Raw genomic sequence first — 111444 nt, forward strand, 5'->3', positions numbered from 1 at the left:
ATGGTCGCTGGCCTTGCGCCCCTTCGGTGCGGCGAGACCCAGTGATTATGCGGGTGGTTTGAGCGCGTCTGATCCAGAGCGGTGAGAAAGTTGCAAGCGTCTGGATTGGTTGGGGTTCGATCCGCGCTCGACGGGGATAGACGGCGCTCTATCCCCGTCGGCCCACCCCAAACCGTAAAATCCCCGCGAAAGCGGGGACCCAGGCTTTTTCTGCAACCCACGGCGCTCGACGACAAAACACCTGGGTCCCCGCTTTCGCGGGGATTTTACGGAGGAAGGGGGCGTTCCGGATCGAGATCCCCGGCCGGCCTGCTGGCCCGCGTGGTCACCGCCGGCATAGCGGGCGCGGCCCTGGCCCCTCCGCAACCGCGGCCTCACCGGCGGCCTCCTCGGCGCCACCGCCGCCATCGTCGCCGCCTACGTCACCTTCGACCTACGGATGGCGGCGCTGCAGCGGTGGGGGCAGACGCCGACGGGCTTGGTGGAGGACGCGCTGACGGTGGCGGCGGCTAGGGCGGTGGTGAGGAGCTTCGCCGGGGTGTGCTCATTAAGCGGATATTGATCAACACCGCGTTGACATTGTCAACGTCGTGTTGATATGTGTTAATCGTGAAAATGATCGATGGTGCGTGGAGCTATGGTGGCGAATCCTGAGGTGGTGGTCCAGCTCAATGCGGTCCGCGATGATATCCTGCAGAGGCTGCGTCAGGTTGAGGACTATAAGGCGCTTCTCGCTGTGGAAACCGCACTCGCCACATTAGGCGCTGAGCCGCCGCGTCACTGGGTGGCGTCTGAAGTTGCAGGGTGGAGTTCGTCGATGGCTGCCACTAGCAGTCAACATGCTGCAAGTGCGGCGATGAAGCGGTTGATTGATGGAGCTCCGACTGGTGATCTTGTATATGACTTGTTGATAAAGAGAAAGGTGCCTCTTAGGCTTTCGACGATACTCGTAGAGCTGCGACATATTTATAAAAAAGAGGCGGTTGCGAGTTCGCTTTCGACGATCTTGTCGCGAGATCCCAGATTTGAGGCCGTCGTAATGAATAATAGAAGCTATTGGTGGGTAAAAGGTCGGCCATACTCTCAATCTGTATCGATATTTTATGAGGGTGATGGGGGTGAAAATGAAACGTAAGCGTAAAAAGAGGTCTATTTGGCTTCGCTGTTTTTAAATGCGGTCTCAGCGAGGCGAAAAAATGGAGTTCCCGCGCTCGAAAAATCCAAGCGGCGTTGATGTGTCGGCGCCGCTTGCACCACCGATGGGTGGAAGAAGGGCTCCGTTGATACGTCGGCGGGGTTCTCAGAGTTGGCGTACTGAGGGGCGGCTTTGGGGCCGCCCCTTATTCTATTGTGGGCCTCTTCCCTACTCCCCCGCCTCCACCGGCTGATCGTAAGCCGCCATCATCGCCATGTTCAGGATCTTCGACACCGAAGCGCCGAGCGGGCAGATCTGCACCGACTTGGAGAGGCCCAGCAGCACCGGCCCGATCACCGTCGCGCCGCCCAGCGACTGGACGAGCTTGGTCGAGATCGAGGCGGCGTGGATGGCCGGCATGATCAGGATGTTGGCGCTGTCGGTCAGGCGCATGAACGGGTAGGCGAGGCGCTTTTCGGGGTCGAGGGCGAGTTCGGGGGGCATTTCGCCTTCGTACTCGAAGTCGACGCCCATCTCGTCGAGGGCGGCGACGGCCTCGCGCACCTTGTCGGAGCGCTCGCCCATCGGGTTGCCGAAGGTCGAGTAGCTCATGAAGGCCACGCGCGGCTTGAAGCCGAGGTTGGAGACGGCGCGGGCGGCCTCGCAGGCGATCTCGACCAGCTCGTCGGCGTCGGGCAGCTCGGTGACGTTGGTGTCGGCCACGAAGATGGTGCGGCCCTTGGCCAGCACGACCGACATGCCCATGATCCGGCCGCCGGGCGCGGGGTCGACGACGCGCAGCACCTCGTCCAGGGCCTGGTCGAAGCTGCGGGTGACGCCGGTGACCATGCCGTCGGCCTCGCCCATGCTGACCATCGAGGCGGCGAAGCTGTTGCGGTCCTGGTTGATCAGGCGTTGGACGTCGCGCTTGAGGAAGCCCTGGCGCTGGAGGCGGGCGTAGAGGGCGTCGACATAGTCCGGATTGCGGTCGGAGAGGCGGGCGTTGTGGATCTCCAGGCCCGAGGTCTCGGGATCCAGGCCCACCAGGCGCATGTTCTCGTGCACCAGGTTCTCGCGGCCGCAGAGGATGGCCTTGCCGTAGCCGCCGGCCTGGAAGGCGTAGGCGGCGCGGATGACGCTGGGCTCCTCGCCTTCGGCGAAGACGATGCGCTTGGGCCGGGCCATGACCGAGCCGGCGATCTTCTGCAGGAAGCCGGCGGTGGGGTCGAGGCGCTGGGCCAGGCTCTGGCGATAGCCGTCCATGTCGGCGATCGGCTTGCGGGCCACGCCCGTGTCCATGGCCGCCTGGGCCACGAACGGCGGCACGTACCAGATCAGGCGTGGGTCGAAGGCCGAGGGGATGATGTAGTCGGGGCCGAACTTCAGCTGGCGGCCGTGATAGGCGGCGGCCACCTCGTCGGGCACGTCCTCGCGGGCCAGCATCGCCAGCGCCTGGGCGCAGGCGATCTTCATCTCATGGTTCACGCGGCGGGCCCGCACGTCGAGCGCGCCGCGGAAGATGTAGGGGAAGCCCAGGACGTTGTTGACCTGGTTGGGATAGTCGCTGCGGCCGGTGCCCATGATCGCGTCCTTGCGCACGCGGTGGACTTCCTCGGGCGTGATCTCGGGGTCAGGATTGGCCATGGCGAAGATCACCGGATTGGGCGCCATGCTGGCGATCATCTCCGGCGTGAAGGCCCCCTTGGCCGAGAGACCAAGCAGCACGTCCGCGCCGGCCACGGCTTCCTCGAGGGTGCGCTTGTCGGTGTCGACCGCGTGGGCGCTCTTCCACTGGTTCATGCCCTCGGTGCGGCCGCGATAGAGCACGCCCTTGCTGTCGCAGGCGATGACGTTCTCGGGGCGCACGCCCATGGCCTTGATCAGGTCCATCGAGGCGATGCCGGCCGCGCCCGGGCCGTTCAGAACCACCTTGATGTCGGCCAGGTTCTTGCCGGTGATGTGGCAGGCGTTGATCAGGCCGGCGGCGCAGATGATGGCGGTGCCGTGCTGGTCGTCGTGGAACACCGGGATGTCGAGCAGCTCCTGCAGCTCGGTCTCGATGCGGAAGCACTCGGGGCTCTTGATGTCTTCCAGATTGATGCCGCCGAAGGTGACGCCGATGTTCTTGACGACGGTGATGATCTCGTCGGCGTCCTTGGTGGAGACCTCGATGTCGATGCTGTCGACGTCGGCGAAGCGCTTGAAGAGCACGCTCTTGCCCTCCATCACCGGCTTGGAGGCCAGGGCCCCCAGGTCGCCGAGGCCCAGGATCGCCGTGCCGTTGGAGATCACCGCCACCAGGTTGCCCTTGGAGGTGTACTCGTAGGCCATGTCGGGATCGGCGGCGATCGCGTGCACGGGCACGGCCACGCCGGGCGAATAGGCCAGGCTGAGGTCGCGCTGGGTCGCCATCGGCTTGGTGGGGGTCACCGCCAGCTTTCCCGGCTGGGGATAGCGGTGGAAGGCCAGGGCCTCCGCGTCGGTGAAGGTCTTGCGTTCCGCGTCGCTCATGGCGGCGTTTCCTGTCCTGCGTAGCCAGTTGAAATGGACCCGCCGAACGATGCGACGCGCCCTTATGCACGGACCAGCCTAGCGATGGCGTCCCGGCGCGACAACCGCGCAATCATCGATGGTATCGCTACAAACGCTTGTTGGGATTGGGTTTGCGGCATGTGGGACACTGCCCCGGCGTAAGGCCGCGAGCGGACCACCGGATAAATCCGTTGACCGGGCGGAGGGGCTGGGCGACGAGGCGCGGGCTCGTTTCGTGGAGAGAAAGCCCATGTCCGCCCCCCCCGTCAGGATCGCCGTCGCCGGAGCCCTGGGCCGCATGGGCAAGGCCGTGGCCGCCACGCTGGAGGGCCGGTCCGACGCCGTGGCCGTGGCCCGCTTCGACCGTCCGGGCGTCGAGGGCGAAGGCCTGGTGGCGCTGGAGAGCGCCTTGGCCCAGGCCCAGGCGATCATCGACTTCACCATACCCGAGGCTTCGGTCGCCCTGGCCGAGACGGTGGCCGCCGCCGGCGGCGGGATCGCCCTGGTGATCGGCTCGACCGGCTTCACGCCCGAGCAGGACGCGCGTCTGGAGAAGGCCGCCCAGACCGTCGCCATCGTGCGCTCGGGCAACTACTCGCTGGGCGTCAACATGCTGATGGGCCTGGTGCGCCAGGCCGCCGCCGCCCTGCCGGCCGCCGACTGGGACATCGAGGTCTTCGAGGCCCACCACAAGCGCAAGATCGACGCCCCGTCGGGCACCGCCCTGATGCTGGGTCAGGCGGCGGCCGAGGGCCGCGGCGTGGTGCTCTCCGAAGTGGAGGACCGCGCCCGCGACGGCGTCACCGGCGCGCGCACGGAAGGCAACATCGGCTTCTCCGTCGTGCGCGGCGGCGGCATCATCGGCGAGCACAGCGTGATCTTCGCCGGCGAGAGCGAAAGCCTGACCATCGCCCACTCGGCCATCGACCGCGGCCTGTTCGCCCGCGGCGCCGTGGCCGCGGCCGTGTGGGTGCAGGGCAAGCCGCCGGGCATCTACGACATGCAGCAGGTGCTGGGGTTCCGGGCGATCTAGCCGCCTGCACAGTCTCCCGTCGTTCTCGCCCCGGAGCCGGGGGCATCCACCGCTACCGACAACGCGCGCCCAAGCGGACGGGCGGGTCGGTTTCGCTGAGGGTGGTGAGCACCCAAGGACCCCTCTCTCTTAGAGAGAGGGGGGGGCCGCCGCGAAGCGGTGGGAGGGTGAGTGGTTTCGCCGCTCACAGGAAAATCCCAATTCCTCTGATTGAGAATGCAGCAAGGCCGTGTCCACGCTTTGGCAATGGACAGGACCGCATACGCCCGCCGCCTTCCAGCAACAGACCCTGGCGGAAAGGGCGCTCTGGCCCCTCATCCGCAACCGCCGCCTCGCCGGCTTCAAGTTCATGCGGCAGATAGCGATCGACCGCTATTTCGCGGACTTCGTCTGCGAGGCGGGCAAGCTGATCGTAGAATTGGACGGAGCCGCTCATGACGGTCGCGAAGACTACGACGATCGTCGCACCTACACGTTGGAGCGACTTGGATACGTGGTCCTGAGATTCCACAACGAGCGGGTCCTGGCCGATCCTGGCGGTGTAGCTGACGATATCCTGGCCGAGCTCCGATCGGCCAGGCCGTAACCACTCACCCTCCCACCGCCTGCGGCGGCGGGCCCCTCCCTCTCTCTAAGAGAGAGGGGATCGGTTTGCCTCGGACATTCAAATCGCTGTCGCGGGTAAGTGTCTGTTTCGGTCAACACCCGCCCTTGCGGCGGAAGCCCCTCTGTCAGCCGCAAGAGCGGGCGAGCCAGCTTCTGTTCGCGACCCCTCGCGGACGCTGGAGCGGCCCGGCGCCTGATGGCGGCCAACTAACCTCTGGCCAACGCGCTGGCCACCTTGCCGTCGTACTGGCCGCCGAAGTTGGTCTTCAGGTGGGCCATGATCGCGCCGACGTTGGCGTCGGGGTTTTGGGTGCGGAAGTCGTCGATGGCCGCGCGCAATTGCGCTTCCGTCATCTGCTTGGGGCCATAGGAGGACAGGATCGCCAGTTCGGTTTCGGCCGCCTTGATCCGCTCGTCCACCCTCGACACATCGCCGGCGGCTTCGGTCAGGCGCGCACGTTCGGCCGCGAGATTTTCCAGCGTCAGTTTCGTGTTCTTCAGGAACTTCGCGACGGTGGCGACGACCTTTTCGTCGGTGACTTCCGTCACGCCGCGCTTGAATTCCTCGGTCGTGATCTGCGTGGCTTCGCCGATCAGCGTGGTGAGCAGGTCGGCCTTCAGACGGTCGCTCACCTTGCGCGCCGCGAGTTGGTCAGCTTTGAGCGCGTCGAGCAAAGCCATGTCGTCGTCCTTTCAATTCACTCTATTCGGTAGTGCCGTAGCCACTCATAGCGGCCTCTCGATGCGTTCGCTAATGGGCGAGTGTCGATAGCTGCTCCAGGGCGGGAATGACGGGAAGATGGGGATGGCCGAGCGAAGGCCGCGCGTCCCTCTCCCTGTTTCAATACCGGCGCTTTCTCGACTTTTCCGCAACGGGGGCCTCACAAACGCCACGGCTTGCGGCATGGTGCGGCCGATGGCCGAGCCCCACGCCGACCCCGAATCCGCACCGAAGACCGCGAAACCCAGGCGGGGTCTCCGCCTCGACAAGGCCGCCCTGGCCGACGCCGGGCTGGAGGCCGTGTCGTTCGCGATGATGGCGTTCATCGCCCTTGGCTTTTCCGCCTATTCCGGCCGGCGCGAGATCAGCCGAGCGCTTGCAGAAGCGTGGCTGGCCGAGCGCGGCATCGAGGGCCTGATCTCGGTCGAGAGCCTGGACGCCAGCGGCTTCGCCGGCTCGATCCGGCTGGGACCGGCCAACGACCCCTATTTCTCGGCCAAGCGGATCGAGGTGGCCTACGACCTGACCGCGCCGTGGTCGGGCGGGCCGTTCGCCATCGACACCCGCGCTGTGCGCATCACCAGCCCGCGCCTGCGCGCCCGCTACGACGGCCAAAAGCTGACCTTCGGCAAGCTCCAACCGCTGATCGACGAGGCGCTGAAGTCGCCCGGCGAGGAAAAGCAGGGCGGGCCGGCGGTTCTGGTCGAGGACGCCCGGGTGACGCTCGACACCCCCGGCGGCGTGGCCCGCCTGACCGGCGACGCCAGCCTCGACGACGGCCAGCTGCTGCGGCTGGACGCGGCGGTGGCGGCCATGCGCTACGCCACCGACAATCTGCAGGTCGAGCTGCGCGGGGCGGCCCTGCGCGCCCGCAAGCGCGGCGATCGCCTCACCGTCGACGCCCGCGCCGACCTCGAGGGCTTGGACGCCGAACAGATCGACCTGGAGGAGGCCGACGCCCGCCTCGAGGCCGACGTCGCCTATCCCGATCTCAAGCGGCTGGCGGCGACCGGTCCAGCCGACGTCAAGCTGTCGATCAAGGCGCAAGGCCTGCGGGCCGGCGAGACCAGCCTGGCCGACGTCGAGACCCGCCTGACCCTGGCGGGCCTGGTGGCCGGCGACTTCAAGAAGGGCGGCGCGGCCGCGCGGGTGTCGGGCCAGGCCCGGGCCGGCCGGCTGGTCGCCCCCGGCGTCGAGGCCCGCAGCTTCGCCGCCGAGATCGACAGCGACGCCATGCGGGTGGACTTCGACCAGGCCGGCCTGCGGGCCATCGGTCCGGCGCGGCTGCGCGGCGCGGCCGACCAGGCCCTGGCCGGCGGCGCGGCGCTGAGCCGGGCGTCGGTGGACGTCAAGTCGACGAACCTGGCCTTCTCGGCCCCCAAGGGCGGGGCGATCGGCCTGACGGGCGCGGTGACCGTGGCGGCCGGCGTCGGCCGCGCGGCGCGCGACGGCCTGGGTCTTTCGGCGCTGGTGCTCGACGCCAAGGGCCGCTTCCGGGCCGGCGAGGGGCTGAACCTGAGCCTGGCCGGCCGGGCGGGGGCGGACGGCGCGGTGTCGGCGCCCGACGCCGAGCGCCTGACCGCCGGCCTGCCCAATCCCGCCTACGCCGGCGCCGCGCGCAAGGCCCTGGGCGACTTCGAGCTCGACGCGCCCGACCTGAGGCTGGAGATCGGCGGTGGCAAGGTTTCGGCCTTCGCCGGCAAGCCGGTGACCCTGGCCTCGGCCAGCGGCGCCAAGGCGACCCTGACCGCAGGCGGCGGCCGACTTGTGGAAAGCGCCGGCGGCGTCTCGCACGGTTCGGCGACCCTGGCGCTGGCGGGCGGCGGCTTGCCCGAGCTGACGCTGGCGGCCGCGAACTGGCGCGCCGACGCGAGCGGTTTCGCCTCGCCCGTGACCTTGGTCGGGACGCTCGACGTGCCGCCGGCCGAGGGGATCAAGCTCGACGCCAAGGGCCAGGCCCGCTTCGCCGGCGGGGTGCTGGACGTGCGCCTGGCCGGTTGCACGCCGGTGAGCGTCGCCGCCATCGAGGCGGGCGAGGCCGGCGAGCGGCCGATCCAGGACATCGCCCTGGACGTCTGCCCGGTCGCGGCGCCCCTGGTGCGGGTGGCCGGCGGCCGCTGGGAGGCCCAGGCGCGGTTCGCCAACGGACGCGGAACGATCACCGCCGCAGAGGCGAAAGCCGAAGACGTGGCCGGAACCTTCGTCGGCGGCGGGCAGGGCTTCGACCGGGCCGAGGTGCGGCTGACCCAAGGCCGGCTGGTCGACGCGGCCTCGGCCAAGCGGTTCGAGCCGGTCAAGGCGACGGGACGGCTGGCCTTGGCCTCGGGCGTGTGGAGCGGCGGCGTCGATTTCGGCACGGCCAGCGGCTTCGCCCTGGGCCGCATCGACATCCGTCATGGCGTCGAGAGCGGCCGCGGCTCGGCGATCATCGACGCCTCGAACATCGTCTTCAGCAAGCAGCAGGGCCTGCAGCCCGTGGCCGTAAGCCCGATGGCCGCCTTCGCCAGCGAGGCCGAGGGCAAGGCCAGCTTCAAGGGCCGCTTCGACTGGACCGACAAGGGCGTGACCAGCAGCGGCGAGGTCTCGACCCAGGGGCTGGACTTCCGCGCCAGTCCGCTGGGCTTCGTGGCCACCCTGAACGGCGACGTGAAATTCGACAGCCTGGCCCCGCTGACCAGCGCGCCAGACCAGAAGCTGGCGATCACTCGCATCGACTCCATCGTGCCGCTGGAGGCGGTGGGCGCGGTCTTCACCCTGGGCGCCACCTCGCTGAAGGTGTCGGAGGCGTCGCTGACGGCGGCCAAGGGCAAGATCTCGATCGAGCCGATCGACGTGCCGCTGGACGGCAAGGCGATCACCGGCGTCATCGTCATCGACGGCCTCGATTTGGGCGAACTGACCGCTGGCTCGACCCTGGCCGACAAGGTCAAGCTGGACGCGGTGGTCTCGGGCCGCCTGCCGTTCCAGTTCAGCGACAAGGGCTTCAAGCTGCTGGACGGCAAGCTGAGCGCCATCAAGCCCGGCCGCATCTCGATCGCCCGCGAGGCCCTGACCGGCGTCGAGGCCAACCAGACCGCCAGCCAGGCCGAGAACGACAGCCCGGGCAACCCGAACAACGCCGCCGTCGCCCAGCAGCCGGTCAACGCCATCCAGGACTTCGCCTACCAGGCCATGGAGAACCTGGCGTTCGACACCATGGAGGCCGGGGTCAATTCGACGCCGAACGGCCGCCTGTCGCTGCTGTTCCACATCAAGGGCGAGCACGATCCGAAGGTCGCCGAGAAGGCCAAGGTCGGGATCCTGGAGCTGATCCGCGGCAAGGCCTTCCAGCGGCGGATCCCCCTGCCGGCCAAGACGCCGGTGGACCTGACGCTCGACACCTCGCTCAATTTCGACGAGCTTCTGGCCGCCTGGGGCCGTCGTTTCGCCGAAGAGACCGAGGAAACACGCCGTTCAGCGCCGGTTCAGCCGTGACCGCGCAACGTGAACCCCGAACTGGAGACTAAGCCATGCACAAGCGCGTCCTGATCGCGACCCTGCTGGCGGCGGGAGGCCTTATGGCCTGCACCCCGACCGTCCGCGTCAAGGTCGATCCGATCAACATCTACGCCAAGCTGGACGCCGACGTGCGGGTGCGGCTGGACAAGGAAGTCCAGACGCTGATCCAGCAGAACCCGAACCTGTTCTAAGAGGAGGAACCGCCATGATCCGCAAGACGATGACGGTCCTGGCCATCGCGGCCGCCATGGGCGCGGTCGCCGCGCCCGTTCTGGCCCAGTCGGCCGCCGCCAAGGCCGCCGTGGACGCCGGCAAGGCCGCCGGCGCGATCGGCGAGCAGGCCGACGGCTTCCTGGGCATCGTGTCGGGCGGCGACGCCGACCTGCGCGCCGCCGTGGCCGAGATCAACACCGGCCGCGCGGCCGTCTACAAGGACACCGCCGCCAAGACCGGCGTCACCGCCGACGCCGCCGGCCAAGCCACCGCCAAGCAGCTCTACGCCCGCCTGGCGCCGGGGCAGTACTGGAAGCCGCTCGGCGGCGGCTGGGTGAAGAAGTAGCCCTGGCCTTAGATGCTCCCCCTCTGGGGGAGTTGTCGCGAAGCGACTGAGGGGGTCTCGCCGCCGCGCCGACCCCCTCCGGCCCTCCGGGCCACCTCCCCCAGAGGGGGAGGATCTGAGACGAAAAACGCCGCGACAGCCGATCGGCCGTCGCGGCGTTTGACGTTTGAGAGACCCCTCACCCGACCCCACTTCGTGGGGCCACCCTCTCCCGCAAGGGGAGAGGGAACCGGATCAGCGCGGGGCCATGCGGATGCCGCCGTCGAGGCGGACGTCTTCGCCGTTGAAGTAGCCGCAGGTGATCATGGTCAGGGCCAGTTGGGCGTATTCGGCGGGGTTCCCCAGGCGCTTGGGGAACGGCACCGAGGCGGCCAGGGCGGCTTTGACGTTGTCGGGGGCGGCGTTCATCAGCGGGGTGTTGAAGATGCCTGGCAGGATGGTGTTGACGCGGATGCCGTCGTTCATCAGGTCGCGGGCGATCGGCAGGGTCATGCCGATGACGCCGCCCTTGCTGGCCGAATAGGCGGCCTGGCCGATCTGGCCGTCCTCGCCGGCGACGCTGGCGGTGTTGACGATGGCGCCGCGCTCGCCGTCTTCCAGGGGCTCCAGGTCGAGCATCCCCTTGGCCGACTTGGCGATGCAGCGGAAGGTGCCGACCAGATTGATCTGGATCACCCGGTCGAAGATATCGAGCGGGAAGTGCTTGGTCTCGCCGGTGGCCTTGTCGCGGCTGGCGGTCTTGGCGGCGTTGCCGACGCCCGCGCAGTTGACCAGGATCCGCTCCTGGCCGTGGGCGGCGCGGGCCTTCTCGAAACCGGCGTCGACGTCGGCGTCGCTGGTGACGTTGACCTTGCAGTAGACGCCGCCGATCTCCTTGGCGACCTCTTCGCCGCGGGCCTCGTTCATGTCGAAGATGGCGACCTTCACCCCCTGGGCGGCCAGGGCGCGAGCGGTGGCTTCGCCGAGGCCCGAGGCGCCCCCGGTGACGACGGCGGCGACGGTGTTGTCGAGTTTCATGGACGTTTCCCCTGGGGTTGCGTTTAATCGTTGTGTTGAGGAGCGGTTTAACCCCATGAGCGCCGACGCCAAACCATCCCCCGACGTCAACGGCGGCGTCACGCCCGACGACGTGCTGGATCCCAGGAAGGCGCTGGTGCCGGCTACGGTGCGGGTCAACGAGCAGCGGGTGGCGCGCGGCTTCTGGCCGAAGATGCGCCGCGTGGCCGCCAAGGTGCCGTTCGCCGCCGACGCCCTGTCGGTGTGGTGGTGCGCCCGGGACCCGGAAACCCCGGCCGCGGCCAAGGGCATGATGTTCGCGGCCCTGGCCTATTTCGTGCTGCCGACCGACGCCATTCCCGACCTGCTGCCGGCCATCGGCTTCACTGACGACGCCGCCGTGATCGCCGCCGTGCTGGCCATCGTCGGCAAGAACCTCAAGCCCCGCCACAAGGACGCCGCCCAGGCCTTCCTCACCAAGCTGTCGTCGGATGACTGACACGCAGCTGTGGGCGATCTGCGGGGTCTGCGCCCTGGCCTATGGCTTCGTGCTGGTGCAGCGGCCGCCGTCGTTCGTGCGCACCGTGGTCAAGGCCGCCGCGACCGGCGCCCTGGCGGTGCTGGCCTATCTGGAAGGCGGCACGGTGCTGCTGGCGGTGGCCCTGACCCTGTGCGCCCTGGGCGACGTGTTCTTGGCCGGCGATCCCAAGCGCTGGCTGCCCTACGGCCTGGCGGCGTTCCTGGCCGGGCACGTCGTTTATGTGATCGTGTTCTGGCGCGAGCGCACGACGCCCAGCCAGGCCTTCTTCGTCATCGCGCCGGTCGCAGCCCTGGTCGGGGCGGTGATGCTGCGGCGGCTTTGGGGATCGCTGGGGCCGCTGCGGCCGGCGGTGCTGGCCTATGTGGCGGCGATCCTGGCCATGGTGGTCTCGGCCGCGGCCCTGCCGACCACGCGCTGGCCGGCGACGGCGGGGGCGGTGGCCTTCATGGCCTCGGACGCGATCCTGGCCTTCGACCTCTTCAAGGGCGCCAAGCTCTCCGGCTCGGCGAGGCTCACGGCCTGGGCCGTGTGGTTCCTCTACATCGGCGGCCAGGCGGCGATCGCCTGGGGGATGTTGCGCTGACCGGCTGGCGCCGGCCCCCTCAGTCGCTCCGCGACAGCTCCCCCAGAGGGGGAGCATCTTGAAGGCTCGGCGCTCCTAGATCCTCCCCCTTTGGGGGAGGTGGCCCGGAGGGCCGGAGGGGGTCTTCCCCGGCTTTCAGTAAGCCCCGTCGGTGAACAGCCGGCCGATATCGCCCTGCCATTCGCCGTGGAACTTCTCCAGCAGGCGTTCGGCGGGGGTGATCCCGCTGTCGGCGATCTCTTCCAGTTCGCCCAGATAGATCGTCTCGTCGAGGAAGCCGCCGTTCAGCTGGGCGCGGGCCTTCAGGCCCTGCTTGGCGATGGCGACGAAGTCCTTGGCGACGTCCTGGACGGTGCGGCCGGCGACCTTGGCCTTCAGGCCCAGGGTCGGCACGTCGCGGCGCAGGCCTTCGCGGTCTTCGACGGTCCAGTCCTTGGCCAGGTCCCAGGCGGCGGCCAGGGCCGCGTCGTCATAGAACACGCCGGTCCACAGGGCGGGCAGGGCGCACAGACGGCTCCAGGGGCCGGCGTCGGCGCCGCGCATTTCCAGATAGGTCTTCAGGCGCACTTCCGGGAAGGCGGTGGTGGCGTGGTCGGCCCAGTCCTTGATCGTGGCCCGCTCGCCGCCGACCTCGTCGATCTTGCCGTCGATGAAGTCGCGGAAGGAGCGGCCAGCCAGGTCGATATAGCGATCGCCGCGCTTGGCGAAATACATCGGCACGTCGAGCAGGTACTTGGCGTAGCGCTCGAAGCCGAAGCCGTCCTGGAACACGAAGTCCAGCAGGCCCGTGCGGTTGGGATCGGTGTCGGTCCAGACGTTGGCGCGGGCGGACAGGAAGCCGTTCGGCTTGCCTTCCGTGAACGGAGAATTGGCGAACAGGGCCGTGGCGATCGGCTGCAGGGCCAGGCTCATGCGGAACTTGGCGACCATGTCGGCTTCGCTTTCGAAGTCGAGATTGGCCTGCACGGTGCAGGTGCGCAGCATCATGTCGAGGCCCAGGTCCCCGACCTTGGGCATGTAGTTGCGCATGATGACGTACCGGCCCTTGGGCATGATCGGCACCTCTTCGCGCTTCCACTGCGGCGAGAAGCCTACCCCTAAGAAGCCCAGGCCCAGTTCGTCGGCCACGGTCTTGACCTCGTCGAGGTGGCCGCCGGTTTCCTCGCAGATGTCGTGCATGGTCAGCAGCGGCGCACCGGACAGCTCGAACTGGCCGCCCGGCTCCAGGCTGACATTGGCGCCGTTGCGCTCGAGGCCGATGATCACATCGCCTTCCATCACCGGCTTCCAGCCGAAGCGCTGCAGGCCGACCAGCAGGGCGTGCACGCCCTTATCGCCCTCGTAGGGCACGGGCGTGTGGCTGCCGAGATAGAAGCCGAACTTCTCGTGCTCGGCGCCGACGCGGAAGGCGGATTTCGGCTTGTTGCCCTTGGCGAAATAGGCGGTCAGGTCTTCGAGGGTCAGCGGGCGCTGATCCAGGCTGGCGGTGTCGGCCATCGCCGTCTCCCCTAAAATCGAACGCTACAGGAGGGGAGGGGCCCGTTCCCCCCGACCGCCACGAAACGCGTGGAGCGCAGTTGGGAGCCGTCTTAGCCGACCTCAAGAGGGTCCGCTACAATTAGCGTTACCGTTCGGTCTCGGACCCAGGATCCTTCTCCCCCTGCGGGAGAAGGTGGCGGCCGAAGGCCGTCGGATGAGGGGTCTCTCAGAACGTCGACGCCTCAGCCGGTCGGTCCGCTGTCGAAGCGGACAGGGTTCTCGACCCCTCACCCGACCCGCTTCGCGGGCCACCCTCTCCCGCAAGGGGAGAGGGGATTTAGCGCCAATCCCCCGCCGCGGCCTGCCACAGCGTCATGGCGCTGATCGCGGCCGTATCCGCCCGCAGGATGCGCGGCCCCAGCGACACCGGAACGACGAACGGCAGCGACCGCAGGCGGTCGCGCTCCTCGGGGGCGAAGCCGCCTTCGGGGCCGATCAGGATGGCGGCGGGCGCGGCCGTGCCGGCCAGGGCCTCGATGGCCGGTCTGGCATCGCCGCCCTCGTCGCAGAACACCAGGCGCCGGCTCTCGTCCCAGCTGTCGAGGATCTTGTCGAGCTTCTCCGGATCCAGGATCGCCGGCACGTCGAGGCGGCCGGTCTGCTCGGCGGCCTCCATGGCGATGGCGTCCAGGCGCGCCAGCTTCATGTAGTCGACATTGGTGCGGCGGGTGATGGTCAGCCGCACGCGGCGGGCGCCCAGCTCGGCGGCCTTCTCGACGATGGTCTCGACCCGGCCGCGCTTGACCATGGCCACGACCAGATCGAGGTCGGGCGTGACGACCTGCTCCCGCGTCTGTTCCTCGGCCTTCAGCAGGCAGCCGCGCTTGCCGGCCTCGACCAGGCTGGCGCGCCACTCGCCGTCGGTCCCGTTGAACACCAGGATCTCGTCGCCGACCGACAGGCGCATGACCGAGACGAGATAGCGTGACTGCTCATGGGTCGGAGCGATTCCGGCGTCCTTGGACAGCGGCTGGGGCACGAAGAGGCGGATCATGCGCTCCTTCTAGCGCAGGTTTCCTTTCTGGGGGTAGGCTCCACAAATGACCAAGTCCCGCGACTACGACGAAGAGCTGCGCGACCTGCAGATCGCGCTGATCGCCCTCCAGAGGCACGCCATCGACAAGGGCTGGAAGCTGCTGGCGATCTTCGAGGGGCGCGACGCCGCCGGCAAGGACGGCACGATCGCCCGCATCACCGAGCACCTGCACCGCCGCCAGACGACGGTCGTGGCCCTGCCCGCGCCGACCGAGCGCCAGCGCAGCGAGTGGTATTTCCAGCGCTATGTGGAATGGCTGCCGGCCTGCGGCGAGGCGGTGATCTTCAACCGCTCCTGGTACAACCGCGCCGGGGTCGAGAAGGTGATGGCCTTCTCCACGCCCGAGCAGCAGGCCCAGTTCCTGCGCGACGTGCCGGCCTTCGAGACCATGCTGGTCGAGAGCGGCATGCGGTTCTCGAAGTTCTGGCTGGATATCGACAAGGAGACGCAAGCCGAGCGCCTGAAGGCCCGTCGCGACGATCCGCTGAAGGCCTTCAAGACCAGTTCGCTGGACGCCGTCGCCCAGGAGAAGTGGGACGACTACACCGCCGCCCGCGACGACATGCTGGTGCGCACCCACACCGAGACCGCCCCCTGGGTGTGCGTGAAGGCCGACCACAAGAAGGCCGCCCGCCTCAACGTCATCCGCTGGCTGCTGCACACCGCAGCGCCCGCCGGGGCGGCCGGCAAGAAGATCCTCAAGGGCGTGCCCGAGCCTGATCCGGAAGTGATTTTCCGCTTCGAACCGGCGGCCCTGAGCGACGGGCGGCTGGCGCGGTAGGGCGGTTTTTCCTCCGACTCCGGATGGTGACGCGCCGCCGAATTCGCACTTGCAAAATCCGAGCGGCTTATCTTAGGGTTGAGCAAAAGTGCGCGGGGGCGGGCCGAAGTGACGAAAAACAGGGCGGCCGCCGAGGCGAAGGCGAACAATCGCTGGGCGGATCACAGCCCTCGGAAGAGGCGTAACCGCCGGATAACGTTGGCGCTTCCTGTTTCAGTACGCGTGCGTTAACCATGGCTTGGCCCTGGCCGCGTGAGCCTTGGACCGGCGTCCTCTTCGTAAAAGTGGATTTCCTGACCATCGCCGATTTCGGAATCGCCGCTGACGAGGAGGAGCTCTCCGAGCTCACGGCCATGATCTGCACCGGAATGCCCGAACAGATTGAATCCGCCACGGCGGAATGGCGCCGCGAGGCGACCAACGAGGTCAGCCTGTCGATCGTGGTCCCGGAGCGTGCGGCCTTTCATCAGACCTTCCTGCGCACCTCCGACGGGCTTTGCGTGAGGCAGGACTATTACAAGGTCCATCCAGATTATCAGAAGGGTGGGAACGCCAGGCGACTGCTGCGCGCCCTGGTGCATGTCTATGACGACCTGGGCATAACCGACGTGCAGACCCAAGCCGGCCTGGAGAACGGCGGCTACACCTGGGCCGCCTTTGGCGCGCGCGCCAAGAATCCCGACATGCAGAGGGAGCAGTTCCTGATCGAGCGGATGGAGTTCTGCATTGGAGCGGGGCTCATCGACGCGCTCTATCGCGAGACGATCATCACAGCCATCATCGACGCGACGGACGAAGAGCTGATGCTGACCGTCGCCCGCCTGGAAGGCACCAACAAGGAGCCGCTAGGTCGGATCATGCTCGCTTCCCATTCCTGGGACGCCTATTGGAATCTCGCAGATCCCGCTATCCGTGAATACCTGAAGCAGGTTCTCCCATGACCCACTCTCAGAGGGGCACGCCCCTTCCCGTCCCGCCCGAGGGCCTGGTGGACGCCTTCAGCCTGGACGATGATCTGATCCATCTGGAGCCGATCGTCCTGCAGCCGGCGAAGGCGGTCCAGCAGACCGCCAAGCTCGCCGAGGCCGAAGAACGCCTCCTGGCCATGGGCAAGTAGCCCGGCGCCGGCGGGTCGCGGCCTATTTCTGGTGCGCGGTCTTCTTCGGCGCGGTCGAGGCGTTCGAGGACGCCTTGGGCTGCAGCACGATGGGCGTGAGGCGCACCTCGTCGGCGGCGTCGGCGAAGGCGTCGATGAAGCCGGCCGGTATGGCCGTCTTGCGAGAATTCTGCGGCGTCGTCGCCATGGGCAATCTCCGTTCAAGGCGCGACGGGGTCGCGTCGCGAGCCTGTTGAGAACGGCGGCCTGTAAATCCGTCAGGACAGTCCGTCGTCGCCGCCGTGATCCGAAGATTTCGACGGATGGGAAGCTAAGCTCTGCAGCTTTAAGATACGCCTAAGCGCAGAGCCTTATCGTTAACTCGGGTTAAGAAAACTCTTTACATCCAGTGTTCGTTCCGCCTGCTTGATCTGGATCAAGCAAGTCCTGTCGAAGTGGCGTCGACAGCGTTGTCTATGTTGATGGATAGGCTTTTTCGGGGTCTCTTCTCGTCAGCGGGGCGACAATGTTTCGACGCCGCGCCAGCCTCTCGCCTTGGGGGAGGGGCGAGCGACCCCACAATTGGGTATCCGCGTCCGATCGTCGCAAGGGGACGGTCGAGGTATTTCTCGGCGGCGGAGAAACGAAGACGGCCGCCCCTTTCGGAGCGGCCGCCAGATCGTCTTCCAGAGGAAGAAACGCCTCAGTTGGCGCCGTACAGCTTCCTGACGTCGGCGCGGAAGGCAGCCCCGCTGTCGGGGCGGCTGTAGAACATGTGGCCGCCGGGGTAGTTGGACAGGGTCACCCGGCCGTTGGCGGCGGCCGGCATGGCGTCGACCACCAGGCGCGAGGCGAAGAACGGGCACGACAGGTCGTTGTAGCCGTGGACGATCAGCACCTTCAGTTTGGGGTCCACCGAGACCGACTTGCGCAGGTCGGTGACGGACTCGGTGTCGGGGCCGCGGCCGCGGTCCCAGGCCTGGTTGACGTCGCCGGAGAGGGCCTCGTAGCGGCTCTCGACCTTCCAGCCGACGGTGCGGGTGGTGAAGTCGACGATGGCGCTGGTGGTGGGGGCGATGATCGAGTCGAGGATCGGGTCGTTGGTCTCCTGCTCGGGGGCGAACGGGAAGGGGTCCAGCGAGGTGACGTTGCTGTCGTAGCGGCTGCCCAGGCGGCCCGTCTGGCGGAACACCTCGCGCAGGAACGACTGGGTCTCCAGCCGCCCGCCGGCGCGGCGCACATAGGTGGGATCAAGACCGGTCATGGCCGAGACCTTGGTGGTCAGGCGATCCAGGGCGGCCGGGTCGGAGCCCTTCATCAGGTCGACCATGTATTCGCCGCGGGTGTAGTCCTCGACGTCCTTGATGGCGGCCGGGGTCAGCTTGCCGTCGCGCTCCAGCTTGGCGGCGGCGATCGAGGGCAGGGTCCACATGGCCGGCAGGGGCGAGATCTCCTGGGCGGTGCGGCCGGCGCTCGACAGCAGCGGTGACACGAGCACCAGGCCGTTGATCCCGACGCCGTAGTCGGTCTGCAGGGTGTAGGTCAGGCGCGGACCGCGGAAGCCGCCGTAGCTTTCACCGACGATGTATTTGGGCGAAGGCAGGCGCTCGTTCTTGACCAGCCAGTCGAAGACCACGCGCGACAGGTAGTCGATGTCCTGCTTGACGCCGTAGAAGCGCTTCTTGGTCTCTTCCGGCGTCGTCAGGCTGCGCGAGAAGCCGGTGCCGACGGCGTCGATGAAGACGAGATCGGTGAAGTCGAGCCAGCTGGCCGGGTTGTCCTGCAGGCGGGTGGGGGCCGACGGGCTGTCGCCCTCGGCGCCGAACTGCACGCGCTTGGGACCGAGCGCGAAGTTCAGATAGACCGAGGCCGCGCCGGGGCCGCCGTTGAAGGCGAAGGTCACCGGACGGTTGGGATCGCGCGGGCCGTCCAGGGTGTAGGCGGTGAACACCACCTCGGCGATCTTCTTGCCCTTCTCGTCACGCACCGGCAGCGAGCCGACGGTGGCGGTGTAGGCGATGGTCTTGCCCGCCAGGACGGTGGTCTGCTTGACCGACTTGTCGGCCGGGAAGGCGGGCAGTTCGACGGCGGGTGGCTTGTCGGCCGGCTTGGCCTCGTCGGCCATGACCGATCCACCGGCCATCATTCCGATCGCGAGGGCCGCGCCGGCGGTCCACGACTTCCAAGTGCTGAGCAATGTCGCCTCTGTGTTCCGGAGCCTGGAGCGGGCCGGGTTTCTTCAGGCGCGCTCGGGTGAGGACGAAATGGCTAGAGCAAGGCCAAGCTGTCGGCAAGGACGCCGCTTAAAAGTGGGCTCGCGGCAAGATCGTGCCCGGCGAAGACCTTGCCCGGGTTCGCCTCAAACGCGAGCACGGCTTGGGCGGGCGAGCCGGATTTCCCTTGTCTGATCACGACTAAGCACGAAAAACGGGTTCCGTTTTGTCCCCCGCCGCACTAGGAGTAGCCCCGCCTCGGCAAGGCCTGCCAACGCGTCTTGCCGACCCTATATTTTGTCCGGCGCCGGTCCGGCGCGTTGCTCCAAGGCGAAGATCCCATGGCCCAATACGACGTCGTCATCATCGGGGGCGGTCCCGGCGGCTACAACGCGGCGACCCGCGCTGGTCAGCTGGGCCTGAAGACCGCGATCGTCGAAGGTCGCGGCAAGCTGGGCGGCACCTGCCTGAACGTCGGCTGCATGCCCTCCAAGGCCCTGCTGCACGCCTCGGAATACTATGAAGCCGCCGCCGGCGGCGAGTTCGCCAAGCTCGGCATCGAAGTGAAGCCGAAGCTGAACCTCGACCAGATGATGGCCCAGAAGGCCGAGAGCGTCGAAGCCCTGACCAAGGGCGTCGAGTTCATCATGAAGAAGAACAAGGTCGAGTACGTGAAGGGCTGGGGCCGCATCGACGGACCCGGCAAGGTCGTCGTGAAGGCCGAGGACGGTTCGGAACGCGTCCTCGAGACCAAGAACATCGTCATCGCCACGGGCTCCGAGCCCACCCCGCTGCCGGGCGTGACCATCGACAACGCCGGCCGCATCGTCGACTCGACCGGCGCCCTGTCGCTGCCGGCCGTGCCGAAGAGCCTGATCGTGGTCGGCGCCGGCGTCATCGGCCTGGAACTGGGTTCGGTGTGGCGTCGCCTCGGCGCGGAAGTCACCGTCGTCGAGTACCTGGACCGCATCATTCCGGGCACCGACACCGAAGTGGCGACCGCCTTCCAGAAGATCCTCACCAAGCAGGGCTTCAAGTTCAAGCTGGGCGCCAAGGTCACCGGCGCGGCCGACAAGGGCAAGCAGGCCGAACTGACCCTCGAGCCGGTCGCCGGCGGTCCCGCCGAGACCCTGCAGGCCGACTACGTGCTGGTGGCCATCGGCCGTCGCCCGTTCACGCAAGGGTTGGGCCTGGAAACCGTGGGCGTCACCCCGGACAAGCGCGGGATCATCGCCAACGATCACTACAAGACCGGCGTCGACGGCATCTGGGTGATCGGCGACGTGACCTCGGGTCCGATGCTGGCCCACAAGGCCGAGGACGAGGCCGTGGCCTGCATCGAGCTGATCGCGGGCAAGGCCGGCCACGTGAACTACGACATCATCCCGGGCGTCATCTACACCAAGCCGGAAGTCGCCACCGTCGGTAAGACGGAAGACGAGCTGAAGGCCGCGGGCGTCGCCTACAAGGTCGGCAAGTTCCCGTTCCTGGCCAACAGCCGCGCCAAGATCAACCACGAGACCGACGGCTTCGTGAAGGTGCTGGCCGACGCCAAGACCGACCGCATCCTGGGCGCCCACGCCGTGGGCCCGAACGTCGGCGACATGATCGCCGAGATCTGCGTGGCCATGGAGTTCGGCGGTTCGTCGGAAGACGTCGCCCGCACCTGCCACCCGCACCCGACCCGCTCGGAAGCCCTGCGCCAGGCGGCCATGGGCGTCGAAGGCTGGACGATGCAAGCCTAAGAACTGGGCAGGCTTAAAGAAAAGGGCGGGCCCGGCAGGCCCGCCCCGTTCGAAGATCGGAAAGCCCCGCCGGAGACGGCGGGGCTTTTTCTTTTTCAGCCGACGGCCTCGGCGGTGACCGAAAGCGGCAGCGGCGGGGCCTCGAGCGTGCGGGTGTGTTGCATGGCGATGCGGGCGTTGCCCTTGGCCAGCGGCGGGAGATGGCCGCCGCTGAAGCTCTCGATGAATTGGCTGACGCCGTTCCAGTTCAGGCCCGTGGGCAGGTGCTTGTTGCTGAAGTAGACGGCGACCTCGACGTTGATCAGGAACGGAGCCGCCGAATGGGGGCGGCGCACCAGCACCTGGCCCAGCAGGGGTGTCGCGCCCTCAGCCTCCAGCGACTTCGCCGCGATGATGTATTGCCAGGAGCCGGCGACGCTGCCGCTCACGCCCGAAAGGTTGAGGACCTCCAGGCTGGCGATCGAACTGGTGGTCGTGTTGGAAATCGTCTGGCTGCTGCCGATCGAGACGCTGGGCCCCGACGGCGAGAAGCCGATGCTTCCGTTGAAGCTGTAGCTGAGCGAGTCGCTGTAGGTCGTCGTCGTCACCGTCGTGTCGGGCGAACTGAGGATGAGTTCCACGGGCGGCGGCGGCTCGTTGGGCGTGTTGAAGTCGATCGTGAGACCGTAGCCGACGGGCGGGCGGTTGCCCTTGTTGACGGTCAGCGAGCTCTGGCCGACCAGCTCGATCAAAAAGTAGTCGTAGATGTCGGTCTGACCCGTCGGCTGGACCGACACCGCCTTGCCGGTGACGGAGATCGTGGACTGCCAGACCCCGATCGCGGTGTTGCCGTTCCAGGTGTCGTTCAGGACGTAGGGGACGGTGGCGATATCGGCGAAAAGGTTGTCGGTTGTCGTTCCGGTAGACATTTGCGGTTCCCCCAGTGGATGGCGCGGTGCGTCCGGCGTGTGGCGGCCGGACAATCAATCTTAAATTGCGCGACCGTTTTGGCCGCGCAACAGGATCGGCGGGGGGAGGCTCAGATTGAGACGCCTGGTCGAATCCGGGCCGATGGTGGTGAACCGGAAGAAGTGATCCCTCTCCCCTTGCGGGAGAGGGTGGCCTCGCGGAGCGAGGTCGGGTGAGGGGTTGAAAGCCCTGTCCGCCACGGCGGCGGATGGGCTGTCGCGGTGTTTGATTTCTGAGAGACCCCTCATCCGACGGCCTTCGGCCGCCACCTTTTCCCGCAAGGGGAGAAGGGCTTTTGTTACGCGCCGCCGCCCCCTCCACCGCAAGCGGAGGAGGAATAAAAAACCCCGCCGGACGGGCCGGCGGGGCTGGTAGTCATGAGGAGGATACGCCCCCGATACGCGGGGCGGTACGCGCACTAGATCGGGATCAGAATTCTTCCCAGTCGTCGCTGCTGGCGGCCGGGGCCGACGAGGCGAAGGCGGCGAGCTTGGCCTGGGCCGAGCGGACCGGGTTGACGCCCGGGCGGCTGTCGGCGCCGGCCAGCGACACGGGGGCCTTGGGGGCGGGCCGGGCGGCCGGACGCGAGATCGGCGGCGGAGCGCTGCGGCGGGTCTGGCCGCCGCCGGCCGAGACGCGGGTGGCCTCGGCGCCGGCGACGCGGAAGCGCGAGATCATCTGCATCAGGCCGTTGGCTTCGCCCTTGAGCGAGTGGCTGGCCGCGGTCGACTGCTCGACCATGGCGGCGTTCTGCTGGACGGTCTGGTCCATCTGGTTGACGGCGGCGTTGACCTGGTTGAGGCCGGTGGCCTGCTCCTGGCCCGAGGCCGCGATCTCGCCGACCAGGGCGTCGATCTCGCCGACCTTGGAGACGATGGCCTGCAGGGCCTCGCCGGTCTGGCCGACCATCGACACGCCTTGATTGACCTGCTGCGACGAGGTCGAGATCAGGGTCTTGATCTCCTTGGCGGCTTCGGCCGAGCGCTGGGCCAGGGCCCGCACTTCTTGCGCCACGACAGCGAAGCCCTTGCCGGCGTCGCCGGCGCGAGCGGCTTCGACGCCCGCGTTCAGGGCCAGAAGGTTGGTCTGGAAGGCGATCTCGTCGATCACGCCGATGATCTGGCTGATCTCGCTCGACGACTTCTCGATCTGCTGCATGGCGTCGACGGCGCCCTTGACCACGACGCTGGAGCGTTCGGCGTCGGCGCGGGTCGAGCCGACCACGCGGGCGGCTTCCTGGGCGCCGGCCGACGAGCGGCGGACGGTGGCGGTGATCTCGTCGAGGGCGGCGGCGGTCTCTTCCAGGCTGGCGGCCTGCTGCTCGCTGCGGCGCGACAGGTCGTCGGCGGCCGAGGCGATCTCGTCGCTGCCGGCGCCGATGCCGTTGGCGGCATGGACGATGGTGCGCATCGCGTCTTCCATCTGGGCGATGGCGCCGTTGAAGTCCGATTGCAGGCGCTTGTAGTCGGCCGGGAAGTCGGCGTCGACGCGGTAGGTCAGGTCGCCTTCGGCCAGACGGTTCAGGCCGGTGGCGATGGCTTCCATGACGAAGGCCTGCTCCTTGGCGGCGGCTTCGCGGACCTGCTCGTTCCTGCGACGCTCGGTCTCGGTCTCGGCGGCGGCGCGCTGCTGGGCGGCCTCGGCGGTGCGCAGGGCCAGAGCGTTGTCCTTGAACACCTGGACCGAGCGGGCCATGGCGCCGACTTCGTCGCGGCGCTCGGCGCCGACCACGTTCACGTCGACGCTGCCCTGGGCCAGGACTTCCATGGTCTTGGACAGGTTGATCAGCGGGCGGGCGATCTTGCTGCGGCCGATCCAGACGGCGAACATCAGGGCGGCGGCGGCCGAGATCAGGCCGAACAGCATGGTGATGGCGACGCCGGTCGCGCCGTCCTTGCGGGCCTTCTCGACGGTGGCCTGGGTCTCGGCCGAATGCTTGTCGGTCCAGGCCGAGACGTCCTTGGTCAGGGCGGTGATGTCCGGATCGATCACGGCCATGACCATGATCGCGGCTTCGTTGGCGTCCTGCAGGCCCAGATCAGCGCCCTGGCGGCCGCTGTCGTAGACCTTCTTGAAGCGAGCGCGGAAACCGGCCACGTCCTTGGCGGTCTCGGGGTCGGCCTTGGCGACCTTGTCGAGGCGCTCGTTGCCGCTCTTGAAGTTGTCGTCGATTTCCTTCGAGGCCTGGCCGGCGGCTTCCGACGAGCCGCTGTTGGCGACCGTGCGGTAGGCGGCGTAGCCGATGCCGGAGACGCGACGGTTGAAGCGGGCCATTTCGAGTTCGGCCGGGGCGCGCTGTTCGACGATCCGCACGACGGCGGTTTCCAGCTTCTTCTGCTGCCACACGCCCACGCCCACGCAGGCGACGGCGACGAGCGCCAGCACGATGGCCGGCAGCATCACCTTGGTGGCGATCTTCAGATCGTCGAGTTTCATCAGGCGGTCCCGCTTTCAGCGTTCCTCCGAACGCCGCAGCGCGGCCGGAGGTGTTTCATCTTTGGATTTCACCAAGCGGGGTGCGCGGTAAAAGCGTGGTTAAGCCGGGGATTTTCCTTATCTCCCGCGACCGCTTGTCGCAGATCGTCGGTCGGGCGGCCGACCAAGTGTGAAGGCGAGCACAGTTCCGTTGCAATTTTAGCGTCAGCTTCCGGTCCAGGGCGAACGCGCCCGGACCTGGGGAGGCGACCATGGCCAAGCGGCCCAACATCCTGCTGATCACCTGCGACCAGTACCGCTTTCCACGCTTCTCCTACGGCCCCCTGCACGGGCTGGACGAGGACCTGAAGGCGGTGCTGGGCTTCCAGCCCCTGGAGCCGCGCAACAGCTACGCCGACCATTTCCCGGGCCTGCTGGCGCTGCGCGACAACGCCGTGCTGCTGGCCAACCACACGGTGGCGGCCAGCGCCTGCACGCCCAGCCGGACGGTGATCTACACTGGTCAGTACGGCACGCGGACCGGCGTCACCCAGACCGACGGCCTGTTCAAGAGCGGCGATTCGCCCAACTTCCCGTGGCTGGCGGCCGACGGGATCCCGACCCTGGGCGCCTGGATGCGCCAGGCCGGCTACACCACCCACTATTTCGGCAAGTGGCACGTCAGCGATCCGCCGGACCACTCGCTGGAGGCCTTCGGCTTCGACGACTGGGAAAAGAGCTGGCCCGAGCCGCACGGCGCGGCGATCAACAATCTGGGCCTCTATCGCGACGCCGGCTTCACCGACTCCGCCTGCGCCTTCATCCGCCGCCAGGCCCTGGCGGTGAACTACGACCGGGCGGTGGCCACGGCGCAGTCGATCGACCCGTACGCCTCCGGTCCCGATCCGGCCGACCTGAAGCCGTGGTTCGCGGTCGCCTCCTTCACCAACCCGCACGACATCGCCACCTATCCGGCGGTAATCGGCCAGGCCCTGCCCACGCCCGACGGCAGCGGCGTGCAGGGGATCTTCAACCCGCTGACCGTGCCCCTGCAGGGCCAGAGGACGCCGGCCCCGACCGCCGGCACGGCGACCATCCCGCTCAATCCCGGCGGCTTTCCGCAGGAGTGCGGGCACGTGCCGCCGACCTGGAACGAGGACCTGTCGAGCAAGCCCTCGTGCCAGGCCGACTATGCCTGGAAGATGGGCCTGGCCCTGAACGCCAAGACCGGCTTCAACGTCGCCCGCGCCCTGCCCACCCAGTCCGAGCAGCAGGCCCTGGAGGCGGCGGCCGACATCGCCCTGCAAGGCCCGATCCCGTTCCAGCTGACCGACGATCCGCGCGGCGGGGTGAAGGCCTTCGTCCAGCTCTACGGCTGGCTGCACAGCGTGGTCGACGTCCACATCGCCGCGGTGCTGAAGGCGCTGGAGGAGAGCGGCCAGGCCGACAACACCATCGTCGTCTTCCTGTCGGATCACGGCGAATACGCCGGGGCGCACGGCATGATGATCGAGAAGTGGCACACGGCCTATCAGGAGGCCCTGCACGTGCCGGTGGTCGTGCGCTTCCCGCCGGCCCTGGCCAGCATCGAGACCCCGGACGGCGTTCCGCTGGCCAAGGACGCCCTGACCAGCCACGTCGATATCCTGCCGACCATACTGGGCCTGGCCGGCGTGCACGAGGCCGAGCGTGACGCCATCGCCGGGGTGCTGGCCAAGTCGCAGCCCGTTCCGCCGTTGCCGGGCGTGAACCTGGCCCCGCTGATCCGCGGCGAGACCGACAGGGTGATCGAGCCGGACGGCTGCGAGCGCCAGGGCGTGCTGTTCATCACCGACGACGAGATCACCGCCCCCTCGCCGCCGCTGAACAACCCGCACAACACCAAGTGCGAAAAGGAGTTCGCGGTGTTCGACGTGGCGGTGGAGAAGCTGCGGGCGGGCAATCCGAAACGCCCGCCGGTGGACATCGCCCCCGGCTCGGTGCGCCAGCCCAACCACGTGCGCTCGGTGCGCACCCAGCGCTTCAAGCTCAGCCGCTATTTCGACCCGTCGGGCCGCGCGGGGCAGGAGTGGGAGATGTACGACCTGCTCGACGATCCCAACGAGGCGGTGAACCTCGTCTATGTCGAGGCGAACCCGCCCCGGGCGCGGCTGGACCCGGCCCTGCAGCCCGAGGTGGACCGGCTGGCGGCGCTGCTGGCGGCGTTGGAGGAAAGGGATTTGAGCTGAACTGACGGTCTTTCGCACACCGCCAAAACCTCCCGTCATTCCCGCCCTTGTGGCGGGAACCCCTGGTTCCGCTCGCACGTGAGGCGCAAGCGGCGTGCTTAGCACGCCGCCCCATCCGCCCTTGCGGCTGACAGAGGGTTTCCCGCCACAAGGGCGGGAATGACGGGAAGAGGGGAGCGGGGCGGCCTATGCCCGCGGATGCGCCTTGCCGTAGGCGGCCAGCAGGCCCTCGGCGTCCACCTGGGTGTAGCGCTGCGTCGTCGACAGCGAGGCGTGGCCCAGCAGGTCCTGGATGGAGCGCAGGTCGGCGCCGGCGCCCAGCAGGTGGGTGGCGAAGCTGTGCCGAAGGGCGTGGGGCGTGGCGCGGTCGGAGAGGCCCAGGCGTCCCCGCAGCAGCTGCATGGCCGCCTGCACGTGGCGGGGCGACAGCGGTCCGCCGCGCTTGGCCCTGAAGAGGGGCTCGTCCGGTCCGAGCACGAAGGGCAGGGCGGCGACATAGGCGTCCACCGCCGTGCGCACGGCCTCGAGCACCGGCACGATCCGGGTCTTGCCGCCCTTGCCGGTGATGCGCAGCGTCTGCGCCAAGGGCGCGTCGGCGCGGGTCAGGGACAGGCCTTCGGAGATCCGCAGGCCGCAGCCCCAGAGCAAGGTCAGCACCGCCTCGTCGCGGGCGGCCTCCCATTCCTCGCGGTCGGGATCGACGGCGATCTCGGCCAGCAGGCCGCGGGCCTGGTCTTCGCTGACCGGACGCGGCGCGCCGACCTTGATCCTGGGCCCGCGCACCAGGCCGATGGCGGCGTTGGGCGTATCCAGGCGCGCATCGAGAAAGCGGTGGAAGGCGCGGATCGAGGACAGGCTCTGGCTGACCGAGCGCGGCGACAGCGGATGATCGCCCGAGCGTCGGAAGGCCAGATAGGCCCGCAGGTCGGCGGCCGAGACGACGCCGAGGTCCTTGAGCGACAGGCCGCCGCCGTTGTGGCGCTCGATGAAGTTCAGATAGGCCAGCACGTTGTCGCCATAGGCCCGCACCGTGCGCGGCGAGGCGCGGCGCTCGTCGGCGAGATGGGTGAGCCAGGCGGCCAGGGCTTCGCGGGCGGAGCTCATTGGATCCTCCCCCTCTGGGGGAGGTGTCGGCGAAGCCGGCGGAGGGGGGAGTAGGGGCAGGGTCTCTCAGCGTCTCGGAAGCTGAGAACGCCCCCCCTCCGGCCCTCTGGGCCACCTCCCCCAGAGGGGGAGGATCTTAGGGAACCGGCCAACGCTCGGCCGTGCGCTCGACGACGCGGGCGAGGAAGGCCACGAGGTCGGAGCCCATGTCGGGGGTGAAGGCTTCGGGGTCGGTCGAGCCGAAGGCCAGGACGGCCTGGCGCGAGGGCTCCCACAGGGCCATGCGGACGATGGCCATGCTGCGGATGGTCTCGAACTTCTCGCCGAACAGGCCGAGCGCCGGGGCGAAGAAGCCCATGCGGGCGACGCCGTGGTCGCCCATGATCATGTCGACCTGGCCGTCGACCAGGGCGTGCCAGCCGGCGGGCACCCGGGCGGGGCCTTCCAGGGCCAGGGTGCCGGCGGCGAGGCTGAAGCGCAGGGCGGCCATCTCGTCGACCCGGCGGGCCAGATCCGAATGGTTGCGGGCGTCGAGCAGGTCGATGACGGCGGCGTGCACCTGGGCCTGGGCCGACATGTTGGCCTCCGCGGTGGCCTCGACGAACTTGCGCGCATGGGCCTCGCGTTCGCGGGCGGCGGCGGCCTTGGCGATGGCGACGTGACCGAACTCGACGACATTGCCGCCATCGAGCTTGAGGCCCAGGTCGCTGAGCAGGTCGGCGTCGTCGCGCAGCATCTCCGGCTGGTCGCGCAGGAAGTCGCGGACCAGGTCCGGATCGATCTGCGGCTGGGCCAGCGCCTGACTGAACTCGCTCATGAACACCTATCCCTGCGTTCGCCCGCACGTGGCAGGCGAACCCGATGAAGCCCTGTTTCGGTTAACGACGGCTTGATGAGCTGAGCCGAACCCCCATCTCGACGCGGCGCCGTTTCTGGAGCAGAAGGCGGGTCCCATGCCGCGCATCGCCTCCGTCCTGCTGCCCATGCCGCTGCCCGAGGCTTTCGACTACGCCGAGCCGGAGGGCCTGGCGCTGGCCGTCGGCGACCACGTGGCCGTGCCCCTGGGTCCGCGCACCGTGCGCGGGGTGGTGACGGCGCTGCGCGAAGGCGCGGGCGGCAACCGGCCGCTGAAACCCGTGCTGCACCGGGTGGACGATCCCCCCCTCCCGGCCAACGTCATCACCTTTGTGGAATGGGCCGCGCGCTATTCGGTGGACGTGCCCGGCTGGCCGCTGGCCATGGCCCTGCGCGGCCTGCGCCATCCGGCCGCCAAGCCCGAAAAGGCCGTGGCCCTGACCGGCGTCCAGCCTGGCCGCATGACGCCCGCGCGCCTGAAGGTGCTGGCCGCCGCCGAGCATGGCCCGATGAGCGCCGCCGAACTGGCCCGCCAGGCGGGGGTCTCGGCCGGGGTGGTCAAGGGGCTGGTGGACGAGGGGGCGCTGGAGGCGGTGCTGGTCGCCGCCGACGACTCGGTGGCCCAGCCGGACCTGACCCTGCCGCCCCAGACCCTGAACCCGAGTCAAAAGGCCGCGGCAGACGTCATGGCCGACATGCTGGCGGCCGGCGGTTTCCAGGCCGCGCTGCTCGACGGCGTCACCGGCTCGGGCAAGACCGAGGTCTATCTGGAGGTCGCCGCCGCCGCCCTGGCCGCCGATCCGGCCGCCCAGGTGTTGGTGCTGCTGCCCGAGATCGCCCTGACCCAGGCCGTCATGGCCCGCTTCGAGCAGCGGTTCGGGGCCGCGCCGATCGAGTGGCACTCGGGCGTCTCGCCGCCGCGTCGCCGCCGGGCCTGGGAGGCCGTGGCCGACGGCCGGGCCCGCATCGTGGTCGGGGCCCGCTCGGCGCTGTTCCTGCCGTTCACGAACCTCAAGCTGATCGTCGTCGACGAGGAGCACGACGGCTCGTTCAAGCAGGAAGAGGGCTTCATCTACCAGGCGCGCGACCTGGCCGTGGTCCGCGCCAAGATCGAGAAGGCCCTGGTGGTGCTGGCCAGCGCGACGCCGTCGCTGGAAAGCCTGTGGAACGCCCAGTCCGGCCGCTATCGCTGGCTGCGCCTGGGCGCGCGGCACGGCACGGCGCAGTTGCCCGACGTGCACCTGATCGACATGCGGGCCAATCCGCCCGAGCCCGGCCGCTGGCTGTCGCCGACTCTGGTGAAAGCCGTGTCGCTGACCTTGCAGAAGGGCGAGCAGAGCCTGCTCTTCCTCAATCGCCGGGGCTATGCGCCGCTCGTTTTGTGCCGGGCCTGCGGCGAGAAGCTGAAGTCGCCCGACAGCGATAGCTGGCTGGTCGAGCACCGCTATACCGGCCGCCTGGTCTGCCACCTGACCGGCTTCTCGATGAAGAAGCCCGAGGCTTGCCCCCACTGCGGGGCCAAGGACAGCCTGGTCTCGATCGGCCCGGGCGTGGAGCGGGTCGAGGAGGAGGCGCGCTACCTGTTCCCCGACGCCCGCATCGCCGTGTTCTCGTCGGACACGGTGTTCGATCCGGCCGGGGCGCGGGCGCTGGTGGATTCGATGGTCGCCGGCGAGATCGACATCCTGGTGGCCACCCAGGCGGCGGCGAAGGGCCACAACTTTCCCAACCTCACCCTGGTGGGGGTGATCGACGCCGACCTTTCCCTGCGCGGCGGCGACCTGCGGGCCGGCGAGCGGACGTTCCAGCTTCTCGCCCAGGCGACGGGCCGGGCCGGCCGTCACGAAAAGCCGGGCCGCGCCTATCTCCAGACCTACGCCCCCGAGCACGCGGTGCTGCAGGCCCTGAAGGCCCAGGACCGCGACGCCTTCGTCGAGGCCGAGATGGCCATGCGCGAGGAGGCCGGCCTGCCGCCGTTCGGACGCCTGGCCGCGGTGATCGCCTCCGGTCCCGACGCCGAAGCGCTGGAGGCCTACGTCCAGGCCCTGGCCGCCGCGACGCCCAACGCCGAGGGGGTGGAGGTCTACGGCCCCGCCGACGCGCCGCTGGGTCTGGTGCGCGGTCGGCGGCGCAAGCGGTTCCTGGTGCGGGCGGGACGCAATGTCGACCTGCCGGCCTTCATGGCGGCGTGGCGGGCGCGGGCCAGGATCCCGAACTCGGTGCGGGTGACGATCGACATCGACCCGTATTCGTTTCTGTAGGTCCGGGGAGAACCCCCTCAGTCGCTCCGCGACAGCTCCCCCAGAGGGGGAGCATCTGGCTCGGCGCTTCTAGATCCTCCCCCTCTGGGGGAGGTGGCCCGGAGGGCCGGAGGGGGCTTCACCCCGCGACCTCTTCCTTCTCCAGCACCGGCTCCTGCGTCGGCATGCGCGACCTCAGCGGCAGGGCGGGGACGAAGAAGATCACGATCACGCCCAGCACGATCACCAGCAGCGCCGCCTGCATCACGCCGCTGACGGCGTAGGCCAGGGCTTGGCCCAGGGCCGGGTCGCGATGGCCGCCGACCACGCCGCTCTCCAGGGCCAGGCCCTGCAGGGCGCCGAGGTCGAGCTTGCCGCCGCCGTAGCTGGCCAGGCGGGTGGTCAGCAGGGCGCCGGCCACCGCGACGCCGACGGTCGAGCCGATCTGGCGGAAGAACTGGTTGGAGCTGGTCGCCACGCCGATGTCGCGCGGCGACACCGCGTTCTGGGTGGCCAGGTTGAAGAGGCTCTGGTTGGGTCCAAGGCCCACGCCGACCACCAGCAGCAGCAGGCACAGCCAGTAGAGGTGGCTGATCCCGGCCAGGTGGGTCATCGGGGTCACCCCGACCAACAGCAGCACCGCCCCGGCCAGCATGAACGGCTTGTACTTGCCCGTGCGGCTGACCAGCTGGCCAGACACCGACGAGCCGACGATCAGCCCGCCCATCAGGGGCAGCATGGCCAGGCCCGAGGTCGTGGCGTCCACGCCCAGGCCCAGCTGCATGTAGAGCGGCAGGAACACGGCCACCCCCATGAAGGCCATGGAGATCAGGAAGGCCGCCAGGTTGGCGGTGACGAAGGTCTTGTTCTTGAAGAGATGCAGCGGAACGATCGGGTTCGACACCCGGCTCTCGACATAGACGAACAGGGCGAGGGCCACGGCCGCGCCGGCGAACAGGCCCACGCTCTGGACCGAGGCCCAGGCGATGTCGTGGCCGCCGAGGCTGAGCGCCAGCAGCAGCGGCACGAAGGCGGCGATCAGCAGGGCCGCGCCCAGGAAGTCGATGTTTCCCGAGCGCTGGTGCGGCAGGGCCGGCATCTTCACCAGGATCATGAACAGCGACAGCAGGCACAGCGGCAGGTTGACGTAGAACACCCAGCGCCAGCCGGCGATCACGTGGGCGCCCAGCTGGATCGTGCCGTGGTCGGTGAAATAGCCGCCGATCAGCGGGCCCAGCACGCTGGAAAGGCCGAACACCGAGCCGAAGATGCCGGCGAACTTGCCCCGCTCCCGCGGCGGATAGAGGTCGGCGATGATGGCGAAGGCGGTGGTGAACAGCGCCCCGCCGCCGATCCCCTGCAGGGCGCGGAAGACGATCAGCTGCACCATGCCGCTCATGCCGGCGATCGGGCCGAACTCGCCCGAGAGACCCGACAGCCACGAGCCGATCATGAAGATCGAGATGCCGGCCACCAGCACCGGCTTGCGGCCGTAGATGTCGCCCAGCTTGCCCCAGATCGGCACCATCACCGTCGAGCTCAGCAGGTAGGCGGTGGTCACCCAGCTGTAGAGCGTCAGGCCGTGCAGTTCGGAGATGATCCGCGGCATGGCGGTGGAGACGATGGTCTGGTCCAGCGCGCTGAGCAGGAAGACGATCATCAGGCCGGCCAGGGTGGTGCGGCGTTCGGCGTCGGTGAATTGGCCGGTCATGCGATGGTCCGTGGAGCGTGGTCGGCCCCGCCTAGCACGGTTCGCACGCGAAGGCGGAGAGGGAACGGCGATCTCGTTCGCAGAGCGGACGTTCTCATCCCTCTCCCCTTGCGGGAGAGGGTGGCCCTGCGGAGCAGGGTCGGGTGAGGGGTCTCTCAAAACTCAAAGCCGTGAAAACGGTCAGGCCGGGTGATGCGTGTCCCATCTGAGAGACCCCTCATCCGTCGGCTTTCGCCGACACCTTCTCCCGCAAGGGGAGAAGGCAACTGGGAGTTGCTCGCCCCGCGCGCCGGGGCGGCGTAAGCGTCTTGCGCCCTCCATGGAGACCCCGCCCATGCGCCGCCTCGTTCCGTTTCTCGCTCTCCTGGCCCTGGCGCCCATCGTCGCGACGGCCGCGCCCCGCGGCGCGCCGGTGTCGGTGCGCGAGGCCTGGGCGCGGCCGGCGCCGGCGGGGATGAACGGGGCCGGCTACCTCGTTCTGATCAACACCGGCGAGCGGCCGGTGACGCTGGTCCGCGCCGAGAGCCCGTCGGCCCGGGAAGTGATGATCCACCAGACCCGGATGCAGGGCGGCGTCGCCTCGATGCAGGGCATGGGCGAGGGCGTGGTGATCCCGGCCGGCGGCAAGCTCGTCTTCGGCCCGGGCGGCCGGCACTTCATGCTGATGGGGCTGCGGGCGGAACTGACCCCCGGCGGGCGCCTGCCGCTGACCCTGATCTTCGACGACGGCCGCCGCGTCGAGGCCCGTCTGGCGATCCAGCGCAACGCGCCGCGACCGATGGTTGCGGCCCCGCCCGCCCCGCCGCACCGTCACTGACCAGGCAGAGGGCGCCGGCCCGGTTTCCGGCAAACATGACAGAATTTTAAGGCAGGAAATTTCAGCGTCCGGCGCAGATTGCCGCGGGTTTTCCAACGGATCTGCCTTTCGATGAAAAAAGCTTGGTTCGGCGCCGCCGCGGCGGTCGCCCTTTCGATGTCCGCCTACGCCGCCCAGGCCCATGAGGAGCACGCCTGCGTCGACGACGCCTGCACCGTGCAGTCGCTGCTGCCCCAGGGCTCCGACGCCGGCGGCGCCGAGGTCTCGCTGGAGTCGCCGCGCTACGGCCAGTGGGGCTTCGACCTCTCGGGCATGGACACCTCGGTGAAGCCGGGCGACGACTTCTACAAGTACGCCAACGGCAAGTGGGACGAGGTCACGACCATCCCGTCCGACCGCACCCGCTACGGCAATTTCGACAAGCTGGCCGAGCTGTCCGAGGCCCGCACCCGCGCCATCATCGAGGGCGCCGCCGCCGGCAAGACCACCGACGCCGACAGCGTCAAGGTCGGCGCCGCCTACAAGGCCTTCATGGACGAGGCCCGGATCAACGCCCTGGACGTCGCGCCGATCGCCGGCGAGCTGAAGCAGGTCCGGGAGGTCAAGACCAAGGCCGACTTCACCGCCCTGATGGGCAAGAGCGCGACCACGGGCTTCTCGTCGATCCTGGGCCTCTATGTCTCGACCGACGCCAAGAACCCGACCCGCTACGCCGTCTACGCCGGCCCGGGCGGCCTGTCGCTGCCCGACCGCGACTACTATCTCGACGCCAAGTTCGCCGACAAGAAGGCCGCCTACGAACTCTATGTCGCCAAGATGCTGACCTCCGTCGGCTGGGAGAACGCGACCGAGAGCGCCAAGGCCGTGGTCGCCTTCGAGACGCGGCTGGCCGAGGCCAGCTGGACGCGCGTCGAGCGCCGCAACCGCGATAAGACCTACAATCCCAAGACCTGGGCCGAGCTGCAGGCCCTGACCCCGGGCTACGACTGGAACCGCTTCCTGGTCGGCACCGAACTGCCGAAGATCAATCGCGTGGTGGTGACCACCGACACGGCCTTCCCGAAGTTCGCCAAGATCTACGCCGAAACTCCGCTGGAGACCCTGAAGGCCTGGCAGACGTTCAAGGTCGTCGACGGCGCCGCGCCGCTGCTGTCCAAGCGCTTCGTCGACGCCAGCTTCGCGTTCCGCAACAAGACCCTGGCCGGCCAGCCCGAGCAGAAGCCCCGCTGGAAGCGCGGCGTCGCCCAGGTCAACGACATGCTCGGCGAGAGCGTCGGCAAGGTCTATGTGGCCGAATACTTCCCGCCGGACTCCAAGGCCAAGATGGTCGACCTGGTCGGCAACCTGCGCACGGCGCTCAAGGCCCGGATCGAGAACCTCGACTGGATGGGTCCGGAGACCAAGGAACGGGCGCTGGACAAGCTGGCCAAGTTCACCGTCAAGATTGGCTATCCCGACAAGTGGCGCGACTATTCCAAGCTGGAGATCCGCGAGGGCGATGCCTACGGCAACAGCCTGCGCGCCAACGCCTTCGAATGGCGCCATGACGTCGAGCGCCTGAACCAGCCGGTCGACAAGACCGAGTGGGGCATGACCCCGCAGACGGTCAACGCCTACTACAACTCGGTCAACAACGAGATCGTGTTCCCGGCCGCCATCCTGCAGGCGCCGTTCTTCCATCCGGACGCCGACCCGGCCGTCAACTACGGCGGCATCGGCGGGGTGATCGGCCACGAGATCGGCCACGGTTTCGACGACCAGGGCCGCAAGTCCGACGGCGACGGCGTGCTGCGCGACTGGTGGACGGCGGAGGACGCCGCCAAGTTCGAGGTCCAGAAGACCAAGCTGGGCAAGCAGTACTCGGCGTTCGAGCCCTTCCCGGGCGTGCACGTCAACGGCGACCTGACCATGGGCGAGAACATCGGCGACATGGGCGGCCTGTCCTTCGGCCTGGACGCCTACCACGCCTCGCTGAAGGGTCAGCCGGCCCCGGTGCTGGACGGCTTCACCGGCGACCAGCGGGTCTATCTCGGCTGGGCCCAGGTGTGGCGCCAGAAGAGCCGCGACGACGCGCTCAAGCAGCAGATCGCCAGCGACCCGCACTCGCCGGCCTATTATCGCGTCAACGGCACGATCCGGAACCAGCCGGGCTGGTACAAGGCCTACGACGTGCAACCCGGCGACAAGCTCTACATCGCGCCGGAAGAGCGCGTGAAGATCTGGTGATGTGAAAGAGACCCTCTCCCTGTGGGAGAGGTGTCCGCGAAGCGGACGGAGAGGGGAGTGGCTGCGAAACCGGCCAATTCGGCGGCAGCTGAAAACGTCCCCCCTCCGGCCCTCCGGGCCACCTCCCCCAGAGGGGGAGGATCTTGAAGAGCGACCCCGGGCCTCACCGCTCGGGGTTTTTCTTTGGGCGCTTCAGGTCGCCGCCTCGAAGATCGCCTCACGCACCAGGTCGGGGCGTTCCATCGGCAGGAAGTGGCTGGTCCCGACCACGGTCTCGATGCGCACGGCCTTGCCGCGACGGGTGAAGGCGGCGCCGTCGCCGGTGCGGCAGGTCGAGCCGTGCTCGGCCTTGAGGATCCTCGCCGGGCCGCGGAACTCACCGACCGCGCGCCAGGGGTCATGGCCCTGGGCGGCGTAGTTGGAGGCTTCCCAGGCCGGGGTGCAGGCCAGCTCGACCTTGCCGTCGGGCCGGTCCCTGAACCCGCCGCCGACATAGTCGGCCAGCATCGCCTCGGGCCAGGACTTGAAGGCCCCGCGGCCGCGATAGGCGTTGAAGGCGGCCTCGCGGCTGTCGAACACCTCGCGCCGGCGGGTGGCGGCCTGGGCGATCGGCAGGCGCTTCCACAGACGCCCCGAGGTCCACGGCGCCTTGGCGTAGAGGGCCAGCATGCGCGGCATGACCACCGGATCGAGCAGGACCAGGCTGGAGACCTTGCCGGGCGCCTGGGCGGCGGCCAGCAGGCTGACCGTGGCGCCCATCGAGTGGCCGGCCAGCACCACCGGCGCCTGGTCCAGGGCCTGGAGCAGGGCCAGCAGGTCGTCGCGCAGGTCCAGCCACGAGCGGCGCCCTTCCGGATCGGCCTTCAGCCGGCTGTCGCCGTGGCCGCGCTGGTCGACCGCCAACACCCGCAGGCCGGCCGACAGCGGGGCCAGCAGGGTGCGGTAGGTCTGGGCGTTGAAGCCGTTGGCGTGAACGAAGACGACGTCGACGGCGCGGCTGGGCGGGCCGAAGTCCAGCGCCGCCATCTCGCCGCCGCCGGCCGGGCTGTCGATGGCGATCAAGCGCCGCTTGGGTTCGCGGAAGACGGCGGCGTCCATAGGCCCGAGGTTCCTTCTTCGTCGACTTGCGCCTTAAGGTAGGGGCGGGCAGCCCCGCCGTCCAATGGAGCCGCGATGAATCCGCTCGCCACGATAGGCTATGAGACCGATACGCAGGCTGGGATGATCGGGCGCCTGAAAGCCGCTCAGGTCGAACTGGTGGTCGACGTGCGGGCCGTGGCCTCGTCGCGCAAGGCCGGCTTCTCCAAGACCCTATTGGGAAACAGCCTGTTGGCCGAGGGCATCGGCTACCTGCACCTGCAGCCGCTGGGCACGCCCAAGGCCGGCCGCGACGCCGCCCGCGCCGGTCGGGTGGGCGAGATGCACGAGATCTTCCTGGCCCATCTGGAGGAGCCCAAGGCCCAGGTGGCCCTGGCCCAGGCGACGCAGCTGGCCGGCGAAAAGCGCATCGCCCTGCTGTGCTACGAGGACGACCCGGCCTGCTGTCACCGCCGCCTGGTCGCCGACCGCATCCGCGCCAGCCTGAAGTGCGAAGTCGTCGACCTGTGACCGACGCGGTGCTGGCCGGCTACGAGGCCGACGGGGCGGCGCTTGTCGAGCGGTTCGAGACCATAGACCCGGCGGGGCTCTACGCCCCCGTGGCCGGCTTCATCCCGACGACGCCCGCGCGGATCGCCGACATCGGCGCGGGGACCGGGCGCGACGCGGCCTGGCTGGCGGGGCTGGGCCACGCGGTGGTCGCGGTCGAGCCGGCGGCGGCCCTGCGCGAGGCGGGGCGGGCGCTGCGGCCCGACCTGGCGTGGATAGACGACCGCTTGCCGGACCTGGCGCGACTGTCGGGGCCGTTTGACCGCCTGCTGCTGAGCGGGGTCTGGCAGCACCTGGACGAGGCCGCGCGGGCGATCGCCATGCGCAGGCTGGCGGCCCTGCTGGCGCCGCGCGGGGTGCTGGTCATGTCGCTGCGCCACGGCCCCGGCGCGCCCTCGCGGCCGGTGTGGCCGATCGACGTGGAGCAGACGATCGCGCTGGCGGAGGACGTGGGCCTGCTGCTGGTCCACCGCGCCGAGGCGGCGTCGGTGCAGGCCGGCAACCAGGCGGCCGGCGTGACCTGGACGTGGGTGTGTTTCGAGGCGCCTGCTCCTCCCTCGTGAAACGGGGGAGGTGGCGCGGCGCTATCAGCGCCGTGACGGAGGGGGCGAGGGCCATAGAACCGTGGGCGCCGTGCGCGCCGCCGCCCCCTCCACCACTTCGTGGTCCCCCTCCCCCGCTTCGCGGGGGAGGAGCTGGTTCATCAGACCTGCGTCAGCTGCCACTCGCCGCGGCCGTCCCGGCAGGCGCTGTAGCGCTCGGTGGTCGGGCGCTGGCCGCTGGTCGACACCGAGGCGGCGATGGTGCGGCAGGACGGCGGCGGGCCGTAGTTGCTGGCGGTCAGCAGCGAGGCGGAGACATAGCCGGTCCCATAGCCGTTGCGGCCGACCAGCAGCCAGTTGGAGCCCGGGACGGCGCCCAGGATCTCGACCCGCTCGCCGGTCGACAGCTTGCCGACGACGGTTCCGCTGGTCGACGGGCCGCTGCGCAGGTTGGCGGTCGAGCGGGCGGTGTAGTCGGCGCCGACGGCGTCGTAGCTGGGCAGCTGCTGGATGTTGCGCTCGAAGCGCAAGGAGTCCCCGGCGACCGGCGGGCCGTAGCTGGACGAGACCACGTCGATGCGGCCCGAGGCGCCCGTGCGCGGGTTGCTCCACACCTGGGCCTGGCCGGTCTCCAGCGCCTTCTTGGTGGCGGCCTGGGCGCGGGCGGTGTCGGTCGACTGCATGCGGCAGCCGATATAGGAGCCCGCCGCCGCGCCGGCGGCCGCGCCGACCAGGGCGCCCAGGGTCTTCTCGTTCTTGGAGATCTTGCTGCCGACCAGGGCGCCGACGCCGGCCCCGATCAGGGCGCCGCCTTCCTGCTTGCCGCCGGTGCCCTCGCACGAGAACAGGCCGCCCAGCGGCTTGCTCTGGGCCAGGGCGGGAAGCGGGGCGGCCAGGCCGGAGGCCAGGACGGCGCCGATCGAGAGGGCGGCGGCGAAGGGCTTGCGCATTTTTGTCTGCTCCTTGCGAGGGGCGGGCGCTCGGGGGATCGGCCCGCGGGATTTGACGTCGCCGCCGTCGCCCGTGCTATCGTTCAGGTGAACAACGATAAGGGAGGCGACGATGGGTAATGGAACACCGGTCGATTATAGCTGCTTCACAGTAGAGATCGAGGCCGGCGTCGCCCACCTGAAGCTGATAAGGGCGGAAAGCTTCAACTCCATGACGCGTTCGTTCTGGCGCGAGCTGCCGGAGATCGTGAACGACCTGGACCGGCGAGGCGGGGTGCGGGCGATCGTCATCTCTTCGACCGGCAAGCACTTCAGCGCCGGCATGGACCTGTCGGTGTTCGCCGACGAGGGCATTACCGGCGGCGAGCCCGTCGATCGCCACGTCGCGGCCGAGGCCTTCCGCCACAAGGTGAAGGGGCTGCAGGAGACCTTTTCGTGCCTGGAGCGGGCGCGGATGCCGGTGATCATGGCCATCCAGGGCGGCTGCATCGGCGGGGCGGTCGACTTCGCCACCGCCTGCGACATCCGCTACGCGACGTCGGATGCGTACTTCGTGATCCAGGAGATCAACATCGGCATGACCGCCGACGTCGGCACCTTCCCGCGGCTGTGCAAGCTGATCCCGGAGGGCTGGGTCAAGGAGCTGGCCTATACCGGCCGCAAGCTGCCGGCCGCCAAGGCCCTGGAGCTGGGCCTGGTCAACGCCGTGTTCGACAGCCACGAGGCGGTGGTCGCCCACGCCCTGGAGACGGCCCGCGAGATCGCGTCCAAGACCCCGCTGGCGGTGACCGGCAGCAAGGTGATCATCAACTACGCCCGCGACCACTCGGTGGCCGACACGCTGGATTACCTGGCCGTCTGGCAGTCGGGCATGCTGGCCGGCCCGCACATGGCTGAGGCCTTCGCGGCGAAAGCCGGCAAGCGCGAGCCGGTCTATCCCGACCTCGCGCCGATCAAGGCGGGGATCTAGGGATCCTTCTCCCCTTGCGGGAGAAGGTGTCATCCGAAGGATGACGGATGAGGGGTCTCTCAGAAACTGCGCGTCGCACCCTGCCGCTCCGCCGTTGCCGCGGATAGATTTCAGAGACCCCTCACCCGACCCGGCTCCGCCGGGCCACCCTCTCCCGCAAGGGGAGAGGGGGCGTTCACGCCAGGACCCAGGATGGGAAGCTTTTCTAGATCTTGCGGGTGATCTCGATCGCCTGCCAGCCGGCGTTGGGGCCATGGCCGTCGGGGTCGAAGCTGTAGTGCACGGCGCGCCAGCCGTCGCCGACGCTGCGATGCCAGCCGATCGCCTTCCAGCCTTCCGGATAGTTCAGCGTGTCGTCGAAATCGGGCGCGCCCAGGGGCGAGCCGAGCACGACCTCGCCCTTCAGCCGCTCGACCGTGGCGGCCGGATCGGCGGGCTGGAAATAGACGCGGCACTCCGAGGTGCCGCCGAGGTCGGCGACGTAGATCAGCGCGGGCCGGCCGGCGATCTCACCCTGGCGGACCTCCTGCAGGCGGGCCGCGCCCTGGCCGAGCAGCAGGGTCGGCACGGCCTGGCCCTCCAGCGCGGTCCAGCCGGTGGCGCGGGCCTTGCGCAGGATCTCGCCGTGCGAGGCGGGCGCGATGCAGACGTCGCGGAAGGCCGCCAGTTCGCTGTGCAGGTCCGGCGGAGCGACCGGCGCCCGGGCGGCCGAAACGGCCAGGGTCGCGCCGCCGACGAGGGCGGCGGTCGCGGCGAGGAGGGCGACGAGCGTGCGAGTCTTCATGATCTCAGGTTGTGTCGGCGCTGTCCCTACCGGTCAAGCCCGGTTCAGCTTCCGGCCGCCTCCAGCGCCTTGAGGCGTTTGGTTGCGTTGGTGTTGCCGGGGTCCAGGGCCAGCGAGCGGCGGTAGTGGATGATGGCGGCGGCCTTGTCGCCGTTGGCCTCGTAGGCGTCGGCCAGGCTGTCCTGGGCGTTGCCGCTGTCGGGGTAGAGCTCGGCGGTCAGCTTCAGGACGACCAGGGCGGTCGGCGCCTTTCCGAAGGCCAGCAGGCGGTAGCCCCAGTCGTTCAGCTCGTGCTCGTCGGGCCTGAAGGCCGGGTCGCGGCGCAGGCGGGCGACGACGGCGTCGGCCTCTCCCGGCGGGGCGGCGGCCAGTTCGGCGCGCAGGGCGGCGACGCCGGTCAGGGTCATGCCGGGGACGAAGCCCTGGGCGATCTCGTCGATCAGGTCTTCCGGCGTCGAGCCGGCCAGGTTGCTGAGGATCGCCACCCCCACCTTGTCGTTCGGATAGAGATAGACGGCGTTGCGGCTGCCGCCGGTCATGCCCACGACCAGCCGGTCCGGACGCTTCAGCACCAGCCAACCCAGGCCCCACTGGCCCGGCTTGCCGTCGGTGTAGGAGACCGGCGTCCACATCGTCGCCTTCGCCGTCTGGCCCAGCAGGCGGCCGTCCATCAGGGCGATCATCCAGCGGCCCATGTCCTCGCCGGTGCTGTCGAGGCCGGCGGCGGCGCGGGCCAGGGGCGAGAACACCTCGCGCCGCACGGCCGGCTGGTCGGGGGTTTCGCGCTTGTAGCCGTAGGAGACGGTGCGCCCGGGGCTGGGATCCAGGCTGTCGCCGTAGCGCGAGCGGGTCATGCCGGCGAGGGAGAACTGTTCGCCGCCCAGCGGCTCGGAGACCGGCCGTCCGTGCAGGCGGTCGATCGCCATCTGCACCAGGGCGTAGTTGGTCTGGCAGTAGTGGAAGCGCTCGCCGGGCGGAAACAGCACCGGCGCGGCCAGGGCCTCCTTCCAGGCGTCGGCCTCGGAAACCGCGCCGTCCTTCTGGCGGGGCACGAAGTCGGGCAGGCCGGAGGTGTGGCTGAGCAGCCGGCGCACGGCGATCCCGCGCCAGGCCTCGGGGAGATCGGGCACATAGGCGCCGATCGGCTTGTCCAGGTCCAGCCGCCCGGCCTGCACCTCGCGCATCGCCGCCACGCCGGTGAAGGCCTTGGTGATCGAGTTGATGGGGAAGGTCGTCTCCGCGGTGACCGGCGCCTTGGTCGCCAGGTCGGCGACGCCGTAGGCGCGGGAGAGGACGATCTGGCCGTCCTTGACCACCACGACCTGCAGCCCAGGGATATGCCGCTCGGCCATGGCCCGGCGGATGACGGCGTCGGCCCTGGTTGCCGGATCGGTGGCTGGTGCGGCCACGGCGATGGCCGGCGCCAGCAGGGCGGCGGCGCAGATCAGCGGCGTCCAGCGCATGTCGAAATCCCCTCGCGTTGCGGGGCGCAGAGGATCAGGCGCGGGCGGGGGAGCCCAGTTAAGTTTTGGTCATGGGGGGCATTCTGAACCCTCTCTCTTAGAGAGAGGGAGGGGCCCGCCGCGAAGCGGTGGGAGGGTGAGAGGTTTCACCGCTGGCAGGCAAACCCCGATCCCTGCTTCAATGTCTGTCAGTCTTTCGCCCTGGATGTGAGCGCCATCCATCCTCGACGCCACAGCCAGACCCTGGCCGCGCCTCGTTCGGATAGTTTGTTACCTCTCACCCTCCCAAGCCTTCGGCGTGGGCCCCTCCCTCTCTCAAAGAGAGAGGGTTTCCCCTACCGCCCCAGCCAGATCTCCGGCCGCTGGTCGAGGAAGCCCGACACGCGGGCCGAGATCCCCTGTTGATCCCGGGCCGAAGGGTGCCAGTCGCAGGCGGTCAGTTCCATCTCGCCGACCGGGATGACGGCCAGGCGCGTCTCGCCGCCGGCCTTGAGGCTTTCGGCCACCCGATCGACCTGGGCGGCGATCTCGTTGTCGGCGCTGGGTGGGGCCAGCAGGATCAGGAACGCCTGGGGCTGGCGGGCGCGGATTGTCTGGGCGAAGCGGGCGTAGGTGGCGACATAGTCGTCGCGCAGGGCCTGGCGGTCCTTCCACGGCTCGCCCGGATTCAGGGGCGTCGAGAAGTCGTTGGTGCCGAGATTGATCACCACCACCTGCGGCGCCCAGTCGGCGTTGGCGTAGGCGGGAGCCGCGCCCAGCAGCACCTTGGGCCAGGCCAGCGGCAGGGTGTCGCCGGGCATGCCGCCGTAGTTGCGCACGATCCCGCGGCCCGAGATGGCGTTGACCTGATGATCGGCCCCGAAGCGGGCGGCGGTCAGCGGGCCGAAGGCGATGGAGTTGTCAGTGGTGCTCCACACCTCGTCGCTCGTGCAGGCGCGCTTGTCGGAGGCGTCGCCGTAGCCGACGCTGTGGGAGTCGCCGATGAACTCGATCTGGCGGCGGGGCGCGGTCAGCGGCAGGGGCTTTGACCCGCCTTCCAGGAAGAAGCCGCCGAAGCGGGCCGGGCCGGCCTGCATCTCGCCGACCACGGCGGCGCGCACCAGGTGGCGGCCGGGGGACAAGCCGTCGAGGCGGTAGAGGCCGGGGGCGGGCTTGACCAGCCGACCGGCCGGAGCGCCATCGATGGACAGGTGCAGGATCTGATCGCCGGCGCCGACCTTGATCAGCACGGCCTGGCCCTCGAAGGCGGCCTCGAAATGGACGCTCGGCCACTGGTAGGTCCAGCCGTCGGGACCGGCCGCGACACGGCCGCCGGCCAGGGCGGGCAGGGGCGTGAGGGCGGCGGTTTCGGGGCTCGCGGCCAGGCGCAGTTGGGCGGCGGCGGTGGTCGCCCACGCGGTGGTCGCCAAGGCGGCCAGAGCCACGGCCGTCAGAAGCCCTCGAAAACCCATCGCGCCCTCCCGTCTTGTGCGGAGATCGGGTTTAGCGGGCGGGCGGAATAAGGAAAGACGGAAAAGGTATTCGAGAACCCTCTCCCCTTGCGGGAGAGGGTGGCCTCGCGGAGCGAGGTCGGGTGAGGGGTCTCTCAGGCCTCGAAGCTGCGTGCAGCGGCCAGGTCGGGCGAGGCGTCTCCCATCTGAGAGACCCCTCATCCGTCGGCCTTCGGCCGCCACCTTCTCCCGCAAGGGGAGAAGGGTCACTTGCCGGTAAAGCCTTCCGGCAATTCCGCGCCGCGCAGGTCGCAGCCGGCGAGGTTGGCGCGGGCCAGGTCGGCGTCGATCAGGCGGGCGCGGACGGCGCCGGCGCCAGTGAGGTTGGCGGCGCGCAGGGTGGCGCGGGTCAGGTCTGTGCGCAGGGCGCGGCCCTCGCTGATCACCAGCGGGCCGAGCTTGGCGCCAGTCAGGTCGGCGCGGGCGAGGTCGGCGTCGGCCAGGCGCGCGCCGCGCAGGTCGGCGCCCTTCAGCTTGGTCCCGCGCAGGTCGGCGCCGACGAGGTTGGCGCCCTGCAGCTCGACGCCCTCCAGGTCCATGCCGAAGAAGATCGCGCCGGGGGCCGACAGGCCGCTCAGCTTGCGGCCCTTGAGGCGTCGCAGGGGACGGAAGTCGACCTGCGGGATCGAGATCGCCCGGCCCTGGGCGCCGCCGCTGGTGCAGAAGCGCTCGTGCTCGTCGAGCAGGTCGTGCAGGGGCTGGTCGTCGACATAGATCAGCGGCGGCGGGGCGCGCAGCACCCCGGCCATGTCGGCGTCCTCGAGATTGGCGCCCGAGACGTCGACCCCGGTCATCACCGCCCGCTTGAGCAGGGCGCCCGACATGTCGGCGCCGAAGATCTCGGCTCCGGTCAGGTCGACGCGGTTCATGGTGGCGTTGTTCAGCCGCGCGCCCGACAGGGTGGCTCCCGACAGGTCGGCGTCGGTGAGGTCGGCGGCGCGGGCGAAGGCGTCGGACATCTGGGCGCCGGCCAGGCTGGCGCCCTTCAGCATCGCGTAGTCGAGACCGGCGCGGTCCTCGGCGTGGCGCAGCAGGCGGAAGCCCTCGGCTCCGTCCTGGACGGCGGTGAGGCCCTCGCGCAGGTCGCAGCCCGACAGGTCGGCCCCCGACAGGTTGGCGCCGCGCAGATAGGCCCCGCGCATGTCCACCCGCACCAGGCGGGCGCCGCGCAGGTCGGCGTCGCGCAGGTCGGCGCCGTAGAGCACCGCCCTGTCCAACACAGCCCCACGCAGCGAAGCGCCGGCCAAGAGCGCGCCGGTGAGGTCGGCCTCGGACAGGTCGACGCCGTCGAGCTCGAAGTGCGAGAGGTCGATATAGGCCAGGGACGCGCGGCGGCCGGCGGGCAGGCCCTTCAGATAGCGGCCATGCGCCTCGACCGCGGCCTTGACGGCGGCGGCCTGGGGCCTGCGGATCAGGCTTTGCGGCGCTGTGGCGGGAAGGGGCGACATAGGCTTTTTATCAAGGGTTCCCGCAACTTATGACGCCGCTCCATTTAAGGAACGGTTTGTTTTTCAGCTGTGCAACAAATCACAGCCAGCCTTTTCGGCGGAACCACATCAAGGGAATCAGCGCCGCCGCCAGCATCAGGCCCAGCGCGATCGGATAGCCCTCCAGCCAGCGCAGTTCGGGCATGTGCTCGAAGTTCATGCCGTAGATCCCCGCGATCAGGGTGGGCGGCAGGAACACGGCCGAGAACACCGAGAAGATCTTGAAGATCTGGTTCTGCTCGATGTTGATGAAGCCGAGCGCCGCGTCGAGCAGGAAGGTGATGTTGCCCGACAGGTAGCTGGAATGGTCGGTGATCGAGGTCACGTCGCGCTGCAGCGATTTGAGGTGATCGCGCAGTTCGCGGTCGCCCTCGAACTGCTCGGCCAGGCTGGCGAAGCTGAGCAGGCGGGCGAGACTCACCAGGCTGTCGCGGGCCTTGGCGTTGACGATCTGGGCCCGGCCCAGGCGCTCGAGGATCTTCTCGAAGGCCGCGCCGCGCGGGCGGCCGAAGATCATCCGCGACTGGGTCTCGACCTCGCTGGCGGTGCGCTCGAGGATGTCGGCGGTGCGGTCGATGACGGCGTCGAGCAGGCCAAGGAAGGTCTGCGGGCCGCCGGGGCACAGGCTGGGCTGGCGCTCGGCCTGGGCGGTGAACACCGAGAAGGCGCGCGGCTCGACGTAGCGGATGGTCACCAGCTTGTCGCCGGTCAGCACGAAGGTCACCGGCGCGGCCGTGGGCAGCTCGCCCTCGGCGTTGACCAGGATGGTGGCGGTCATGAAGGTGCCGCCGTCCTCCTGGTAGAGGCGCGAGGAGGCCTCGATCTCGGCCATCTCCTCGCGGGTGGGCAGCAGCAGGCCGATCGACTGCTCGACGGCCACTTCCTCGGCGCGGGTGGGGTCGACGAGCTCGATCCAGACGGCGTCGGACGGCAGGCGCCAGTCGGGCGTATGGCCGCCCGGCTCGAAGCCCGGGGCGCCTTGTCGGAGAACTCTCAGCATGGATCGACCCGGACCTTCACCCCGCGGGTGTGGCCCAGGCGAAGGGTCGCGTCAACGCGCCAGCGCGCGACGCGATGGACCGGGGGATCAGCGCTGTTGTTGAGCGGGCTTGTCGTCGCCTTGGGCGGCGGCGATCAGGGCGGCGATGCGGTCGGTCGAGTCGGCGGCCTGGTTGATCATGTCCAGCGGGTTGGCGCGGACCGACGAGGCGACCTGATTGGCGGCCTGCTTGGCCAGCGACACGGCGGCGTTCTGGGCGAGCGCCAGCTTGCTGGTGGCGGCGGCGATCGTGACCGCCTGCTGGTTCTGGTAGATGAAGCCGTGGGTCGGATAGACCGTGGTGCCCAGATCGCGGATCGGGTCGTACCAGACCTTGACCTGGCTCCAGTCGCCGGCCGCCGACACGTCGACGACGGTGACGTCCTGTTCGACCTGGCCGCGGGCGCCGTTCATGACGGACCAGTTGGCGTGGGTGACCTGGATCACCCGGTCGGTCAGAACCTGCGAAACGAAGGCCACGTGGCCGAGGTTCATGCGGGCGGTGGGCTTGAAGCAGAGGACGGCGCCGGCCTTCGGCGTGAAGCCGGTGTCGTACTTGCCGACCGCCTGGCCCCACCAGGTGCGGGCGTCGCCGAAGATCTGGATGCCCGACATGAGGCGGGCGAAGGGGACGCACTGCCAGTACCCGTCGGCCACGGCGCTCGAGATCGGCGCGAGGCTGACCATGGCCGCAGCGGCCAGGGAACCCCAGAGGGCTCTCTTCCGTTTCGTCATGCTGTGGGTACTCCCCCGCGTCACTGGGTAAGTCGATAACCCTGGGGGAAAAATATGAAAAGAGTGTTTATTGAGCCACAGTGACGGTTGTGGCGGCGCCACTGCGGCGCTTGGCCAAAGACTTCATCAAGTCCCGGGCCGGCTTTTCCACCAGGTGGTACGAGGCCGCGGACAGCAGAATCAAGGCTGCGACGATTAACGCCCAGACCAGAAGCGGCAGTTTGTCGCCATCGATATTCAAGAGCTTGGCCGCGCCGTTGACCGCCAGGATTTTCCACGGAATGCAGATCATGTAAGTCGAGTAGCTGATCTCGCCCAGATACACGAAGATGCTTTGAGTGGCGAAGCTCGAACCGGCCTTGGCCAGGCGCGCCAGCGATAGAATAAAACCGCCCAAAATGGCCACGATCAACGCATCTGGCGCCTGGAGCTGCACTGTAGCGAGCAGAAGCACCCCCGCCACCGCGGCCCCGATTCCCGCTCCGCGCAGGCTGAGCGTCTGGCTCTTCCACAGGGTGTAGAGCGCGCAGCCATAGAAGAAGCAGGGCACGATGCGCAGGGCGCCCCAGCGGATCGTCGCCTCGGTCAGCGGGAAGCCGGCCAGCTTTTCGAAAGCCGGATAGAGCGCCGCGATCACCGCCAGGGCGGCGCCCAGCAGCACCAGCGGCCGCTCGCGCAGCTTCCAGGCGAGATAAGCGAAGGCCGGGAAGCTGAGATAGGCGAACCACTCGGCCGAGATCGACCACGAGGGGTGGTTCCAGCCCGACACCGGCGCGAAGCCCCAGGCCTGGACCATCAAGAGGTTGGCCGGCAGGGCGTCCCAGGCCAGCATGTTCTTGTCGACGGCGATGCCGGCGATCCCGGCGGCGATGGCCATCAGCCCGACGCCGGCCATGGTGAAGAGGTGCAGCGGATAGACCCGCGCCAGCCGGTTCCACAGGAAGCCGCCATAGCCGAACCGGCCCTCGCCGAAAGCCGTCAGATAGACGTGGCAGAGGATGAAGCCGGACAGCACGAAAAAGGCCTCGACGCCCAGGTAGCCCTTGGCCACCACGCCCGGAACCGCGCCCGTGACGGCGAGGTTTGGCCAGTAGTGATACATCACCACCCAGAAGGCGGCGAAGAAACGAAGCGCGGTCAGGGGCTTGATATGGGCGGCGTCGGTCATATCTGCATTTCCAAGTCCCAGTTTCGCCGCATTTCGCCGACCGCCGTTTTGGCGGCCGCGGCGGGGCTCGCGGCGGGCTGGGGCGTGATCAACTTGTCCACAGCCTAGCCAGGACCCATGAACGAACTCCTTCACCTCGCCGCAGACCCGGCCGCATGGGCGGCCCTCGTCACCCTGGTGGTCATGGAAGTCGTCCTCGGGATCGACAACCTGGTCTTCATTTCGATCCTGTCGAACAAGCTGCCGCCCGAGCATCGCCAGCGCGTGCGCCGCATCGGCATCTCGCTGGCGCTGATCATGCGCCTCGTCCTGCTGTCGACCATCGCCTTCATCGTCGGCCTGACCGCTCCGGTCTTCGACCTCGGCATCGTCGGCCCGGTGGGCAGCCACGGCGAGCCGGCCTTCGAGACCGCCTTCTCCTGGCGCGACCTGATCCTGATCGCCGGCGGCCTGTTCCTGATCTGGAAGGCCACCAAGGAGATCCACCACACGGTCGATCCCAAGGAGGAAAGCCACGACGTGCTCGACAAGACGGGGGCTGCGATCTCCAACGTCGGCGCGGCGATCTTCCAGATCATCCTGCTGGACCTGGTGTTCTCGATCGACTCGATCCTGACCGCCGTCGGCATGACCGAGCACCTGGCGATCATGGTCATCGCGGTGATCGCGGCCGTGACCGTGATGCTGCTGGCCGCCGACCCGCTGGGCAACTTCATCAACAACAACCCGACCGTGGTGATGCTGGCCCTGGGCTTCCTGCTGATGATCGGCACCGTGCTGATCGCCGAGGGCTTCGGGGTGCACGTGCCCAAGGGCTACATCTACACCGCCATGGCCTTCTCGGCCGGCGTCGAGGGCCTGAACATGCTCTCGCGCAGGTCGGCGGCGAAGAAGAAGTGATCCTGATCCTTCTCCCCTTGCGGGAGAAGGTGTCGGCGTCAGCCGACGGATGAGGGGTCTCTCAAACGCAAAACGCCGCGACGGCTGAACAGCTGTCGCGGCGTTTCTGTAGGTGCGCCCCCTCACCCGACCTCCTTCGGAGGCCACCCTCTCCCGCAAGGGGAGAGGGGTTTAGTGGGCGGTGGCCGGCGGCGGCTGACGGCGCGGCGCCCGCTGCAGCATCCCCCGGGCGATCTCCTGCTCGCCGATCAGGGCGTCGGTGGCGCCCATCTGGGTCAGCAGGTCGACGTCGGCGTCGGTATAGGCGCGGGCGACGATGCGGGCGTCGGGGTTGGCGGCGCGGGCCTGCTCGATGATCCGCGCGGCTTCGAAGGGGCTGGGCACGGCGACGAAGACGTGGGTGGCCTTGTCCAGGCCCGCCTGCATCAGCACCTCGGGACGCACGGCGTTGCCCTGCACCACCTCGAAGCCGGCCTCGCGCAGTTCGATGGCGCGGTCGCCCTCGTCCTCGATGACGACCAGCGGCGTGCGGTTCTTCAGGCCTTCGGCGACCGCCTTGCCGACCCGGCCGTAGCCGACCAGCACCGCGTGCGGCTGGGCCGCGGCGGCCACCGGCTCGACGGCCTCCTTGACGCTGACCTTGACCATGGCCTTGTCCAGCCAGGCGAACAGCAGCGGGTTGATCAGGATCGACAGGATGGCGCCGGCCAGGATCAGGTCGCGGCCTTCCGCCGGCAGCAGCTTCAGCGACACGCCCAGGCCGGCCAGGATGAACGAGAACTCGCCGATCTGGGCGAGGCTCGCGGAGATGGTCAGGGCCACGCTCTGCGGACGCTTGAAGGCCAGCACCAGGGCGTAGGCGACCAGCGACTTGCCCACCACGATGATCAGCACGGTGGCCAGCACCGCCAGCGGCTCGCGCAGCAGCACCATCGGGTCGAACAGCATGCCGATCGAGACGAAGAACAGCACGGCGAAGGCGTCGCGCAGCGGCAGGGTCTCGTTGGCGGCCTGATGCGACAGCTCGCTCTCGGCCATGATCATGCCGGCGAAGAAGGCGCCGAGCGCGAAGGACACGCCGAACAGGGCGGCCGAGCCGAAGGCCACGCCCAGGCAGATGGCCAGCACCGCCAGGCGGAAGAGCTCGCGCGAGCCGGTGTGGGCGATGCGGTGCAGGATCCAGGGAATGACCCGGCGGCCGACGATCAGCATGAAGGCGACGAAGGCGACGACCTTGCCGATGGTGATGGCGAAGGTCATCAAGAGGCCGCCCGAGGCGTTGGCCGGCGGGGTGCCGCCCATCAGGCCCGACAGGGCCGGCAGCAGCACCAGGGCAAGCACCATGGCCAGGTCCTCGACGATCAGCCAGCCGACGGCGATGCGTCCGCGGTCGGTCTCGATCAGCCGGCGCTCCTGCAGGGCGCGCAGCAGCACCACGGTCGAGGCGACCGACAAAGCCAGGCCGAACACCACGCCCGCGCCCCAGCCCCAGCCCAGCGCGACGGCCAGGCCCACGCCCATGACGGTGGCGGCGGCGATCTGCACGACGGCGCCGGGGATGGCGATCTTGCGCACCGCCATCAGGTCCTTGACCGAGAAGTGCAGGCCGACCCCGAACATCAGCAGGATGACGCCGATCTCGGCCAGCTGCGGAGCGAGCTCCTGGTCGGCGACATAGCCCGGGGTGAAGGGGCCGACGATGACGCCCGCCAGCAGGTAGCCGACCAGCACGGGAAGCTTCAACCGGTTGGCGAGCGCGCCGAAGACGAAGGCCAGGCCAAGCCCCGCGACGATGGTTGCGATCAGCGAGGTGTGGTGCATGAAGCCTCCTTGACGGTCATCTTTTTCGGGCGTACTCAACCAATATGGGTGACAAGCCCGCGAGTTTCCAGATGCCTCACGCAAAAATTCTCCTTCCGGCCCAATGCCGGGGCGCCCGCGGCCTACTCAACTGGTCGCAAGGCGAGCTCGCGGACAAGGCGGGGGTGTCGCGCAGCACGGTCAAGGACTTCGAGACCGAGCGCCACGCCTTGCACCATAGCACCGAGCGGCTTCTCATCGATGCGCTCGAAGAGGGCGGCGCGGTGCTGATCGCGGCGGTCGAGGGCGGCGCGCCGGAAACGAGCGCGTGGGGGCCCGGCGTACGGCTGAAGGCGGCGACTGATTAGGATCGACCAAGGAGGGCAGGGCGCTTGAACCACGAGGTTTCACCGGCGGACTACAAGGATCTGGTCCTGTTCCTGGCCACGGCCGGGATCGTCGCGCCGCTGTTCAAGCGCCTGAAGATCAACCCCATCCTCGGCTTCCTGCTGGCCGGCGTGATCCTGGGGCCGTTCGGCCTGGGTCGGCTGATCGGCATCGCCCCCTGGCTCGACTACGTCACCGTCGACAATCCCGACGAGATCGGCCAGCTGGCCGAGTTCGGCGTCGTCTTCCTGCTGTTCATGATCGGGCTGGAGCTGTCGTGGGAGCGCCTGCGGCTCTTGCGCAAATACGTCTTCGGCCTGGGCGCGGCCCAGGTGGTCGGCTGCTCGCTGGCCCTGGGGGCGGTGGCCATGCTGCTGGGCCAGTCGCCGGTGGCGGCCCTGGCCATCGGCTCGGCCCTGACCCTGTCGTCCACCGCCATCGCCGTGCCGGTGCTGGCGGAGCGCAAGCGGCTGCACGCGGAGGGCGGTCGCGCGACCTTCTCGGTGCTGCTGTTCCAGGACCTGGCGGTGGCGCCGATCCTGATCACCCTGGCGATCCTGGGGCGCGGCCATGGCGAGTTCGACGCTCGCGGCCTCTTGGCCCTGCTGCCGGCGGCTCTCGGCCTGGGGGGCATCGTGCTGGTCGGTCGTCTGGCGCTGCGGCCGATGATGCGCTCGGTCGCCAAGGCCAAGAGCGAAGAGATGTTCATGGCCGCCTGCCTGCTGGTGATCATCGGGGCGGGCCTGGTCAGCGCGCTGTCGGGTCTGTCGATGGCCCTCGGCGCCTTCGTCGCCGGCGTGCTGCTGGCCGAGACCGAGTATCGCCACGAGGTCGAGGTCAAGATCGAGCCCTTCAAGGGCCTTTTGCTGTCTCTGTTCTTCGTGTCGCTGGGCATTCGCCTGGACCTGTCGCTGCTGGTCGCCTCGCCGGTCCTGGTGCTGGGCACGGCCGTCGGCCTGGTGGTGGTGAAGGCGGCCATGGTGTTCGGTCTGGGCAAGCTGTTCGGCCTGTCCAACCGGGCCTCGGCCGAGAGCGCTCTCGCCCTGGCGGCCGGCGGCGAGTTCGCCTTCGTGCTTTTGGCCAACGCCATGGACGCCGAGGTGGTCAGCCCCTCGGTCGGCCAGGCCGTGCTGGTGGCCGCCACCCTGACCATGTTCCTGATCCCGGCCCTGACCGGCATTGGCGCGCGGCTGGGGCGCAAGACCCCGGCCGAGACCTCCGAGACGCCGGAGGGCGTGGACCTGTCGACCGAGGAGCCCAAAGGGCGGGTGCTGGTGGTCGGTTTTGGACGCGTGGGGCGGCTGGTCGGCGACATGCTCGACCGCCACGACCTGCCGTGGATCGCCATCGACCGCGACCCTGGTCTGGTGCAGCAGGGCCGCCGCGCCGGCCACCGCGTCTATTTCGGCGACGCCGCCCGGATCGAGCTGCTCGAGCGCTGCGGCCTCGATCACGCCCGCGCGGTGGTCGTCACTATGGATGCGCCCGAGGCCGCCGAGGCGGTGGTCGCCGCCGCCCGGGGCCATCGTCCCGACCTGACCATCGTCGCCCGCGCTCGCGACGCCCGCCACGCCGCGCGGCTCTATGAACTGGGGGCCACCGACGCCGTTCCGGAGACCATCGAGGCCTCGCTGCAGCTTTCCGAGGCGGTGCTGGTCGATATCGGCGTGCCCATGGGGCTGGTCATCGCCTCGATCCACGAGCGCCGCGACGAATACCGCAAGGTGCTCAACCGGCCTGACGCCCTGGGCGGAAAGCGCAAGCGGCTGCGCGACGCCGGGTGAGGTCCGCCTGCGCCCATCAAGGTCGCAGGTAGCCGGACACCATGTGGAAAACTTGGCCATTACGGCCATTTTTCCGCCTCTAGAACCTGCACGACGCTACGGAAGGCCTTGCGCGGACGCGCTTTGCGTGCGAACCGAGAGGGGAGCGGACGCCTTCGGGAAACCCCGGTCGCCAGATTCGGCGAGCGGGTTTCACAGGGCGACCGTGAGGTGTCGCGGGGGGCTTTCCGCCTCGGTGAAACTTTGGACGGTGTTGCCGAGCCGACACTTTCGCGGAACGTGCGCCTTGGTATAACGATGCTCGGCCGTTGGGCCGAGCAGGGCAATAGAGGGCTCTTGATATGAAACTCAAACTCCTGGCGGGAGCCGCCCTGGCCGCGGTGTTCGCCGCGTCGGGCGCTTCGGCCCAAGAGACCGGCTGGTACGGCGCGGTCGACCTCGGCTACCACTGGCCGAACGAAGTCACCAGCGAGTCGGATGGCAACGCTCCGGACGGCGCTCACTATCACTGGACCTGGAACACCGACTCCGATTGGACCGGTTTCGTGCGTCTGGGCTACCAGTTCACCCCGAACTGGCGCGCTGAACTCGAAGGCGGCTACCGTCCGGGCGACCTGAAGAGCGTCCGCGGCAACCCCGTCCGTCAGCAGCCGATCGGTCTCTGCACCCCCGGCGTGACCCGTACGACCGCGGCTCCGCGCTGCGGCGGTCCGGAAGGCTCGATCGAGTCCTGGTCGCTGATGTTCAACGTCCTGTACGACTTCGCGCCGGACGCCAAGATCAACCCGTTCCTGGGCGCCGGTCTCGGCGTCAACCGCCTGGACGTCCAGACCCTGGGTCAGTTCAGCGGCGTCTCGGGCGCGATCACGACCGCCAACCCGGCGATCCAGAACCTGACCGTCGACGACGACGACATCGCGATCGCCTGGCAGGGCATCGCCGGTCTGGCCTGGAAGGCGACCGACAAGCTGAAGCTCGACGTCACCTACCGCTACTTCGCCACCGACGACCACAGCTGGCAGTCGAAGGGTTCGGCCGCTCTGCAGCCGGGCACGTTCGAAGGTCAGTACAGCGACCAGTCGCTGACGGTCGGCCTGCGGTACTCGTTCGCGGCTCCGCCGCCCCCGCCGCCGCCCCCGCCGCCGCCGCCTCCCCCGCCGCCGCCGCCTCCGCCGCCTCCGCCCCCGCCGCCTCCCCCGCCGCCTCCGCCGGCGTTCGAAGCGCGCGAATTCATCGTCTACTTCCCGTTCGATCAGTACGTGCTGACGCCGGAAGCCCAGTCGGTGGTTTCGGAAGCCGCGAAGTACGCCAACGACGGCAAGGCCACCAAGATCGTGGTCGTCGGTCACACCGACACCTCGGGCTCGCCGAAGTACAACGTCCGCCTGTCGGAACGTCGTGCGAAGGCCGTGGCCGACGCTCTGGTCGGTCTGGGCGTCGCCCAATCGACCCTCGGCGTCGACTGGAAGGGTGAAAGCGCCCCGGCCGTCGCCACCGGCGACGGCGTGAAGGAACCGCTGAACCGTCGTTCGACGATCTCGATCAACTTCTAAGATCGGATCCCGGACGGAGGCTCTTGGCTTCCCGACGAAATGCGAAGGCCCCGGAGGAAACTCCGGGGCCTTTTGCTGTCTGGCCTTCTCCCCTTGCGGGAGAGGGGGGGCTATTCTCCCTTCCCCCTTGATGGGGGAAGGGTCGGGGATGGGGGTGACCTGCTGAGCCGGCCGTGGCGCCAGGCGCTCGCCGCCGCATCACCCCCACCCAACCCTCCCCCATCAAGGGGGAGGGCTTTCCTGTTGATCCCGCCCCACATATCCCCGCTCTTTTTTGCTCCGAACCCTTCCGAAGAATCCGGAATCGTCGGTTGGCCGACCCCTCCGGTCGCGGAGCTTCGTTAACGCTGCTGCGGCGCTTCGCCGCGCCGAAAAATTCTCATGTGGGCAACCCCTTGATACGCACGGGGAACCTCCAGGCGTTCACAGCTTGTTAACGAAAAACTCGCCTCGGAAGCGTTCCGACCCGTTGACGAAGAGGCGGGGTCTGTGGCCCCATATATGGGCTCTGGGGGCGCAACGCCCACTATATCTAGCGGCTTCGCCGGAAGCGGACGGCTTCTCGCAAGCGCATGGTAAATGGACGGGTTCTGCACATGACCGCTGGTGAAGCGACCAAGATTCAAGCTGCCGCGCGCCCTGCGTCGGCCTTCAAGGAACGTCCGGCCCTGGCGCTGGTGCGCAAGGTCGAGGTCGATCGTTCGCGCGACGCCCTGCTGACCGATTTCGGCAAGACCACGCTGGAAGATCGCTATCTGCTGCCGGGCGAGTCCTACCAGGACATGTTCGCGCGCGTCTCGACGGCCTTCGCCGACGACGCCGACCACGCCCAGCGCGTCTACGACTATATGAGCCGCCTGTGGTTCATGCCGGCCACCCCGGTGCTCAGCAACGGCGGCGCCGATCGCGGCCTGCCGATCAGCTGCTTCCTCAACGCCGTCAACGACAGCCTCGACGGCATCCTGGGCGTCTGGAACGAGAACGTCTGGCTGGCGGCCAACGGCGGCGGCATCGGCACCTACTGGGGCGGCGTCCGTTCGATTGGCGAGAAGGTCAAGGGCCAGGGCCAGACCTCGGGCATCATCCCCTTCATCCGCGTGATGGACTCGCTGACCCTGGCGATCTCGCAGGGCTCGCTGCGCCGCGGCTCGGCCGCCGTCTATCTCGACATCCACCACCCGGAAATCGAAGAGTTCCTGGAAATCCGCAAGGCCTCGGGCGACTTCAACCGCAAGTCCCTGAACCTGCACCACGGCATCTCGATCACCGACGAGTTCATGCACGCCGTGCGTGACGGCCTGAAGTTCGGCCTGCGCTCGCCCAAGACCGGCGAAGTGCTGCGCGAAGTCGAGGCCCGCGGCCTGTGGCAGAAGATCCTGGATCTGCGCATGCAGACCGGCGAGCCCTACCTGATCTTCTCCGACACCGTGAACCGCGCCATGCCGTCGTTCCAGCGCGAGCTGGGCCTGAAGGTGCGCCAGTCGAACCTGTGCAGCGAGATCATGCTGCACACCGGCACCGACCACCTGGGCAAGGAGCGCACCGCGGTCTGCTGCCTGTCGAGCGTCAACGCCGAGACGTTCCTGGAGTGGCGCGACCACCCGACCTTCATCGAGGACGTCATGCGCTTCCTCGACAACGTCCTGCAGGACTTCATCGATCGCGCCCCGGACGCGGCCTCGACCGCCGCCTACGCCGCCATGCGCGAGCGTTCGGTGGGCCTGGGCCTGATGGGCTTCCACAGCTTCCTGCAAAGCCAGAACGTGCCGTTCGAAAGCGCCCTGGCCAAGAGCTGGAACATGCGGATGTTCAAGCACCTGCGCCGCGAGGCCGACAAGGCCTCGATCGCCCTGGGCGAAGAGAAGGGCCCGTGCCCGGACGCCGCCGATCGCGGCTCCAAGGAGCGCTTCTCGCACAAGCTGGCCATCGCCCCGACCGCCTCGATCTCGATCATCTGCGGCGGCACCAGCGCCGGCATCGAGCCGATCCCGGCCAACATCTACACCCACAAGACCCTGTCGGGCTCGTTCGCGGTGAAGAACCCCTATCTGGAGAAGCTGCTCGAGGAGAAGGGCCAGAACACCGACCTGGTGTGGGGTTCGATCCTGGAAAACGAAGGCTCGGTCCAGCACCTGGAGTTCCTCAGCCAGGACGAGAAGGACGTCTACAAGACCGCCTTCGAACTGGACCAGCGCTGGGTGGTCGAACTGGCCGCCGACCGCACGCCGGAAATCTGCCAGAGCCAGTCGGTGAACATCTTCCTGCCCGGCGACGTCGACAAGTGGGACCTGCACATGCTGCACTGGCAGGCCTGGGAGCGGGGCGTCAAAAGCCTCTACTACCTGCGCTCCAAGTCGGTTCAGCGCGCGGCCTACGCCGGCGCCGACGGCAAGGCCGAGGCGGGTGAGGGCGGCTTCGACGTCGCGGAAAAGACCGACTACGAAGAGTGCCTCGCCTGCCAGTAAAGCGAGCGTAAAAGCGACAATCAACCACAGCGGCGCGACATATCGCGCCGCTGTTTTTCTGTGCGGAACCAATACAGTCACTGACTGTTCACCGAACGCCGGGTTTTCCCGGTGGACGTATCCGAAATGCCGGATACGGTGGGCAGGATTGGGATTGGGGAATCCGCAATGCGTATCGTTTGCGTGACGATCGCGACGTGCTGCGGCGCCATGCTGGCGCTCGCGGGCGCGCAGGCTGACGCCGCTGTCCGCAAGGGCAAGCGGGCCAAGCCCGCGCCCGCCGCCGCGCCGTCGCTCAGCCCGACCCTTCAGAAGCTTGATCTTGCACGGCGGGCTCCGGCCCAGCCCTCGGCGGCCGCCTTCGTCGCGCGCCCCGTCGACACCCGCGCCACGGAAGCCGAGGGCGAGGCCTTCGCCGTTTCGCCGGCCGGTCTCTATGGCGACGCCAACCTGCTGGACGCCGACCGCTATTACGACGAGCGCGGGCCCGTCAGCTGGCGCTCGAGCAGCGTCGTGGTCGGCGACAACGGCCATGCCGTGGACTCGGTTCGGGTCTCGGTGGCCAGCTCCTCGCGCCTGGCCCAGAGCGCGCCGCTCAGCCTGGTGCGCCCGGGCGCGGCCAATTTCGACGCCGACACCGTCGACGTCAGCGTTTCGCGCGGCTGGCCGGCGGCGGCCAAGTTCGGGGCCGGCAAGCTGTCGGTCGACTTCACCCCGCATGCGGGCCTGGGCTTCGGCGGGGCCGGCGGCTCGGCCGAACTCGGCGGCATGGTCCGCATCGGCAAGAGCAGCGGCAAGAGCGTCGAGGACCGCGTCATCGACGGCCTGGGCGTGCGCGACGGCCGCGAGACCTTCGGCGACCGCGGACGCTGGTACCTGTTCGCCGGGGCCAGCGGCCAGCTGGTCGGCATGAACCTGCTGCGCGGCCAGGACGGCGACTGGAGCCGGGCCGGCATCACCGCCGACACCACCAGCAAGCTGATCGGCGACGCCCAGGCCGGGGTCGGCTGGCGGCGCGGTGCCATGCAGGCCTCGGTCGGCTACATCCGCCGCGAGATCAAGGCCAAGGACCAGATCATGGGCATGGCCACCCAGGAAGACTCGGTCGTGGCCCTGTCGTTCAGCCTCAAGCCGGAGTGGTGAGCGGGGCCTTCGATGCTCCCTTGGGCCCCCTTTGGGCCCCCTCAGGCGTGCGAACCCTTGAGTTTCCGGCCGCGATCATGCAGCTAGCGACCATCCTTCCGTAAAGTCGTCGAGCGTCATGAGCGATAGCGAGCCCCCGCGCCGCAAAATCCTGAGCCTGAAGAGCGGTGTCGCCGCGCCTGGCGGTCCGCCGCCGCTCGAGCGCCTGCAGAAGACGGCCCGGGTGGTGACGCCCGAACCGGCCGCGCCTCCGCCGCCGCAAGTCGGCGACTGGAAGTGCAAGCCCTGCGGCACCCGCTTCGACCCGCCGGCCGAGCTGACCGACGAGGATCACGTGCGCTGCCCGTCGTGCAACGCCCGCCTGGGCGTGGCCGCCGACTTCCGCGCTGATCCGCCCCGCGTCGAGAAGACCCGCGCGCGCTACCTCAAGAAGGCCGGCTGACGAGTTTCAGCGCGGCGGCGGCGGACGATCCGAACCGTCGCCCGGAGGCGGGCCGCCCGGCTTGCCGTCAGGTCCACCAGGGGGCGGACCGCCGGGACCCGGACCGCCTTCCGGCGGCGGGCCATCCGGCAGGAACGCCGAGATGCGGTGATTGCTGAGGGTGAAGCGAACCTTCTGACCCACCGCCACTTCGCCCAGCATGCCCGGCTTGACCGTGGCGAAGGGCATGGTCCCCGCCGGCCAGTTCAGCGGCTCTGACGCCGCGTAGGCGATCGTCACCCGATCGGCGGCTGGATCAACGGCCAGCACCACGCCGGTGATCACCACCTTGTCGAGATCCGTCTGCTTGATCCCGCCGCCCGGTCCGCCGGGGCCGCCGCCTCCGGGAGGCGGACCGCCGCGACCGCCGCCGGGCGGCTGGGCGTGAGCCGCCGAGACGGCGAGCAGGGCGACGGCGAGGGCGGGAAGGATGAGCTTGCGCATGACCGGACGGGAACGTTGATGTCCGCGCCTGCCTAGCCGGTGAGTGCTGCGGGAAGACTGCGTTCGGTTTCCGGCCTGCAATGCAGGCGAGGGGCGGGCGAGGAGGAGGCCGTAGCGCCGAGGCGTGACGACGGCTAGGGTCGTCGGATGAGCAAGCCGCCTTCAGAGCCGGAACATCCCAAGCCCGTCGTCATCGCGATAGGCGCCAATGGCGCCGTGACCGCCACGGTGGACGGCGAACCCGTCGATCCCGATCAGCTCATGGCCGAACTGACCGCCGCGCCGCCACAAGCCGACAACGACGCCTAGGGTCGTACGGACAGCCGACGCCCTGCTTCCGGAAGCCGGTGACGCGCGCTAGCGTCTCGGCATGAAGCACTCGGTCCTGGTCGCGTTCCTGGAAGGGGAACTGTCACCTCTGCGGTTTTCCACGGAGATCGCCCCCGAGGTGGACGCGTGTCTCGCCGCCATCGAGGCCACGGGGCGGGGGCGCATCGTCATCGAGCCTGGTCCCGAAACCGTGCTCACGCGCGCCCATGCCCGGCGTCTCCTGCAGGCGCTATCCGATGGCTCGCTCTCATACCGGGCTGCGAGCTACGTGGCCGATTGCATCATCATGGGTCATGACTTCGACGCCGGCGACGACGACGCCGTGCTCGAGGCCATCCATTTCGCGGCTGACGACTACGCGCCTCCGACCGAGGATGAGATCCGAAGCGCGCTCGAGCGCCTGGGCTAGGGCGCGCCGCCCTCAGCCCTCAGCCCTCAGGCCTCGGTCCCGGGATCCAGGCTGATCGCGCCGGGCTCGGGCTTGGGCCGGCCGCCGGGGCGGCGGAAGAGGCCGCGCCAGCCGGTGGGCTCCAGGGCCGGGCTGGTCCAGACCTTGTCGTCGGCCGCCAGGGCCTCGGCCTTGTCGTAGATCTTGCGCATGGTCACGGTGTCGAACCGCAGCATGTTGAAGCCGTCGAAGTCGCCCGGGATCGAGGCCACGCTGAGCGGCAGGTTGTGGCGCGTGCAGAAGCCTTCGGCCAGGCTCAGCGCCTGGCGATATGAGAACCGCAGCATGGTCTCGAAGCTGCGGCCCATGATCGAGGCCACGCCCGGCGGGGTCGAGCGCACCGACGGGTCCAGCACCGTGTTGACGATGACGTAGACCCGGCCCCGGCGCACGCGCGAGCCGAGGTTGCGCCAGTGCAGCAGGGCGTCGGGCATCAGGAACAGCGGCGCGGCCACGCCGCCGTCGACATGCATCTCCTGACGCCGCTCGCCGTCGCACTCGACGTCGAACAGCTTGGGCGGGAAGAGGCCGGGCACCGAGGCCGAGGCCACCAGGATCTCGCGGAACAGCTTCACCGCCTCGGGGCCGCCGCGCGTGGCGATCGCGCCCATGTCCCAGATCGTGGCCCGCTGGTTGTCGAGATTGGTGGTGGCGATCAGCAGGCGCCGACCCTTCGCGTGCTCGACGGCGACGGCCTCGATCAGGGTCTCGTCGACGAAGGGCTCGACCAGGGCGTCCAGGCTCTCGCCCTTGAAGATGCTGGGGCCCAGCGCGGGAGCCAGGCGGCGCAGGCTGAGCAGTTCGGCCGCGTGGCCGCCCAGATAGGCGTCGGTCAGGCGGTCGTCCCAGTCCGGGCCGAGAAAGGCCAGGGGGGCGATCAGGGCCCCGGTCGAGACGCCGGTGACGATGGCGAAGTGAGGCCGCCGGCCGGCCTTGGACAGGCCCGTCAGCACGCCCGCGCCATAGGCGCCGCCGGCCGCCCCGCCCGACAGGGCCAGGATGTTGAACTCGTCCATGCCGATCAGCGAGCGCACCGGCGCCAGGCGGTCGGCGGCGGCCTTCAGCGCGTCCTCGGCCTGCTCGATCGACAGGCGCACGCCCGGAAAGCCGACGGCCTCGGCGTGGGCGCTCGCCAGCGGCGCGGGCAGGCGCTTGCCGCGCAGGGGATCGGGGCCGCGCCAGTCGCGCAGCAGGCTCTGGATGGTGATCCGGGTCTCGGTTCCGGTCGGCTCGTTCCCGTGCGGTGCTCCGTCGCGGGCCATGCGGATCAGGCCCGGGCGCCGGCCAGGACGACTCCGACCAGCACGGCCGCGTAGTGCAGGCCCGCGCCGCCGATCACGTGGCCGTGCCAGATGGCGCGGCGGAACTTCAGCCGGCGCATCAGGTAGAACACCGTGCCGGTGGAATAGACGATGCCGCCGATGGCCAGCAGCAGCAGGGCCACCCATGACAGGCCCTCGATCATCGGCTTGATGGCCACCAGCACCAGCCAGCCCATCGCCATGTAGAGGCCGACCCAGAAGCGCTTGTCGAGGCCCGGCAGGAACAGCTTGGCCAGCACGCCGAGGCCAGCGATGCCCCAGACGGCGGCGGTCATGCCGATGGCCCACCAGCCGGTCAGGTTCTGGGTGGTGAAGGGGGTGTAGGAGGCGGCGATCATGATGAAGATGCCAGCGTGGTCGAAGCGGCGCAGCAGCGGCTGCCAGCGCGCCTTGGAGAAGTTGTAGGCGGTCGACAGCGACAGCATGGTCACCATGCCCACCGTATAGACCCCGATGGCCGCCATCTGGCTCAGCGAGCCCAGGCCGAAGGCCAGGCCCAGCAGGATGCCGCCGCCCAGCAGGGCGCAGGCGAGGCCCGCCAGGTGCACGATCAGGTCGGCCAGCTTCGCGCCCGACGTAGGATAGTGCTTGGTGAAGTCTGAGATCGTCATGGCCCGCCCAGCCTAGTCGAATTGGGTGACGTATAAACGCCGATCATCATGGCGCCGAAAGGGCATATCGCAAGCGCGACCGTTCATCACATCAGCCCCATCAATCCGTCCCAGGCCAGCTTGGTTCCGACCAGGATCAGCAGGACGTAGATCACCTTGTAGAAGCCCTCGGCCGGCACGCGGCGCACCAGCCAGACGCCGGCCCAGGTGGAAGCCAGGGCCAGGGGCGTCAGCACGGCCACGGCGGTCAGCACGCTGGGCGTGAACTGGCCGAGAGCCAGGTAGGCCGGCATCTTCATCCAGTTGACGATGGCGAAGAAGATCGCGCTGGTGCCGACGAAGACGTCGCGCGGCAGGCGGCGCGGCAGCACGTAGATCTGGAACGGCGGGCCGCCGGCGTGGGAAATCTGGCTGGTGAAGCCCGAGGCCATGCCGCACAGGACGCCCAGCCACGGCCGGCCCGGTCCGGCCTCGACGGCGGCGGCCGCCTTGACCGCCCGCTCGGCCCACAGGCGCTGGGCGGCGAACAGCACCGAGACCAGCCCGACCGCCAGCTCCACGGCCGACGACGACACCAGCGCCGCCAGGGCCCAGCCCAGGAAGATGCCGACCGCGGCCGGCGGGACCATCAGGATCAGCAGGCCCTTGTCCCAGGTCTTGCGATAGGACCAGACGCCGACGACGTCCTGCAGGATCAAGAGCGGCAGCAGGATCGCCGCGGCCTTCACCGGCCCGACCGCCAGGGCCAGCAGGGGCGTGGCCACCACCCCGATCCCCGCGAACCCGCCCTTGGCCAGGCCCACCAGGATCACGGCGGGAACGGCGACGGCGTAGAAGAAGGGATCGGTGAGCATGGCCGGGGCTTAGCAGGCGGCGGGCGGACGGGCCATGGGGCGCGCTACACCAGCGGCGGGTTCACCTGCCGGAAGCCGCCTTCGCGCCAGTAGGGGTAGTAGGGATAGGCCGGGGTGACCGCGCTGGCGGCGTCCAGCGCCGCGACCTGTTCGGGGCTCAGGCTCCAGCCCACGGCGCCGAGGTTCTGGCGCAGCTGCTCCTCGGTGCGGGCGCCGATGATCACGCTGGAGACTGTGGGGCGACGCAGCAGCCAGTTGATGGCGATCTGCGGCACGGTCCTGCCGGTCTCGGCGGCGATGGCGTCCAGGGCGTCGACGATGCGGTAGAGGCGCTCGTCGTCGACCGGCGGGCCGGCGTCGGCGGTCTGGTGCAGGCGGCTGGTCTCGGGCAGCGGCTGGCCGCGGCGGATCTTGCCCGTCAGGCGGCCCCAGCCCAGCGGGCTCCAGACCATGGCGCCGACGCCCTGGTCGGCGGCCAGCGGCATCAGCTCCCACTCGTAGTCGCGGCCGGCCAGCGAGTAATAGGCCTGGTGGGTGACATAGCGCGGCCAGCCGTGGCGGTCGGCGGCGGCCAGCGACTTCATCAGCTCCCAGCCGGCGAAGTTGGAGGCGCCGACATAGAGCACCTTGCCGGCGCGGACGAGGTCGTCGAGGGCCGACAGAGTCTCCTCCACCGGCGTCGTCCCGTCGAAGGCGTGCAGTTGCAGCAGATCGATGCGGTCGGTCTTCAGCCGCTTCAGCGCCGCCTCGACCCCGCGCACCAGCCGCAGGCGCGAAGCCCCGGCGTCGAGCGGTCCGTCGCCCATCGGCAGGCCGAGCTTGGTGGAGATCAGCGCCTCGTCGCGGCGGCCGGCCAGGGCCTCGCCGAGGATCTCCTCGGAGGCGCCGTTCGAATAGACGTCGGCGGTGTCGAACAGGGTGACGCCGGCCTCCAGGCAGATGTCGATCAGCCGCCGGGCCTCCTCGACGCGGGTGTCGCCCCAGGCGCTGAACAGCGGCCCCTGGCCGCCGAACGTGCCGGCGCCAAAGCTGAGGGCGGGGACCTTGAGGCCGGACCGGCCGAGCGTGCGGTATTCCATGGGAAGTCTCCTGAGGAAGACGGGGGAAGGGATCCCGGCCGGTCGGCGATAGCGCTCCCGGAGAAGCGGTTCTTGCTCGATCCGACTTTCGGCTTTGGGGCGACTAGCTCCTCCCTCGCGAAGCGGGGGAGGTGGCGCGGTGCGGATACGCGCCGTGACGGAGGGGGCGAGTGACGGAGCTCGGCGCCCAGTCACGCCCCCTCCACCACTTCGTGGTCCCCCTCCCCCGTTTCACGGGGGAGGAGATTGGGCGCTACGCCGCCGCCAGTTTCTCGCGGCGCTCCAGGCCAAGGCTCAGAGCGGCCAGGGCCAGGGCGGCCATCGGCACCAGGGCCGCGATCGGGGCGATGGCGGCCAGGCCCGCGCCGTGGGCGATCACCGCGCCGCCCAGGGCCGCGCCGATGGCGTTGCCGAGGTTGAAGGCGGCGATGTTGAGGCTCGAGGCCAGGCCCTGGCCCGCGCCGCCGGCCTGGCTCAGCACCCGCATCTGCAAGGGCGCGACGGTGGCGAAGGCGGCCGCGCCCAGCAGGAAGGCGGCCAGCACGGCGCCGACCTTGTCGTGGAACGCCCAGCCCGAGGCCAGCATGACCACGGTCAGGACGGCGATGCTCCCGGCCAGGGCCGCGTTGAGGTTCCTGTCGGCCCAGCGGCCGCCCAGCAGGTTGCCGGCCACCAGGCCCGCGCCGAACACCAGCAGGATCGGCGACACCGCGGCCTCCGAGAATCCGGCGAGCTGCGTCAGGATCGGCTGGATGTAGGTGAACACCGCGAACACCCCGCCAAAGCCCAGCACGGTCATCACCAGGCCTAGCTGCACCTGCGGACGGGCCAGCACGGCGAACTCTTCCTTGAGGGGCGCGGGCTCGGCGGCCTTGTCGCCCTTGGGGACCAGCAGGGCCAGGATCACGAGCGCCAGGGCGCCGATGGCGGCCACCGCCCAGAAGGTCGAGCGCCAGCCGAAGGCCAGGCCTAGCCACGCCCCGAACGGCACGCCCAGCAGGGTGGCCAGGGTCAGGCCGGTGAACATGATGGCGATGGCCGAGGCCTTGCGCTCGGGCGCCACGAGCGAGACGGCGACCAGCGAGCCGACGCCGAAGAAGGTGCCGTGGGCCAGGGCCGTGACGATCCGCGCGCCCATCAGCAGGGCGAAGTTCGGCGCCAGGGCGGCGGCCAGGTTGCCCAGGGTGAAGATGGCCATCAGGGCCAGCAGCGTGGTCTTGGGCGGCAGGCGGCGGGTGGCCAGGGTCAGGATCGGCGCGCCGACGAAGACGCCCAGGGCGTAGCCGGTGGTCAGCCAGCCGGCCGTGGGGATCGAGACGCCGAGATCGGCCGAGACCTGCAACAGCAGGCCCATGATGACGAACTCGGTGACGCCGATGCCGAAGGCGCCGACGGTCAGGGCATAGAGGGCGAGGGGCATGACGGCCGGCTCCGGTGAATGTGCGGACCGTCAGATAGCGCTGGCGCCTTCGATGAATTAGATTGCCGGAAGGATCATCACTTGTGAATTGAAGGCGCGATGGCGCGGCAGGAAATCAATCGCACCGCCGAGATGGAGGTCTTCGTCCGGGTGGTGGAGCAGGGCGGCTTCTCGGCCGCGGCGCGCTCGCTCCGGATGACCCCGTCGGCGGTCAGCAAGCTGGTGGCCCGGCTGGAGGCGCGGCTGGGCGCGCGGCTGGTCAACCGCTCGACCCGCAAGCTGATCCTCACCGCCGAGGGCCAGACCTTTCACGAGCACTCGCTGCGGGTGCTGGCCGACCTCGACGAGGCCGAGCGCGCCGTGGCCGCCAGCGCCGCCCCGCGCGGCCGGGTGCGGGTCAATTCCAGCGTGCCGTTCGGCCAGCACTATCTGCTGCCCCTGGCCCCGAGGTTCCTGGCCGCCCACCCCGACATCCAGCTCGACATCACCGTCACCGACCAGGTGATCGACCTGATGGACGAGCGGGCCGACGTCGCCATCCGCGTGGGTCCGATGCGGGCCTCGCAGCTGATGGCCCGCAAGATCGCCCAGAGCCGCATGGTGCTGGTCGCCTCGCCGGCCTATCTGGCGGGCGCCGGGACGCCGGCCCATCCCGACGATCTGCCCCGCCACGAGCTGATCACCTTCAACTTCGCCCGCCACTGCGACTCCTGGCCGTTCCTGATCGACGGCGAGGGCGTCTTCCGACCGGTCCACGGCCGCGCCGAGGTCGGCGACGGCGAGAGCGCCCGCGTGCTGGCCCTGGCCGGCCAGGGGATCGCGCGGCTGTCGGTGCTGCACGTCGGTCCCGACATCGCCGCCGGACGGCTGGTCCCGGTGCTGGAAGCCTTCAATCCCGGCGACATCGAGCTGATCCACGCCGTCTATGTCGGCCACGGCGGCCAGCTGCCGGCCCGGGTGCGGGCGTTCATCGACTGGCTGGCGGGCGAGGTGACCGTGGGCAAGGGCGAGCCGGCGGCGCTGGCGCAGTTCGCTCCATAGACCCCTCTCTCTGTGAGAGAGGGAGGGGCCCGCCGCGCAGCGGTGGAAGGGTGAGAGGTAACAAACTCTCCGAACCTGGCGCGAGACTGAATACACCCGCCTCCCCAGGCCTCGTGCCTGGGGTCCAGGGTTCCGTCGCCGAGATCGTCGACCTGCTCACGACCAGGTTGGCGACGCCCAGGCTGGGGGCGCCGAGTCTGGCCGGACCATGGGTCCTCGCCACAGGGGCGAGGAAGACGGGAAATGAGAGCGCGATCGTCCGAAGGAGGGGACTTTCGGGATTTGCCGGCCGACGGTGAAACCTCTCACCCTCCCACGCCTTGCGGCGCGGGCCCCTCCCTCTCTCAAAGAGAGAGGGATCTTCCTACCGCGCCGCCTTGCCGTAGGCGCTGATCGCCGCCGCCATCTCCGGGGTCGCTTCCACCGCCGGCGCGGCGGCTTCCTCCGGTGCGGCTCCGCCGGCCAGGCGGGCCTGGGCTTCGGGCGAGAGGGTGACGGTGTCGCGCGGCGTCGAGGACGGCTGGGCGGCGTCGCGGTCGGACTGCAGGCGGGCGCGGTAGTCGCCGACGCTGGCCGGACCCTTGGCGCCGGGCACGCCGACCTGCAGCGAGGCGACGATGGTCTGGTCGGTTTCCGACAGGCCGTCGAAGGCGTCGAGCGCCTTCTGCTGGGGAACCGGCGGGGCGGCGTCTGAGCCGGCCCAGGCGGCCTTGGTGAAGGTGTTCAGCGCCGATTGCACGGTCTTGGCGAACGGCGACTCGTTGAGCGCCTGGGAGAGGCCCGCGCGCTCGCCGTGGCCCGCGCCGGCCCAGCGGTCGGCTAGGGCGTGATAGGCGCCCAGCTGCTGGTCCAGCCCGAGCGATCCCGTCGTGTCGTTGAGCGCCGCCGTCGCGGCCGCCGTCCCGCCGGGATAGGCGACGGGGGCGGCGAAAGCGCCCGTGTCGGTGGTCGATAGCTGCGAAATCTTCATCCTGCCGACAGCCATCGCGCCCGCGCGGTGAAGAGGGGATGAACGCTCGCCCCAGGGCTGCGCGGCATGCTGTCGCGGCGCTTGGTCCCCGCCCTTCGACAAGCTCAGGGTGAGGACCAATGACACGTCGTGTCAGTCGAGAACCTCATCCTGAGCTTGTCGCCCGAGCCTGTCGAAGGACGAGGTTCTCGCTTCCTCAGCCGCCGACCAGCACCTCGGCCACCTGCACGGCGTTCAGGGCCGCGCCCTTGCGCAGGTTGTCGCCCACGACGAAGAGCGCCAGGCCGTGTTCGACCGTCGGGTCGGGACGCACGCGGCCGACGAACACCGGGTCCTGGCCGGTGGCGGCGAGCGGGTTGGGCACATCGTCCAGCACCACGCCCGGCGCATTGCCCAGCAGCTCCAGCGCTTCGGCCACCGAGATCGGCCGCTCGAACTCGGCGTTGATCGACAGGGCGTGGCCTGAGAACACCGGCACCCGCACGCAGGTGCCGCTGACCGGCAGCTCGGGCAGGCCCAAAATCTTGCGGCTCTCGTCGCGCAGCTTCAGCTCTTCCTCGGTATAGCCATCCTCGCCCAGCACGTAGTTCAGCGGCACCACGTTGTAGGCGAGCGGCACGGCCCACTTCTGCGGCTCGGGCAGGGGGGCGGCGTCCGGCGACAGGGCCAGGCCGTCTAGGTCGCCGGCCGCGCCGGCCTGCACCTGCTCGGACAGCACCCGGATGCCCTCGACCCCGCCGCCCGAGGCGGCCTGGTAGGTGCTGACGGTCAGGCGCTTGAGACCCGCGCGATCATGCAGCGGCTTCAGGGCCGGCATGGCGGCCATGGTGGTGCAGTTGGGGTTGGCGACGATGCCCTTGGGGATCACGGTCAGGGCGTCGGGGTTCACCTCCGACACCACCAGCGGCACGTCCGGATCGCTGCGCCAGGCCGAGGAGTTGTCGATGACGATCGCCCCGGCCGCGGCGGCCTTGGGCGCCAGCTCGCGCGAGGTGTCGCCGCCGGCCGAGAAGAACACGATGTCGAGGCCGGCGAAGTCGGCGCCGGCGGCGTCCTCCACCGTCACCGACCCGTCCTTCCAGGCCAGGGCCTGGCCGGCCGAGCGGGCCGAGGCGAACACGCGCAGGGAGGCCAGCGGGAAGTCCCGCTCGGCCAGCAGCTTCAGCATCATGCCGCCGACCAGGCCGGTGGCGCCGACGACGCCGACGTGCGGCGGGTTCGAACGGGAAAACTTGGGGCTCATGGTGGTGCGTCTCCTGGTGAGGTGGAGCGCGGGGAGCCGTCAGATCTCGTGGTCAAGAGAGCCGCCCCGCGCAGTGCGGGGCTGGTCTGGGGATGCTTGCGTCAGATCGCGCGCATACCCGCCGCCCCGCCGAAGCGGGTCGTTTTGCGGGTAATAATTTTGGTCGCGGCCAATTGCATCGAGCGGGTTGATAGCGGCGAAGCTGGCGTCGGTAAAGCGGGGAACGCTGTTTTCGGTTCAGCGGGGGCTTCTCGGCGGGGGCTTGGGGGTCAGCGTGCTCGGGCCGCCACCCGGAAGCCGATCGAGTGATAGGCCCCGCTGGCGCTGCGGCCCTCGCCCCGGCCCGTCGACTTGCCGCTGTTGCCGGTCGCGTACCACGAGCCGCCCTTGACCACGTTGACGCTGCTGCCCGACTCCGCCCCGTTCGAGGCGGTGTTGAGGGTGGAGGTCCATTCGTAGGCGTTGCCGGCCATGTCGTAGCAGCCGCACCAGCTCTTGCCGGCCTCGTAGGCGCCGACCGCGGTGGAATAGCCGCCCCACACCTGGACCAGGGTCTCGAACTGATCGGAATTGGCGAAGTCGGCCCAGGTGCGGTTGGTATCGCTGTCGTACTGCCAGCCGGTGACGCCGCCCGAGCTCGACATCGACAGCACGCTGGTCAGGGCGGCGGTGTCGTCGGTGAGGGCTGTGGTTCCGTCCGACAGGGTCGTGACCACCTCGTCGTCGTAATAGGTCAGGGTGGTCAGGCCGGAGCCGGCCAGCACATAGGCCGCGCAGACGCCGTTGTAGTTGAACAGCGAGGTCAGGGCCGAGGCGCTGTAGCTGCTGCCCGCGCTGGCGCCCCAGGGATAGGCGTAGGCCGTGTTGGTCCCCAGGGCGGCGTATTCCCACTCGCCCTCGGTGGGCACGTAGATGTCGTAGCCGGAGATCTGGGTCTCCAGCCAGGCGCAATAGGCCTGGGCCTGGGTCAGGGAGACGAAGAAGACCGGGTGATCCTCCTTGCCGGCCGGATAGGCCCCGCTGGCCCAATAGCGCCCCGCGGTCTTGGCGGTGCTGGGATAGTAGGTCGAGCCCATGGCGTTGCAGAACGCCTTCCAGTTGGCGTTGGTCACCAGGTATTTCGACATCAGATAGGGAGCCAGCGTGGCCGTGCTGCTGGTGTCGCTGACCGCGCCAGTCACCGGGTCGGTGGTGCTGGAGGTCGTCGTCACGTGGAAGGCGTAGGTCACCGTCCCCGAGGCGATCACGGTCACGAAGTCGGCGATGGTCGGGGTCGTGGCCGTCGTGCTGGTCTCGGTCGAGGTCCAGACCGGGCTGCCCGACGACGTTGAAGACGATGAGGAGGAAGACGACGAGGACGAGGCCGTCGAGGAGCTGCTAGCGCTCGACGAGGTCGTGCTTGAGGTGGAGGGGCTTCCGCCGCCGCCGCCACAGGCCGCCAGGCTCGCGACGCCCAGGGCCGAACCGGCCCAGACGCCGCCGATCAGGGTGCGTCGGTCGAGTCCGCTGTTTCCCGCCATGGTTCCTCCCGTAACGAAGGGCGAGGCTGGGCGGGCGGTGCGGTAATTTTCCGACGGCTGCGTAACGCTCGCGTATCGGCGGTCGGCGAGCCGGGGCTCAGCCGCTGGCGCCCTTGCTCTCCCACCCGTCCACGAACGGGAACCGCTTGTCCCAGAACTCCGCCAGCCGCGGGTCGGCGTCCACGCGGCGCACCACGTCGGCCATCTTCGGCGCGCGGTCGTAGAACCGCACCCGGCGCGAGCCCCAGCGGCTGACGACGGCGACATAGAGGTCGAGCACGGTCAGCTGGTCGCCCAGGATGTAGGCGCCCGGCTCGACCTGGGCGTCCATCATCGCCCAGCAGTCGGCGATGCGGTCGGCGGTGGCGGCCTTGACCCTGCCTTGCGCTTCCGGATCGGGGCCGGCCAGCCGCGAGGGATCGTCGCGCACCCAGAACAGCGAATAGATCGAGGCCGGGATGAAGGTCATCCAGCGCAGGAACTGCCCCCTGCGCGGATCGCCGACGGCGGGTCCCAGCCGCGCCTCGGGGTGGTTGTCGGCCAGCCAGATCAGGATCGCCGCGCTCTCGGTGATCGTCTCGCCGTCGGGGGTGACAAGGGCCGGGATCTGCTTCATCGGATTGACGCCGACGACCTTGGCCTGCTGCGCCGCGCCCTCCCAGGTGGGCGCCTCGATGACCGTGTAGGGCTGCCCCAATAGGGTCAAAGTCGCTTCGACGGGGACCGAGCCCGAGCCAAGCGCGCCATAGATGGTGTAAGCTCGATTCATCATTGGTTACCCATTCTGCCCACAACATCTTGTGTGCTGAGACAATCTGACCACTAGATGCGCGCCGTCGCCCTGCGCTATCTAGATCCTACTCGCCCGCTCGATTCGCGTCCGCCCGCTCTGGAGACCGCCCATGTCCGCCTCGCTGATCACCACGCCCGGCCTCATGATCCCCTCGGGCGGCTACAAGCCCTTCCGCTATCCCTGGGCCTATGACTTCTGGAAGAAGCAGCAGCAGGTCCACTGGATGCCGGAAGAGGTGCCGCTGGGCGAGGACCTCAAGGACTGGGCCGTCAAGCTGAACGACAAGGAGCGCAATCTGCTGACGCAGATCTTCCGCTTCTTCACCCAGTCCGACGTCGAGGTGCAGGACAACTACATGGAGCGCTACGGTCGGGTGTTCAAACCGACCGAGGTGAAGATGATGCTGGCCTCGTTCGCGAACATGGAGACGATCCATATCGCGGCCTACGCCCTGCTCCTCGAGACCATCGGCATGCCCGAGACCGAGTTCTCGGCGTTCATGGAATACGAGGCCATGAAGGCCAAGCATGACTACATGCAGACCTTCGGCGTCGACAGCCATGCCGACATCGCCCGCACGCTGGCCATGTTCGGCGGCTTCACCGAAGGCCTGCAGCTGTTCGCCTCGTTCGCGATGCTGATGAACTTCCCGCGCTTCAACAAGATGAAGGGCATGGGCCAGATCGTCTCGTGGTCGATCCGCGACGAGAGCCTGCACTGCGACGGCATCATCAAGCTGTACCACGCCTTCAACAAGGAGACCGGCGCGGTCACCAAGAGCGTGGCCGACGACATCGTCGACTGCTGCAAGACCGTGGTCGGCATGGAGGACAACTTCATCGACCTGGCCTTCGAGGCCGGCGACATCCAGGGCATGACGCCCGACGACATCAAGCAGTACATCCGCTTCGTCGCCGACTGGCGCCTGCGCCAGCTGGACCTGCCGGAAGTCTACGGCGTGAAGGAAAACCCGCTGCCGTGGCTGCAGGCCCTGCTCAGCGGCGTCGAGCACGCCAACTTCTTCGAGGCCCGCGCCACGGAATATTCCAAGGCCGCGACCAAGGGCCAGTGGCACGGCGCCGACGGCGTGTGGTCGAGCTTCGAGGCCATGCTCCAGAAGCGCACCGACATCGTTTCGGCCGACCACTGAGGTCCGCGAAACCGTCGTGACGAGATTGACGCCGCCCGCTAAGCCGGGCGGCGTTTTTCGTTCTGGAGAGCATGCATGCGCATCGCGGTGATCGGTCCCGGCGCGGTCGGCGGGACCCTGGCGGCTTGGCTCGGCCAGGTTCATGAGGTCACCCTGTGCGCCCGCACCGCCTTTACGCGGCTGGAGGTCGAGACGCCGGACCAGACCCTGGCAGCGACGCCGACGGTGCTGACCGATCCGGCGGAGGCGACGCCCCATGACTGGGTGCTGGTCACCACCAAGACCTATGACGCCGCCGGCGCCGCCGCCTGGCTGGCCGGACTGGTCGGACCGCAGACGCGGGTTGCGGTGCTGCAGAACGGCGTCGAGCACGTCGAGCGGTTCAGCCCCTACCTGCCGGCCGAGCGCATCGTCCCGGCGGTGGTCGACATCCCGGCCGAACGCACCGCGCCCGGCGTGATCCGCCAGCGGCGCCTGGGCTGGATCAAGGTTCCGGCCGGGGCGGCGGGAGAGGCCTTCGCCGGCCTGCTGGCCCATACGCCGATCGAGGTTTCGACCACCGACGACTTCAAGACCGTCGCCTGGCGCAAGCTGGCCCTCAACTGCGCCGGCGCCGTCAGCGCCCTGACCCTGAAGCCGGCCGGGGTCGCCCGCCGCGACGACATCGCCGCGATCATGCGCGACCTGGCGGCCGAATGCGTCGCCGTGGGCCGCGCGGAAGGCGCCGACCTGCCGCTGGAGCTGCCGGACGAGGTGGTGGCGGGCTATCGCGCCAGCCCGCCGGACGGGGTCAACTCCCTGCACGCCGACCGCCTGGCCGGCCGCCCCATGGAGATCGACGCCCGCAACGGCGTCATCGTCCGCAAGGGCGCCGCCCACGGGATCGCCACGCCGGTGAACGCCATGGTCGTGGCGCTGCTGGCGGCGGCGGGGGAAGGCTAGGGCTTCAGGAAGCCGCCCAGCAGGCCGCCAACGGCGCCGCCGATGCCCTCGTCGGGCAGCTTGCCGCCCGGGGTCAGCTGGTCGACCAGGCCGGGCAGGATCTCCGACAGCTTGGCGGCCGCGGTCTGGGGATCGACGCCCAGCTTCTCGGCGAACTGGCCGACGGCGCCCGAGCCGAGCACGGCCTGGATCTGTTCGGCCGAGACCGGCAGGTTGTGGCCGCTGGCGACCCACGACTGGGCGACTTCGCCCAGGCCGCCCTTCTGGAAGGCGTCGACGAGGCCGCCGACCCCGCCGGCCACGCCCAGGCTCTTGACCGCCTCGGCCAGGTCGCCCTGGCCGCCCAGCAGACCCGTCAGATTGTCCAGCAGACCCATGGTGTCGCTCCGCTCGATCGCCGCCGACCCGTCGCGGGTCCGCTGACGTCGCGCCATTAAGACCCCGAGGCCGGCGAGCGGCCAAGAGAAAAGGCGCGAGCCGGAGCCCGCGCCTTTCTCGACGTCGCTATGGAGGCGCGGTCGGCTACGGCCGGTCCTTCTTGGGGATGGCGGCGATCTCTTCCGGCGTCAGCTTGGTGATGGTCTTGGCGCGGATCGGCATGGCGAAGCCGCTGCTGTCGGAGACCTTGAGGTCCAGGTCGATGGGGTTGCAGACGGTGTCGATGCCGCGAACGGTCGAGACCAGGAAGTTGCCCGGCCAGGTCAGCTGGTTGCTGCCCCAGGCGAGGTCCACCTTGTAGACGTCGCGATTGCGCACCTTCATGTAGAGGGTGTTCTTGTCGGGGGCGCTCCAGCCCTGCCAGTCCGACAGCTGGAAGCACTGGCGCTGGGCCTTCTGCGGCGCGGCGGCGGTTTCTTCGGGGCTGTTGGCGGCCAGAGCCGGGGCCGCGAGAAGCGCGCCGGCGAGACCCGCCCCGATCAGCGTGGCATGGGCGATGGTTTTCAGCTTGACCATAGCGTTTGTCCTTGCAGTCCCTCTCGCGAAAGATTGGGCCTGACGAGGCCGCCGTCAATGGTCAAGGCGTCCCATTTTGGGGCCGGGGAGGGGGAAGGTTTCCCCGTGGATGATCCACGACCCCCCAAACCGTAAAACCCCCGCGAAAGCGGGGGCCTAGGCTTTTTATCGTAGAGCGCGGTGCGTTTCAGAAAACGCCTGGGTCCCCGCTTTCGCGGGGATTTTACGGAAGAAAGTATCAGGCCGTTGCCGTCTCGGCCTCCGGCTGGATGTCCTCCAGCTCCCCTTCCCACTTGGCCACCACGGCGGCGGCCACCGAGTTGCCGACCACGTTGGTCGCCGAGCGGCCCATGTCGAGCAGGTGGTCGACGCCGAGCACGAGGGCGATCCAGGCCTCGGGCAGGCCGAAATAGGTCAGGGTGGCCATGATGACGACGAGCGAGGCGCGCGGCACGCCGGCGATGCCCTTGGAGGTCACCATCAGCAGCAGCAGCATGAAGATCTGCTGCTGGATCGTCAGGTGCACGCCGTGGGCCTGCATGATGAACATGGTGGCGAAGGTGCAGTAGAGCATCGAGCCGTCGAGATTGAACGAATAGCCCAGCGGCAGGACGAACGAGACGATGCGGCGGCGCACGCCCACCTTGGGCAGGCTGTCGAGGATACGGGGGTAGGCGGCTTCGGAGCTGGCGGTCGAGAAGGCCAGCAGGGCCGGCTCGCGGATCACCCCGAACAGCGGGATGGCCCGCTTGCCGAGCACCACGAAGGCGGCGGCGAACAGCAGCACCCACAGCGTGCCCATGGTGGCGTAGAAGCCGAGCACGAACTTGGCGTAGGTGCCCAGCATGGCCAGGCCCTGGGTGGCGATGGTCGAGGCCAGGGCCGCGAAGATCGCCAGCGGGGCCAGCTTCATGACGAAGCCGGTGACCTTGAGCATGATCTGGGCGCACTGCTCGACCAGATGCAGCACCTGCGGAGCCTTGTCGTCGAGGGCCGCGACGGCGGTGCCGACGAACAGCGAGAAGACGACGATCTGCAGGATCTCGTTCTTGGCCATGGCGTCGAAGATCGAGGTCGGCACCAGGTGGGTGATGAAGCCCTTCAGGGTGAAGGCGTCGGTCGAAGCGGCGGGTTTGGACGAGACGGCGGCCTCGACCAGATGCAGGCCATGGCCCGGCTGCAGCAGGTGGACCATCAGCAGGCCCAGCAGCAGGGAGACGGCCGAGGCGCCGATGAACCAGCCCAGGGTCTTGGCGCCGATGCGGCCCACCGCGGCGGCGTCCTCCATGTGGGCGATGCCGGCCACCAGGGTGGTGAACACCAGGGGCGCGATGATCATCTTGATCAGGCGCAGGAAGATGTCGGTGATCAGGCTCAGGCCCGAAGCCGCCGACTTGGCCCCCTCGGCGTCGAGGAACTGGTTGCACCCCCAGCCGACGAGCACCCCCAGCACCATCGCGCCGATGATCAGATAGGCGAAGCGTTTGTTCATCCCGGGTCCCCTGGGCCCGTCGGCGTCGACGGCTGGCTTATGGAGGAACGACGCGCGAGAGGGTCCGCGCCGCCATTCGCTCCTTATTTGAGCATTTCCGCCCTTGTGGCCGACGAACCTGGGTTCGTCCATGCCCTAGAGGTGATCTAGGTCGGCTTGCCTGGCGTCACGCCGGATAAACAGGCGCACCTGTAGAGACGAAAGGCCGTTGCACGTTCCCGGATTGACCCGGCGGCGAGCGACTTCGCTAAGTAAGAAAGTTTTCCACCTGGACGGGGCGCCCGTCTCGCCAATGTCGTGAAATGTCGCTATAAAGACCCATGTCAAACCAAGAAAAAGCGATCGCCGTCGTCGAGCGGCTCAACTCCGAATACCAGCGCGCCGTCGAGGCCCTGCGCACCGCCCTTAGGGCCTATCTCGAACATGGAACCCGCCCCGACCCGCAGATGCGGTTCGACGGCTCGTTCACCTATCCCGAGCTGCGCCTGACCTACGACCCCGAGGCCCTGCCGCCGAAACTGGCGCGCGCCTTCGCCCGGGTCAGCCGTCCGGGCGTCTATTCGACCACGATCACCAAGCCGGCCCAGTTCCAGGACTACCTGGTCGAGCAGCTGACCCTGCTGATGGACGACTTCGAGGTCGAGATCGAGGTCGCCCGCTCCGAGCAGGAGATCCCCTATCCCTACGTGCTGGACGCCAGCATCGACCTGAACCAGGCCGACGTGCGCAGCGAGGACATCGCCCGCTTCTTCCCGACCACGGACCTGGCCTTCATCGGCGACGAGATCGCCGACGGCGTCTGGAGCCCCGCGCTGGAGGAAACCCGGCCGCTGGCTTTGTTCGACGGCCTGCGCACCGACTTCTCGCTGGCCCGCCTGCGCCACTACACCGGCGCCCCGGCCGAGCACGTGCAGCCGTTCATCCTGTTCACCAACTATCACCGCTATGTCGACGAGTTCGTCCGCTGGGGCGTCGAGCAGCTGAAGAAGCCCGATAGTCCGTACACGGCGCTGTCGTGCTCGGGCGGCGTGGTGGTCACCGCCGAGACGCCGAACGCCGAGCAGGCCATCGCCGACGGCGCGTGGCGCAAGCACCAGATGCCGGCCTACCACCTGATCGCTCCTAACGGTCAGGGCGTCAGCCTGGTCAATATCGGCGTCGGCCCGTCCAACGCCAAGACCATCTGCGACCACCTGGCTGTGCTGCGCCCGCAGGCCTGGCTGATGATCGGCCACTGCGGCGGCCTGCGCGACACCCAGACCATCGGCGACTACGTGCTGGCCCACGCCTATCTGCGCGACGACCACGTGCTGGACGTGGTGCTGCCGCCGGAGATCCCGGTGCCGTCGATCGCCGAGGTGCAGCGCGCCCTCTACGACGCGGCCAAGGCGATCAGCGGCGACACCGGCCAGGAGCTGAAGAAGCGCCTGCGCACCGGCACCGTGGTCACCACCGACGACCGCAACTGGGAACTGCGCCACAGCCTGTCGGCCCTGCGCTTCAACCAGAGCCGCGCCGTCGCCATCGACATGGAAAGCGCCACCATCGCCGCCCAGGGCTACCGCTTCCGGGTGCCGTACGGAACGCTGCTGTGCGTGTCGGACAAGCCGCTGCACGGCGAGATCAAGCTGCCCGGCCAGGCCAACGCCTTCTACGAGCGGGCGATCAGCCAGCACCTGCAGATCGGCATCCTGACCTGCCAGCTGCTGCACGAGGAAGGTCCCAACCTGCACTCGCGCAAGCTGCGCGCCTTCGACGAACCGCCTTTCCGGTAAGGAATTGGCCGGTAAGCGCGGCCAGTCCGAAAACGACGAAGGGGCGGTGGTCATCCACCGCCCCTTTTTCTTTGAAGTCCTGCCGCCCTACCGCGGAACGCTGAAGGCGATCGGGATCGTCACCTGGCCCCCGGCGATGGGTTGGCCGTCGATGGTCTTGGGCTGCATGCGGAAGAACTGGCTCAGTTGCAGGGCCGCGTCGCCGAAGGCGTAGGGCCCGTCGCTCTGGCGGACGACCGCGCAGTTCTCCAGCCGGCCGTCGAGGGCGACGCCGCAGGTGATGAGCGCCCGGCCGGAGGCCTTCGCCGCCGCCGCGTCGGCCGGATAGTAGCGGGCCAGATCGTTGGCGTCGGGCTTCTCGATCCAGTCGGGGCGGGTGATCACGGCTGGCTCGGGGGCGGGCGCGGGATTGGCGGCCCAGACGGCGCCGGCGGCGGTCGAGGCGACCAGGGCCACGAGAGCCAGGCCCGCCTTGCGGCGCAGCGGGGTGACGGAGGCGGTGTTCAGCATGATCAGTCTCTCCTTCAGGGGATGGGGGCCCGTCGCGGGCCAATGGCAGCCGAGCGGGGCGTGGGCGCCGCCCAGCACCGAGCCGAGCAGGGTTTCGGCGTAGAGCCGGCGGGCGTGCGGGTGGCGGTCGATCACCGCCGCGTCGCAGGCGATCTCCTGGTCGATCCGCAAGGCCCGGGCGGCCAGGTGGACCAGCGGGTTGAACCAGCACAGGCATTGCAGGGCGACAGCCAGGCCGTTGATGCGGGCGTCGCCGCGCCGCAGGTGGACGTCTTCGTGGGCCAGCACCAGGGCGCGGGCCTCGCCCTCGAAGCGGTCGGCGAAATCGGCCGGCACGACGATGCGCGGGCGCAGCCAGCCCAGGACCAGCGGGCCGGCCTCGACATGCTCGCCGCGCAGCACGGCCGGTTGCCCGTTGAAGGGCGTGAGGCGGCCGACGGCGCGCACGAACCGCAGCTGGCGCACGGCGAACAGGCCGAAGGCGGCCAGCACGCCCAGCTCCCAGATCACCAGCAGCAGGGTCGGCAGGGCGGGGGCCTTGGCCGCGACCGGGGCGACGGCCTTGCCGGCGGTGGCGACGAGCTCGACCGCCGGGGCCATGATCGCGGTCGGGGCGGGGACGGGAACCAGACTGACCAGGGCGCACAGCGGCGGGGCCAGCCACAGCATGTAGGCCGCCAGCGGCCCGAACCGCCGCCGCACCGGCCGGCGCAGCAGCATCACCGCCAGGATCGCGGCGGCCAGGGCGAGGTTGGCGCGCAGCAGCGCCTCCAGCAGGGCGCCGCTCATTTGGAGATCCTCTCGACCAGGGCCTTCAGCTCGGCGACGTCCTCGTCCGACAGCTTTCCGCCCTCGGAGAACTGGGTGACCAGCGGCGCCAGCCGGCCGTCGAACAGCCGGTCCAGCAGGCCCTGGCTCTCGGCCTCGACATAGTCGCGGCGGGCCAGCAGCGGCGTGTAGAGATAGCGGCGGCCGTCCGGCTTGGCGGCGATGGCCTTCTTCTTCAGCAGGCGGCTGATCAGCTGCTTGACCGTGCCCTCGGTCCAGCCGTTGGGCGCGCCCACCTCGCCGATGATGGCTTCGGAGGTCAGCGGGCTGGACCGCCACAACGCCTCCATGATCACGCTTTCCGCCGAACTGATCCTCACGGCGCTCCCCGCTGCTTGCGATGACAAACGTCAACGATGTGACGTTGACGCTTGTCATCAGTGTCGTCAATCGGCGTTATCGGGTGAGCAGTTTGGCCCTTGTCGTCTTGCGCGGTCTTGAGGAAGCTGGGCCGTGACTTCGCCGATGGGGACGACATGCGCTCGAAAGACGGACTTGTCGTCCTGTTGCTGACGGCGACCTTGGTGGGCTGCGCCAGCCGTCCGGCCCTGCCGCCGACGCCGCTGTTCGCCGGCCTCAAGGGCGGGGAATGGGAAGACGAAGACGCGACCCGGCTCATTCGACAGCGGATAGGCGATCGATTTCCCATCGGCGCGCCGGAGGCGGGGCTGGCCGACTATCTGGCGAGCCAGGGCATGAAGCCTTCCGAAAGTCGCGTCTACATCGCCGGCCTGGTGGGGCTGTGCCGGACGCCGGTCATGGTGAGGTGGCGGGCCGATGAGGCCGGCAGGATAGCGGAGCTGTCCATCTTCTACGCCGACACCAGCTGCCTCTAGGCCAGTTGCCTCCAGGCACGCGGCGCCGGCGCCTGGATCGGCGCGCCTCCCTGCCGCCTGATTGCTAGCGCGAGGCCCGGTCCAGGAAGCCGACGATCCCCGCCGCCAGGGCCGGCTCCATGACCGCGCTCATGTGGTCGCCGGGCACGCGCTGGGCGCGAGCGTTGGGCAAGAGGCCGGCCAGGGCCTCGGCCGAGCCGTTGTCGTCGTCGCGCTGGCCGGCGATGACCAGGGTCGGGACGTCGATGCGGGCGATGTCTTCGGCCGAGGTCGGGACGAAGGCGTTGAGCACCCCCAGCATGGCCTCGGGCTTGAGGCCGCCGGCGGCGATCATCGCCTGGACGCGACGGCCGACGCGGGGGTCCTTGGCCTGGTCGCCGTTGCGGATGGCGTCCTCGAACATCGCCGCCCGTTCGCCCGCGCCCATCAGGCCCGACGCGCCCATGCCGGCCAGCACCAGCCGCTCGGGCCGCGCCCCGCGCACCAGCATCCGCACCGCCGTGCGCGCGCCCAGCGAATAGCCGACGAGGTCGTAGTCGGTGAGGTGCAGGTGCGAGACCAGCGCCTGCTGGTCCATGGCCAGCACGTCGGCGGGCCAGGCGGCCGGATCGGTCGGGGAGTCGGAGCGGCCATGGCCGCGCAGGTCTGGAGCGATCACCTTGCGGCCGGCCTGGGCCAGGGCCGCGGCGATGCCGGGCAGGAACCAGTTGCTCTCGGCGCTGGCCAGAAATCCGTGCAGCAGCAGGGTCGGCCAGCCCTCGCCCAGGGTGCGGTAGGCGATGGAAACGCCGTCGAAGCTCTGGAATCGCTGGACCGGAAGCATGGGGGCAGCTTCCGCGCAGTTGCACGATCCGTCCAGTCGCCTGAGCGGACGTCTCGATTTCGTCGCCGTGGATCGCTACATCGGGGCCATGACCCGTCAAATCCCCCTGCAAGGCGTCGAGAACTTCCGCGACTACGGCGACTACGCCGCCGGGGCGGGCCGGTTGAAGAAGGGCCTGCTGTTCCGCGCCGCCCACCAGGCCGACGCCACCGACGAGGACCTCTCGGCCATGGCCGGCCTGGGCATCGTCACCATCGTCGACCTGCGCCGCAGCCAGGAGCGCAGCCACCAGCCCTCGCGCCGCTGGGAAGGCTTCGCCGCCGAGGTGATCGACAACGACCTGGGCGGCCAGGGCGACGATCCCTGGCTGACCTTCCTGCGCGGCTGGGATTTCTCGGAAGGCGACTTCCGCGGCTACATGATGGAATCCTATCGCCGGAAGCCGTTCACGCCGCGCCACGTCGATCTGTTCAGGCGCTACTTCGCCGCCCTGGCCCAGGCCAAGGGCCCGGTGCTGATCCACTGCGCCGCCGGCAAGGACCGCACGGGCCTGCTGGCCGCCCTGACCCACAGCCTGGCCGGCGTGTCGCGCGACGACCTGGTCGAAGACTATCTCGCCACCAACGATCCCGAGCGCTACGGCCGCATCGGCGAGCAGATCGGCCGTCACTTCGCCGACTACACCGGCGTCGTCCCGCCCGAGGCGGCGATCCGCGCGGCCCTCGGCGTCGAGGCCGAATACATCCTGGCCTCGATCGAGGCCATGGAGGCGGCCCACGGCTCGATCGAGGCCTATCTGGAGGCCGTGCTGGGCGTCGACGCCAAGGCCCGCGAGGCGATCTCGGCGCACATCCTGGCGTAGCTTCGCCTACGAGCTAGCGGGACGCCTCCGGAAAACCGGCCAGCTTCCGCACGTCGCCGGGATCGTGCTGGACGATGATCCGCGCCTTCAGGGTGGTCGCCAGCAGGGCGAGGCGATCGATCGACGCCAGGGAGTCGGCGCGGTCGGTGTTCCAGGTCGGCACGCGGCGCGGGGCCAACTGGGTCTCCAGGTGGGCGACATCGCCGCTGAGGATCACCGTCCCGGTCTGGGGAAGCCGGACCAGCAGCGCCTGTTCGCCGGGCGTGTGGCCGGGCGCGGCCAGGATGGTGACCGATCCGTCGCCGAACACGTCGCGGTCGCCCTGGATCGGATCGACGGCGCCGCCGCCGGTCAGCCAGGGCGCCAGCAGGCTGGGATCGGCGAAGGGCGGCGATCCCGCGCGCAAGGCGGCCAGGTCCGCCGCGCCGATCAGCAGGGTGGCGCGCGGGAACAGGGCGGCCTGTCCGACATGGTCGAAATGATAGTGGCTGATCGCCAGCTGGCCGATCTGGTCGGGGCGCACGCCGATCGCGGCCAGCTGGCTTTCCAGGTCCTGGTCGAGCGTGGCGCTGATCGGCTGGTCGTCGAGAGGCTTGCCCAGCAGCGCGCGCGGCAGGCCCGCGTCCCACAGCAGGTAGTCGTCGCCGTGCCGGATGAGATAGCAGCCGTTGCTGAGCTGGCGCGTCTGGCCGGCATAGGCGCCGGTGTCGGACAGCGGCGAGGCGTCGTTCATCTGGATCCGGCCGCAGTCCAGCCGCCACAGGCGCAGCGGCACCGGCGCCGGTGTGGGTGTCGCGGCCGTCGCCGGAACCGCGCCCAGAGCGCCCAGGGTCAGGAAAAGGCTCGTCGTCAGTCTCAGCCAGGTTCTACGCATGTCGTCCTCACTCGTGGATGGAGGATCGACTAGCCGGCGAACGGGCGGAGCAAGGCCCCCGGATGCTCGACCATGAGCCCGAAACGCTCGCTTTGCGGCTTGCCTCGCCGCACCTACCCGTCGAAGGGTTCGGCCATGGACCTCGACCGTTCCGCGATCACCGACAAGAGCCTGCGCCAGGCGTTGCTGGCGCGGCTGGCGGCCCTCAGGTCGCGGGGCGCGGCGGGGGCGCATCACTATGCCGGGTCCGATGGCGGCGCGGTGTTCGGCTATTGCTGCTTCGTCCGCGAGCGGATCGCCCAGCTGCGTCTTTCCGATCCGCTGATCGTCGTCGTGCTCAGCGGCGCCAAGGAGCTTTGGGCCGGCGAGCGCTGCGAGCGCATTCCGGCCGGCGTTCCGTTCGTCATCCCGGCCGAGGTGACCTTCGACATCGTCAATGCGCCGGACGCCGCCACGGGGCGCTACGAGTCCGTCGCCATCACCATCGACGAGGCGCTGCGGCGATCGGCGCGACGCCTGGCCGGCCCGGGGGATCAACCGGAGCGGGCCGGACGCCGGGCTTCCAGGTCGGCCATCGCCCTGACGCCGGATCTCGTCGAGGCGTTCGGCCACGCCGCCGCCGCCCTGACCGATCCTGGCCAGGCGACGGCCCTGGCGCGCCACCGCATCCTCGAGATCCTGCTGCTGGTGCGGCGGGCGCCGGCCGCGGCCGGTCTCTTCGCCACGACGATCCGGACGCGGGCCGAGGAGATCGTTCGCCAGGATCCGGGGCGGAGCTGGCGGGTGGAGGCCCTGGCGCGGGCCATGGGCCTGGGCGCCTCGACCCTGCGGCGACGGCTGGCGGCCGAAGGCGGATCGTTCCGCCAACTGCTGCTGGAGGCCCGGATGGCGGCGGCGCGGGAGTTGCTGACCCACGACGCCTATAGCGTGGCCCAGGCGGCGCAGGCGGCCGGCTACAGTTCGCGGTCGCACTTCGCGCGGCGGTTCCGGGTCGCCCATGGGGTCCGTCCGGGTCGCCTGCGCGCGGTGACGACGTGACAAACGCTCGTTTGCGGGCCAGGCTCCGCTTCAGGGTCGCGTCAGACGGCCCTCAGGGAAGGGCGGAGAGGCATGAGCGAGGTCCTGGACGGCGCGCCGTCGGCCGTGGGTGAAGGCTCGCGCGTCCCCCAATCAGCTCCGGTTAAGGCGCCTCTGACGCGAGGGGGGCTGTCCTGGGTGCTGCACCAGGGCTCGCGCGACGTCTATGTGGTGCTGGTCACCATCTATATCTTCGCCCCCTACTTCTCGGGCGTGCTGGTCGGCGACCCGGTGCGGGGCCAGGCGATCATGGCCCAGATCGCCACCGCCTACGGCCTGCTGGTGGCCCTGACCGCCCCGGTGCTGGGCGCGTCGATCGAGCAGTACGGGCCGCGCAAGCCGCTGATCACCCTGGCCTTGACCACCATGCTGCCGCTGCTGGTGCTGCTGTGGTGGGCCATGCCCGCCGGCGGACTGCCGCTGTGGGCGACGTCGCTGACGCTGATCGTGCTGGGCGTGGCCTATAACTGGGGCGACGCGCTGAACAACGCCCTGCTGCCGCGCGCGGCGGCGAGCCCGGCCCAGGCGCCGCTGCTGTCGGGGCTCGGCTATTTCCGGTCCAACGGCCTGTCGGTGCTGATGTTGGTGCTGATGCTGTGGGGCTTCGTGCTGCCGGGACAGGTGGACTGGCCGGGGATCCCCAGGACGCCCCTGCTGGGACTTTCCACCGGCAACCACGAGCCCAGCCGCCTGGCCGGGCCGCTGTCGGCGCTGATCATGGCCCTGGGCGCGATCCCGTTCCTGCTGTGGACGCCGGACGCGCCGCGCACCGGCCTTTCGGCCCGCGCCAGCCTGACGGCGGGCCTGGCGTTGCTGCGTGACACCTTCGCCAACCTCAAGGGCCATCGCGACGTGGCCACCTTCCTGGGCGCGCGCATGCTCTATTGCGACGGCATGACCGCGCTTCTGGTGTTCGGCGGGCTGTTCGCGGCCGGGCTGATGGGCTGGGGGCCGCTGGAGATGCTGGTCTATGGCGTGTCGCTGAGCCTGGTCGGCTCGCTGGGCGGCTTCCTGGCCCCGGCGCTCGACCGCCGGCTAGGGCCCAAGCGGGCGGTGCAGGTCGAGATCGCGGGCTGTCTCGTCGCGCTGATCTGCGCCCTGGGCATGCGGCGCGACCGCATCCTCTATGTCTTTCCCTATGATCCCGCCGGACCGGCGGTGTGGGACGGGCCGCTGTTCCGCACCGCGCCGGAGCTGCTCTATGTGGGGCTGGGCCTGATCATCGCCGTCTGCGTCACCGCCCAGTACGCCTCGAGCCGCACCCTGCTGGTGTGCCTGGCCCCGCCGGACCGCACGGCGGCCTTCTTCGGGCTCTACGCCCTTTCGGGCACGGCGACGGTGTGGCTGGGCTCGGCCCTGGTGGCGGCGGCGACCTCCGTCTTCAAGAGCCAGGTCGCCGGCTTCCTGCCGATCGTCGGCCTGCTGGCCCTGGGCTTCATCGCCCTGTTCGCGGTGCGCGGCGGCGGACGGGAAGCTTGAGGCGCTAGCCGGACGGGCCTATCACCCGCCGATGCGCGACGTCGCCCTCATCGCCGCCCCCTGGCGCGACCCTCTCTGGGCGGCGGCCCCCTGGCGGGACGAGCCCTTCGCCTGCGCCCTGCTGTCGGGCGGGGCGGGCGAGCGCTGGTCCTACCTGCTGCGCGATCCCGACCAGACCCTGACCCTGGCGGCCGACGATCGCCGCGATCCCTTTCAGGCCCTGGCCGCCCTGGTCGGCCCACCGCTGCCCGCCGATCCGGAAGGCCCGCCGTTCCAGGGCGGGGTGGTGGGCCTTGCGTCCTACGAACTGGGCGATCGGATCGAGGCTCTGGATCTGGCGCGCGGGGACTGGCCCGACCTAGTCTGCGCCCGCTATCCGGCCCTGCTGGCCTTCGACCACCTGGCGCGGACCATCGTCGCCGTCGGTCGGGGCGAGGGGAAGGCGCAGGCCGAAAGCCGGGCCCGCGCCGCCCTGGCCTGGCTGGACGCTCCGGCCCGCGACCCGTTCGAAGGCCGGCTGTGCGAGGCGCTGCAGCCCGAGCCGCCCGCCGCCTACGAGGCGGCGGTCGCCGAGGTGGTCGAGCGGATCCTGGCCGGCGAGATCTTCCAGGCCAACATCGCCCGGGCCTGGCGCGGTCGTCTGGCGGCGCAGGTCGATCCCTTCGATCTTTTCGTCCGTCTACGGAGTATGAGCCCGGCGCCGTTCGCGGCCTGGCTGCGCCTGCCGGGCCGGGCCATGGTCTCCAACTCGCCCGAGCGGTTCCTGAAGGTGCGCGGCGGGGCGATCGAGACCCGGCCGATCAAGGGCACCCGGCCGCGCGGCGCGACGCCGCCGCAGGACCGCGCCCTGGCCGCCGAACTGCTGGCCAGCGCCAAGGACCGGGCCGAGAACCTGATGATCGTCGACCTGATGCGCAACGATCTGGCCCGCGTCAGCCCGGCCGGCAGCGTGCGCACGCCCGAGCTCTTCAAGGTCGAGACCTACGCCAACGTCCATCACCTGGTCTCGACGGTGGAGGGACGGCTGAAGCCGGGCCTCGGCGTCGCCGACCTGTTGCGGGCGACCTTCCCGCCTGGCTCGATCACCGGCGCGCCCAAGGTGCAGGCCATGAAGGTGATCGCCTCGCTGGAGGGGCCGCGCGGCCCCTATTGCGGTTCGCTGTTCTGGGCCGGCTTCGACGGGGCGTTCGAGTCCAGCGTGCTGATCCGGTCGGTGGGGCTGGTCGAGGACGCCGAGGGCTGGCGGCTGGAAGCCAAGGCCGGCGCCGGCATCGTCGCCGACAGCGACCCGCTGGCCGAGCGGCTGGAGACCGAGGCCAAGATCGACGCCCTGCGCCGGGCGCTGACCGGGGAGGGGGCATGACCATCGACGCCGTTCCTTTGAGCGCCGTTCATTTAAGTGACAGGGGCCTGCTGCTGGGCGACGGCCTGTTCGAGACCCTGCTGGCGGTGGACGGGGCGGTCCGTCAAGTCGAGGCCCACCTCGATCGCATGGCCGCCGGTTGCGAGGCCCTGGGCCTGCCGCCGCCGGATCGCGCGGCGGCCCGCGCCTTGATCGAGGCCGCCCCCGCCGAGGCGGGTCTGGCCGAAGGCCGCGCCGCCGTGCGCCTGACCCTGACGGCCGGCTCGGGCGGGCGGGGGCTGGATCGGCCCGAGGCGCCGGCCTTGCGGCTGTTCGCCTCATGCGCCGCCGCGCCGCCGGCCGGTGCGCCGGCGTCGGCGGTGATCGCCACGGTCCGCCGCAACGAGGGCTCGCCGGCCTCGCGGCTGAAGACCCTGGCCTATCTCGACAACGTGCTGGCCCGCGCCGAGGCCCGGGCAGCGGGAGCGGACGAGGCCCTGATGCTGAACAATCGGGGCGAGCTGGCCTGCGCCTCGGCCGGCAACCTGTTCTGGCTGGACGGCGAGACCCTGGCGACGCCCGCCCTGGCCTGCGGCGTGCTGGCCGGCCTGGCGCGGGGGCGGGTGATGGCCGCCGCGCGCGCCATGGGCCTTTCGGTGGTCGAGGTCGCCGTGGGGCCCGAGGCGCTGGCCTCGGCGCGGGCTGTGTTCCTGACCAACAGCCTGACGGGTGTGCGGCCGCTGCGGCGGCTGGACGGCCGCGCGCTGGGCGAGGACCCGCGCGTCGCGGCCCTGGCGGCGGAGATCTAGCGCCCTAGGAGGTCGCCCAGGTCACCGAGTCGGACTTGCGCGGCCGCAGGTAGAAGGTGCGCTTGAAGGTGATGCTCTTGGAGATCAGCATCGAGGTCGGCGAGGCGTAGGTGTAGCTGGCCGTGCTCATGATGACGCTGCTGCTCTTGGGCAGCACGCCGTCCGAGACGGTGACGCTGGCGTTGGCCTTGGGGCAGTCCGAGGCGTTGCTGTTGGCGGTCCAGGCCACGGTGCCCTTGCGGGTGCCGTCGGAGGCGGCCGCGGTGGTGTCCGAGGTCAGGCTGACCAGGCACATCTTCAGGTTCGTCGACGAGAACGGCGACATCACCGTCTTGCCGATCGCGAAGATGTCGGTGATCCGGCTCTGGGTGATGGTGGCGTTCTGGGCCGCGATGTCGCCGATCAGCGAGGTGGTGTGGCTGAGGCGGCGCTGGGCCATCATCGCCTGGGTCACTTCGCACATGCCGAAATAGAAGAGGATCAGCAGCGGCGCCAGTACGGCGAACTCCACGGCCACGGCGCCGCGGGTGTCGCGCCAGAGGCGCGCGCGGGAGAGAAGGCGGGCGATCATGAGGGGCACGTCACGCTGCTGGCCGTGGTGCTGTTGTACGGCTCGTTGACGAAGGCGGTGGCGGCGGTGAGCGTGCGCTTGCCCTGGCTGTTGGTCGACAGGGCGCTCTGCAGCAGCGGCGTGATCACCGGCCAGGCGTAATAGGCGCGCACCACGACCAGCGAGGCCGGGCCGCCGGGATCCCAGCAGGTGGTGGTCGGGGTCGTCAGGCTGCTGGCCGAGGCGAAGGTGCTGACCGTGCGAACGTCGACGCGCAGGGCCGAGGCGCAGGGGCCCTCCAGCCAGGTCATGCGCGTGCAGACCGCGCTCTTGAAGCTGCTGGCGGTGCCGCTGGCGACCTGCACCTGGCCGGTGCGGATCTCGCGGCTGGTGTCGATGACCGCGTTCTCCAGGGTCACGCCGGCGAAGAAGATCAGCCCCAGCTCGATCAGGCCGAAGAACAGCAGCAGGAACGGGATCATCAGCAGGGCGAACTCGACCGCCGTCGCGCCGCCTTCGTCGCGCGCCAGGGCGGCCGCGCGACCCATGCGCAGGCGGCGGGCGGCGAGCCGCAGGCGGGCTCGGAACGATAAGGGCGGAGTCCCCATGCGAAGGTCCGTGGCTGATACCGGGCGACCTTAGCCCACGCTCCCTAACCGCCTCCTAATCGCGGGGCGGCGGGATCTGATCAGGAAGATGCGCGCGCCCGCGTATGTACGCGGGCGAGGGCGGCGGCTTTAGGGCTGGCCGGCCGCCGGGGCGCTGGTGGTCGAGGTCAGGACGGTGCAGCGACCGTCGCAGGCGTAGGTCGAGGCGTTGGCGCCGCGCTGGACGGTGACGGCGTCGGCCGAGACCTCGGTGACCAGCACCTGGCCGCCGGCCAGGGCGCGGCCCTGGGCGTCGAAGGCGAACACGGTGGTCACGCCCACGCGCTTGCCCAGGATCACCAGCGTGCGGTCGTTGACCACGCTGACGTCGGCGATCTGCGGGTCGCCGACCACGATCTCGCGGGCCGAGCCGTTCAGCGGCAAGGTGGTCGCCTGGCCGGCGGCCACCGAAAGGGTGCGAGGCGCGGCCGGCGAGGGCGCCGGAGTAGCAGCCTGAGCCGCGGCGGCGGCCGCGCAGAGGCTGAAGAAAGCGACGATGGCGAGCGAGAGGCGGCGCATGGCGGTCCTGTCGGAGCAAATTCAACGCCCATGACTTTGCGGAAGAATGGTCAATAAAAGACTAAGGACTGCTTGCCTGCGACAAACTGGACTGTTCAAAAGTCCTTAGAAATAAGGCGGTTGCGACGCTCCAAAACCGACTTGGTTAAGAGTTGATAATGGTAAAATTAAATAAACCAAAAGAAAAATCGCAGAAAAGTTCTGTTGTTTACTGTCGATTAAGCGAGGTTGGCGAAATTGATCGTGTTTTCGGGGGTGAACAAGTCGCAGCGGCTTGCTGACCCAGCCAAGTTTTTCTCAGCAGGAGATCAAGTCATGTCGAAGTTTGTCACGCGCTTCCTGAAGGACGAGTCGGGCGCCACGGCCATCGAATACGGCCTCATCATCGCCCTGATCGCCGTCGTCATCGTGACCGCGTTCACCACCCTGCGTCCGGCTCTGTCGAGCGCCTTCGGTAAGGCCACCACCGAGCTGAACACCGCGGCGGCCGGCTAATAGCCAGCTGTTGATGGAGAGGCGACCGATGGTTGTGTTCTGCGAACGCTTCCTGAAGGACAGCCGGGGCGCGACCTCGATCGAATACGGCCTCATCGCCGCCTTGATCAGCGTCGTCGTCCTGGCCGCCGTCCAGCTCCTGGTTCCGGCCATCGCCGGGGCCTTCGGCCAAGCCGAGACCCAGCTCAGAGCCGTCGCGCAGTAAAAGCGACAGCGCCGAGCTTCAGAACTTGGGCCGCGTCCTCGCAAGGGACGCGGCCCTTGTCTTTTTCGGGCTCTGCTTTCGCGATCTCTGGCGAAGTCTTCGGCTTCGTTTCGGCGCCGCTCGGAAACCATTGCTTCATTGGCCGTGGGGTAGGGTTGGTTCAGCAGCCGTCCGGAATTGCAGATGCAGACCCTGTCCTTTCTTCCCCTGATCGTCTTCGCGGGCCTGGCGGTGGTCGCCGGCCTGAAGGACGTCACCAGCTACACCATCCCCAACTGGATCTCGCTGGCCCTGCTGGGCGCTTTCCCGTTCGCGGCGCTGCTGGGCGGCGTGGGCTGGACCACGGCGGGCCTGTGCCTGGCGGTGGGCTTCGGCCTGCTGCTGGTCGGCATGCTGATGTTCGCCCTGCGCTGGGTGGGCGGCGGCGACGCCAAGTTCCTGGCCGCCTGCGCCCTGTGGATGGGCGTCACGGGCCTGCCTTCGTTCCTGCTGATCACGGCCCTGGCCGGCGGCGCCCTGACCTTCGGCCTGATGAGCCTGCGCTCGGGATGGCTGGAGCCGATCATCGCCGGCAGCCCGGCCTGGGTGCGTCGTCTCGGCGACAAGAAGGGCGACGTGCCCTACGGCGTGGCCATCGCGGTCGGCGCCCTGGCCGCTCTCCCGCAAAGCGCGATCGGCCTGGCGATCCTCAACTAATTTCGGCGCGCGCCGCGTTCGGCGGCCGCGTCAGGCTGTCGCGGCCGGGAAGCCCTTTGGAGGGCGGGTCCTTTAGCGGCTGTTAACCATGGGCGCCCCAGTCTGGGATGCGGCCAGAACGGCTGTCGATCCAAGCGTCCGCTGGCCTGAAGGCCGCGACGCCCGCAGCCCGCCTCGCCGACCAGAGCCCCGCCCGCGCATGAATCCCGTCAGAATCATCATCGTCCTGGTGGCCGCCGTCTCGGCGATCGGCCTGGCCGTGCTGATGCAGAAGGCCGTCGGCGGCAAGCCCGCCAAGGCCGCCGCTGTCGCCTCGGCCCCCGCTCCCGGCCTCGACGCCAAGCCCATGACCCTGGTCCTGGTCGCCAAGCGCGACCTGTCGATCGGCGCGCGCCTGGGCCATGACGACGTCGAGTGGAAGGCCTGGCCGGCCGACGCCGTCAGCCCCGTCTACATCACCAACGGCGCGGCTCCGGTCGAACCCGCCAACGGCGCGGCCAAGGCGGTCAAGACCGTCGGCGACGCCACCGGCCTGGGTGGGGCGGCTCCCGAAGCGGCCGTCGAAGGCGCGATCGTCCGCGACCCGCTGCTGGCCGGCGAGCCCATCGTGCCGCGCAAGATCGTCCGCGGCGGCGAGGGCGGCTACCTGTCCGTCGTGCTCTCGCCCGGCGCCCGCGCCATGGCCGTGCCGGTCACCTCCGAGACCGCCGCCGGCGGCTTCATCCTGCCCGGCGACCGGGTCGACGTGCTGCAGACCCGCGACGCGCCGAACACCGAAGGCGCCAGCTCTGGCAAGCAGGTGATGGCCGAGACCGTGCTTCAGAACATCCGCGTCCTGGCCCTGGACCAATCGACCACGGCCGACAAGGACGCCAAGACCATCGTCGCGGCCACCGCCACCCTCGAGGTGCGCCCGGCCGAGGCCGAGGCCCTGACCCGCGCCAAGGCGTCGGGTCCCGTCACCCTGGCGCTGCGCGCCTACACCGACCTGGGCGGCCCGTCCGGCGTCGCCGCGCCCACCCAGGACTCCACGGTCATCCGCATCAATCGCGGCGGACAGACTTCTAGCATCGCGGTGCGCCAATGATCCGCCGGTTCGCTTCCGTTTCTCTCGCCGTCCTGACGGCCCTGGCGCCCGCTATGGCCCCCGTGGCGGCCTGGGCCGACGGCCCGCCGGCCGGCGACCGGGTCTATCGCCCGGCCCGCGCCGTCTCGCGCCCCGTCGCGGCCGTTCCCGACTACGCGCCGGCGCCGGTCGCCGACCAGGTGCTGCGCATCGACCTGACCGCCGGTCCGGGCGCCCGCACGCTGAACCTGCCGCGCGGCAAGTCGGCGATCATCGAGCTGCCGTCCGACGTGCGCGACCTCTTGGTGACCAACCCGCAGGTGGCCGACGCCGTGCTGCGCAACCCGCGCCGCATCTATGTGCTGGGCCTGGGCAAGGGCACGACCGACGCTGTGTTCTTCGACGCGGCCGGCCGCCGGCTGCTGTCGCTGGCCATCCGCGTCGACGAGGACTCCAGCACGCTGCAGGACACCCTGCGCAAGGTGCTGCCCGCCTCGCGCATCGAGGTGCAGGCGGTCCGCGACAGCCTGATCCTGACCGGCATGGTCGCCAACGCCGCCGAGGCCAACACCGCCTCGCAGATCGCCGCCCAGTTCGTCTCCAAGCCCGACCAAGTGGTCAACCTGCTGTCGGTCGCCGGTAAGGACCAGGTGACGCTGAAGGTCCGGGTCATCGAGGTCCAGCGCAACATCGTCAAGCAGCTGGGCGTCAACGTCTCGGCCGCGCTGAACCAGCTGGGCAGCAACAACTTCTCGATCGGCTTCGAGCCCAAGTACGCGATCAACAACGGCCTGCAGGGCGGCGGCACGATCGGCGCCACCATCGGCGGCAGCAACAACAGCGCCACGGCCAGCGTGCAGGCGCTCGAGCGCGTGGGCCTGGTGCGCACGCTGAGCGAGCCGAACCTGACGGCGGTGTCGGGCGAGGCCGGCCGCTTCCTGGTCGGCGGCGAATTCCCGGTGCCCGTCGACATGTCGGAGACCGGCAAGGTCACCCTGCAGTTCAAGCCCTACGGCGTCAGCCTGGGCTACACGCCGGTGGTGCTGTCGGGCGGCCGCATCTCGCTGAAGCTGTCGACCGAGGTTTCCGAACTGACCAGCGTCGGCGCCTACAGCCTGACTTCCGGCACCTCGACCGTCGTGGTGCCCGGCCTCAGCGTGCGCCGCGCCGAGACCACGGTCGAGCTGCCGTCGGGCGGCTCGCTGATGATCGCCGGCCTGCTGCAGCAGCAGAGCAAGGAAAACATCGACGCCCTGCCGGGGCTGAAGAGCCTGCCGATCCTCGGCGGCCTGTTCCGGTCGCGCGACTATCTGAACGGCGAGACCGAACTGGTGATCCTGGTCACGCCCTACATCGTCGATCCGACCAAGCCGGCCGACCTGCAGACGCCGGCCGACGGCCTGCGGCTGGCGGGCGACATGGGCACGGTGCTGCTCGGGCGGCTGAACACGGTGGTCAACGCGCCGGCCGGCGCCAACGCCAACCGCAGCTATCAGGGGCCTGTCGGCTATGTCATCGAATAGGGACGCGGCCATGACGCGATGCAACCTCCAGCGCCTGGCCGCGACCGTCGCGGGCCTGGCCGTGCTCACCGCCCTGTCGGGTTGCGCCTCGGCCATGAACGAGGCGCGCGCCGACGCCGCGCCGATCGCGCCGCCGCCGGCGACGACCGAGACCCAGCAGTGGGAAGACCGCGTGCGCGTCGACTCCGCGCCGGACGAGATCCTGCTGGCCATCCACGCCGAAGGCCTGTCGCAACGCCAGGCCGAGGCGCTCGACGCCCTGGCCCTGCGCGGGATCCAGGCCGAAGCCCGCGAGATCGTCATCGGCGCGCCGGCCGGCGGCCGCGACCTCCGGGCCGTCGATCGGATGGTCTCGGCCGCCCGCGCCCGCCTGACCGCGGCTGGGACCGGCGACGCCGACATCCGCGTGACCAGCTACGACGCCGCCGGCGACAAGAGCCCGGTGCTGCGCGTGGGCTATCTGCGCCACACGGTGAGCACGCCCCTGTGCGGCCAGAACTGGGAAAACCTGACGGCCACCCGCAAGAACGACGTCTACGGCAACTTCGGCTGCGCCATCACGGCCAACATCGCCGCCCAGGTGGCCAATCCGCAGGACCTGCTCGGGCCGCGGCCGACCGCCCCGGTCGACGCCGGCCGCCGCGACACCGTGTTCGACAAGTATCGCAAGGGCGAGAAGACCTCGTCGGTTCGTGAGCCCCAGGCGTCCGGGGTCGTTTCGGAGGCGGTGAAGTGACGACTCGCGACCACGACCCCTTCGACCTGGGCTTCGAGGCCGACGACGAGTTCGCCTCGCCGGCCGCCGGCGATCCGTGGCGGGCCGCCCCCGCCGCGCCCATGGCCGCGCCCTCAGGCGCCCCTACGGCTGCCTACGCCGCCGCCTCGACCGCCCTCGGCGCCGATCCGTTCGCCGACTTCCCGCCGGCCCGTCCGCGTGTGGAGGCCGCTCCGCCCGTCGCGCCGTCCAACCCGTTCGCCGAACTGGCGCCCGCGGCCGCGGCCGCCTTCGCCGCCGCCCCGGCCGCTCCGGTCGCCCAGGTCGCGTCTCTGGATATCGCCCGCCCGCAGGCCGCGCCCCAGGTCCAGACCTGGTCCGCGCCGCCCGCCGAGGACATCCTGCCCGGCGCCGACGCCACCACCGGCGAGGCCAGCGTGCCGCGCATCGCCATCCACGCCTTCGGCGTGCGGGCCGAGACCCTGGCGATCATCGAGGCCGCCGCCGCCGACCGCCGCATGGCCCGCGCCAGCGTCACCGCCCGCTCCGGCGGCCTGGAAGCGGCCGTCGACTTCTATCAGAACCAGCCGACGCCCTCGCTGGTGCTGGTCGAGACCATGGACTCGGCCCAGCGCATGCTGGCCCTGCTGGACGGCCTGGCCCAGGTCTGCGACCCCGGCACCAAGGTCGTGGTCATCGGCCAGACCAACGACATCGCCCTCTATCGCGAGCTGATGCGCCGCGGGGTCAGCGAATACCTGACCCAGCCGCAGAGCCCCCTGCACGTGATCCGCGCGGTGTCCGCGCTGTATGCCGATCCTTCCGCTCCGTTCGTCGGCCGCCAGGTGGCCTTCGTCGGCGCCAAGGGCGGGGTGGGCGCCTCGACCCTCGCCCACAACTTCGCCTGGTCGATGGCCGAGCGCGTCGAGGCCGCGACGGTGATCGTCGACCTCGACCTGCCGTTCGGCACGGCCGGCCTCGACTTCAACCAGGACCCGCTGCAGGGCGTGCTCGACGCGCTGAGCCAGCCCGAGCGCCTGGACCCGGTGCTGATGGACCGCATGATGGTCCGCTGCGGCGACCGCCTGTCGCTGCTGGCCGCCCCGGCGACGCTGGAGCAGGACTACGACATCGGCGCCGACGCCTACGAGGAGGTGACGCAGAAGATGCGCGGCGCCGCCCCGTTCGTGGTGCTGGACCTGCCGCACAGCTGGGCCCCGTGGACCCGCCGGGTGCTGGTGGGCAGCGACGATCTCGTCATCGTCGCCACGCCGGACCTGGCCAGCCTGCGCAACGCCAAGAACATCGTCGACCTGGTGCGCCAGGCCCGTCCCAACGACGCGCCGCCGCGCCTGGTGCTGAACCAGGTGGGCGTGGCCGGCCGTCCCGAGATCCCGGTCAAGGATTTCGGCGAGGCCCTGGGCGTGACCCCGTCGCTGGTGTTGCCGTTCGATCCCAAGCTGTTCGGCCAGGCCGCCAACAACGGTCAGATGGTCGCCGAGGTGGCTCCGAAGTCGAAGGCGGCCGAGGGCATCGACCACCTGGCGCGGCTGATCAGCCGCCGCGAGGCGCCGCCGGCGGCCAGGTCGGCGTCCATCCTGTCGGGCCTGTTCAAGAAGAAGTAGGGGCGAATGTTCGGCAAGCGCGATCAGGCCACCGTCACCGAGCGTCAGGCGCCGCCGCCCGCCCCCACGGGCGGCGCGGCCATCGCCACGCGCCCGCAGCGCGTCGAACCGACCGCGCCGCCGCCCGCCCCCAAGGCCTCGGCGCCCGCGCCCAAGCCCACGCAAGGCCTGGAGCAGCTGCGCGCCGCCCAGGGCGCGGCCAACCAGACCGCCAACATCGTCCGTGAGCAGAGCGACTACTACCACGCCACGAAGACGACGATCTTCAACGCCCTGCTCAACACCATCGACCTCTCCCAGCTGGCCCAGCTCGACCAGAAGCAGGCCGCCGAGGAGATCCGCGACATTGTCGCCGAGCTGGTGGCGATCAAGAACGTCTCGATGTCGGTCTCCGAGCAGGAGCACCTGGTCCAGGACATCATCAACGACGTCCTCGGCTACGGTCCGCTCGAACCCCTTCTGGCCCGCGACGACATCGCCGACATCATGGTCAACGGCGCGCACCGGGTGTTCATCGAAGTCTCCGGCAAGGTGCAGCTGACCAATGTCCGCTTCCGCGACAATCTGCAGCTGATGAACATCTGCCAGCGGATCGTCAGCCAGGTCGGCCGCCGGGTCGACGAAAGCTCGCCGATCTGCGACGCCCGCCTTCCCGACGGCAGCCGCGTCAACGTCATCGCGCCCCCCTTGGCGCTGGATGGTCCCACCCTGACCATCCGGAAGTTCAAGAAGGACAAGCTGACGATGAAGAACCTGGTGGAGTTCGCCTCCATCAGCGCCGAGGGCGCGCGCGTCCTGGGCGTCATCGGCGCCTGCCGCTGCAACGTCATCATCTCGGGCGGCACCGGCTCGGGCAAGACGACCCTGCTCAACACCATGACCGCCTTCATCGACCCTACCGAGCGGGTCGTGACCTGCGAGGACGCGGCCGAACTGCAGCTGCAGCAGCCGCACGTGGTGCGCCTGGAAACCCGTCCGCCGAACCTGGAAGGCCAGGGCGCGGTGACGATGCGCGATCTGGTCAAGAACTGTCTGCGGATGCGTCCCGAGCGGATCATCGTCGGCGAAGTCCGCGGCCCGGAGGCGTTCGACCTCCTCCAGGCCATGAACACCGGCCACGACGGCTCGATGGGCACGCTGCACGCCAACAGCCCGCGCGAAGCCATCAGCCGCGTCGAGAGCATGATCACCATGGGCGGCTACGGCCTGCCCTCCAAGACCATCAAGGAGATGATCGTCGGTTCGGTCGACGTCATCATCCAGGCCGCCCGTCTGCGCGACGGCTCGCGCCGCATCACCCACGTCACCGAGGTGGTCGGGCTGGAAGGCGACGTGATCGTCACCCAGGACCTCTTCGTCTACGAGATCACCGGCGAGGACGAGCACGGCAAGGTGCTGGGCAAGCACCGCTCGACCGGCATCGCCCGGCCGCGCTTCTGGGACCGCGCCCGCTACTACGGCCTCGAGCGCGAGCTGGCCGAAGCGCTGGACGCGGCTGAGTAAGAGGCGGCCATGTTCATCCTGATCGCCGTCCTCGGCTTCATCACCATCGCGGGCCTGGGCTTCGTGCTGACGGGCGGCGGCGAAAGCGGCGGCGCCAAGGCCGCCAAGCGCGCCCAGGTGATCGTCGGCGGCGGCGAGCGCCAGGCCGCTGCGCGGGCCAAGGTCGCGGCCAACACCCCCGACGCCCGCCGCAAGCAGATCCTCAAGACGCTCAAGGAACAGGACAAGAAGCAGAAGAAGGCCACCCTGACGATCGCCGCCCGCCTGCGCGCCGCGGGCCTGGGCGAGAACGTCAAGATGTTCTGGATCATTTCCGGCGTCCTTGGCCTGATGGTCATGCTGGTGCTGCTGATCGTGCAGAAGATCCCGCTGGTGGCCCTGGGCGGTGGTTTCGCCGCCGGCTTCGGCCTGCCGCGCTGGGTGGTCGGGTTCCTGGCCGCCAAGCGCACCAAGAAATTCACCGAGGCCTTCGCCGACGCCGTCGACATCATCGTCCGCGGCATCAAGTCGGGCCTGCCGGTGCACGACTGTCTGAAGATCATCGGCAAGGAATGCCCCGAGCCCCTGGCCGGCGAATTCCGGATGCTGACCGAGAACATCGGCATGGGCATGCCGATCGACACCGCCCTGGAGCGCCTCTACGAGCGGATGCCGACCTCGGAAGTGCGGTTCTTCGCCATCGTGCTGAACATCCAGCAGAAGACCGGCGGCAACCTGGCCGAGGCGCTGGGCAACCTGTCGACCGTGCTGCGCGCCCGCAAGCTGATGACCGAGAAGATCAAGGCGCTTTCCGCTGAAGCCGTGGCCTCGGCCTTCATCATCGGCTGCCTGCCGCCGGGCGTGATGGTGCTGATCACCGTCATCGCGCCGGACTACATGACCACCCTGTTCACCGACACCCGCGGGCGGCTGATGCTGCTGGGGGCCGCGATCTGGATGAGCATGGGCATCTTCATCATGCGCCGCATGATCAACTTCAAGTTCTAGGGAGGGACGACGCATGGCCGCGATGCTGACCGACCCCTCGAACCTGCTGACCGCCTTCGTCGCGCTGGTCGTGTTCGCCACCATCATCACCCTGGCCGCGCCGGTGATGAACAGCAGCGGGCTGGAAAGCCGGCTGAAGTCGGTGGCCAACCGCCGCGAGGAGCTGCGCCGCCGCTCGCGCGCGGCCCTGGCCAACAAGGGCGCCGCCGGCGGCGGCACGCTGCGCCACACCGACGAGGGGATGTACAAGACCATCGTCGACCGGCTGCAGCTGTCCAAGCTGCTGGAAGATCCCAAGGTCGTCGACAAGCTGGCCCAGGCCGGCTTCCGCGGTCCCAAGCCGGTGTCGACCTTCTACTTCTTCCGCTTCGTGATGCCGTTCGCCTTCGCCCTGCTGGCGGCGACCTACCTGTTCGGCATCAACGGCTTCGGCCTGCAGACCATGCAGAAGCTGGCCCTGTGCGTGGGCGCCCTGACCATCGGCTACTACGCGCCCAACCTCTACATCCAGAACGTCGCCCAGAAGCGCCGCGAGTCGATCGTCTCGGCCTTCCCCGACGCCCTCGACCTGCTGCTGATCTGCGTCGAGAGCGGCATGTCGATCGAGGCGGCGATCCAGAAGGTCGGCAACGAGGTCGGCTCCAGCTCGATGGAGCTGGCCGAGGAGCTTTCCCTGCTCACCGCCGAGCTCTCCTACCTGCCCGACCGCCGCCTGGCCTACGAGGGCTTGGCCCGCCGGACCAACCACCCGGGCATCAAGTCGGTGGCTACGGCCATGATCCAGGCCGAGCGCTACGGCACGCCGCTGGGCGCGGCCCTGCGCGTCATGGCCAAGGAAAACCGCGAACTGCGCCTGTCGGCCGCCGAGAAGAAGGCCGCCAGCCTGCCGCCGAAGCTGACCGTGCCGATGATCGTGTTCTTCCTGCCGGTGCTGTTCATCGTCATCCTCGGCCCGGCGATCCTCAAGATCTCCGACCTGATGGCCAAGAAGCCGGTCGGCTGACGCGGCCTCAGAGGTTCCGCAGCAGGAAGTCGGCGCGATCGCGCACCGCGCCGCTGCGGTCGTCCAGCAGAGAACGGGCGATGTCGGCGGCGTCGGGCATTTCAGCGCGCCGGGCGTAAAGGCCATCCACGGCGACCTTGCGGACGAGCGCGAAGCGATCGCGTACGGCCGCGCGGATCAAGGCGTCCACATCGTGGGCTTCCAGCGGACGTTCCTTGGTCAGCATCACGCGTCGCCGTAGGCCGTAGGCCTTGTCGATCCACTTCCAGCCATAGCCGACGGGCCAGCGGGCGCGGCCGAACACCAGGGTCTCCAGCGCCACGGCCCGGACCGCCGGCATGGAGGCGCTCGCGGCGAGGGCCGGCAGGTGAGCGTCCACGGCCGGAAACCGCAGGATCGCTTGCAGGACGGCGCGGCCGGGGCCTGAGGTCATGGCCTCAAGTTCGCCCGCCAGGTGCTGGATCACGTCGGGACGAGCCAGGGCGGCGTCCAGCACGGCGGCCTCGCTCGTCCACCGGCTCCACGAGTGGCGTCGCTGCAGCAGGTAGTGCGCGGCGCTGGCCACGGCCTCGGGCGGGGCCAGGGGCAAAAGGCGCTCGGCGGCGGCCTGGGCCGCCTGACGCACCTCCGGGACCCAGTCGTTGAGTCGGATGGCGATGGCCAGGAATTCGAAGGCCGCCGCCGGCGGACGGTTCAGGCATTGGAGCGCGGCCTGGCGCAGGTAGCCGTTCGGGTCGAATGCTATCAGCCAGGCGATTTCAGGATGCTGGCGCAAGAGGCGTCGGCCGCGGTCGCGCCGGTCGCCTTGGGTGGAGAGGAAATACCAGCTTTGCTTCGCGCCCAGATTGGCGACGTCGTTGGGCGCGGCGGCGCGCAGGATCGCGAGGGCTTCTTCGGCGTTCGCCTGGTCAAAGGCGACGGGAATGGCCTCTTGTAGCGAGGCCTTGTTGGCCGGAGGGTCCAGCAGAGGCCGAGGCGTCGTTTGGACGCCCGGTCCGGCGAGCCTTTCGATCAGGGTTCTTATCCAGCGCATGGCCGCCTCCTTCGGCGGGCAGCCGTGGACGAAAAGGCGTGAGCGCGCAACTTCAAGCTTGGCCTTTCGGCCTTCTCTCCGAAAAGTTGGTCTCGCGCGTCGGCGATCACTCCGCCGCGCGCGTCTCCGCCTCCGCGCGGACGGCGCCGGCCAGGAAGGCCGCGTGGGTCGGCAGGGCGTTCGCCGTGCGGGCGGCGGCGTGGGCCAGGTCGGCCAGCCAGTCGTCGACGCGGGCGTCCGCAACCGCCGCCGTCATCGGGTGGGCGGCGGTCGGCGTCAGGCCCTGGCCCAGCAGCACCTGCACCCAGCTGGTTTCCTTGAAGAGGTCGTCCTCGTGGCTGAACACCCGGCCGGGGCCGGTGAACAGCGACAGGCGGTCGGCCAGGCTGCCTGGGATCTCCATCGCCTTGCGGCTGGCCCAGAACGGCGTGTCGTCGCGCTCGGTGGCCTTGTAGTGCAAGACGAGAAAGTCGCGGATGCGGGCGTATTCGTCGCCGGTCTGGCGGTTGAACTCGGCGATCAGGGCCGGGTCGAAGCCCTTGTCGGGGAACAGCGCCAGCAGGCGCGCCAGGCCCGATTGCACCAGGTGGATGCTGGTCGACTCCAGCGGCTCCATGAAGCCCGACGCCAGGCCCAGGGCCACGACGTTGCGGTTCCAGAACGCCTTGCGGCGGCCGGTGACGAAGGTCAGCAGGCGCGGCTGCGCCAGCGGTTCGCCCTCCAGATTGTCCATCAGCACCTGGCGGGCCGTCTCCTTGTCGGTCCAGGCGCTGGAGAAGACGTGACCGTTGCCGGTGCGGTGCTGCAGGGGGATGCGCCACTGCCAGCCGGCGTCGCGGGCCCAGGCGCGGGTGTAGGGAACCGGCGGGGCGGCGTCGCGGCTGGGGACGGCCCAGGCGCTGTCCATCGGCAGCCAGCGCGACCAGTCCTCGTAGCCGGTCTTCAGCGCCTCCTCGATCAGCAGGCCCCGGAAGCCCGAGCAGTCGATGAAGAGTTCGCCCTCCACCCGGCGGCCGTCCTTCAGGGTCACGGCCCGCACGAAGCCGCTGTCGGAGTCCTGGTCGACCCCGACCACCCGGCCCTCGACCCGCTGCACGCCTTGGGCTTCGGCATGGCCGCGCAGATGGCGGGCGTAGAGCACGGCGTCGAAGTGGAAGGCCCAGTTCAGCGGCTCGCCGCTCTCGGGAGCGACGCGGGCGAAGCGCCCGGCGCGGGCGGCCAGGGCGTTGGCCGACCAGGCCCAGAAGTCCTCGCCGGCGGTTCCGCGCCGGCGGGCGTCCAGCCACCAGTGGTGGAAGGGCGTGGTGCCCAGCGAGCGTCCGACTTGGCCGAAGGCGTGCATGTAGCGGTGGCCGGGGCGCAGCCAGTCGACGAACTCGATGCCCAGCTTGATGGTCCCCTGCGTCGCCCGCAGGAAGGCGTCTTCGTCCAGGCCGATGAAGGCGTTGAAGAACCGCAGCTGCGGGATCGAGGCCTCGCCGACCCCGACCGTGCCGATCTCCTCGGACTCCACCAGCGTGATCTTGGCGGAAGGGCCCAGGGCCCGGACCAGCAGGGCCGCGCTCATCCAGCCGGCCGTGCCGCCGCCGACGATGACCAGGTTGCGGATCGGTCCTGCGTTCATGGCGTGCTCCCTGGCGCGACCCGCGCCCGCCTTCTTGCGAGGCGGCTGCGCATCGTCGCGGTCTCCTGAAAAAAGAAAACCCCCGTCGTCGCAGGAAGCCGACGGGGGCGCGAGGACGCGGGGGAAGTGCGCGCCTTAGAACTTGTAGGCGACACCGACGAGGTAGGTGCGGCCGTACTCCTGGTAGTCGATGATCTGGCGCTCATCGCCGTTCTGGTAGGTGACGAAGGGCTCGTTGGTCAGGTTGTTGACCTGGGCCGTCAGCGACAGGCCCTTCAGCGGGCCGTTCTCGAACGAGTAGCCGATCTGGCTGTCGAGCACGGTCTCTTCCTTGACCATCCGGTAGGTGCGGCCGTTGCCGAAGCCGGAGACCTCGCCCAGGAACTTCGAGCGGTAGCGCTCGCTGAGACGGGCCGAGAAGCCGCCCTTCTCATAGTAGACGGTCAGGTTGCCGACGGTCTTCGACAGGCCCGGGATCGGGATCGACGGGTCGCTCAGGCTGTACTGGATCTCGCTCTCGGTGCGCGAGGCGCTGAAGATCGCGCCGAAGCCCTCGAGGACGGGGTGGATCAGCGAGCCCGGCATCGAGACCGTGAACTCCAGGCCCTTGATCGAGCCGCCCTGGCCGTTCTGCGGGATGGTGATGTAGCCCTGGCGCAGCACCGGCTCGGGGTTGGCGCCGATCGGATAGCCGGTGAAGTCGTGCAGGACGCTGGCGTCGTACACGTAGGTCTTCAGGTCCTTGTAGAAGGCGGCCAGCGAGACATAGGCCTGGCGGCCGAAATACTTCTCGTAGGAGACGTCGATGGCGTTGGCGCGCCACGGCTCCAGCTCAGGGTTGCCGCCGCTGCCGCTCCAGGGCGAGTTGGCCAGGCTGGTGCTGGTCGCGAGCGCCGAGTTGTAGCTGTAGTTGGTGCTGGCGCGCATCTGGTCCATCCGCGGACGGGCCAGGGTGCGGGCCGCGGCGAAGCGGATCACCTGCTCGTTGGGCAGGCGCAGCTGCAGGTTCACGCTGGGCAGGAAGTCGACATAGCTCGTGCCGCCCGACAGCTGGGTCTGCTGGGTTGCCGTGCCGGTGCCGCTGGCGCCCAGGGCGTTGGAGCTCTGGTCGGTGTTGACCACCTGGAAGCCGAAGTTGCCGGTCAGGGCGTGGCCGCCGACCTCGGTCTCGATGTTGGCCATCAGGTAGCCGACCGTGACCTTCTCCTCGACTTCCCAGCTCTTGACCAGGACGTCGGCGTTCGGGTTGCGGATCTTGGTGTAGGTCCCGTTGTTGAGCAGCGAGAACGGGTCGTAGGCGACGACGCCCGACAGGCCGGCGAAGCCCAGCGAGGTGACGCCCAGGATGGCGCTCGACGGGATCGTGACGCTGGCCGGGGCGCCGACGACGCTCAGGAACCATTCGTCGTTCACGAGGCCCTTGGTGCGTTCGCTGTAGTTGACGCCGAAGGTGATGCTGGACAGGCCGCTATCGGGGTTCAGGTCGCGCTTGGCCGAGAAGCGGGCGGCCTTCAGCTCGTCCTCGATGGTCGGCATGTTCAGGTAGCCGTCCTGGCCGCCCGTGACGACGTCGCCGCCCCAGCCTTGCGAGCTGGTCAGCTTGGTCACCGCCGGATCGCCGTAGTTCAGGGCGTTCTTGAAGCTCGCCCCGTGGTCGCTCATCGAGAAGCTGACGGTGTCTAGCGCGCCCAGGGTGTTGCGGCCGGTGCCGGCGTAGGTCTCCAGGATCATGTCGGTGCGCTCGACCTTCGACCAGGAGAGGTCGGTGTCGATGGTCCAGCTGTCGCCGACGCTCCAGCGGTTGTTCCAGCCCAGCGACCAGATGTCGGCGTCGCGGTCGTTGCCGTCGTTGCGGATCACCGGCTTGACGTTGGAATAGGTAGCGTTGGTGATCATGCCGCCCGAGGCGGTGGTCCCGCTGATGGCGGGACCGGGACGCGTGCCGTTGGCGTCGGTGGCGCCGCCGCCCCAGGCCAGCGGGATCTCCATGCCGCGCACCAGCTGGTGGTTCTCGAACTTCGAATAGAAGACGTCGAGCGTGCTGGTGAAGGTGTCGGTCGGGGCGAACTCGACCGTGGCCATCACGCCGTCGCGCTTCAGCTTGCTCGACATGGCGGTGACCCGCGCGCCGCCGAGCACCAGGTTGCCGGCGCCGTCGGTGGGATAGCCCCAGGCGTTGAAGCGCTGGGCCTGGTAGGGCGACTCCATGTGTGCGTAGCCGATGGCGACGCCCAGCTTACCGTCCATGAACTGGTCGATGTAGGAGATGTTGAAGCGGTTGCCGTGGGCCGACGAGCCCGGGTTCAGCGCGCCGATGTCGTTCCACTCGTAGCGGGCGCCGACGGCGAAGGCGCGCTTGCCGAACTTCAGCGGGCGGATGGTGCGCATGTCGGCGGTGCCGGCCAGGCCCTGGCCCAGCAGCGAGGCGTCGGGGGTCTTGTAGATGACCACGCCGCTCAGCAGTTCCGACGGATACTGGTCGAACTCGACGCCGCGGTTGTCGCCGGTCGAGACCTGCTCGCGGCCGTTCAGCAGGGCGGTGGTGAAGTCCGGGGCCAGGCCGCGGATCGAGATCACCTGGCCGCGGCCGTCGAGGCGCTGGGCGGTCAGGCCGGGCAGGCGGGCGATCGACTCGGCGATCGACACGTCGGGCAGCTTGCCGATGTCTTCGGCCGAGACGGCCTCGACGATCGAGGTCGAGTCCTTCTTCAGCGAGATGGCGCCTTCGATCCCGCGGCGGATGCCGGTGACGGTGATCTCCTCGACGGTGTCGGGTTCGGTGGTCTGGGCGGCGGCCGGCGTGGTTTGAGCCTGGGCGGCTCCGGCGGCGATCATCAGCGCCAGCCCCGTTCCGCCCATCAGCGCCGCGCGGCGCAGCTTGAATCGGATGTCCATGATGTTCCCTCCCGCAAGTGGTGTCCGCGCGGTTCCTCCGCGCCGTGTTGCGCAAATTACTGCAAACAGGTGCCGGCTTTTGCAACTGAAAAATGGATGGATTGTCATGTTCGTTGACTGGGAGGTGCGCTTTCCACTGCTTTCACAGGGTTTTTGCGGCTATTTCGCCACAGTGCGACAACCTTGCCGTTCATGCTCGTGAGGCGAATGGATTGACAGCAGGTCAGCGGCTTTGCAAATCTATGCAAAATTGACGTGGCGACCGGGTCGTCGAAGATCGCGACGCTAGGGATGGAGGGCAGGGGGATGGACACCCGCAATCGGTGGGGGCGGCTGGCGGCCGCGCTCGGCTGCGCCAGCCTCGCCGCGACCGCCGTCCCGGCCGTGGCCGCCGAGACCTTCCGCGCCAGGCTCCCGCAGGACGAGGTGATCTACTTCGTGCTGCCCGACCGCTTCGCCAACGGCGATCCGTCCAACGACCGTGGCGGGCTGAAGGGGGCCAATTTGTCTGAAGGCCGCCTGGCGACCGGCTTCGACCCGGCCGACAAGGGCTTCTTCCACGGCGGCGACCTGAAGGGCCTGGCCGGCAAGCTCGACTATATCCAGGGCCTGGGCGCGACCGCGATCTGGCTGGCCCCGATCTTCGCCAACAAGCCGGTGCAGGGCCCCAAGGGTCACGAGAGCGCGGCCTATCACGGCTACTGGATCACCGACTTCACGACGGTGGACCCGCATCTGGGAACCAAGGCCGACTTCAAGGCCCTGGTCGAGGCCGCCCATGCGCGCGGCCTCAAGGTCTATATGGACATCGTCGTCAACCACACGGCCGACGTCATAAAGTTCAAGGAATGCGAAGGCCGCCGCTGCGACTACCGCAGCAAGGCCGACTATCCGGTCAACCGGCGCGGCGGCGTCTCGGGGGCTGCGATCAACGCCGGCTTTTCGGGCGACGCCGACGGCTCGGCCGGGAATTTTGCAAAGCTCACCCGGCCCGACTTTGCCTACACGCCCTACGTTCCGGCGGCCGAGGCCAGGGTCAAGAAGCCCGACTGGCTGAACGACCCGATCTGGTACCATAACCGCGGCGAGAGCGACTTCGTCGGCGAGAGCTCGCTCTATGGTGACTTCGCCGGGCTCGACGATCTCTACACCGAGAACCCGCGCGTGGTGGCCGGCTTCATCGACATCTACGGCGCCTGGATCGACGAGTTCGGCATCGACGGCTTCCGCGTCGATACCGCCCGCCATGTGAATCCGCAATTCTGGCAGGCCTTCGTGCCGGCCATGCAGGCGCGGGCGGCCGCGCGGGGCATCCCCAACTTCCACATCTTCGCCGAGATCGCCGATCCGGATCCGGTGGCCCTGGCGCGTTCGACCGTGGTCGACGGCTTTCCGGCCGCGCTCGACTTCGCCTTCCAGCAGGCGGCCACCGAGACGGTGGCGGGCAAGGCCGGGACCGACCGCTTCGCCCGGCTCTACGCCGCCGACGCGCTCTATCGCGGCGGCGAGGCGGCGGGTCTGCAGATCCCGACCTTCCTGGGCAATCACGACATGGGGCGGTTCGGCCGCCGGCTGGTGGCGGGCAACCCCGGCGCTTCCGACGACGAGCTGCTCAAGCGCGACGTGCTGGCTCACGCCCTGCTGATGTTCCTGCGCGGCGCCCCGACCCTCTACTACGGCGACGAGCAGGGCTTCACCGGCGACGGCGACGACAAGGACGCCCGCGAGGACATGTTCGCCAGCCAGGTCGCCGCCTACAACGACAACCGCCTGATCGGCGGCAAGCCGGGCTCGGCCGACCGCTTCGACACCGGCGCGCCGCTCTATCGCGCCATCGCCGGCATGGCCAAGGCGCGCGCCGCCGACCCCGCCCTGCGCGGCGGCCGGCAGGTCATCCGCGCCGCCGGCGACAAGCCCGGCCTGCTGGCCGTTTCCCGTATCCTCCAGGGTCGTGAGACCCTGGTCCTGTTCAACACCGGCCAGACGCCGGTGGAGGCCCAGGTCGAGGTCGAGACGACCTCGGCCGCGTGGCGCTCGGTCGTCGGCGCCTGCGCGCCGGCGTCCGCCGCCCCGGGCAGCTACCGCGTGACGATCGCGCCGCTCGACTACAAGATCTGCGTCTCGGAGGGCGCGCCCCAGTGACCATCGAAAGCCTGGCGAACCCCGCCGCGTCTCTTGCTTCCGTCCCCGCCGCCGAATGGTGGCGCGGCGCGGTGATCTATCAGGTCTATCCGCGCAGCTACGCCGACTCCAATGACGACGGGGTGGGCGACCTGCCGGGGATCACCGCGCACCTCGAGCATATCGCCTCGCTGGGCGTGGACGCGATCTGGCTGTCGCCGTTCTTCGCCTCGCCGATGAAGGACTTCGGCTACGACGTCTCGGACTATCGCGACGTCGATCCGATCTTCGGAAGCCTGGCCGACTTCGACGCCCTGATCGAAAAGGCCCACAAGCTGGGCGTGAAGATCATCATCGATCTGGTGTTTTCCCACACCAGCGACGAGCACGCCTGGTTCGCCCAGAGCCGCGAAAGTCGAGATAATCCGTATGCGGATTGGTATGTCTGGGCCGACGCCAAGGCCGACGGCTCGCCGCCGTCCAACTGGCAGTCCGTCTTCGGCGGCCCGGCCTGGACCTGGGACGCCCGACGCGGCCAGTACTACATGCACAACTTCCTGGCCTCGCAGCCGCAGCTGAACCTGCACAATCCGAAAGTGCAGGAGGCCCTGCTCGACGTCACCCGCTTCTGGCTGGAGCGCGGGGTCGACGGCTTCCGCTTCGACGCCATCAATTTCTCGATGCACGACCCGGCCCTGCGGGACAATCCGCCTATGCCGCCGGGCGGCAAGCGCACCCGGCCGTTCGACTTCCAGGACAAGGTCCATAACCAGGGCCATCCGGACATCCCGAAGTTCCTGTCCCGCCTGCGCGCCCTGACCGACCAATATGGCGACCGCTTCTCGGTGGCCGAGATCGGCGGCGACCGGGCCGACGAGGAGATGAAGCGGTTCACGGCCGGCGAGGATCACCTCAACAGCGCCTACAGCTTCCTCTACCTCTATGCCGACGAGCTGCGCGACGAGCTGGTGCGCAGCGGCGCCACCGACTGGCCGGGCGCGCAGGGCGAGGGCTGGCCGTCCTGGACCTTCTCCAACCACGACGCCCCGCGGGCGGTGTCGCGCTGGGCGCGGGGCCGCGACCGCAAGGCTTTCGCCGAGATGGCCCTGCTGCTGCTGATGACCCTGCGCGGCAACGTCTTCGTCTATCAGGGCGAGGAGCTGGGCCTGCCCCAGGCCCATGTGCCGTTCGAGCGGCTGGTCGATCCGGAAGCCATCGCCAACTGGCCCCAGACCCTGGGCCGCGACGGCGCCCGCACCCCGATCCCGTGGAAGGCTGGCGCGATCAACGCCGGCTTCTCCACCGTCGAGCCCTGGCTGCCGGTCGATCCGGCGCACCTGCCGCTGTCGGTCGACGCCCAGGAAGCCGACCAAGGCTCGACCCTGCACGTCGCTCGCCGGCTGATCGGCCTGCGCGCCCAGTGGCCGGCCCTGAAGACCGGCGGCATGCATCTGGTCGACACCAACACCCCGCTGCTGGTGTTCGAGCGCGGCGAGGGCGAGGCGGCCCTGCTGTGCGTGTTCAACATCGGCTTCGAGGCCGTGGCCTGGGACCTGCCGGACGGCTGGACGGTGGTCGACAGCGTCAATCTCGGCGCGCCGGGCTCGGTGCCGCCGCTGGGCGGGCTGCTGGCGAAGCGGGGGTGATCTCTCACCCCAATTCTCCCGTCATTCCCGCCCTTGTGGCGGGAACCCCTCTGTCAGCCGCAGGTGCGAGTGAGGCGGACCGCCAGCGGTCCGCTTGCGTTTCCCACGCTAGCGGAACCAGGGGTTCCCGCCACAAGGGCGGGAATGACGGGCTGAAAGGTGAGGGGAAGGGTGGGCAGCAGGAGCGGCTACCCCCCGCAGCTCTCGCGGATGATCAAATCCGTCGGCACGCGCTCGGACCGGCTCGCGCCCTGCCCGCTGGCGTCCAGCAGCTTCGAGACCATCAGCCGCCCCGCCTTGGCCGTGTCCTGCGAGATCGTCGACAGGGCTGGGCGCGAGTAGCGGGCGAAGGGCACGTCGTCGTAGCCGATCACCGAGACGTCGCCGGGCACCGACAGGCCGGCATGCTGCAGGGCGCGGATGGCGCCGAGCGCGATCAGGTCGGAGGCGGCCACGACGCCGTCGAACTTCACGCCGCGCTGGATCAGGCTGTCGATGCTGGCCTCGGCCGACTCGACCTCGAAGTGGGCCGGCACGATCAGGTCGGGATCGACGCCCAGGCCGAACTGCTCGACCGCGTCGAGATAGCCGCGGTGGCGCTGCATGGCTTCCGGCGCCTCGGTGTCGCCCAGGAAGACGATGCGCTTGCGGCCGAGGCGCGCCAGATGCAGCGTCGCGCGCTTGGCGCCGAGGGGATTGTCCGAACCCACCGAGCAGTAGGCCTGGTCGGGCAGCTGCGCGCCCCAGACCACGAAGCGGGCCTCGGTCTCGGCCAGGCGGTTGAAGGCGGTGTGCAGCCAGGACTGGCCCAGGAAGATCACCCCGTCGGCGCGGCTGGTGGTCATGGCCGCCGAGAGGTCTTCGAAGCTGCCCGGGGCCACGTGGCTGACCAGGATATCGCAGCCGCGCTCGCGGGCCGCTTCGCCGACGCCGGCGAACAGTTCGAGGAAGAACGGGTCCGAGAGGCGCCCCTCGCGGTGCTGCGGACGCGGCACGACGATGGCGATCGTGCCCTCGGCGCCGATCGGGCCGGCGGGCATGTAGCGGCGGAACGGATAGTCCATCTCGCGCGCCAGCTTCCAGATCAGCTGCTTGGTGCGCTGGTTGACGGCGGGGCTGTCGTTCAGCGCCCGCGAGGCGGTGGAGATCGAGACGCCGGCCATCCTGGCCAGGTCTTCCAGACGCGTCGCCCCCTTGCTCACCGTTCCCCGTCCCCGTGCGTTTTCGCGGCCGCAAAATTTGCCGCAAAAGTTTTCAGTACCCCTCTTAACGCATCGACGCCCGCGCTTGGCAAGTGCGGCGCCATGCGGTGTCCAGGAGCAGAAGCATGATCCTACGCCTTCTCGCCATCGCCGCCCTGGCGCTCGCGGCGTCGCCCTCGCTGGCGGCCGTCACGGCGACCGCGACCTCGCCCGACAAGGTGCTGAGCGTGTCGGTCACCACCGACAACGACGGCCAGCCGACCTACTCGGTCAGCCGCCTTGGCCGGCCGGTGATCGCCCCGTCGAAGCTGGGTTTCATCCTGGTCGACGCTCCCAAGCTGCAGCGCAATTTCGAGGTCGCGGACCAGAAGACCCGCAGCGTCGACGAGACCTGGGACCTGCCCTGGGGCGAGCGGAAATCGGTGCGCAATCGCTTCAACGAACTGCGTGTCACCCTGGTCGAGAAGACCCCGCTGCACCGCCGGCTCGACGTGGTGTTCCGGCTCTATGACGACGGCCTGGGCTTCCGCTACGAGTTTCCCGAACAGGCCAATCTGAAGACCGCCCGCATCGGCGAGGAGCTGACCGAGTTCAGCCTGGTGGACGAGGCCACCGCCTGGTGGATCCCGGCCTATGAGTGGAACCGCGAGGAATATCTCTACAACAGGACGTCGGTCGAAGAGGTCTCGGTCGCCCAGACGCCGATGACCCTGCGCACGAAGGACGGGCTGCACGTCTCGATCCACGAGGCGGCGCTGGTGGACTACGCCGGCATGAACCTGGCCCGCGCCCAGGATCGCCGCTTCAAGGCCAGCCTGACGCCGGGGATCAGCGAGGCCAAGGTCGAGCGCGCCCTGCCGTTCCCCACGCCCTGGCGCACCCTGCAGATCGCCGACAACGCTGGCGGCCTCGTTACCTCCAGCCTGATCCTGAACCTGAACGAGCCCAACAGGCTGGGCGACGTCTCGTGGATCAAGCCGATGAAATATGTCGGCGTCTGGTGGGAGATGCACCTCGACCACAAGACCTGGGGCTCGGGTCCCAAGCACGGCGCGACCAACGAGAACGTCATGCGCCACATCGATTTCGCCGCCAGGCACGGCCTGGGCGGGGTGTTGGTCGAGGGCTGGAACAAGGGCTGGGACGGCGCCTGGTTCGCCGACGGCTCGGAGTTCAGCTTCACCGAGTCCTATCCGGACTTCGACCTGAAGAAGCTCACCGACTACGCCCGCAAAAGGGGCGTCGTTCTGATCGGCCACCACGAGACGGCCGGCAACACCGTCGTCTACGAGCGCCAGATGGACGGCGCCTTCGACCTCTACAAGTCGGTCGGCGTGCCGGCGGTCAAGACCGGCTATGTCGCCGACGCCGGCGGCGCCCAGGTGCTGGGGCCGGACGGCAAGGTCCACTTCGCCTGGCACGAAAGCCAGGCCCTGGCCGAGCACCACGTGCGGGTGCTGGAGGCCGCCGCCAAACGCCAGATCGCCATCAACTCGCACGAGCCGATCAAGGACACCGGCCTGCGCCGCACTTACCCCAATTGGATCAGCCGCGAGGGCGCGCGGGGCATGGAGTTCAGCGCCTGGGGCCAGCCGGGCAATCCGCCCGAGCACGAGGCCAACCTGGTCTTCACCCGCCTGCTGGCCGGGCCGATGGACTACACGCCCGGCATCTTCGGCATGAAGACCAAGGCCCCCGACGGCGTGGCCACCACCTGGGCCAAGCAACTGGCGCTGTACGTCGTCATCTACAGCCCGATCCAGATGGCGGCCGACCTGCTCGAGAACTACGAGGCCAATCCGAAGCCGTTCAAGTTCATCGAGGACGTGCCGGTCGACTGGGCCGACACCAAGGTGGTCAACGGCGAGATCGGCGACTTCGTCACCATCGCCCGCAAGGACCGCAAGAGCGACGACTGGTACCTGGGCGCGGTCAGCGACGAGCAGGGCCGAGTGCTTTCGGCGCCGCTGTCGTTCCTCGATCCGGGCCGCAAGTACCGCGCCGAGATCTATCGCGACGGTGAGGCGGCCGACTGGAAGACCGCCCCGCAGGACATCGTCATCGAGACCCGCGAAGTCACGGCGGCGGATGTGCTGACGCTGCGGCTGGCACCCGGCGGCGGCCAGGCGATCCGGTTCGTGGCTTTGGGGAAGCGCTAAGCGTTTCCCTCCCCCGTAAAATCCCCGCGAAAGCGGGGACCCGGGCTTTTTCTGAAGTCCTCTGCGCTCGACGATAAAACACCTGGGCCCCCGCTTTCGCGGGGGTCTTAAGGGGGGGAGCCTACCCGAACACCAGCGACCGGTGCGCGCCCACCCCCGCCAGCACTCCGTCGGCGGAAGCCAGGGTGGCGTTGTGGTTGGCCCTCGCCGCGTCGCCGGCGGCGAAGACGCCCGGCACGCTGGTGGCCTTCCAGTCGTCGACGGCGATCAGCGGGCCCAGCGGGCCGTCCTGGAAGGCGCAACCCAGGCGCTGCGCCAGCGGGCTGGCCATGCGCACGGTCGGCGAGGCGAAGATCGCCTCGATGGCGACGATCCGGCCGTCGGCCAGGCGGGCGCCGGACAGCGCCGGCTCCTCGCCCAGCAGCGCGACCACCGGAACCTCCTCGATCGCCACGCCGCGCGCGGCCAGCTTCGCCCGGGTGTCGTCGTCGATCGGCAGGCCCTGGCTGAACAGGGTGGTCGGCCCCCAGTCGGGCAGCATCTGGGCCTTGTGGGCGTCCATGGCGCTGCTGGTCAGCACGCCCAGTCTTTGGTCGCGCGCCTCGTAGCCGTGGCAGTAGGGGCAGTGCAGCACGCTGGCGCCCCAACGGGGCTTGAGGCCGGGGATGTCGGGCAACTGGTCGGCGACGCCGGTGGCCAACACCAGGCGTCTGCCGCGCACGTGGCGGCCGTCGCTCAGGGCCACGGTGAAAGCCTCGTCTTCGGCGCCGGCGTCGCGCGCCTCGCCCTCGACGAACGACACGGTGGGATAGGCCGACAACTGGCGGCGGGCTTCGCGCAGGATGTCGAACGGCGCCTTGCCGTCCTGGCCGAGGAAGCCGTGCGAGGCGTCGGCGAAGCGGTTGCGGGGCAGGCCGGCGTCGACCACCAGCACGTCGCGGCGGGCGCGCGCCAGCTGCATGGCGGCGGACAGGCCGGCGAAGCTGCCGCCGACGACGATGACGTCATGACTCATGGTGGGGATCCTCGCAGCCGGCCGCCTGCAGCACGACGCGGCGCGGGCCGATCTCGGCGGCCAGGTCCGCCAGGGTGATGTTCGACAGGCGCTGGTCCAGCAGCCGGCGAGCCTCGGACACGGCGTCGTCCAGGGCGGCGTTGACCGCCTGCTCGACGACGCAGCCGGGGCTTTCCTCGGCCTTGCCCAACGCCAGCACCGGCTCGTCCAGGGCGGCCTGGATGTCGGCCAGGCTGACGGCGTCCAGCGGTTTCAGCAGCGTCCAGCCGCCGCCGTGGCCCTTGGTCGAGCCGACGATGCCGGCCTCGCGCAGGCCGGCGAAGGTGCGGCGGATGACCACCGGATTGGTCGCGGCCCAGCCGGCCAGGACCTCGGAGGTCAGGGCCTTGTCGGGCTGTTCGGCCATGTGCAGCAGCACGTGCAGGGCGACGGAGAGGCGGC

98 protein-coding genes and 2 pseudogenes (1 of these 100 only partly in view) are annotated in these 111444 nt (G+C 69.4%); 51 read left to right on the plus strand and 49 right to left on the minus strand.

Annotated features, from left to right (window positions below; translation table 11 throughout):
• Positions 1–622: 622 nt before the first annotated feature.
• Positions 623–1135 carry a hypothetical protein gene (locus AC1RRS_RS19670; protein ID WP_492856611.1) on the plus strand — a complete coding sequence of 171 codons (513 nt, stop codon included), beginning with the start codon at positions 623–625 and terminating at the stop codon, positions 1133–1135.
• Positions 1136–1363: 228 nt separating this feature from the next.
• Here AC1RRS_RS19670 and AC1RRS_RS19675 read toward each other — a convergent pair whose 3' ends face one another.
• Positions 1364–3646 (minus strand): NADP-dependent malic enzyme, encoded by a 2283-nt coding sequence (locus AC1RRS_RS19675; RefSeq protein WP_492856613.1) that lies wholly within the window; start codon positions 3644–3646, stop codon positions 1364–1366.
• Positions 3647–3917: 271 nt separating this feature from the next.
• On the opposite strand from AC1RRS_RS19675, the gene dapB reads away from it, so the two are divergent.
• Together dapB and AC1RRS_RS19685 are read left to right on the plus strand one after the other, a co-directional pair.
• Entirely contained in the window at positions 3918–4700 is a 783-nt protein-coding gene (gene dapB, locus AC1RRS_RS19680) for a 4-hydroxy-tetrahydrodipicolinate reductase (RefSeq protein ID WP_492856615.1), read from the plus strand.
• Between the two features lie 246 nt (positions 4701–4946).
• Positions 4947–5286: pseudogene (locus AC1RRS_RS19685) on the plus strand (endonuclease domain-containing protein).
• Between the two features lie 227 nt (positions 5287–5513).
• Here AC1RRS_RS19685 and AC1RRS_RS19690 read toward each other — a convergent pair.
• Positions 5514–5987 (minus strand): GatB/YqeY domain-containing protein, encoded by a 474-nt coding sequence (locus AC1RRS_RS19690; RefSeq protein ID WP_492856616.1) that lies wholly within the window; start codon positions 5985–5987, stop codon positions 5514–5516.
• Between the two features lie 235 nt (positions 5988–6222).
• On the opposite strand from AC1RRS_RS19690, the gene AC1RRS_RS19695 reads away from it, so the two are divergent.
• Genes AC1RRS_RS19695 through AC1RRS_RS19705 form a run of 3 tightly spaced genes read left to right on the plus strand, consistent with a single transcriptional unit; the run spans position 6223 to position 10084 of the window.
• Entirely contained in the window at positions 6223–9501 is a 3279-nt protein-coding gene (locus AC1RRS_RS19695) for an intermembrane phospholipid transport protein YdbH family protein (RefSeq protein WP_492856617.1), read from the plus strand.
• 35 nt (positions 9502–9536) lie between these two features.
• Positions 9537–9716 (plus strand): YnbE family lipoprotein, encoded by a 180-nt coding sequence (locus AC1RRS_RS19700; RefSeq protein ID WP_492856619.1) that lies wholly within the window; start codon positions 9537–9539, stop codon positions 9714–9716.
• Positions 9717–9730: 14 nt separating this feature from the next.
• Positions 9731–10084 carry a YdbL family probable chaperone protein gene (locus tag AC1RRS_RS19705; protein WP_492856621.1) on the plus strand — a complete coding sequence of 118 codons (354 nt, stop codon included), beginning with the start codon at positions 9731–9733 and terminating at the stop codon, positions 10082–10084.
• Between the two features lie 234 nt (positions 10085–10318).
• Here the strand turns inward: AC1RRS_RS19705 and AC1RRS_RS19710 are convergent, their stop codons facing one another.
• The gene (locus AC1RRS_RS19710; RefSeq protein ID WP_110120766.1) at positions 10319–11101 is read right to left on the minus strand and encodes an SDR family NAD(P)-dependent oxidoreductase; all 783 of its coding nucleotides are present in this window, start codon (positions 11099–11101) and stop codon (positions 10319–10321) included.
• A gap of 55 nt (positions 11102–11156) precedes the next feature.
• On the opposite strand from AC1RRS_RS19710, the gene AC1RRS_RS19715 reads away from it, so the two are divergent.
• The gene (locus AC1RRS_RS19715; RefSeq protein WP_492856622.1) at positions 11157–11579 is read left to right on the plus strand and encodes a YkvA family protein; all 423 of its coding nucleotides are present in this window, start codon (positions 11157–11159) and stop codon (positions 11577–11579) included.
• Positions 11572–12204 (plus strand): lysoplasmalogenase, encoded by a 633-nt coding sequence (locus tag AC1RRS_RS19720; protein WP_492856624.1) that lies wholly within the window; start codon positions 11572–11574, stop codon positions 12202–12204. The genes AC1RRS_RS19715 and AC1RRS_RS19720 overlap by 8 nt, the downstream gene beginning before the upstream one ends.
• 135 nt (positions 12205–12339) lie before the next feature.
• Here AC1RRS_RS19720 and AC1RRS_RS19725 read toward each other — a convergent pair whose 3' ends face one another.
• Both AC1RRS_RS19725 and AC1RRS_RS19730 read right to left on the minus strand, forming a co-directional pair.
• Positions 12340–13701, minus strand: a complete 1362-nt coding sequence (locus AC1RRS_RS19725; protein ID WP_492856625.1) for a glutamate--cysteine ligase — start codon at positions 13699–13701, stop codon at positions 12340–12342.
• A 319-nt stretch (positions 13702–14020) separates the two neighbouring features.
• Entirely contained in the window at positions 14021–14737 is a 717-nt protein-coding gene (locus AC1RRS_RS19730; RefSeq protein WP_492856626.1) for a 16S rRNA (uracil(1498)-N(3))-methyltransferase, read from the minus strand.
• Between the two features lie 46 nt (positions 14738–14783).
• On the opposite strand from AC1RRS_RS19730, the gene ppk2 reads away from it, so the two are divergent.
• The 3 genes from ppk2 (at position 14784) to AC1RRS_RS19745 (ending at position 16677) form a co-directional block, all read left to right on the plus strand.
• Positions 14784–15560, plus strand: coding sequence for a polyphosphate kinase 2 (gene ppk2 / locus AC1RRS_RS19735; protein ID WP_492856628.1), 777 nt, complete (start codon positions 14784–14786; stop codon positions 15558–15560).
• A 233-nt stretch (positions 15561–15793) separates the two neighbouring features.
• Positions 15794–16501, plus strand: a complete 708-nt coding sequence (locus AC1RRS_RS19740; protein WP_492856629.1) for a hypothetical protein — start codon at positions 15794–15796, stop codon at positions 16499–16501.
• Positions 16498–16677, plus strand: a complete 180-nt coding sequence (locus AC1RRS_RS19745) for a hypothetical protein (RefSeq protein ID WP_492856630.1) — start codon at positions 16498–16500, stop codon at positions 16675–16677. The genes AC1RRS_RS19740 and AC1RRS_RS19745 overlap by 4 nt, the downstream gene beginning before the upstream one ends.
• Before the next feature lie 22 nt (positions 16678–16699).
• On the opposite strand, the gene AC1RRS_RS19750 is transcribed toward AC1RRS_RS19745, so the two are convergent.
• Positions 16700–16864 (minus strand): hypothetical protein, encoded by a 165-nt coding sequence (locus AC1RRS_RS19750; protein WP_492856631.1) that lies wholly within the window; start codon positions 16862–16864, stop codon positions 16700–16702.
• Between the two features lie 495 nt (positions 16865–17359).
• Complete coding sequence (locus AC1RRS_RS19755) at positions 17360–18802, minus strand: S10 family peptidase (RefSeq protein WP_492856777.1); 1443 nt, start codon at positions 18800–18802, stop codon at positions 17360–17362.
• Between the two features lie 408 nt (positions 18803–19210).
• Between AC1RRS_RS19755 and lpdA the strand changes: the two genes are divergently transcribed.
• Positions 19211–20614: a dihydrolipoyl dehydrogenase gene (gene lpdA, locus AC1RRS_RS19760; protein ID WP_492856633.1), complete on the plus strand. Its 1404-nt coding sequence runs from the start codon at positions 19211–19213 to the stop codon at positions 20612–20614.
• Between the two features lie 95 nt (positions 20615–20709).
• Here the strand turns inward: lpdA and AC1RRS_RS19765 are convergent, their stop codons facing one another.
• Together AC1RRS_RS19765 and AC1RRS_RS19770 are read right to left on the minus strand one after the other, a co-directional pair.
• Positions 20710–21522 (minus strand): hypothetical protein, encoded by an 813-nt coding sequence (locus AC1RRS_RS19765; protein ID WP_487292234.1) that lies wholly within the window; start codon positions 21520–21522, stop codon positions 20710–20712.
• 469 nt (positions 21523–21991) lie between these two features.
• On the minus strand, positions 21992–23998 hold the full coding sequence (locus tag AC1RRS_RS19770; RefSeq protein WP_492856634.1) for a methyl-accepting chemotaxis protein: 2007 nt from the start codon (positions 23996–23998) through the stop codon (positions 21992–21994).
• A 251-nt stretch (positions 23999–24249) separates the two neighbouring features.
• Between AC1RRS_RS19770 and AC1RRS_RS19775 the strand changes: the two genes are divergently transcribed.
• The gene (locus tag AC1RRS_RS19775; RefSeq protein ID WP_492856635.1) at positions 24250–26205 is read left to right on the plus strand and encodes a sulfatase-like hydrolase/transferase; all 1956 of its coding nucleotides are present in this window, start codon (positions 24250–24252) and stop codon (positions 26203–26205) included.
• 186 nt (positions 26206–26391) lie between these two features.
• Here AC1RRS_RS19775 and AC1RRS_RS19780 read toward each other — a convergent pair whose 3' ends face one another.
• On the minus strand, positions 26392–27309 hold the full coding sequence (locus AC1RRS_RS19780) for a tyrosine recombinase XerC (protein WP_492856636.1): 918 nt from the start codon (positions 27307–27309) through the stop codon (positions 26392–26394).
• Positions 27310–27445: 136 nt separating this feature from the next.
• Positions 27446–28126, minus strand: a complete 681-nt coding sequence (locus tag AC1RRS_RS19785) for a DUF484 family protein (protein WP_110120749.1) — start codon at positions 28124–28126, stop codon at positions 27446–27448.
• Between the two features lie 136 nt (positions 28127–28262).
• On the opposite strand from AC1RRS_RS19785, the gene AC1RRS_RS19790 reads away from it, so the two are divergent.
• Entirely contained in the window at positions 28263–30425 is a 2163-nt protein-coding gene (locus AC1RRS_RS19790; RefSeq protein WP_492856637.1) for a primosomal protein N', read from the plus strand.
• A gap of 118 nt (positions 30426–30543) precedes the next feature.
• Here the strand turns inward: AC1RRS_RS19790 and AC1RRS_RS19795 are convergent, their stop codons facing one another.
• Positions 30544–32115 carry an MDR family MFS transporter gene (locus AC1RRS_RS19795; RefSeq protein ID WP_492856638.1) on the minus strand — a complete coding sequence of 524 codons (1572 nt, stop codon included), beginning with the start codon at positions 32113–32115 and terminating at the stop codon, positions 30544–30546.
• A gap of 334 nt (positions 32116–32449) precedes the next feature.
• Between AC1RRS_RS19795 and AC1RRS_RS19800 the strand changes: the two genes are divergently transcribed.
• Together AC1RRS_RS19800 and AC1RRS_RS19805 are read left to right on the plus strand one after the other, a co-directional pair.
• A complete protein-coding gene (locus tag AC1RRS_RS19800; RefSeq protein WP_492856639.1) occupies positions 32450–32932 on the plus strand; it encodes a copper chaperone PCu(A)C in 483 nt (160 codons plus the stop codon).
• Positions 32933–33043: 111 nt separating this feature from the next.
• A complete protein-coding gene (locus tag AC1RRS_RS19805; RefSeq protein ID WP_492856640.1) occupies positions 33044–35158 on the plus strand; it encodes a M13 family metallopeptidase in 2115 nt (704 codons plus the stop codon).
• A gap of 192 nt (positions 35159–35350) precedes the next feature.
• Here the strand turns inward: AC1RRS_RS19805 and AC1RRS_RS19810 are convergent, their stop codons facing one another.
• On the minus strand, positions 35351–36256 hold the full coding sequence (locus tag AC1RRS_RS19810; protein WP_492856641.1) for an alpha/beta fold hydrolase: 906 nt from the start codon (positions 36254–36256) through the stop codon (positions 35351–35353).
• Positions 36257–36331: 75 nt separating this feature from the next.
• Between AC1RRS_RS19810 and AC1RRS_RS19815 the strand changes: the two genes are divergently transcribed.
• Both AC1RRS_RS19815 and AC1RRS_RS19820 read left to right on the plus strand, forming a co-directional pair.
• Positions 36332–36766, plus strand: coding sequence for a DUF488 domain-containing protein (locus AC1RRS_RS19815; RefSeq protein ID WP_487292224.1), 435 nt, complete (start codon positions 36332–36334; stop codon positions 36764–36766).
• Positions 36763–37368: a class I SAM-dependent methyltransferase gene (locus AC1RRS_RS19820; protein WP_492856643.1), complete on the plus strand. Its 606-nt coding sequence runs from the start codon at positions 36763–36765 to the stop codon at positions 37366–37368. Before AC1RRS_RS19815 ends, AC1RRS_RS19820 begins: the two co-directional genes overlap by 4 nt.
• Positions 37369–37508: 140 nt before the next feature.
• On the opposite strand, the gene AC1RRS_RS19825 is transcribed toward AC1RRS_RS19820, so the two are convergent.
• On the minus strand, positions 37509–38297 hold the full coding sequence (locus AC1RRS_RS19825; RefSeq protein ID WP_487292222.1) for an SH3 domain-containing protein: 789 nt from the start codon (positions 38295–38297) through the stop codon (positions 37509–37511).
• 112 nt (positions 38298–38409) lie between these two features.
• Here AC1RRS_RS19825 and AC1RRS_RS19830 point away from each other — a divergent pair, with 112 nt between their 5' ends.
• The gene (locus AC1RRS_RS19830; RefSeq protein ID WP_492856644.1) at positions 38410–39267 is read left to right on the plus strand and encodes a crotonase/enoyl-CoA hydratase family protein; all 858 of its coding nucleotides are present in this window, start codon (positions 38410–38412) and stop codon (positions 39265–39267) included.
• Between the two features lie 205 nt (positions 39268–39472).
• Here the strand turns inward: AC1RRS_RS19830 and AC1RRS_RS19835 are convergent, their stop codons facing one another.
• The 7 genes from AC1RRS_RS19835 to AC1RRS_RS19865 form a co-directional block, all read right to left on the minus strand.
• A complete protein-coding gene (locus AC1RRS_RS19835) occupies positions 39473–40051 on the minus strand; it encodes a hypothetical protein (RefSeq protein WP_492856646.1) in 579 nt (192 codons plus the stop codon).
• Positions 40052–40095: 44 nt separating this feature from the next.
• Entirely contained in the window at positions 40096–41514 is a 1419-nt protein-coding gene (locus tag AC1RRS_RS19840; RefSeq protein ID WP_492856647.1) for a serine hydrolase, read from the minus strand.
• 335 nt (positions 41515–41849) lie between these two features.
• A complete protein-coding gene (locus AC1RRS_RS19845) occupies positions 41850–42965 on the minus strand; it encodes an SGNH/GDSL hydrolase family protein (protein WP_492856649.1) in 1116 nt (371 codons plus the stop codon).
• Positions 42966–43210: 245 nt separating this feature from the next.
• The gene (locus tag AC1RRS_RS19850; protein ID WP_492856651.1) at positions 43211–44452 is read right to left on the minus strand and encodes a pentapeptide repeat-containing protein; all 1242 of its coding nucleotides are present in this window, start codon (positions 44450–44452) and stop codon (positions 43211–43213) included.
• Positions 44453–44531: 79 nt separating this feature from the next.
• The gene (locus tag AC1RRS_RS19855; protein WP_110122176.1) at positions 44532–45491 is read right to left on the minus strand and encodes a magnesium transporter CorA family protein; all 960 of its coding nucleotides are present in this window, start codon (positions 45489–45491) and stop codon (positions 44532–44534) included.
• Positions 45492–45578: 87 nt separating this feature from the next.
• Positions 45579–46265, minus strand: coding sequence for a CHAP domain-containing protein (locus AC1RRS_RS19860; RefSeq protein WP_487292215.1), 687 nt, complete (start codon positions 46263–46265; stop codon positions 45579–45581).
• A gap of 67 nt (positions 46266–46332) precedes the next feature.
• Positions 46333–47433, minus strand: a complete 1101-nt coding sequence (locus tag AC1RRS_RS19865; protein ID WP_492856652.1) for an acyltransferase family protein — start codon at positions 47431–47433, stop codon at positions 46333–46335.
• A gap of 117 nt (positions 47434–47550) precedes the next feature.
• On the opposite strand from AC1RRS_RS19865, the gene AC1RRS_RS19870 reads away from it, so the two are divergent.
• Positions 47551–48333: a TerC family protein gene (locus AC1RRS_RS19870; protein WP_487292213.1), complete on the plus strand. Its 783-nt coding sequence runs from the start codon at positions 47551–47553 to the stop codon at positions 48331–48333.
• Positions 48334–48504: 171 nt separating this feature from the next.
• Here AC1RRS_RS19870 and ybaL read toward each other — a convergent pair whose 3' ends face one another.
• Positions 48505–50154: a YbaL family putative K(+) efflux transporter gene (ybaL, locus tag AC1RRS_RS19875; protein WP_492856653.1), complete on the minus strand. Its 1650-nt coding sequence runs from the start codon at positions 50152–50154 to the stop codon at positions 48505–48507.
• A gap of 71 nt (positions 50155–50225) precedes the next feature.
• Here ybaL and AC1RRS_RS19880 point away from each other — a divergent pair, with 71 nt between their 5' ends.
• The 6 genes from AC1RRS_RS19880 (at position 50226) to AC1RRS_RS19905 (ending at position 57907) form a co-directional block, all read left to right on the plus strand.
• Complete coding sequence (locus AC1RRS_RS19880; protein WP_492856778.1) at positions 50226–50501, plus strand: helix-turn-helix domain-containing protein; 276 nt, start codon at positions 50226–50228, stop codon at positions 50499–50501.
• Positions 50502–50525: 24 nt separating this feature from the next.
• Positions 50526–52304, plus strand: a complete 1779-nt coding sequence (locus AC1RRS_RS19885; RefSeq protein WP_492856655.1) for a cation:proton antiporter domain-containing protein — start codon at positions 50526–50528, stop codon at positions 52302–52304.
• Between the two features lie 341 nt (positions 52305–52645).
• The gene (locus AC1RRS_RS19890) at positions 52646–53857 is read left to right on the plus strand and encodes an OmpA family protein (protein WP_492856656.1); all 1212 of its coding nucleotides are present in this window, start codon (positions 52646–52648) and stop codon (positions 53855–53857) included.
• Between the two features lie 596 nt (positions 53858–54453).
• A complete protein-coding gene (locus tag AC1RRS_RS19895) occupies positions 54454–56322 on the plus strand; it encodes a ribonucleoside-diphosphate reductase subunit alpha (RefSeq protein WP_492856657.1) in 1869 nt (622 codons plus the stop codon).
• 168 nt (positions 56323–56490) lie between these two features.
• Positions 56491–57465: a lipid A-modifier LpxR family protein gene (locus AC1RRS_RS19900; RefSeq protein ID WP_492856658.1), complete on the plus strand. Its 975-nt coding sequence runs from the start codon at positions 56491–56493 to the stop codon at positions 57463–57465.
• A 118-nt stretch (positions 57466–57583) separates the two neighbouring features.
• On the plus strand, positions 57584–57907 hold the full coding sequence (locus AC1RRS_RS19905; protein ID WP_492856659.1) for a hypothetical protein: 324 nt from the start codon (positions 57584–57586) through the stop codon (positions 57905–57907).
• 6 nt (positions 57908–57913) lie between these two features.
• Here AC1RRS_RS19905 and AC1RRS_RS19910 read toward each other — a convergent pair whose 3' ends face one another.
• Positions 57914–58390: a copper-binding protein gene (locus AC1RRS_RS19910; protein ID WP_492856661.1), complete on the minus strand. Its 477-nt coding sequence runs from the start codon at positions 58388–58390 to the stop codon at positions 57914–57916.
• A gap of 147 nt (positions 58391–58537) precedes the next feature.
• On the opposite strand from AC1RRS_RS19910, the gene AC1RRS_RS19915 reads away from it, so the two are divergent.
• Positions 58538–58699, plus strand: a complete 162-nt coding sequence (locus AC1RRS_RS19915; protein ID WP_492856662.1) for a hypothetical protein — start codon at positions 58538–58540, stop codon at positions 58697–58699.
• Between the two features lie 61 nt (positions 58700–58760).
• A complete protein-coding gene (locus tag AC1RRS_RS19920; RefSeq protein WP_492856663.1) occupies positions 58761–59129 on the plus strand; it encodes a hypothetical protein in 369 nt (122 codons plus the stop codon).
• Positions 59130–59155: 26 nt separating this feature from the next.
• On the opposite strand, the gene AC1RRS_RS19925 is transcribed toward AC1RRS_RS19920, so the two are convergent.
• The 6 genes and pseudogenes from AC1RRS_RS19925 to AC1RRS_RS19950 form a co-directional block, all read right to left on the minus strand.
• Positions 59156–60430, minus strand: coding sequence for a patatin-like phospholipase family protein (locus AC1RRS_RS19925; protein ID WP_492856664.1), 1275 nt, complete (start codon positions 60428–60430; stop codon positions 59156–59158).
• 5 nt (positions 60431–60435) lie between these two features.
• Positions 60436–61101: a PAQR family membrane homeostasis protein TrhA gene (gene trhA / locus AC1RRS_RS19930; protein WP_487292002.1), complete on the minus strand. Its 666-nt coding sequence runs from the start codon at positions 61099–61101 to the stop codon at positions 60436–60438.
• Between the two features lie 86 nt (positions 61102–61187).
• Positions 61188–61955 (minus strand): sulfite exporter TauE/SafE family protein, encoded by a 768-nt coding sequence (locus tag AC1RRS_RS19935; RefSeq protein ID WP_492856666.1) that lies wholly within the window; start codon positions 61953–61955, stop codon positions 61188–61190.
• 44 nt (positions 61956–61999) lie between these two features.
• Positions 62000–63034: an aldo/keto reductase gene (locus tag AC1RRS_RS19940; RefSeq protein WP_492856667.1), complete on the minus strand. Its 1035-nt coding sequence runs from the start codon at positions 63032–63034 to the stop codon at positions 62000–62002.
• A gap of 107 nt (positions 63035–63141) precedes the next feature.
• Positions 63142–63279, minus strand: a pseudogene (locus AC1RRS_RS19945) (hypothetical protein); the annotation flags it as partial.
• Positions 63280–63287: 8 nt separating this feature from the next.
• The gene (locus AC1RRS_RS19950) at positions 63288–64454 is read right to left on the minus strand and encodes an MFS transporter (protein WP_492856669.1); all 1167 of its coding nucleotides are present in this window, start codon (positions 64452–64454) and stop codon (positions 63288–63290) included.
• A 99-nt stretch (positions 64455–64553) separates the two neighbouring features.
• Here AC1RRS_RS19950 and AC1RRS_RS19955 point away from each other — a divergent pair, with 99 nt between their 5' ends.
• Positions 64554–65495 carry a LysR family transcriptional regulator gene (locus AC1RRS_RS19955; RefSeq protein ID WP_492856670.1) on the plus strand — a complete coding sequence of 314 codons (942 nt, stop codon included), beginning with the start codon at positions 64554–64556 and terminating at the stop codon, positions 65493–65495.
• Positions 65496–65859: 364 nt separating this feature from the next.
• Here AC1RRS_RS19955 and AC1RRS_RS19960 read toward each other — a convergent pair whose 3' ends face one another.
• The 4 genes from AC1RRS_RS19960 to AC1RRS_RS19975 form a co-directional block, all read right to left on the minus strand.
• The gene (locus AC1RRS_RS19960; RefSeq protein WP_492856672.1) at positions 65860–66465 is read right to left on the minus strand and encodes a hypothetical protein; all 606 of its coding nucleotides are present in this window, start codon (positions 66463–66465) and stop codon (positions 65860–65862) included.
• Positions 66466–66661: 196 nt separating this feature from the next.
• Positions 66662–67708 (minus strand): aspartate-semialdehyde dehydrogenase, encoded by a 1047-nt coding sequence (locus AC1RRS_RS19965; protein ID WP_492856673.1) that lies wholly within the window; start codon positions 67706–67708, stop codon positions 66662–66664.
• 269 nt (positions 67709–67977) lie between these two features.
• Positions 67978–69228: a formylglycine-generating enzyme family protein gene (locus AC1RRS_RS19970; RefSeq protein ID WP_492856674.1), complete on the minus strand. Its 1251-nt coding sequence runs from the start codon at positions 69226–69228 to the stop codon at positions 67978–67980.
• A gap of 97 nt (positions 69229–69325) precedes the next feature.
• Entirely contained in the window at positions 69326–69997 is a 672-nt protein-coding gene (locus AC1RRS_RS19975) for a glutathione S-transferase family protein (protein WP_492856779.1), read from the minus strand.
• A gap of 133 nt (positions 69998–70130) precedes the next feature.
• On the opposite strand from AC1RRS_RS19975, the gene AC1RRS_RS19980 reads away from it, so the two are divergent.
• Positions 70131–71171 carry a ribonucleotide-diphosphate reductase subunit beta gene (locus AC1RRS_RS19980; protein WP_110121697.1) on the plus strand — a complete coding sequence of 347 codons (1041 nt, stop codon included), beginning with the start codon at positions 70131–70133 and terminating at the stop codon, positions 71169–71171.
• Positions 71172–71246: 75 nt separating this feature from the next.
• The gene (locus AC1RRS_RS19985; protein WP_492856675.1) at positions 71247–72113 is read left to right on the plus strand and encodes a 2-dehydropantoate 2-reductase; all 867 of its coding nucleotides are present in this window, start codon (positions 71247–71249) and stop codon (positions 72111–72113) included.
• Here AC1RRS_RS19985 and AC1RRS_RS19990 read toward each other — a convergent pair.
• The 3 genes from AC1RRS_RS19990 to AC1RRS_RS20000 all read right to left on the minus strand — a co-directional run bounded on the left by AC1RRS_RS19990 (position 72110) and on the right by AC1RRS_RS20000 (position 74559).
• Complete coding sequence (locus AC1RRS_RS19990; RefSeq protein WP_492856676.1) at positions 72110–72547, minus strand: YidB family protein; 438 nt, start codon at positions 72545–72547, stop codon at positions 72110–72112. The genes AC1RRS_RS19985 and AC1RRS_RS19990 overlap by 4 nt on opposite strands.
• 88 nt (positions 72548–72635) lie before the next feature.
• Positions 72636–73067, minus strand: a complete 432-nt coding sequence (locus AC1RRS_RS19995; protein ID WP_492856677.1) for a DUF6491 family protein — start codon at positions 73065–73067, stop codon at positions 72636–72638.
• A gap of 238 nt (positions 73068–73305) precedes the next feature.
• Complete coding sequence (locus AC1RRS_RS20000; protein ID WP_487292318.1) at positions 73306–74559, minus strand: dicarboxylate/amino acid:cation symporter; 1254 nt, start codon at positions 74557–74559, stop codon at positions 73306–73308.
• Positions 74560–74879: 320 nt separating this feature from the next.
• Between AC1RRS_RS20000 and AC1RRS_RS20005 the strand changes: the two genes are divergently transcribed.
• Entirely contained in the window at positions 74880–76334 is a 1455-nt protein-coding gene (locus AC1RRS_RS20005) for an AMP nucleosidase (protein ID WP_110119558.1), read from the plus strand.
• A gap of 87 nt (positions 76335–76421) precedes the next feature.
• On the opposite strand, the gene AC1RRS_RS20010 is transcribed toward AC1RRS_RS20005, so the two are convergent.
• Both AC1RRS_RS20010 and AC1RRS_RS20015 read right to left on the minus strand, forming a co-directional pair.
• Positions 76422–77633, minus strand: a complete 1212-nt coding sequence (locus tag AC1RRS_RS20010) for a TonB family protein (RefSeq protein WP_492856678.1) — start codon at positions 77631–77633, stop codon at positions 76422–76424.
• A complete protein-coding gene (locus AC1RRS_RS20015) occupies positions 77630–77992 on the minus strand; it encodes a BlaI/MecI/CopY family transcriptional regulator (protein ID WP_492856680.1) in 363 nt (120 codons plus the stop codon). The genes AC1RRS_RS20010 and AC1RRS_RS20015 overlap by 4 nt, the downstream gene beginning before the upstream one ends.
• Before the next feature lie 156 nt (positions 77993–78148).
• Between AC1RRS_RS20015 and AC1RRS_RS20020 the strand changes: the two genes are divergently transcribed.
• A complete protein-coding gene (locus tag AC1RRS_RS20020; RefSeq protein WP_492856682.1) occupies positions 78149–78508 on the plus strand; it encodes a hypothetical protein in 360 nt (119 codons plus the stop codon).
• Positions 78509–78572: 64 nt separating this feature from the next.
• Here AC1RRS_RS20020 and AC1RRS_RS20025 read toward each other — a convergent pair whose 3' ends face one another.
• Positions 78573–79331 (minus strand): alpha/beta fold hydrolase, encoded by a 759-nt coding sequence (locus AC1RRS_RS20025; RefSeq protein ID WP_492856683.1) that lies wholly within the window; start codon positions 79329–79331, stop codon positions 78573–78575.
• 88 nt (positions 79332–79419) lie between these two features.
• On the opposite strand from AC1RRS_RS20025, the gene AC1RRS_RS20030 reads away from it, so the two are divergent.
• Complete coding sequence (locus tag AC1RRS_RS20030) at positions 79420–80193, plus strand: tyrosine-protein phosphatase (protein ID WP_492856685.1); 774 nt, start codon at positions 79420–79422, stop codon at positions 80191–80193.
• Positions 80194–80206: 13 nt separating this feature from the next.
• Here AC1RRS_RS20030 and AC1RRS_RS20035 read toward each other — a convergent pair whose 3' ends face one another.
• Positions 80207–81067, minus strand: a complete 861-nt coding sequence (locus AC1RRS_RS20035; protein ID WP_492856686.1) for an N-acyl homoserine lactonase family protein — start codon at positions 81065–81067, stop codon at positions 80207–80209.
• A gap of 72 nt (positions 81068–81139) precedes the next feature.
• Here AC1RRS_RS20035 and AC1RRS_RS20040 point away from each other — a divergent pair, with 72 nt between their 5' ends.
• The 4 genes from AC1RRS_RS20040 (at position 81140) to AC1RRS_RS20055 (ending at position 85774) form a co-directional block, all read left to right on the plus strand.
• Positions 81140–82105 carry a helix-turn-helix transcriptional regulator gene (locus AC1RRS_RS20040; RefSeq protein ID WP_492856688.1) on the plus strand — a complete coding sequence of 322 codons (966 nt, stop codon included), beginning with the start codon at positions 81140–81142 and terminating at the stop codon, positions 82103–82105.
• 72 nt (positions 82106–82177) lie between these two features.
• Positions 82178–83623, plus strand: a complete 1446-nt coding sequence (locus tag AC1RRS_RS20045) for an MFS transporter (RefSeq protein ID WP_492856689.1) — start codon at positions 82178–82180, stop codon at positions 83621–83623.
• Positions 83624–83654: 31 nt separating this feature from the next.
• Positions 83655–84986 (plus strand): aminodeoxychorismate synthase, component I, encoded by a 1332-nt coding sequence (gene pabB / locus AC1RRS_RS20050; protein ID WP_492856691.1) that lies wholly within the window; start codon positions 83655–83657, stop codon positions 84984–84986.
• Positions 84983–85774, plus strand: a complete 792-nt coding sequence (locus tag AC1RRS_RS20055) for an aminotransferase class IV (protein ID WP_492856693.1) — start codon at positions 84983–84985, stop codon at positions 85772–85774. The genes pabB and AC1RRS_RS20055 overlap by 4 nt, the downstream gene beginning before the upstream one ends.
• 4 nt (positions 85775–85778) lie before the next feature.
• Here AC1RRS_RS20055 and AC1RRS_RS20060 read toward each other — a convergent pair whose 3' ends face one another.
• From AC1RRS_RS20060 to AC1RRS_RS20070, 3 genes are all read right to left on the minus strand, one after another.
• Positions 85779–86345 carry a TadE/TadG family type IV pilus assembly protein gene (locus AC1RRS_RS20060; RefSeq protein ID WP_492856694.1) on the minus strand — a complete coding sequence of 189 codons (567 nt, stop codon included), beginning with the start codon at positions 86343–86345 and terminating at the stop codon, positions 85779–85781.
• On the minus strand, positions 86342–86932 hold the full coding sequence (locus AC1RRS_RS20065) for a TadE/TadG family type IV pilus assembly protein (RefSeq protein WP_492856696.1): 591 nt from the start codon (positions 86930–86932) through the stop codon (positions 86342–86344). Before AC1RRS_RS20065 ends, AC1RRS_RS20060 begins: the two co-directional genes overlap by 4 nt.
• Before the next feature lie 129 nt (positions 86933–87061).
• A complete protein-coding gene (locus AC1RRS_RS20070) occupies positions 87062–87490 on the minus strand; it encodes a pilus assembly protein N-terminal domain-containing protein (protein ID WP_492856698.1) in 429 nt (142 codons plus the stop codon).
• Positions 87491–87805: 315 nt separating this feature from the next.
• Here AC1RRS_RS20070 and AC1RRS_RS20075 point away from each other — a divergent pair, with 315 nt between their 5' ends.
• The 10 genes from AC1RRS_RS20075 to AC1RRS_RS20120 all read left to right on the plus strand — a co-directional run bounded on the left by AC1RRS_RS20075 (position 87806) and on the right by AC1RRS_RS20120 (position 97308).
• Positions 87806–87985 (plus strand): Flp family type IVb pilin, encoded by a 180-nt coding sequence (locus AC1RRS_RS20075; RefSeq protein WP_110119565.1) that lies wholly within the window; start codon positions 87806–87808, stop codon positions 87983–87985.
• Positions 87986–88013: 28 nt separating this feature from the next.
• Complete coding sequence (locus tag AC1RRS_RS20080) at positions 88014–88190, plus strand: Flp family type IVb pilin (protein WP_110119566.1); 177 nt, start codon at positions 88014–88016, stop codon at positions 88188–88190.
• A gap of 183 nt (positions 88191–88373) precedes the next feature.
• A complete protein-coding gene (locus tag AC1RRS_RS20085) occupies positions 88374–88886 on the plus strand; it encodes an A24 family peptidase (protein ID WP_110119567.1) in 513 nt (170 codons plus the stop codon).
• Positions 88887–89085: 199 nt separating this feature from the next.
• A complete protein-coding gene (gene cpaB, locus AC1RRS_RS20090; RefSeq protein ID WP_487291975.1) occupies positions 89086–89973 on the plus strand; it encodes a Flp pilus assembly protein CpaB in 888 nt (295 codons plus the stop codon).
• Positions 89970–91475 carry a type II and III secretion system protein family protein gene (locus AC1RRS_RS20095; protein ID WP_492856701.1) on the plus strand — a complete coding sequence of 502 codons (1506 nt, stop codon included), beginning with the start codon at positions 89970–89972 and terminating at the stop codon, positions 91473–91475. Before cpaB ends, AC1RRS_RS20095 begins: the two co-directional genes overlap by 4 nt.
• A 10-nt stretch (positions 91476–91485) precedes the next feature.
• Entirely contained in the window at positions 91486–92211 is a 726-nt protein-coding gene (locus AC1RRS_RS20100; protein ID WP_492856702.1) for a CpaD family pilus assembly protein, read from the plus strand.
• Positions 92208–93815: a cellulose synthase operon protein YhjQ/BcsQ gene (locus AC1RRS_RS20105; RefSeq protein ID WP_492856704.1), complete on the plus strand. Its 1608-nt coding sequence runs from the start codon at positions 92208–92210 to the stop codon at positions 93813–93815. The genes AC1RRS_RS20100 and AC1RRS_RS20105 overlap by 4 nt, the downstream gene beginning before the upstream one ends.
• Before the next feature lie 6 nt (positions 93816–93821).
• Positions 93822–95318, plus strand: a complete 1497-nt coding sequence (locus tag AC1RRS_RS20110; RefSeq protein ID WP_492856705.1) for a TadA family conjugal transfer-associated ATPase — start codon at positions 93822–93824, stop codon at positions 95316–95318.
• 9 nt (positions 95319–95327) lie between these two features.
• Entirely contained in the window at positions 95328–96305 is a 978-nt protein-coding gene (locus AC1RRS_RS20115; RefSeq protein ID WP_492856707.1) for a type II secretion system F family protein, read from the plus strand.
• A 13-nt stretch (positions 96306–96318) separates the two neighbouring features.
• A complete protein-coding gene (locus AC1RRS_RS20120) occupies positions 96319–97308 on the plus strand; it encodes a type II secretion system F family protein (RefSeq protein WP_110119573.1) in 990 nt (329 codons plus the stop codon).
• Positions 97309–97315: 7 nt separating this feature from the next.
• Here AC1RRS_RS20120 and AC1RRS_RS20125 read toward each other — a convergent pair whose 3' ends face one another.
• From AC1RRS_RS20125 to AC1RRS_RS20135, 3 genes are all read right to left on the minus strand, one after another.
• Positions 97316–98341, minus strand: coding sequence for a hypothetical protein (locus tag AC1RRS_RS20125; RefSeq protein WP_492856708.1), 1026 nt, complete (start codon positions 98339–98341; stop codon positions 97316–97318).
• A 106-nt stretch (positions 98342–98447) separates the two neighbouring features.
• On the minus strand, positions 98448–99965 hold the full coding sequence (locus tag AC1RRS_RS20130; protein WP_492856710.1) for a tryptophan halogenase family protein: 1518 nt from the start codon (positions 99963–99965) through the stop codon (positions 98448–98450).
• A gap of 135 nt (positions 99966–100100) precedes the next feature.
• Positions 100101–102860, minus strand: a complete 2760-nt coding sequence (locus tag AC1RRS_RS20135; protein WP_492856711.1) for a TonB-dependent receptor — start codon at positions 102858–102860, stop codon at positions 100101–100103.
• Positions 102861–103166: 306 nt separating this feature from the next.
• Here AC1RRS_RS20135 and AC1RRS_RS20140 point away from each other — a divergent pair, with 306 nt between their 5' ends.
• On the plus strand, positions 103167–105002 hold the full coding sequence (locus tag AC1RRS_RS20140; protein ID WP_492856713.1) for an alpha-amylase family glycosyl hydrolase: 1836 nt from the start codon (positions 103167–103169) through the stop codon (positions 105000–105002).
• A complete protein-coding gene (locus AC1RRS_RS20145; protein WP_492856715.1) occupies positions 104999–106627 on the plus strand; it encodes an alpha-amylase family glycosyl hydrolase in 1629 nt (542 codons plus the stop codon). The genes AC1RRS_RS20140 and AC1RRS_RS20145 overlap by 4 nt, the downstream gene beginning before the upstream one ends.
• Before the next feature lie 188 nt (positions 106628–106815).
• Here AC1RRS_RS20145 and AC1RRS_RS20150 read toward each other — a convergent pair whose 3' ends face one another.
• Positions 106816–107829 (minus strand): LacI family DNA-binding transcriptional regulator, encoded by a 1014-nt coding sequence (locus AC1RRS_RS20150; protein WP_101718651.1) that lies wholly within the window; start codon positions 107827–107829, stop codon positions 106816–106818.
• Between the two features lie 125 nt (positions 107830–107954).
• Here AC1RRS_RS20150 and AC1RRS_RS20155 point away from each other — a divergent pair, with 125 nt between their 5' ends.
• Entirely contained in the window at positions 107955–109988 is a 2034-nt protein-coding gene (locus AC1RRS_RS20155; protein WP_492856717.1) for a glycoside hydrolase family 97 protein, read from the plus strand.
• Positions 109989–110109: 121 nt separating this feature from the next.
• On the opposite strand, the gene AC1RRS_RS20160 is transcribed toward AC1RRS_RS20155, so the two are convergent.
• Complete coding sequence (locus tag AC1RRS_RS20160) at positions 110110–111003, minus strand: NAD(P)/FAD-dependent oxidoreductase (RefSeq protein ID WP_492856718.1); 894 nt, start codon at positions 111001–111003, stop codon at positions 110110–110112.
• A protein-coding gene (locus AC1RRS_RS20165; RefSeq protein ID WP_492856719.1) for an RrF2 family transcriptional regulator crosses the window boundary here: on the minus strand, positions 110993–111444 show its 3' portion. 13 nt of this gene lie beyond the right edge of the window; the window shows 452 of its 465 coding nt (coding positions 14–465); the start codon falls outside the window, past its right edge; its stop codon occupies positions 110993–110995. Before AC1RRS_RS20165 ends, AC1RRS_RS20160 begins: the two co-directional genes overlap by 11 nt.

The sequence above is a fragment of the Caulobacter sp. GW821-FHT12A07 genome, from assembly GCF_058807655.1.

Bases quoted from the DNA above. Each gene is read 5' to 3' on its own strand.
- AC1RRS_RS19670 (WP_492856611.1), top strand. From the start codon at position 623: ATGGTGCGTGGAGCTATGGTGGCGAATCCTGAGGTGGTGGTCCAGCTC.
- AC1RRS_RS19675 (WP_492856613.1), bottom strand. From the start codon at position 3,646: ATGAGCGACGCGGAACGCAAGACCTTCACCGACGCGGAGGCCCTGGCC.
- dapB (WP_492856615.1), top strand. From the start codon at position 3,918: ATGTCCGCCCCCCCCGTCAGGATCGCCGTCGCCGGAGCCCTGGGCCGC.
- AC1RRS_RS19690 (WP_492856616.1), bottom strand. From the start codon at position 5,987: ATGGCTTTGCTCGACGCGCTCAAAGCTGACCAACTCGCGGCGCGCAAG.
- AC1RRS_RS19695 (WP_492856617.1), top strand. From the start codon at position 6,223: ATGGCCGAGCCCCACGCCGACCCCGAATCCGCACCGAAGACCGCGAAA.
- AC1RRS_RS19700 (WP_492856619.1), top strand. From the start codon at position 9,537: ATGCACAAGCGCGTCCTGATCGCGACCCTGCTGGCGGCGGGAGGCCTT.
- AC1RRS_RS19705 (WP_492856621.1), top strand. From the start codon at position 9,731: ATGATCCGCAAGACGATGACGGTCCTGGCCATCGCGGCCGCCATGGGC.
- AC1RRS_RS19710 (WP_110120766.1), bottom strand. From the start codon at position 11,101: ATGAAACTCGACAACACCGTCGCCGCCGTCGTCACCGGGGGCGCCTCG.
- AC1RRS_RS19715 (WP_492856622.1), top strand. From the start codon at position 11,157: ATGAGCGCCGACGCCAAACCATCCCCCGACGTCAACGGCGGCGTCACG.
- AC1RRS_RS19720 (WP_492856624.1), top strand. From the start codon at position 11,572: ATGACTGACACGCAGCTGTGGGCGATCTGCGGGGTCTGCGCCCTGGCC.
- AC1RRS_RS19725 (WP_492856625.1), bottom strand. From the start codon at position 13,701: ATGGCCGACACCGCCAGCCTGGATCAGCGCCCGCTGACCCTCGAAGAC.
- AC1RRS_RS19730 (WP_492856626.1), bottom strand. From the start codon at position 14,737: ATGATCCGCCTCTTCGTGCCCCAGCCGCTGTCCAAGGACGCCGGAATC.
- ppk2 (WP_492856628.1), top strand. From the start codon at position 14,784: ATGACCAAGTCCCGCGACTACGACGAAGAGCTGCGCGACCTGCAGATC.
- AC1RRS_RS19740 (WP_492856629.1), top strand. From the start codon at position 15,794: ATGGCTTGGCCCTGGCCGCGTGAGCCTTGGACCGGCGTCCTCTTCGTA.
- AC1RRS_RS19745 (WP_492856630.1), top strand. From the start codon at position 16,498: ATGACCCACTCTCAGAGGGGCACGCCCCTTCCCGTCCCGCCCGAGGGC.
- AC1RRS_RS19750 (WP_492856631.1), bottom strand. From the start codon at position 16,864: ATGGCGACGACGCCGCAGAATTCTCGCAAGACGGCCATACCGGCCGGC.
- AC1RRS_RS19755 (WP_492856777.1), bottom strand. From the start codon at position 18,802: ATGATGGCCGGTGGATCGGTCATGGCCGACGAGGCCAAGCCGGCCGAC.
- lpdA (WP_492856633.1), top strand. From the start codon at position 19,211: ATGGCCCAATACGACGTCGTCATCATCGGGGGCGGTCCCGGCGGCTAC.
- AC1RRS_RS19765 (WP_487292234.1), bottom strand. From the start codon at position 21,522: ATGTCTACCGGAACGACAACCGACAACCTTTTCGCCGATATCGCCACC.
- AC1RRS_RS19770 (WP_492856634.1), bottom strand. From the start codon at position 23,998: ATGAAACTCGACGATCTGAAGATCGCCACCAAGGTGATGCTGCCGGCC.
- AC1RRS_RS19775 (WP_492856635.1), top strand. From the start codon at position 24,250: ATGGCCAAGCGGCCCAACATCCTGCTGATCACCTGCGACCAGTACCGC.
- AC1RRS_RS19780 (WP_492856636.1), bottom strand. From the start codon at position 27,309: ATGAGCTCCGCCCGCGAAGCCCTGGCCGCCTGGCTCACCCATCTCGCC.
- AC1RRS_RS19785 (WP_110120749.1), bottom strand. From the start codon at position 28,126: ATGAGCGAGTTCAGTCAGGCGCTGGCCCAGCCGCAGATCGATCCGGAC.
- AC1RRS_RS19790 (WP_492856637.1), top strand. From the start codon at position 28,263: ATGCCGCGCATCGCCTCCGTCCTGCTGCCCATGCCGCTGCCCGAGGCT.
- AC1RRS_RS19795 (WP_492856638.1), bottom strand. From the start codon at position 32,115: ATGACCGGCCAATTCACCGACGCCGAACGCCGCACCACCCTGGCCGGC.
- AC1RRS_RS19800 (WP_492856639.1), top strand. From the start codon at position 32,450: ATGCGCCGCCTCGTTCCGTTTCTCGCTCTCCTGGCCCTGGCGCCCATC.
- AC1RRS_RS19805 (WP_492856640.1), top strand. From the start codon at position 33,044: ATGAAAAAAGCTTGGTTCGGCGCCGCCGCGGCGGTCGCCCTTTCGATG.
- AC1RRS_RS19810 (WP_492856641.1), bottom strand. From the start codon at position 36,256: ATGGACGCCGCCGTCTTCCGCGAACCCAAGCGGCGCTTGATCGCCATC.
- AC1RRS_RS19815 (WP_487292224.1), top strand. From the start codon at position 36,332: ATGAATCCGCTCGCCACGATAGGCTATGAGACCGATACGCAGGCTGGG.
- AC1RRS_RS19825 (WP_487292222.1), bottom strand. From the start codon at position 38,297: ATGCGCAAGCCCTTCGCCGCCGCCCTCTCGATCGGCGCCGTCCTGGCC.
- AC1RRS_RS19830 (WP_492856644.1), top strand. From the start codon at position 38,410: ATGGGTAATGGAACACCGGTCGATTATAGCTGCTTCACAGTAGAGATC.
- AC1RRS_RS19835 (WP_492856646.1), bottom strand. From the start codon at position 40,051: ATGAAGACTCGCACGCTCGTCGCCCTCCTCGCCGCGACCGCCGCCCTC.
- AC1RRS_RS19840 (WP_492856647.1), bottom strand. From the start codon at position 41,514: ATGCGCTGGACGCCGCTGATCTGCGCCGCCGCCCTGCTGGCGCCGGCC.
- AC1RRS_RS19845 (WP_492856649.1), bottom strand. From the start codon at position 42,965: ATGGGTTTTCGAGGGCTTCTGACGGCCGTGGCTCTGGCCGCCTTGGCG.
- AC1RRS_RS19850 (WP_492856651.1), bottom strand. From the start codon at position 44,452: ATGTCGCCCCTTCCCGCCACAGCGCCGCAAAGCCTGATCCGCAGGCCC.
- AC1RRS_RS19855 (WP_110122176.1), bottom strand. From the start codon at position 45,491: ATGCTGAGAGTTCTCCGACAAGGCGCCCCGGGCTTCGAGCCGGGCGGC.
- AC1RRS_RS19860 (WP_487292215.1), bottom strand. From the start codon at position 46,265: ATGACGAAACGGAAGAGAGCCCTCTGGGGTTCCCTGGCCGCTGCGGCC.
- AC1RRS_RS19865 (WP_492856652.1), bottom strand. From the start codon at position 47,433: ATGACCGACGCCGCCCATATCAAGCCCCTGACCGCGCTTCGTTTCTTC.
- AC1RRS_RS19870 (WP_487292213.1), top strand. From the start codon at position 47,551: ATGAACGAACTCCTTCACCTCGCCGCAGACCCGGCCGCATGGGCGGCC.
- ybaL (WP_492856653.1), bottom strand. From the start codon at position 50,154: ATGCACCACACCTCGCTGATCGCAACCATCGTCGCGGGGCTTGGCCTG.
- AC1RRS_RS19880 (WP_492856778.1), top strand. From the start codon at position 50,226: ATGCCTCACGCAAAAATTCTCCTTCCGGCCCAATGCCGGGGCGCCCGC.
- AC1RRS_RS19890 (WP_492856656.1), top strand. From the start codon at position 52,646: ATGAAACTCAAACTCCTGGCGGGAGCCGCCCTGGCCGCGGTGTTCGCC.
- AC1RRS_RS19895 (WP_492856657.1), top strand. From the start codon at position 54,454: ATGACCGCTGGTGAAGCGACCAAGATTCAAGCTGCCGCGCGCCCTGCG.
- AC1RRS_RS19900 (WP_492856658.1), top strand. From the start codon at position 56,491: ATGCGTATCGTTTGCGTGACGATCGCGACGTGCTGCGGCGCCATGCTG.
- AC1RRS_RS19905 (WP_492856659.1), top strand. From the start codon at position 57,584: ATGAGCGATAGCGAGCCCCCGCGCCGCAAAATCCTGAGCCTGAAGAGC.
- AC1RRS_RS19910 (WP_492856661.1), bottom strand. From the start codon at position 58,390: ATGCGCAAGCTCATCCTTCCCGCCCTCGCCGTCGCCCTGCTCGCCGTC.
- AC1RRS_RS19915 (WP_492856662.1), top strand. From the start codon at position 58,538: ATGAGCAAGCCGCCTTCAGAGCCGGAACATCCCAAGCCCGTCGTCATC.
- AC1RRS_RS19920 (WP_492856663.1), top strand. From the start codon at position 58,761: ATGAAGCACTCGGTCCTGGTCGCGTTCCTGGAAGGGGAACTGTCACCT.
- AC1RRS_RS19925 (WP_492856664.1), bottom strand. From the start codon at position 60,430: ATGGCCCGCGACGGAGCACCGCACGGGAACGAGCCGACCGGAACCGAG.
- trhA (WP_487292002.1), bottom strand. From the start codon at position 61,101: ATGACGATCTCAGACTTCACCAAGCACTATCCTACGTCGGGCGCGAAG.
- AC1RRS_RS19935 (WP_492856666.1), bottom strand. From the start codon at position 61,955: ATGCTCACCGATCCCTTCTTCTACGCCGTCGCCGTTCCCGCCGTGATC.
- AC1RRS_RS19940 (WP_492856667.1), bottom strand. From the start codon at position 63,034: ATGGAATACCGCACGCTCGGCCGGTCCGGCCTCAAGGTCCCCGCCCTC.
- AC1RRS_RS19950 (WP_492856669.1), bottom strand. From the start codon at position 64,454: ATGCCCCTCGCCCTCTATGCCCTGACCGTCGGCGCCTTCGGCATCGGC.
- AC1RRS_RS19955 (WP_492856670.1), top strand. From the start codon at position 64,554: ATGGCGCGGCAGGAAATCAATCGCACCGCCGAGATGGAGGTCTTCGTC.
- AC1RRS_RS19960 (WP_492856672.1), bottom strand. From the start codon at position 66,465: ATGAAGATTTCGCAGCTATCGACCACCGACACGGGCGCTTTCGCCGCC.
- AC1RRS_RS19965 (WP_492856673.1), bottom strand. From the start codon at position 67,708: ATGAGCCCCAAGTTTTCCCGTTCGAACCCGCCGCACGTCGGCGTCGTC.
- AC1RRS_RS19970 (WP_492856674.1), bottom strand. From the start codon at position 69,228: ATGGCGGGAAACAGCGGACTCGACCGACGCACCCTGATCGGCGGCGTC.
- AC1RRS_RS19975 (WP_492856779.1), bottom strand. From the start codon at position 69,997: ATGAATCGAGCTTACACCATCTATGGCGCGCTTGGCTCGGGCTCGGTC.
- AC1RRS_RS19980 (WP_110121697.1), top strand. From the start codon at position 70,131: ATGTCCGCCTCGCTGATCACCACGCCCGGCCTCATGATCCCCTCGGGC.
- AC1RRS_RS19985 (WP_492856675.1), top strand. From the start codon at position 71,247: ATGCGCATCGCGGTGATCGGTCCCGGCGCGGTCGGCGGGACCCTGGCG.
- AC1RRS_RS19990 (WP_492856676.1), bottom strand. From the start codon at position 72,547: ATGGCGCGACGTCAGCGGACCCGCGACGGGTCGGCGGCGATCGAGCGG.
- AC1RRS_RS19995 (WP_492856677.1), bottom strand. From the start codon at position 73,067: ATGGTCAAGCTGAAAACCATCGCCCATGCCACGCTGATCGGGGCGGGT.
- AC1RRS_RS20000 (WP_487292318.1), bottom strand. From the start codon at position 74,559: ATGAACAAACGCTTCGCCTATCTGATCATCGGCGCGATGGTGCTGGGG.
- AC1RRS_RS20005 (WP_110119558.1), top strand. From the start codon at position 74,880: ATGTCAAACCAAGAAAAAGCGATCGCCGTCGTCGAGCGGCTCAACTCC.
- AC1RRS_RS20010 (WP_492856678.1), bottom strand. From the start codon at position 77,633: ATGAGCGGCGCCCTGCTGGAGGCGCTGCTGCGCGCCAACCTCGCCCTG.
- AC1RRS_RS20020 (WP_492856682.1), top strand. From the start codon at position 78,149: ATGCGCTCGAAAGACGGACTTGTCGTCCTGTTGCTGACGGCGACCTTG.
- AC1RRS_RS20025 (WP_492856683.1), bottom strand. From the start codon at position 79,331: ATGCTTCCGGTCCAGCGATTCCAGAGCTTCGACGGCGTTTCCATCGCC.
- AC1RRS_RS20030 (WP_492856685.1), top strand. From the start codon at position 79,420: ATGACCCGTCAAATCCCCCTGCAAGGCGTCGAGAACTTCCGCGACTAC.
- AC1RRS_RS20035 (WP_492856686.1), bottom strand. From the start codon at position 81,067: ATGCGTAGAACCTGGCTGAGACTGACGACGAGCCTTTTCCTGACCCTG.
- AC1RRS_RS20040 (WP_492856688.1), top strand. From the start codon at position 81,140: ATGAGCCCGAAACGCTCGCTTTGCGGCTTGCCTCGCCGCACCTACCCG.
- AC1RRS_RS20045 (WP_492856689.1), top strand. From the start codon at position 82,178: ATGAGCGAGGTCCTGGACGGCGCGCCGTCGGCCGTGGGTGAAGGCTCG.
- pabB (WP_492856691.1), top strand. From the start codon at position 83,655: ATGCGCGACGTCGCCCTCATCGCCGCCCCCTGGCGCGACCCTCTCTGG.
- AC1RRS_RS20055 (WP_492856693.1), top strand. From the start codon at position 84,983: ATGACCATCGACGCCGTTCCTTTGAGCGCCGTTCATTTAAGTGACAGG.
- AC1RRS_RS20060 (WP_492856694.1), bottom strand. From the start codon at position 86,345: ATGATCGCCCGCCTTCTCTCCCGCGCGCGCCTCTGGCGCGACACCCGC.
- AC1RRS_RS20065 (WP_492856696.1), bottom strand. From the start codon at position 86,932: ATGGGGACTCCGCCCTTATCGTTCCGAGCCCGCCTGCGGCTCGCCGCC.
- AC1RRS_RS20070 (WP_492856698.1), bottom strand. From the start codon at position 87,490: ATGCGCCGCCTCTCGCTCGCCATCGTCGCTTTCTTCAGCCTCTGCGCG.
- AC1RRS_RS20075 (WP_110119565.1), top strand. From the start codon at position 87,806: ATGTCGAAGTTTGTCACGCGCTTCCTGAAGGACGAGTCGGGCGCCACG.
- AC1RRS_RS20080 (WP_110119566.1), top strand. From the start codon at position 88,014: ATGGTTGTGTTCTGCGAACGCTTCCTGAAGGACAGCCGGGGCGCGACC.
- AC1RRS_RS20085 (WP_110119567.1), top strand. From the start codon at position 88,374: ATGCAGACCCTGTCCTTTCTTCCCCTGATCGTCTTCGCGGGCCTGGCG.
- cpaB (WP_487291975.1), top strand. From the start codon at position 89,086: ATGAATCCCGTCAGAATCATCATCGTCCTGGTGGCCGCCGTCTCGGCG.
- AC1RRS_RS20095 (WP_492856701.1), top strand. From the start codon at position 89,970: ATGATCCGCCGGTTCGCTTCCGTTTCTCTCGCCGTCCTGACGGCCCTG.
- AC1RRS_RS20100 (WP_492856702.1), top strand. From the start codon at position 91,486: ATGACGCGATGCAACCTCCAGCGCCTGGCCGCGACCGTCGCGGGCCTG.
- AC1RRS_RS20110 (WP_492856705.1), top strand. From the start codon at position 93,822: ATGTTCGGCAAGCGCGATCAGGCCACCGTCACCGAGCGTCAGGCGCCG.
- AC1RRS_RS20115 (WP_492856707.1), top strand. From the start codon at position 95,328: ATGTTCATCCTGATCGCCGTCCTCGGCTTCATCACCATCGCGGGCCTG.
- AC1RRS_RS20120 (WP_110119573.1), top strand. From the start codon at position 96,319: ATGGCCGCGATGCTGACCGACCCCTCGAACCTGCTGACCGCCTTCGTC.
- AC1RRS_RS20125 (WP_492856708.1), bottom strand. From the start codon at position 98,341: ATGCGCTGGATAAGAACCCTGATCGAAAGGCTCGCCGGACCGGGCGTC.
- AC1RRS_RS20130 (WP_492856710.1), bottom strand. From the start codon at position 99,965: ATGAACGCAGGACCGATCCGCAACCTGGTCATCGTCGGCGGCGGCACG.
- AC1RRS_RS20135 (WP_492856711.1), bottom strand. From the start codon at position 102,860: ATGGACATCCGATTCAAGCTGCGCCGCGCGGCGCTGATGGGCGGAACG.
- AC1RRS_RS20140 (WP_492856713.1), top strand. From the start codon at position 103,167: ATGGACACCCGCAATCGGTGGGGGCGGCTGGCGGCCGCGCTCGGCTGC.
- AC1RRS_RS20155 (WP_492856717.1), top strand. From the start codon at position 107,955: ATGATCCTACGCCTTCTCGCCATCGCCGCCCTGGCGCTCGCGGCGTCG.
- AC1RRS_RS20160 (WP_492856718.1), bottom strand. From the start codon at position 111,003: ATGAGTCATGACGTCATCGTCGTCGGCGGCAGCTTCGCCGGCCTGTCC.